This is a genomic window from Nocardia sp. CA-135398, from assembly GCF_050955845.1.
GTDB lineage: Bacteria > Actinomycetota > Actinomycetes > Mycobacteriales > Mycobacteriaceae > Nocardia.
In genome coordinates this window covers 5,507,205-5,621,716 of the sequence record NZ_CP192084.1, presented here as the reverse complement: position 1 = coordinate 5,621,716, position 114,512 = coordinate 5,507,205, and the positions used below count along the sequence as shown (strand labels likewise).

Annotated in this window: 104 protein-coding genes and 2 pseudogenes (2 of these 106 cut by a window edge); 45 read left to right on the top strand and 61 right to left on the bottom strand. The window is 65.6% G+C overall.

Features of this window, described 5'->3' with window-relative positions; genetic code table 11:
* Together ACQP1T_RS24500 and ACQP1T_RS24495 are read right to left on the bottom strand one after the other, a co-directional pair.
* Window positions 1–510, bottom strand: partial view of a hypothetical protein gene (locus ACQP1T_RS24500; protein ID WP_433755391.1) — the 5' portion only. It extends 435 nt beyond the left edge of the window; 510 of the gene's 945 nt are visible here — the first part of the coding sequence; the start codon lies at window positions 508–510; the stop codon falls past the left edge of the window.
* Between the two features lie 184 nt (window positions 511–694).
* Window positions 695–1,300: a TetR/AcrR family transcriptional regulator gene (locus ACQP1T_RS24495; protein WP_433755390.1), complete on the bottom strand. Its 606-nt coding sequence runs from the start codon at window positions 1,298–1,300 to the stop codon at window positions 695–697.
* Window positions 1,301–1,422: 122 nt separating this feature from the next.
* Between ACQP1T_RS24495 and ACQP1T_RS24490 the strand changes: the two genes are divergently transcribed.
* Entirely contained in the window at window positions 1,423–2,235 is an 813-nt protein-coding gene (locus tag ACQP1T_RS24490) for a class I SAM-dependent methyltransferase (RefSeq protein WP_433755389.1), read from the top strand.
* 34 nt (window positions 2,236–2,269) lie between these two features.
* Here the strand turns inward: ACQP1T_RS24490 and sigJ are convergent, their stop codons facing one another.
* A complete protein-coding gene (gene sigJ / locus ACQP1T_RS24485; RefSeq protein WP_433755388.1) occupies window positions 2,270–3,160 on the bottom strand; it encodes an RNA polymerase sigma factor SigJ in 891 nt (296 codons plus the stop codon).
* 164 nt (window positions 3,161–3,324) lie between these two features.
* Here sigJ and ACQP1T_RS24480 point away from each other — a divergent pair, with 164 nt between their 5' ends.
* A complete protein-coding gene (locus tag ACQP1T_RS24480) occupies window positions 3,325–3,903 on the top strand; it encodes an NADPH-dependent FMN reductase (protein ID WP_433755387.1) in 579 nt (192 codons plus the stop codon).
* 76 nt (window positions 3,904–3,979) lie between these two features.
* Complete coding sequence (locus tag ACQP1T_RS24475; protein ID WP_433755386.1) at window positions 3,980–4,453, top strand: YybH family protein; 474 nt, start codon at window positions 3,980–3,982, stop codon at window positions 4,451–4,453.
* A 190-nt stretch (window positions 4,454–4,643) separates the two neighbouring features.
* Here ACQP1T_RS24475 and ACQP1T_RS24470 read toward each other — a convergent pair whose 3' ends face one another.
* A complete protein-coding gene (locus tag ACQP1T_RS24470; RefSeq protein ID WP_433755385.1) occupies window positions 4,644–5,390 on the bottom strand; it encodes a TetR family transcriptional regulator in 747 nt (248 codons plus the stop codon).
* A gap of 94 nt (window positions 5,391–5,484) precedes the next feature.
* Between ACQP1T_RS24470 and ACQP1T_RS24465 the strand changes: the two genes are divergently transcribed.
* Window positions 5,485–6,696: an FAD-dependent monooxygenase gene (locus tag ACQP1T_RS24465; RefSeq protein WP_433755384.1), complete on the top strand. Its 1,212-nt coding sequence runs from the start codon at window positions 5,485–5,487 to the stop codon at window positions 6,694–6,696.
* Window positions 6,697–6,708: 12 nt separating this feature from the next.
* Here ACQP1T_RS24465 and ACQP1T_RS24460 read toward each other — a convergent pair whose 3' ends face one another.
* Entirely contained in the window at window positions 6,709–7,560 is an 852-nt protein-coding gene (locus ACQP1T_RS24460; RefSeq protein WP_433755383.1) for an alpha/beta fold hydrolase, read from the bottom strand.
* A 174-nt stretch (window positions 7,561–7,734) separates the two neighbouring features.
* Between ACQP1T_RS24460 and ACQP1T_RS24455 the strand changes: the two genes are divergently transcribed.
* Window positions 7,735–8,133: a hypothetical protein gene (locus ACQP1T_RS24455; protein ID WP_433755382.1), complete on the top strand. Its 399-nt coding sequence runs from the start codon at window positions 7,735–7,737 to the stop codon at window positions 8,131–8,133.
* 26 nt (window positions 8,134–8,159) lie between these two features.
* On the opposite strand, the gene ACQP1T_RS24450 is transcribed toward ACQP1T_RS24455, so the two are convergent.
* Window positions 8,160–8,351, bottom strand: a complete 192-nt coding sequence (locus ACQP1T_RS24450) for a hypothetical protein (protein ID WP_062987240.1) — start codon at window positions 8,349–8,351, stop codon at window positions 8,160–8,162.
* An 81-nt stretch (window positions 8,352–8,432) separates the two neighbouring features.
* Window positions 8,433–9,257 carry a class I SAM-dependent methyltransferase gene (locus tag ACQP1T_RS24445; RefSeq protein WP_433755381.1) on the bottom strand — a complete coding sequence of 275 codons (825 nt, stop codon included), beginning with the start codon at window positions 9,255–9,257 and terminating at the stop codon, window positions 8,433–8,435.
* 168 nt (window positions 9,258–9,425) lie between these two features.
* Here ACQP1T_RS24445 and ACQP1T_RS24440 point away from each other — a divergent pair, with 168 nt between their 5' ends.
* The 3 genes from ACQP1T_RS24440 (at window position 9,426) to ald (ending at window position 12,615) form a co-directional block, all read left to right on the top strand.
* Window positions 9,426–10,166 carry a PP2C family protein-serine/threonine phosphatase gene (locus tag ACQP1T_RS24440; protein ID WP_433755380.1) on the top strand — a complete coding sequence of 247 codons (741 nt, stop codon included), beginning with the start codon at window positions 9,426–9,428 and terminating at the stop codon, window positions 10,164–10,166.
* A 53-nt stretch (window positions 10,167–10,219) separates the two neighbouring features.
* Window positions 10,220–11,197 carry a quinone oxidoreductase family protein gene (locus ACQP1T_RS24435; RefSeq protein ID WP_433755379.1) on the top strand — a complete coding sequence of 326 codons (978 nt, stop codon included), beginning with the start codon at window positions 10,220–10,222 and terminating at the stop codon, window positions 11,195–11,197.
* A 311-nt stretch (window positions 11,198–11,508) separates the two neighbouring features.
* Window positions 11,509–12,615, top strand: a complete 1,107-nt coding sequence (ald, locus tag ACQP1T_RS24430; protein ID WP_433755378.1) for an alanine dehydrogenase — start codon at window positions 11,509–11,511, stop codon at window positions 12,613–12,615.
* Here ald and ACQP1T_RS24425 read toward each other — a convergent pair.
* A complete protein-coding gene (locus tag ACQP1T_RS24425; protein WP_433755377.1) occupies window positions 12,612–13,136 on the bottom strand; it encodes an Lrp/AsnC family transcriptional regulator in 525 nt (174 codons plus the stop codon). The two genes, ald and ACQP1T_RS24425, sit on opposite strands and share 4 nt — an antisense overlap.
* Before the next feature lie 224 nt (window positions 13,137–13,360).
* Between ACQP1T_RS24425 and ACQP1T_RS24420 the strand changes: the two genes are divergently transcribed.
* On the top strand, window positions 13,361–14,275 hold the full coding sequence (locus tag ACQP1T_RS24420) for an EamA family transporter (protein ID WP_433755376.1): 915 nt from the start codon (window positions 13,361–13,363) through the stop codon (window positions 14,273–14,275).
* A 122-nt stretch (window positions 14,276–14,397) separates the two neighbouring features.
* Here the strand turns inward: ACQP1T_RS24420 and ACQP1T_RS24415 are convergent, their stop codons facing one another.
* The 7 genes from ACQP1T_RS24415 to ACQP1T_RS24385 all read right to left on the bottom strand — a co-directional run bounded on the left by ACQP1T_RS24415 (window position 14,398) and on the right by ACQP1T_RS24385 (window position 20,690).
* The gene (locus ACQP1T_RS24415; protein ID WP_433755375.1) at window positions 14,398–14,967 is read right to left on the bottom strand and encodes a DJ-1/PfpI family protein; all 570 of its coding nucleotides are present in this window, start codon (window positions 14,965–14,967) and stop codon (window positions 14,398–14,400) included.
* A gap of 60 nt (window positions 14,968–15,027) precedes the next feature.
* Window positions 15,028–16,416: an amidase gene (locus ACQP1T_RS24410; RefSeq protein WP_433755374.1), complete on the bottom strand. Its 1,389-nt coding sequence runs from the start codon at window positions 16,414–16,416 to the stop codon at window positions 15,028–15,030.
* Between the two features lie 180 nt (window positions 16,417–16,596).
* Entirely contained in the window at window positions 16,597–16,986 is a 390-nt protein-coding gene (gene rbsD / locus ACQP1T_RS24405; protein WP_433755373.1) for a D-ribose pyranase, read from the bottom strand.
* Between the two features lie 26 nt (window positions 16,987–17,012).
* Window positions 17,013–17,957: a ribokinase gene (locus ACQP1T_RS24400; protein ID WP_433755372.1), complete on the bottom strand. Its 945-nt coding sequence runs from the start codon at window positions 17,955–17,957 to the stop codon at window positions 17,013–17,015.
* Window positions 17,954–18,724, bottom strand: a complete 771-nt coding sequence (locus ACQP1T_RS24395; protein WP_433755371.1) for an ATP-binding cassette domain-containing protein — start codon at window positions 18,722–18,724, stop codon at window positions 17,954–17,956. Before ACQP1T_RS24395 ends, ACQP1T_RS24400 begins: the two co-directional genes overlap by 4 nt.
* A gap of 8 nt (window positions 18,725–18,732) precedes the next feature.
* Complete coding sequence (locus ACQP1T_RS24390; protein ID WP_433755370.1) at window positions 18,733–19,701, bottom strand: ABC transporter permease; 969 nt, start codon at window positions 19,699–19,701, stop codon at window positions 18,733–18,735.
* A complete protein-coding gene (locus ACQP1T_RS24385) occupies window positions 19,698–20,690 on the bottom strand; it encodes a sugar ABC transporter substrate-binding protein (protein WP_433755369.1) in 993 nt (330 codons plus the stop codon). Before ACQP1T_RS24385 ends, ACQP1T_RS24390 begins: the two co-directional genes overlap by 4 nt.
* Window positions 20,691–20,855: 165 nt before the next feature.
* On the opposite strand from ACQP1T_RS24385, the gene ACQP1T_RS24380 reads away from it, so the two are divergent.
* Complete coding sequence (locus ACQP1T_RS24380) at window positions 20,856–21,860, top strand: LacI family DNA-binding transcriptional regulator (RefSeq protein WP_433755368.1); 1,005 nt, start codon at window positions 20,856–20,858, stop codon at window positions 21,858–21,860.
* 3 nt (window positions 21,861–21,863) lie between these two features.
* Here ACQP1T_RS24380 and ACQP1T_RS24375 read toward each other — a convergent pair whose 3' ends face one another.
* From ACQP1T_RS24375 to ACQP1T_RS24340, 8 genes are read right to left on the bottom strand one after another with little or no spacing between them, the layout of a single operon-like run.
* Window positions 21,864–22,535 (bottom strand): 4-carboxy-4-hydroxy-2-oxoadipate aldolase/oxaloacetate decarboxylase, encoded by a 672-nt coding sequence (locus ACQP1T_RS24375; protein WP_433755367.1) that lies wholly within the window; start codon window positions 22,533–22,535, stop codon window positions 21,864–21,866.
* Window positions 22,536–22,564: 29 nt separating this feature from the next.
* Window positions 22,565–23,773, bottom strand: a complete 1,209-nt coding sequence (locus tag ACQP1T_RS24370; protein WP_433755366.1) for an aspartate transaminase — start codon at window positions 23,771–23,773, stop codon at window positions 22,565–22,567.
* Between the two features lie 26 nt (window positions 23,774–23,799).
* Window positions 23,800–24,846, bottom strand: a complete 1,047-nt coding sequence (locus ACQP1T_RS24365; protein WP_433755365.1) for an L-idonate 5-dehydrogenase — start codon at window positions 24,844–24,846, stop codon at window positions 23,800–23,802.
* Between the two features lie 8 nt (window positions 24,847–24,854).
* Window positions 24,855–25,610, bottom strand: coding sequence for an SDR family oxidoreductase (locus ACQP1T_RS24360; protein WP_433755364.1), 756 nt, complete (start codon window positions 25,608–25,610; stop codon window positions 24,855–24,857).
* A 38-nt stretch (window positions 25,611–25,648) separates the two neighbouring features.
* Entirely contained in the window at window positions 25,649–27,007 is a 1,359-nt protein-coding gene (locus ACQP1T_RS24355; protein ID WP_433755362.1) for an MFS transporter, read from the bottom strand.
* Window positions 27,004–28,101, bottom strand: coding sequence for a biotin-dependent carboxyltransferase family protein (locus ACQP1T_RS24350; protein WP_433755361.1), 1,098 nt, complete (start codon window positions 28,099–28,101; stop codon window positions 27,004–27,006). Before ACQP1T_RS24350 ends, ACQP1T_RS24355 begins: the two co-directional genes overlap by 4 nt.
* Complete coding sequence (locus ACQP1T_RS24345) at window positions 28,094–28,804, bottom strand: 5-oxoprolinase subunit B family protein (RefSeq protein WP_433755360.1); 711 nt, start codon at window positions 28,802–28,804, stop codon at window positions 28,094–28,096. The genes ACQP1T_RS24350 and ACQP1T_RS24345 overlap by 8 nt, the downstream gene beginning before the upstream one ends.
* Window positions 28,792–29,598 (bottom strand): LamB/YcsF family protein, encoded by an 807-nt coding sequence (locus tag ACQP1T_RS24340; RefSeq protein ID WP_433755359.1) that lies wholly within the window; start codon window positions 29,596–29,598, stop codon window positions 28,792–28,794. Before ACQP1T_RS24340 ends, ACQP1T_RS24345 begins: the two co-directional genes overlap by 13 nt.
* Window positions 29,599–29,857: 259 nt before the next feature.
* On the opposite strand from ACQP1T_RS24340, the gene nac reads away from it, so the two are divergent.
* Entirely contained in the window at window positions 29,858–30,784 is a 927-nt protein-coding gene (gene nac, locus ACQP1T_RS24335) for a nitrogen assimilation transcriptional regulator NAC (RefSeq protein WP_433755358.1), read from the top strand.
* Here the strand turns inward: nac and ACQP1T_RS24330 are convergent.
* From ACQP1T_RS24330 to ACQP1T_RS24310, 5 genes are all read right to left on the bottom strand, one after another.
* Window positions 30,778–31,704 (bottom strand): D-isomer specific 2-hydroxyacid dehydrogenase family protein, encoded by a 927-nt coding sequence (locus tag ACQP1T_RS24330; RefSeq protein WP_433755357.1) that lies wholly within the window; start codon window positions 31,702–31,704, stop codon window positions 30,778–30,780. The genes nac and ACQP1T_RS24330 overlap by 7 nt on opposite strands.
* A gap of 25 nt (window positions 31,705–31,729) precedes the next feature.
* Window positions 31,730–32,503, bottom strand: a complete 774-nt coding sequence (locus ACQP1T_RS24325; RefSeq protein ID WP_433755355.1) for an SDR family oxidoreductase — start codon at window positions 32,501–32,503, stop codon at window positions 31,730–31,732.
* Window positions 32,500–33,015 (bottom strand): gluconokinase, encoded by a 516-nt coding sequence (locus tag ACQP1T_RS24320; RefSeq protein WP_433762338.1) that lies wholly within the window; start codon window positions 33,013–33,015, stop codon window positions 32,500–32,502. Before ACQP1T_RS24320 ends, ACQP1T_RS24325 begins: the two co-directional genes overlap by 4 nt.
* Before the next feature lie 135 nt (window positions 33,016–33,150).
* On the bottom strand, window positions 33,151–33,555 hold the full coding sequence (locus ACQP1T_RS24315) for a hypothetical protein (protein ID WP_433755354.1): 405 nt from the start codon (window positions 33,553–33,555) through the stop codon (window positions 33,151–33,153).
* Window positions 33,556–33,862: 307 nt separating this feature from the next.
* Entirely contained in the window at window positions 33,863–35,458 is a 1,596-nt protein-coding gene (locus tag ACQP1T_RS24310; RefSeq protein WP_433755352.1) for a GMC oxidoreductase, read from the bottom strand.
* 92 nt (window positions 35,459–35,550) lie between these two features.
* Here ACQP1T_RS24310 and ACQP1T_RS24305 point away from each other — a divergent pair, with 92 nt between their 5' ends.
* Both ACQP1T_RS24305 and ACQP1T_RS24300 read left to right on the top strand, forming a co-directional pair.
* A complete protein-coding gene (locus tag ACQP1T_RS24305) occupies window positions 35,551–36,108 on the top strand; it encodes a TetR/AcrR family transcriptional regulator (protein ID WP_433755351.1) in 558 nt (185 codons plus the stop codon).
* 21 nt (window positions 36,109–36,129) lie between these two features.
* Entirely contained in the window at window positions 36,130–36,789 is a 660-nt protein-coding gene (locus ACQP1T_RS24300; RefSeq protein ID WP_433755350.1) for a cyclase family protein, read from the top strand.
* Here ACQP1T_RS24300 and ACQP1T_RS24295 read toward each other — a convergent pair.
* The 9 genes from ACQP1T_RS24295 to pruA form a co-directional block, all read right to left on the bottom strand.
* On the bottom strand, window positions 36,775–38,052 hold the full coding sequence (locus ACQP1T_RS24295) for a glucarate dehydratase family protein (protein ID WP_433755348.1): 1,278 nt from the start codon (window positions 38,050–38,052) through the stop codon (window positions 36,775–36,777). The two genes, ACQP1T_RS24300 and ACQP1T_RS24295, sit on opposite strands and share 15 nt — an antisense overlap.
* Window position 38,053: 1 nt before the next feature.
* Entirely contained in the window at window positions 38,054–39,487 is a 1,434-nt protein-coding gene (locus tag ACQP1T_RS24290) for an aldehyde dehydrogenase (NADP(+)) (RefSeq protein ID WP_433755347.1), read from the bottom strand.
* 53 nt (window positions 39,488–39,540) lie between these two features.
* Complete coding sequence (locus tag ACQP1T_RS24285; RefSeq protein ID WP_433755346.1) at window positions 39,541–40,452, bottom strand: LysR family transcriptional regulator; 912 nt, start codon at window positions 40,450–40,452, stop codon at window positions 39,541–39,543.
* A 101-nt stretch (window positions 40,453–40,553) separates the two neighbouring features.
* Window positions 40,554–41,570: a lactonase family protein gene (locus ACQP1T_RS24280; RefSeq protein WP_433755345.1), complete on the bottom strand. Its 1,017-nt coding sequence runs from the start codon at window positions 41,568–41,570 to the stop codon at window positions 40,554–40,556.
* Window positions 41,567–42,958, bottom strand: a complete 1,392-nt coding sequence (locus ACQP1T_RS24275) for a sugar porter family MFS transporter (protein WP_433755343.1) — start codon at window positions 42,956–42,958, stop codon at window positions 41,567–41,569. Before ACQP1T_RS24275 ends, ACQP1T_RS24280 begins: the two co-directional genes overlap by 4 nt.
* A gap of 116 nt (window positions 42,959–43,074) precedes the next feature.
* Window positions 43,075–43,875 (bottom strand): NAD-dependent epimerase/dehydratase family protein, encoded by an 801-nt coding sequence (locus ACQP1T_RS24270; protein WP_433755341.1) that lies wholly within the window; start codon window positions 43,873–43,875, stop codon window positions 43,075–43,077.
* A 197-nt stretch (window positions 43,876–44,072) separates the two neighbouring features.
* Complete coding sequence (locus ACQP1T_RS24265) at window positions 44,073–45,506, bottom strand: amino acid permease (RefSeq protein ID WP_433755340.1); 1,434 nt, start codon at window positions 45,504–45,506, stop codon at window positions 44,073–44,075.
* A gap of 165 nt (window positions 45,507–45,671) precedes the next feature.
* A complete protein-coding gene (locus ACQP1T_RS24260) occupies window positions 45,672–46,631 on the bottom strand; it encodes a proline dehydrogenase family protein (RefSeq protein WP_433755339.1) in 960 nt (319 codons plus the stop codon).
* Window positions 46,631–48,277: an L-glutamate gamma-semialdehyde dehydrogenase gene (pruA, locus tag ACQP1T_RS24255; RefSeq protein WP_433755338.1), complete on the bottom strand. Its 1,647-nt coding sequence runs from the start codon at window positions 48,275–48,277 to the stop codon at window positions 46,631–46,633. The genes ACQP1T_RS24260 and pruA overlap by 1 nt, the downstream gene beginning before the upstream one ends.
* A 145-nt stretch (window positions 48,278–48,422) precedes the next feature.
* Between pruA and ACQP1T_RS24250 the strand changes: the two are divergent.
* Window positions 48,423–49,619: pseudogene (locus tag ACQP1T_RS24250) on the top strand (PucR family transcriptional regulator); the annotation flags it as partial.
* Between the two features lie 83 nt (window positions 49,620–49,702).
* Complete coding sequence (locus tag ACQP1T_RS24245; protein WP_433755337.1) at window positions 49,703–50,317, top strand: dihydrofolate reductase family protein; 615 nt, start codon at window positions 49,703–49,705, stop codon at window positions 50,315–50,317.
* 4 nt (window positions 50,318–50,321) lie between these two features.
* Here ACQP1T_RS24245 and ACQP1T_RS24240 read toward each other — a convergent pair whose 3' ends face one another.
* From ACQP1T_RS24240 to ACQP1T_RS24230, 3 genes are all read right to left on the bottom strand, one after another.
* Window positions 50,322–51,482 (bottom strand): glycoside hydrolase family 19 protein, encoded by a 1,161-nt coding sequence (locus ACQP1T_RS24240; protein ID WP_433755336.1) that lies wholly within the window; start codon window positions 51,480–51,482, stop codon window positions 50,322–50,324.
* Window positions 51,483–51,548: 66 nt separating this feature from the next.
* On the bottom strand, window positions 51,549–53,939 hold the full coding sequence (locus ACQP1T_RS24235) for an ATP-binding protein (protein ID WP_433755335.1): 2,391 nt from the start codon (window positions 53,937–53,939) through the stop codon (window positions 51,549–51,551).
* Window positions 53,940–53,982: 43 nt separating this feature from the next.
* Window positions 53,983–55,533 (bottom strand): amino acid permease, encoded by a 1,551-nt coding sequence (locus tag ACQP1T_RS24230; RefSeq protein ID WP_433755334.1) that lies wholly within the window; start codon window positions 55,531–55,533, stop codon window positions 53,983–53,985.
* 171 nt (window positions 55,534–55,704) lie between these two features.
* Between ACQP1T_RS24230 and ACQP1T_RS24225 the strand changes: the two genes are divergently transcribed.
* Together ACQP1T_RS24225 and ACQP1T_RS24220 are read left to right on the top strand one after the other, a co-directional pair.
* A complete protein-coding gene (locus ACQP1T_RS24225) occupies window positions 55,705–57,234 on the top strand; it encodes a phytoene desaturase family protein (RefSeq protein ID WP_433755333.1) in 1,530 nt (509 codons plus the stop codon).
* A 359-nt stretch (window positions 57,235–57,593) separates the two neighbouring features.
* Window positions 57,594–58,298 (top strand): hypothetical protein, encoded by a 705-nt coding sequence (locus ACQP1T_RS24220; protein WP_433755332.1) that lies wholly within the window; start codon window positions 57,594–57,596, stop codon window positions 58,296–58,298.
* 60 nt (window positions 58,299–58,358) lie between these two features.
* On the opposite strand, the gene ACQP1T_RS24215 is transcribed toward ACQP1T_RS24220, so the two are convergent.
* Window positions 58,359–59,288: a DMT family transporter gene (locus ACQP1T_RS24215; RefSeq protein ID WP_433755331.1), complete on the bottom strand. Its 930-nt coding sequence runs from the start codon at window positions 59,286–59,288 to the stop codon at window positions 58,359–58,361.
* Between ACQP1T_RS24215 and ACQP1T_RS24210 the strand changes: the two genes are divergently transcribed.
* The 3 genes from ACQP1T_RS24210 (at window position 59,287) to dmpI (ending at window position 62,183) form a co-directional block, all read left to right on the top strand.
* Window positions 59,287–60,696 (top strand): PLP-dependent aminotransferase family protein, encoded by a 1,410-nt coding sequence (locus ACQP1T_RS24210; RefSeq protein ID WP_433755330.1) that lies wholly within the window; start codon window positions 59,287–59,289, stop codon window positions 60,694–60,696. The two genes, ACQP1T_RS24215 and ACQP1T_RS24210, sit on opposite strands and share 2 nt — an antisense overlap.
* A 268-nt stretch (window positions 60,697–60,964) precedes the next feature.
* Window positions 60,965–61,846 (top strand): LysR substrate-binding domain-containing protein, encoded by an 882-nt coding sequence (locus tag ACQP1T_RS24205; RefSeq protein WP_433755329.1) that lies wholly within the window; start codon window positions 60,965–60,967, stop codon window positions 61,844–61,846.
* A gap of 151 nt (window positions 61,847–61,997) precedes the next feature.
* Window positions 61,998–62,183: a 4-oxalocrotonate tautomerase DmpI gene (gene dmpI, locus ACQP1T_RS24200; RefSeq protein WP_040689632.1), complete on the top strand. Its 186-nt coding sequence runs from the start codon at window positions 61,998–62,000 to the stop codon at window positions 62,181–62,183.
* Window positions 62,184–62,424: 241 nt separating this feature from the next.
* Here the strand turns inward: dmpI and ACQP1T_RS24195 are convergent, their stop codons facing one another.
* From ACQP1T_RS24195 to ACQP1T_RS24185, 3 genes are all read right to left on the bottom strand, one after another.
* Complete coding sequence (locus ACQP1T_RS24195) at window positions 62,425–65,463, bottom strand: tetratricopeptide repeat protein (protein ID WP_433755328.1); 3,039 nt, start codon at window positions 65,461–65,463, stop codon at window positions 62,425–62,427.
* A gap of 47 nt (window positions 65,464–65,510) precedes the next feature.
* Window positions 65,511–66,833 carry a family 1 glycosylhydrolase gene (locus ACQP1T_RS24190; RefSeq protein ID WP_433755327.1) on the bottom strand — a complete coding sequence of 441 codons (1,323 nt, stop codon included), beginning with the start codon at window positions 66,831–66,833 and terminating at the stop codon, window positions 65,511–65,513.
* Between the two features lie 176 nt (window positions 66,834–67,009).
* Window positions 67,010–67,792 carry an IclR family transcriptional regulator gene (locus ACQP1T_RS24185; RefSeq protein ID WP_433755326.1) on the bottom strand — a complete coding sequence of 261 codons (783 nt, stop codon included), beginning with the start codon at window positions 67,790–67,792 and terminating at the stop codon, window positions 67,010–67,012.
* An 86-nt stretch (window positions 67,793–67,878) separates the two neighbouring features.
* Between ACQP1T_RS24185 and hutH the strand changes: the two genes are divergently transcribed.
* The 5 genes from hutH to hutI all read left to right on the top strand — a co-directional run bounded on the left by hutH (window position 67,879) and on the right by hutI (window position 74,972).
* On the top strand, window positions 67,879–69,435 hold the full coding sequence (hutH, locus tag ACQP1T_RS24180; protein ID WP_433755325.1) for a histidine ammonia-lyase: 1,557 nt from the start codon (window positions 67,879–67,881) through the stop codon (window positions 69,433–69,435).
* A gap of 134 nt (window positions 69,436–69,569) precedes the next feature.
* Window positions 69,570–71,222, top strand: a complete 1,653-nt coding sequence (hutU, locus tag ACQP1T_RS24175) for a urocanate hydratase (protein WP_433755324.1) — start codon at window positions 69,570–69,572, stop codon at window positions 71,220–71,222.
* Window positions 71,219–72,418, top strand: a complete 1,200-nt coding sequence (locus ACQP1T_RS24170; RefSeq protein WP_433755323.1) for an allantoate amidohydrolase — start codon at window positions 71,219–71,221, stop codon at window positions 72,416–72,418. The genes hutU and ACQP1T_RS24170 overlap by 4 nt, the downstream gene beginning before the upstream one ends.
* A gap of 37 nt (window positions 72,419–72,455) precedes the next feature.
* Window positions 72,456–73,760, top strand: a complete 1,305-nt coding sequence (locus tag ACQP1T_RS24165) for a formimidoylglutamate deiminase (RefSeq protein WP_433755322.1) — start codon at window positions 72,456–72,458, stop codon at window positions 73,758–73,760.
* A 42-nt stretch (window positions 73,761–73,802) separates the two neighbouring features.
* A complete protein-coding gene (gene hutI, locus ACQP1T_RS24160) occupies window positions 73,803–74,972 on the top strand; it encodes an imidazolonepropionase (RefSeq protein WP_433755321.1) in 1,170 nt (389 codons plus the stop codon).
* A 19-nt stretch (window positions 74,973–74,991) separates the two neighbouring features.
* On the opposite strand, the gene ACQP1T_RS24155 is transcribed toward hutI, so the two are convergent.
* Window positions 74,992–75,642 carry a TetR/AcrR family transcriptional regulator gene (locus tag ACQP1T_RS24155; RefSeq protein ID WP_433755320.1) on the bottom strand — a complete coding sequence of 217 codons (651 nt, stop codon included), beginning with the start codon at window positions 75,640–75,642 and terminating at the stop codon, window positions 74,992–74,994.
* Window positions 75,643–75,788: 146 nt separating this feature from the next.
* Between ACQP1T_RS24155 and ACQP1T_RS24150 the strand changes: the two genes are divergently transcribed.
* On the top strand, window positions 75,789–76,478 hold the full coding sequence (locus ACQP1T_RS24150) for a hemerythrin domain-containing protein (protein ID WP_433755319.1): 690 nt from the start codon (window positions 75,789–75,791) through the stop codon (window positions 76,476–76,478).
* A gap of 6 nt (window positions 76,479–76,484) precedes the next feature.
* On the opposite strand, the gene ACQP1T_RS24145 is transcribed toward ACQP1T_RS24150, so the two are convergent.
* The 5 genes from ACQP1T_RS24145 to ACQP1T_RS24125 all read right to left on the bottom strand — a co-directional run bounded on the left by ACQP1T_RS24145 (window position 76,485) and on the right by ACQP1T_RS24125 (window position 81,268).
* Entirely contained in the window at window positions 76,485–77,567 is a 1,083-nt protein-coding gene (locus ACQP1T_RS24145) for a PQQ-dependent sugar dehydrogenase (RefSeq protein WP_433755318.1), read from the bottom strand.
* 273 nt (window positions 77,568–77,840) lie between these two features.
* A complete protein-coding gene (locus ACQP1T_RS24140; RefSeq protein ID WP_433755317.1) occupies window positions 77,841–78,074 on the bottom strand; it encodes a hypothetical protein in 234 nt (77 codons plus the stop codon).
* A gap of 64 nt (window positions 78,075–78,138) precedes the next feature.
* On the bottom strand, window positions 78,139–78,507 hold the full coding sequence (locus tag ACQP1T_RS24135; RefSeq protein WP_433755316.1) for a DUF1304 domain-containing protein: 369 nt from the start codon (window positions 78,505–78,507) through the stop codon (window positions 78,139–78,141).
* Between the two features lie 99 nt (window positions 78,508–78,606).
* Window positions 78,607–80,310, bottom strand: coding sequence for a serine/threonine-protein kinase (locus tag ACQP1T_RS24130; protein ID WP_433755315.1), 1,704 nt, complete (start codon window positions 80,308–80,310; stop codon window positions 78,607–78,609).
* 67 nt (window positions 80,311–80,377) lie between these two features.
* The gene (locus ACQP1T_RS24125; protein WP_433755314.1) at window positions 80,378–81,268 is read right to left on the bottom strand and encodes a bile acid:sodium symporter family protein; all 891 of its coding nucleotides are present in this window, start codon (window positions 81,266–81,268) and stop codon (window positions 80,378–80,380) included.
* Window positions 81,269–81,423: 155 nt separating this feature from the next.
* Here ACQP1T_RS24125 and ACQP1T_RS24120 point away from each other — a divergent pair, with 155 nt between their 5' ends.
* Window positions 81,424–81,963, top strand: coding sequence for an LppP/LprE family lipoprotein (locus ACQP1T_RS24120; RefSeq protein ID WP_433755313.1), 540 nt, complete (start codon window positions 81,424–81,426; stop codon window positions 81,961–81,963).
* A gap of 2 nt (window positions 81,964–81,965) precedes the next feature.
* Here ACQP1T_RS24120 and ACQP1T_RS24115 read toward each other — a convergent pair whose 3' ends face one another.
* A complete protein-coding gene (locus ACQP1T_RS24115) occupies window positions 81,966–83,474 on the bottom strand; it encodes an FAD-dependent monooxygenase (RefSeq protein WP_433755311.1) in 1,509 nt (502 codons plus the stop codon).
* A 46-nt stretch (window positions 83,475–83,520) separates the two neighbouring features.
* Between ACQP1T_RS24115 and ACQP1T_RS24110 the strand changes: the two genes are divergently transcribed.
* From ACQP1T_RS24110 to ACQP1T_RS24100, 3 genes are all read left to right on the top strand, one after another.
* Window positions 83,521–84,252, top strand: coding sequence for a TetR/AcrR family transcriptional regulator (locus ACQP1T_RS24110; RefSeq protein WP_433755310.1), 732 nt, complete (start codon window positions 83,521–83,523; stop codon window positions 84,250–84,252).
* 271 nt (window positions 84,253–84,523) lie between these two features.
* Window positions 84,524–86,548: a CocE/NonD family hydrolase gene (locus ACQP1T_RS24105; protein WP_433755309.1), complete on the top strand. Its 2,025-nt coding sequence runs from the start codon at window positions 84,524–84,526 to the stop codon at window positions 86,546–86,548.
* Between the two features lie 317 nt (window positions 86,549–86,865).
* Window positions 86,866–90,312, top strand: a complete 3,447-nt coding sequence (locus tag ACQP1T_RS24100; protein ID WP_433755308.1) for a DNA-directed RNA polymerase subunit beta — start codon at window positions 86,866–86,868, stop codon at window positions 90,310–90,312.
* Here the strand turns inward: ACQP1T_RS24100 and ACQP1T_RS24095 are convergent.
* Window positions 90,301–91,221, bottom strand: coding sequence for an LLM class F420-dependent oxidoreductase (locus tag ACQP1T_RS24095; protein ID WP_433755307.1), 921 nt, complete (start codon window positions 91,219–91,221; stop codon window positions 90,301–90,303). The two genes, ACQP1T_RS24100 and ACQP1T_RS24095, sit on opposite strands and share 12 nt — an antisense overlap.
* Before the next feature lie 68 nt (window positions 91,222–91,289).
* Here ACQP1T_RS24095 and ACQP1T_RS24090 point away from each other — a divergent pair, with 68 nt between their 5' ends.
* A complete protein-coding gene (locus ACQP1T_RS24090; RefSeq protein ID WP_433755306.1) occupies window positions 91,290–95,228 on the top strand; it encodes a hypothetical protein in 3,939 nt (1,312 codons plus the stop codon).
* Between the two features lie 50 nt (window positions 95,229–95,278).
* On the opposite strand, the gene ACQP1T_RS24085 is transcribed toward ACQP1T_RS24090, so the two are convergent.
* A complete protein-coding gene (locus ACQP1T_RS24085; protein WP_433755305.1) occupies window positions 95,279–96,370 on the bottom strand; it encodes a serine hydrolase domain-containing protein in 1,092 nt (363 codons plus the stop codon).
* A gap of 283 nt (window positions 96,371–96,653) precedes the next feature.
* Here ACQP1T_RS24085 and ACQP1T_RS24080 point away from each other — a divergent pair, with 283 nt between their 5' ends.
* The gene (locus ACQP1T_RS24080; protein ID WP_433755304.1) at window positions 96,654–97,163 is read left to right on the top strand and encodes an RDD family protein; all 510 of its coding nucleotides are present in this window, start codon (window positions 96,654–96,656) and stop codon (window positions 97,161–97,163) included.
* Window positions 97,164–97,222: 59 nt separating this feature from the next.
* Entirely contained in the window at window positions 97,223–97,726 is a 504-nt protein-coding gene (locus ACQP1T_RS24075; protein ID WP_433755303.1) for a gluconokinase, read from the top strand.
* Window position 97,727: 1 nt separating this feature from the next.
* On the opposite strand, the gene ACQP1T_RS24070 is transcribed toward ACQP1T_RS24075, so the two are convergent.
* Window positions 97,728–97,949, bottom strand: a complete 222-nt coding sequence (locus ACQP1T_RS24070; protein WP_433762577.1) for a hypothetical protein — start codon at window positions 97,947–97,949, stop codon at window positions 97,728–97,730.
* Between ACQP1T_RS24070 and ACQP1T_RS24065 the strand changes: the two are divergent.
* Window positions 97,852–98,640, top strand: a pseudogene (locus tag ACQP1T_RS24065) (phosphatase PAP2 family protein); the annotation flags it as partial. The gene ACQP1T_RS24070 and the pseudogene ACQP1T_RS24065 overlap by 98 nt on opposite strands.
* 14 nt (window positions 98,641–98,654) lie before the next feature.
* Here ACQP1T_RS24065 and ACQP1T_RS24060 read toward each other — a convergent pair.
* The gene (locus tag ACQP1T_RS24060) at window positions 98,655–99,455 is read right to left on the bottom strand and encodes a M50 family metallopeptidase (RefSeq protein ID WP_433755301.1); all 801 of its coding nucleotides are present in this window, start codon (window positions 99,453–99,455) and stop codon (window positions 98,655–98,657) included.
* Between the two features lie 51 nt (window positions 99,456–99,506).
* Window positions 99,507–100,556, bottom strand: a complete 1,050-nt coding sequence (locus tag ACQP1T_RS24055; RefSeq protein ID WP_433755300.1) for a Gfo/Idh/MocA family oxidoreductase — start codon at window positions 100,554–100,556, stop codon at window positions 99,507–99,509.
* 178 nt (window positions 100,557–100,734) lie between these two features.
* On the opposite strand from ACQP1T_RS24055, the gene ACQP1T_RS24050 reads away from it, so the two are divergent.
* The 4 genes from ACQP1T_RS24050 (at window position 100,735) to ACQP1T_RS24035 (ending at window position 102,731) form a co-directional block, all read left to right on the top strand.
* Window positions 100,735–101,169 (top strand): SRPBCC family protein, encoded by a 435-nt coding sequence (locus ACQP1T_RS24050; protein ID WP_433755299.1) that lies wholly within the window; start codon window positions 100,735–100,737, stop codon window positions 101,167–101,169.
* A complete protein-coding gene (locus tag ACQP1T_RS24045) occupies window positions 101,162–101,599 on the top strand; it encodes a MarR family winged helix-turn-helix transcriptional regulator (RefSeq protein ID WP_433755298.1) in 438 nt (145 codons plus the stop codon). The genes ACQP1T_RS24050 and ACQP1T_RS24045 overlap by 8 nt, the downstream gene beginning before the upstream one ends.
* Window positions 101,600–101,750: 151 nt before the next feature.
* Window positions 101,751–102,485, top strand: a complete 735-nt coding sequence (locus tag ACQP1T_RS24040; protein ID WP_433755297.1) for an SDR family oxidoreductase — start codon at window positions 101,751–101,753, stop codon at window positions 102,483–102,485.
* Window positions 102,486–102,539: 54 nt separating this feature from the next.
* Complete coding sequence (locus ACQP1T_RS24035; RefSeq protein ID WP_433762337.1) at window positions 102,540–102,731, top strand: SDR family NAD(P)-dependent oxidoreductase; 192 nt, start codon at window positions 102,540–102,542, stop codon at window positions 102,729–102,731.
* On the opposite strand, the gene ACQP1T_RS24030 is transcribed toward ACQP1T_RS24035, so the two are convergent.
* The 3 genes from ACQP1T_RS24030 to ACQP1T_RS24020 all read right to left on the bottom strand — a co-directional run bounded on the left by ACQP1T_RS24030 (window position 102,671) and on the right by ACQP1T_RS24020 (window position 105,695).
* Window positions 102,671–103,210 carry a hypothetical protein gene (locus ACQP1T_RS24030; protein ID WP_433755296.1) on the bottom strand — a complete coding sequence of 180 codons (540 nt, stop codon included), beginning with the start codon at window positions 103,208–103,210 and terminating at the stop codon, window positions 102,671–102,673. The two genes, ACQP1T_RS24035 and ACQP1T_RS24030, sit on opposite strands and share 61 nt — an antisense overlap.
* A gap of 128 nt (window positions 103,211–103,338) precedes the next feature.
* Entirely contained in the window at window positions 103,339–104,013 is a 675-nt protein-coding gene (locus tag ACQP1T_RS24025) for a response regulator (protein WP_433755295.1), read from the bottom strand.
* Window positions 103,995–105,695 carry an ATP-binding protein gene (locus ACQP1T_RS24020; protein ID WP_433755294.1) on the bottom strand — a complete coding sequence of 567 codons (1,701 nt, stop codon included), beginning with the start codon at window positions 105,693–105,695 and terminating at the stop codon, window positions 103,995–103,997. Before ACQP1T_RS24020 ends, ACQP1T_RS24025 begins: the two co-directional genes overlap by 19 nt.
* 147 nt (window positions 105,696–105,842) lie before the next feature.
* On the opposite strand from ACQP1T_RS24020, the gene ACQP1T_RS24015 reads away from it, so the two are divergent.
* Genes ACQP1T_RS24015 through ACQP1T_RS24005 form a run of 3 tightly spaced genes read left to right on the top strand, consistent with a single transcriptional unit; the run spans window position 105,843 to window position 108,581 of the window.
* On the top strand, window positions 105,843–106,649 hold the full coding sequence (locus ACQP1T_RS24015) for an ABC transporter ATP-binding protein (RefSeq protein WP_433755293.1): 807 nt from the start codon (window positions 105,843–105,845) through the stop codon (window positions 106,647–106,649).
* Entirely contained in the window at window positions 106,639–107,526 is an 888-nt protein-coding gene (locus tag ACQP1T_RS24010) for an ABC transporter permease (protein WP_433755292.1), read from the top strand. The genes ACQP1T_RS24015 and ACQP1T_RS24010 overlap by 11 nt, the downstream gene beginning before the upstream one ends.
* Window positions 107,487–108,581: an ABC transporter substrate-binding protein gene (locus ACQP1T_RS24005; RefSeq protein WP_433755291.1), complete on the top strand. Its 1,095-nt coding sequence runs from the start codon at window positions 107,487–107,489 to the stop codon at window positions 108,579–108,581. Before ACQP1T_RS24010 ends, ACQP1T_RS24005 begins: the two co-directional genes overlap by 40 nt.
* A 60-nt stretch (window positions 108,582–108,641) precedes the next feature.
* Here the strand turns inward: ACQP1T_RS24005 and ACQP1T_RS24000 are convergent, their stop codons facing one another.
* On the bottom strand, window positions 108,642–109,406 hold the full coding sequence (locus tag ACQP1T_RS24000; protein ID WP_433755289.1) for a siderophore-interacting protein: 765 nt from the start codon (window positions 109,404–109,406) through the stop codon (window positions 108,642–108,644).
* A 111-nt stretch (window positions 109,407–109,517) separates the two neighbouring features.
* On the opposite strand from ACQP1T_RS24000, the gene ACQP1T_RS23995 reads away from it, so the two are divergent.
* The 4 genes from ACQP1T_RS23995 to ACQP1T_RS23980 all read left to right on the top strand — a co-directional run bounded on the left by ACQP1T_RS23995 (window position 109,518) and on the right by ACQP1T_RS23980 (window position 113,622).
* A complete protein-coding gene (locus ACQP1T_RS23995; RefSeq protein ID WP_433755288.1) occupies window positions 109,518–110,345 on the top strand; it encodes an NADPH-dependent oxidoreductase in 828 nt (275 codons plus the stop codon).
* Window positions 110,346–110,442: 97 nt separating this feature from the next.
* Window positions 110,443–111,867 carry an amino acid permease gene (locus ACQP1T_RS23990; protein ID WP_433755287.1) on the top strand — a complete coding sequence of 475 codons (1,425 nt, stop codon included), beginning with the start codon at window positions 110,443–110,445 and terminating at the stop codon, window positions 111,865–111,867.
* Between the two features lie 47 nt (window positions 111,868–111,914).
* Window positions 111,915–112,937 carry an FAD-dependent oxidoreductase gene (locus ACQP1T_RS23985; RefSeq protein WP_433755286.1) on the top strand — a complete coding sequence of 341 codons (1,023 nt, stop codon included), beginning with the start codon at window positions 111,915–111,917 and terminating at the stop codon, window positions 112,935–112,937.
* A 25-nt stretch (window positions 112,938–112,962) separates the two neighbouring features.
* Window positions 112,963–113,622, top strand: a complete 660-nt coding sequence (locus ACQP1T_RS23980; protein WP_433755285.1) for a class I SAM-dependent methyltransferase — start codon at window positions 112,963–112,965, stop codon at window positions 113,620–113,622.
* Window positions 113,623–113,625: 3 nt separating this feature from the next.
* Here the strand turns inward: ACQP1T_RS23980 and ACQP1T_RS23975 are convergent, their stop codons facing one another.
* Window positions 113,626–114,512: the 3' portion of a flavin monoamine oxidase family protein gene (locus ACQP1T_RS23975; protein ID WP_433755284.1), read on the bottom strand. It continues 520 nt past the right edge of the window; the window shows 887 of its 1,407 coding nt (coding positions 521–1,407); its start codon lies beyond the right edge, outside the window — the gene reads right to left on this strand; it ends in the stop codon at window positions 113,626–113,628.

The following is a 114,512-nucleotide window of genomic DNA, read 5'->3' as shown; positions in this document are numbered from 1 at the left end:
AGCGGTGCTGGGCAGCGGTTCGCCGAATACTTCCGGTTCGCCGGTCGCATCAAGATCTGGCCAGGCGATGATGCGGGTGACCGCGACCGTCACCACCACCCGGTCGGTGTAGTACGCGCTGAGCCAGCGATCCCACAAGCGGCCGCGTCGCGGTGCGCCCAGATAGGGCGTCGCCTGCTCGCCGATGCGGTCGAGGGCTTCCTGATCGGGCTCGGCGTCGAAGGTCGCCATGCCCTGCACCAGCACGAAGCTCTGATTGTGTTGATCACCCAGACCGTGCTCGCGCGCGTGATACGCGAGCGCGACCTTCGGCTCCCGTTTGATCCGCTCCAGTTTGCGACCGAACCCGAGCGAGGTCGTGAACCCGACCGTCCCCAACTCCCGGTCCCGCATCCCGATCGGCGATACCGCGGTCACCACCGCTCCACCGGCCGGAGTGATATAGGCCAATCCAGCGGTGAGATCGCCACGCAATACATCGTCGATTTCGTCCGGCCAGGTAACTGCCATGCGCCGCAGACTAGTCCCCTTGTCGGGGCGATAGGTCGCATATGCGCAATCGGCGGCGATTCCGTTGCTCCGGACCGTGATTCGCGTGCCGAAGGCTCGGCAGCGGGCACACCAGGTCCATCCATCCTGTTCGAGAATGTCCAGGGCCGTGGTAGTCGGGACATCACGGCTGTGCGCGCATCCGCTAGGTGTCCGGCTGCTGATCGAGCAGTCCTCGGTCGATGAGGTCGTGCACCCGCCCGACCGCGAATTCGATGGCGGCTGGATCGGTCGATAGCGGGCCGTCGATAAGCAGACAGGCCAGCCCGTGGACCGCCGACCAAGCGGCGATTTCCGCGCCGGGTCTGCGTTCGGGATGGAGTAGTCCGGCCGACTGCGCCTGGTCGAGTACGCGGCCGAGGATTTCGTAGGGGTTGGTGCTGCCGGTATGCGGTTCCGGCGAGGCCGCGGGTTCGGCGTGCACGCCGAATGCCGTGCGGAACAGCCCGGGCTGGTTCAGTGCGAAATCGATGTATGCGGTGCCGACGGCGTGCAGCCGTCGGCGTGGGTCCCGGCTGCGGGCGATGCGGCGACTCATCTCGGCGGCGAGCGCGCCGCGGGCGTGGCCCGCCACTTCGGCGAGCAGTGCCTCACGGTCGGCGAAATGGCGGTAGGCCGCCGAATGCGAAACCCCGGCAGTGCGGGCGACTTCACGCAGAATCACCCGGTCCGGTCCGCCGTCCCGTGCCAATGCCACGCCCGCCTCGATGAGGGCTGAGCGCAACGCGCCGTGGTGGTAGGGCTTGCTCATGCCGACAGGATCGCATATCGGCAGACATGTTGACAGCGGTCACATCGGGGTCGCATACTCGAATATGTGACCAGTGGTTACTTTCCTGGTCAGTATGTCGTCGTATACCGAAAAGGGCTGGAATGAAGGATATTTCGATCGACACCCCTTATGCGACCGGCATCTCCCGGCTCGGCATCGAACGCGCTCTGATCGCCGCGGGCAGGGACCTCGGCAAACTCCGGCTCGAAGATGTCGCGTTGGTCGAGGACTTTCACACCATGGGTCGCATCGCCACATATCAACTGGTGGACCTGACCGGCCTCACGCAGCGCAGCCGGGTGCTCGACGCCGGTAGCGGGATCGGCGGGACCGCCCGTTTCATCGCGGACCGATGCGGTTGCCCGGTGACCGCCGTGGATCTGACCGCCGACTATTGCGATACCGCCGAGTGGCTCAATGAGCTTGTCGGACTGCGGGATCGGATCGCGGTGCACCGAGCCGACGTCACCGCGCTGCCCTTCGCCGACGGCAGTTTCGATGTGACCTTCAGCCAGCACGTGCAGATGAATGTCGCCGACAAGGACCTGCTCTACCGAGAGGCCCGTCGGGTCCTGGTCGCGGGCGGCCTACTCGCGATCTGGGATATCACCGCGGGTTCCGGCGGCGACCCCGGCTATCCGTTGCCCTGGGCCGAGCGACCGGAACAGAGCCATCTGGTGACTTCCAATGCGTTGCGCGGGGCGATCCAGACAGCGGGTTTCGTGATCGAGCAGTGCAATGACCGCACCGAACAAGCGGCCGCGACCATGCGGGCGATACTGGACTCGCCACCCGATCCCATTGGGCTGCATGCCTTCGTCCCGAACTTCGCCGAGAAGGCCGAGAACCTGACCCGCGGCCTGGCTGACGGCACCCTCCGGGCCGTCCAGGTTATCGCCCGCGCGGTGCGGTAATCGGCCACGCGGACATCGCGGTCTCACCGATCAGTCAGCTGGTTGTCCACGGCCGCAGTTTCTCCGGGTTCCGAATGGCCCAGATGCGGGTGATCCGGCCGTCTTCGATGTCGAAGGCGTAGACCGACACGATGGTGTCGGCGAGCTGAGCCACCAAGCCGGGTTGGCCGTTCACCGTGCGCTCGAGCAGTACGACCTCGGGACCGCGGGCGGCGATATCGATCCAGGCGCGGGCGATCTGCTCGCCGCCGGTGATCGGGTGGAGGAAGGCCGGAGCCAGGCCGCCGCTGTCGGCCGTCGCGGTCGCCTGCGGATCGAGCAGGCCGATCAGCGCCTGGATATCTCTCGTCTCCCAGGCCCGTTTGAAGTCCCGGACGACTTCGGCGCGTTGGGTTGGCGGCGGACTCTGCGAAGTGCGGATGCGGCGGCGGGCGGAGGAGGCGAGCTGGCGACAAGCCGCGGGGCTGCGGCCGACGATGTCGGAGACCTCGGCGAAGGAGTAACGGAAGACATCGTGCAAGACGAACGCCACCCGCTCGGCTGGCGTCATGGAATCCAGCACGACGAGGAAGGCCATACTGATCGACTCGTCGAGGGTGACCCGGTCGGCGGGATCGGCCGGGACGGGACCGCCGAACCATTCGGAACGGCCGGGTACCGGCTCCGGAATCCATTCGCCCACATAGCGTTCCCGCCTGGCGCGCGCCGAGCCGAGCAGATCGAGGCAGATCCGGCTGGCGACCGTCGTCAACCACGCGCCGGGCGCGGCCACCTCCCGCCGCTGCCGCTCGGACAGTGCGTACCAGCGCGTGTAGGTCTCCTGCACCACATCCTCGGCCTCGGCCAGCGAGCCGAGCAGCCGGTAGGCGAGATTGAGCAGTTGACGGCGTTCGCTGATCACCGCGGGCAGGTGCGGGTCGGTCATGGTCGGCTCCTTCGGTCTGTGTCCTCACCGAAATCGACGAATCAGCGACCAGAAATGTGAGCGACGCGAAGCGTCTCGATGAGGAGTGGTCGGGCGGCCTGACATTCCGGACGGCTGTGTCGTCGGAAGGTCATGACACTGTCAGCAAAGCAGGAGTTCGGAAAATGATCAGAATTGGCATCATCCTCGGCAGTACCCGGCCCAACCGCAAGGGCCCGCAGGTCGCGCAGTGGGTTCTGGACACGGCATCGCAGCGCGGCGACGCCGAGTTCGAACTGATCGATCTGCGCGACCACCCGCTGCCGCATCTGGACGAGCCCGCGCCGCCGATGTTCGGCCCATCGGTCCATGAGCACACCCGCGCCTGGGCCGAGCGGATCGCCCCGTTCGACGGCTTCGTGTTCGTGACACCGGAATACAACGGCGGTGTCCCCGGGGTGCTGAAGAACGCCATCGACCATCTGTGCGCGGAATGGACCGACAAGGCGGTCGGATTCGTCTCCTACGGTGTGAGTGGCGGCGCCCGCGCGGTAGTGCAACTGCGGACGGTCTGCGGCACGTTGGGCATGGCCGATGTGGGTTATCAGGTCGCGATCTCGGTGCTCACCGATTTCGAGAACCACACCACGTTCACACCGCGTGACCACCATGTCGCCGCCCTGAACAAGACACTGGATCAGGTCATCGCCTGGAGCACCGCACTCGCGCCGCTGCGCGCCGAGTCACCGGTCACCGTCGGCTGAACCCGTTCCCGGCGAATCACTTTCGAAACCACGAAGGACCGTCTTGCGGTCAGAAATTTCTCGATTGGAGAGTCCGATGACTTCGAACGATTCCGAAGTTGGCACAGCCACGCCTACCCAACGCGAGGTAGACGAAGCCGAGATCGCGCGGCACGTCGACAAGCTAGTCGCGGGAATCCGAGAAAAGGATCTCGAGGCCCTGAGGCAGCTGTACACGACTGATGTCGTGTCCTTCGACGTCGAGCCGCCGCTGCAGCATGTCGGTATAGCCGCGAAATTGGAGAACTGGGCGAAGGTGTTCATGGTCTTCCAAGAGGTGACTTATGAGGTTCGCGACCTGACACTCACGGTGGGCGATGAGGTGGCATTCGGGCACGGCTTCGGTCGACTGAGCGGCACGCTGAAGCACGGAACGGCGACGAGCGGTATGTGGGTCCGGGTCACTTTCGGCTTCCGGAAGATCGACGGCGATTGGGTGATCACGCACGACCAGGTTTCCGTGCCGTTCGACATTTCGACCGGCAGAGGAGTGGCCGACCTCGTGCCCTGAGCCGGGACGTCGCGGGCAGGTTGCGGCCATGGAGCTGCTCACCGCTGCCCACGGTGCCCGGTTGCATTTTTCCGCAACCGGTTGCTGCGCTGACACGACGAGTGTCAGCGCGGCGGCTGTGGCTGAGGTACGGAGTCCGCTGAGTGCACACGAAGCGCGGTATCTCGAACCCGCCGTCTCGAAAAGAATCTCATAATTCGCTCGTCTGTTTGCTCAAGCGTCGGTACAGGGTGGCGCGTGAGACGTCGAACTCGGCGGCGATCTCCTCGATCGGACGGCCGGAATCTCGCATGCGGCGAGCGGATTCGATCATTTCCGAGGTCATTGCACCGGGGCGGCCTCGACGGTTCGGGCTGGTCGTAGGCACCGCGGCCGGTAGAGGGACTGGATCGCTTTGGGCGGCCGAATCGCCGAGTAACCGCCGGGCGCCATCGAGAATCGCCTCGCGCAACTCGTCTGCGGGCCGGTCCGCGAAGATGACCACCGGATCGCTCAGTGCCGCATAGACCTGCGCGGCCCGCACTCGGGTGGTGAAATCGGCTCGCGGCCCGGCGATCAGTTCCTGTGCCGACAGTGCGATCGTCCGCAATCGCGCGAAGGTGGCCTCGTCGGCGGATAAGGCCTGGTCCTGCATTTGCATCCGCAGGAGCTGACCATGTGAAAGCCACACCTCTAGCAGTCCGGTCACCACCGACCAGCGCCGCGCCCGCGCATCCCGCCCGCGTGCCGCCGCCGCGAGCGCCGCTTCGCTGTCGACCAGCAGCGGCTCGACGAGCGCGGCGACGATATCGCTCTTATTCGGGAAGTGGTAGAGCACAGCGGTTTTCGTCAGCCCGACCTGTTCGGCGATCTCGCGCACGGAAACCGTGTGATATCCGCGCTCGGCGAACAGGTCGAGCGCGGTGCGCAGGATGCGGGCACGCGAATCGTCGGCCATGGCGACCGATCCTACCGCTTGACTGACCGTTGGTCAGCGTCCTACAGTGACGTCACTGACCAACGGTCAGATATTTCGAGACAAGGAGTGGGCAATGCGGATTCTGATCTCCGGTGCGAGCATCGCCGGAGAGACACTGGCGTATTGGCTTGTGCGGCACGGTTTCCAGCCCACCATCGTCGAGCGCGCGGCCGGGCTGCGCGTCGGTGGCCAGGGGGTGGACGTTCGGGATCAAGCGATCGAGGTCGCCGAGCGCATGGGCATCATGGCGCAGATCCGTTCGGCGGCCGCCGATGTCGCCGGTATGCGGTTCGTGAACGCCGTCGGCGATCCCATCGCCCAGGTGAATATGCAGAAGATCAAGGACAAGTACGGCAGCGCCGAGGTGGAGGTCATGCGCGGCGATCTGGTCCGAATCCTGCGCCACAGCAACACCGAGGTGGAATACCTGTTCGGCGATTCGATTCGGGCCCTGGATGAGGACGACGACGGCGTCACCGTCACCTTCGAACACGCCGCGCAGCGGCGGTTCGACCTGGTCATCGGCGCGGACGGCCTGCACTCGACCGTGCGACGCCTGGTCTTCGGCCCGGAATCGAATTTCGTCCGCCACCTCGACCACTACTTCGCCTTCGGTAACGCCGATGCCGCGCTCGGGCCCGACCGGTGGGTCAGCGTCTACAACACCCCGGGCGCGATGGCGGGCATCTACCGTTCCGGCAATCACGCACAGGCCAAGGCGTACTTCATGTTCCGCAGCCCGTTGCTCGACATCGATCCGCGGGATACCTCTGTGGCCCGCACAGTGCTGACGGACCGTTTCGGCACGGAATCCGCGTGGCACGTGGCACAGCTGCTCGACGGCGTGCTCGCCGACCCGGACCTGTATTTCGACTCCCTCGGCCAGGTCCAGATGGATTCCTGGTCGACCGGTCGCATCGCCCTGGTCGGTGACGCCGCCTATTGCGCCTCGCCCGCGTCCGGAGCCGGTGCCGAACTCGCCCTCGTCGGCGCATACCGGCTCGCCGGAGCACTCGCCGCCGCGAAAGGCGACTACCGCACCGGTTTTCGCCGCTATGAGCAGAGCCACCGCGCACTGGTCGACCGCAAACAGCAAATCGGACCCAACCTGCGGCTGATGGTGCCGAAAACCCGCTCGGGCATGGCAATTCGGAATACCTTGACGCGACTTCCCGTGCTGGAGTCCATGGCAGGTATGGAACGCATCATGGCACCGAAGACGAACGAGTCCTTGCCCGAATACCCCGAGATTCCGGTCACTGCCAGGGCCTGCCGTCCGGCATAGGGACCGCTGAGCTCAGCGCCGGAGGAATTCCAGGGTGGCGCGTTCGAACGCGGCCTTCGCCTCGATCATGACCCAGTGCCCGCTGTTCGGGAACACATGTAGTTCCGCGTCGGGAATCTGCCGCATCGGCACCAGCGCCATATCCGGCGGACTGACCCGGTCGTCCAGACCCCAGGTGAGCAGGGTCGGGCACTGCACCTTGTGCAGCATGGACCAATAGGGCGGCGTATTCGAATTCGCCAGGAACTTCTGCTGCATGGCCCATGCGGTCGAGCCGTACATCATGGCGGCGGTCTTCTGGGTGTCCGGATGCTGCGCGGCCGCCCAGCGTTCTTCGATGATCTCATCGGTGATCACCGCGGGGTCGTAGACCATGGCCCGCAACCAGCGCAGCAGCTTGTCCCGATCGGGTTTGTCGGCGAATTCCTGCAGTAGCCGAATCCCTTCGCTCGGACTGGAGCTGAAGATATTCGGACCGATCCCGCCGATGGTGACCAGCTTGCGCACCCGCTGCGGATGCTGAATCGCCAGATTCGCCGCGACGACACCACCCATCGAATTGCCGATCATGGCCGCCGATTCGATGCCGAGCCCGTCCATGAACCGCAGCACCGCCGCGCCCGCGGTCAGCACAGGATGTCCGTCGACCGGGTCGCTTACGCCGAAGCCGGGAAATTCGAGGATGTAGCAGTGGAAGTGCTCGGCGAAGACGGCGAGATTCCCGCGATAGTTACGCCACCCGTTCACGCCGATCCCGGAGCCGTGCAGCAGTAACAGCGGCGGCCCGTCGCCCGCCTCGTGATAGCGCAGCACGCCCTGATCGGTGGCGAGCTCCCGTTTCGTGCCTTCGTATGTCACGTCCATACCCGACACGTTAGAACACGTTCTAGCTCGGTTCGTGAATGACGCCGCTATCGGCGCGTAAAACCAACCAACGGGTACATAATTGCGAAACGCTGGGCGATTCAGGACGCAGTGCCTTGGCGACTATCTATGATCTGCGCTGGCAACTCGGCACCGCACGACGAGGACCGAATCATGAGCTACCGAACGATCACGACCGCGACCGTACTCGGCACCGCGATCGCCGCACTCGCCTGGACCGCGCCGACGGCGAATGCCGTGGTGACCAGAGTTGGGGTGATGCCGGATTCGAACTACGGCCTGGCGACCAACTATGGCACCGACTGTCCGGCCACCGCTGAGGCCTATGTGAACAACGCTGCCGAACTCGTTTCCTTCTACGACAACGGCGTGCTGTTCGGTGTGGTCCGCCCGCAGGGCGGCATCGCGCTGCTGACCTGGATCCCGAAGACCACCGGCCCGCATACGCTCAGCGCCGTGCAGGCCCCGGATGTCACGCCCATCGGGACGGTGGACGTCCGCGTCGGCACCGGCGTACACGTCGGCTTCGCCTGCGTCGTGTTCGGTAGCTGAAATCAGGCTATTCGGCCTCGGGGTGCTCAGAGCACCCCGATGGCCTTGAGTAGTAGCAGGGTCAGACCGGCCGTACCCGCGAAGGCGACGCCGCCGTCGCGGATCACGATGCCCGCGGGCGAGCCGCTGACCTTGGACAGGATTCCGGAAATCACCGCGACGATGATGCCGACGAGCACGGCGACGACAACGAACAAGACCTGAACGGTAGTGGACACTCGACGCTCCCTCGATGTGGATCGTCGCAGTGTAAAGAGTGCGGTGGCTATCGTGTAGCAAAGTTGCGGGATACGCTGCGGCTAGGCCGGTTTGGTGGCCGCCAATCCGTACAACAACGGGAGGATCGGGTCCGTCGGCGGGAGCCGGAACCAGCCGTTGTCGGTGCGGATCATGCGGGACCAGCGCGGCCACGGCAACATCTCGGTTTCGGTGAGATCGGTAATGCGCAGGCCCGCGCCGATCAGGGCATTGATCACCTCGCCGAGCCCGTGGCGCCATTCGTAAACCGTAGTGTCGCTGGTCAGTGCGGGACCGTCGGTGTAGGTGTGGTCGCTGACCCGACGCTGGGCGCCACGTCCTTCAAGATAATCATCGTGCAGGACAAGCGAATCCGGATCGACCCCGGCGGGTGGCGTTGGTCCGAGCGAGTGCAGCAGCGGGTGGAATTCGACGATGTACACCAGGCCGCCTGGGCGCAGCAGTTCGGCGAGTACCGACGCCCAGCGCGGCAGGTCGGGCAGATAGCAGAGCGCGCCCTTGCCGGTGTAGACGATATCGAATTGCCTGTGCCCCAGCGCATTCGGCGCATCGTATACATCGGCGCAGACGTACTCGACGGCATCGGCGGCGAGTTCTCCAGCGTGCCGAATCGAGGCGGGCGAGAAGTCGAGACCGACCGCCATGGCCCCGCGTTTGGCGAATTCGATTGTCTCCGTACCGAGATGGCACTGCAGATGCAGCACATCGCGGTCGCGCACGTCACCGAGGATGTCCCATTCGAAGGGCGCGAACCAATACGACGAATCGCGATCGCGATAGAAATCGCTGGCCGCGTGAATCGGGGCACGGGCATCCCAGTTACCGCGGTTCGCCAGCAGCTGATCCAGGCCGTCGTCGCTGTCCACCGGCCCATCGTATTTCGGGAGCGGCACCCCCACGGCGGATGCGCCGACGATTCACAGGATTCCCTCACGTAATTTTGGCACGGTACACGGAAAACCGAGGTTCACTGGAGTTACAGAGTTGTGCGGATCGGCAGCGAGGGGGCAGGTCCAGCCCGAGGAGGTCAGACCTTGCAGACAACCGCTTCGATCGCCATCGTCCGCCCGGAGCCGGTAGGGCGCGGCGGTATTACGCCCGGTGTGGTGAGCACCCGTGGGCGGCGTTCGCTCAATGCCGACGCCTTCGCCACCTACACCGACCCCGCGGTCGGGCGCACCGCATTCGTTGTCGCCGACGGGGTCGGCGACAACCTGCCCGCGGCCAGGGCGGCGCGCGCCGCGGCCTCGGTCGCCGCGCGGATCGGTGCGGGCAGCGGCGCGCTGGCCGGTGTGATCGCGGCCCGACAGGAGTTGCTGCGTGAATTCCCGGAGGAGCAAGCCGACAGTGTGCTCGTGGTCGCCGTGCTGCCCGCCGTCGATCAGCCCGACGGCCCCTGCGATATCGCCTGGGTCGGCGACTGTCGCGCCTACCGCTGGAACGGTCGGGTGCTGCATCAGATAACCACCGACCACACCGTCGCGGAGTTCATGCGCGCCAGGGGGATTCGCCCGGCGAACCGGATGGATCACCTCGTCACCACCTCCACCCGCACCGCGAGTTCGGAGGTCATCGGCCGCGCCGCCACCGGATCGAGCCGGGGCCGACTGCTGTTGAGCACCGACGGTGTGCACAAGCGGCTCGATATGGTCGCGATCAAGTCGATACTGGTCGCGGGCGAAACCGCGGCCAATTGTGCGGAAACCTTAGTCGACAACGCATTACAGGCCGGTAGCACCGACAACGCCACCGCACTGGTCGTGGACTGCCGCTGATCCCAATTCCTGCTAGAACTATCTCGTCGGTGTGTCTAGTGGAGTGTGGGGTTATGCGGGCGATTCAGATCAGTGAACTGGGCGGACCCGAGGTGTTGCGGCAGGTGGAGCTGGATGCGCCGGAGCCGGGTCCCGGTGAGGTCGCGATCGATGTCGAATTCGTCGGGGTGAACTTCGCCGACCTGCAGGCGCGTTCGGTGGGATATCGGGTCCGGGATCTGCCATTCGTGCCGGGACTCGAACTTTCCGGGCGGGTGCGCTCGATCGGCGCCGATGTCGACGGGTTCACGGTCGGCCAGTCGGTGGCCGCGATCACCGAGGGCGGCGCTTACGCCGAGGTCGCCGTGGTCACCGCCGCGACGGTGTTCGCGGTGCCGGACGGCGTCGATTTGCGTACGGCCGCAACGCTTCCCACGGTACTGCCGACCGCTTACGCACTGATCAATACCGTCGGTAAGTTGCAGCCGGGGGAGACCGTGCTGGTGCAGGCCGCGGCGGGCGGGGTGGGCACCGTGGTCGGCCAGGTGGCCAAGTTGACCGGGGCAGGCGCGGTATACGGCGTGGTCTCCAGCGAGGCCAAGGCGGAGTACGCGCGCAAGCTCGGTTACGACGACGCCTTCCTGGCCGAAACCTTCGAGACCGATGTCCGGGTGGCGACCGGTGGACGCGGTGTCGATGTCGTGCTCGACCCGGTCGGCGGGCAGACCTTGCGGCGCGGTCTCGAATCGCTGGCGATGTTCGGTCGGCTGATCTCCTACGGCAATGCCAGTGGTGAGCCGGGCTGGCAGATCGGCCAGCCCGAGCTCTACCCGAGGGGTCTGTCGATCTCCGGATTCTCGATCCTCGGCCTTACCGCTGATGCGCCGCAGGTACTGCGCGAGATTGCCGATCGAGCCTTCCGGCTGGTCACGGCGGGGAAGGTGGAGCTGCCGATCACCGCGGAGTTTCCGCTGTCCGAGGTCGCCGAGGCGCATCGGTTGATGGCGAGCCGTGCCTCGACGGGCAAGCTGGTACTTGCGGTCCACGGCTGACGTCATTTGTCGACGCGGCGTCGATCGACTGCGGCGATGACGATCTGTCCGTCGACGGAAGAATCGCGAAGCGCTTCCATGCGATGAGTCACGAGTGGGCTACCGGTCGGATCCCGCAGCGCGAGTCCGAATATGTTTCGAATCGGAACTCCAGCTGGTTCTCGAATGTGAATATCAGGGTGCTCCACACGTAATCTAGAGAACTATCTTCACCGATATGGACCTGATCTTGCATGATCTTCATACTTACACCCAGGTGATCGAACGGATCACATGTCGCCAATCCGCCGGATCGACGTACAGGAGTGTTGATGAAGATCGGAATTCCCCGCGAGGTCAAGAACCACGAGTACCGGGTCGCGTGCACACCCGCCGGGGTGCACGAGCTGGTTTCGCGCGGACACGAGGTGTACATCGAGGCCGGTGCCGGTCAGGGGTCGGCGTTCGAGGATATGGCGTATGCGGCCGTCGGGGCGCGGGTGCTGGATACCGCCGATGAGGTCTGGGGCACCGCGGAAATGGTGCTCAAGGTGAAAGAGCCGGTGGCCGAGGAGTATTCGCGCATGCGGCAGGGGCAGGTGCTGTTCACCTATCTGCATCTGGCGGCATCCAAGGGGTGCACCGACGCGCTGCTGAACTCCGGGATCACCTCGATCGCCTACGAGACCGTCACCGGTAAGGATGGATCGCTGCCGCTGCTCGCCCCGATGAGCGAGGTCGCGGGACGGCTGGCGCCGCAGGCCGGCGCGTATCACCTGATGCGCAGCGGCGGTGGCCGCGGTGTGCTGATGGGTGGTGTGCCGGGTGCGCGCCCGGCAAAGGTTGTCGTGCTGGGCGGCGGTGTTTCGGGGAGCAACGCGATCGCGGTCGCGGTCGGTATGCACGCGGATGTGACGGTGCTGGATCTCAATATCGCGCGCCTGCGTGCGCTGGACGAGCAGTATCGCGGGCAGGTGCGGACCATCATTTCCAACAGGTTCGAGGTGGAGAGTCTGGTCCGGGAGGCGGATCTGGTGATCGGCGCGGTGCTGGTACCCGGCGCGAAGGCGCCGACGCTGGTGTCCAATGACCTGGTCGCACAGATGAAGCCGGGTTCGGTGCTGGTCGATATCGCCATCGATCAGGGCGGTTGCTTCGCGGATTCGCGCCCGACCACCCATGCCGAGCCGACCTACCTAGTGCACAATTCGGTCTTCTACTGTGTCGCCAATATGCCCGGCGCGGTGCCGTACACCTCGACCGTCGCACTCACCAATGCCACACTGCCGTACGCGATTTCGCTCGCCGAGCGCGGCTGGCGCGATGCGGTCGCCGCGGATCAGGGCCTGGCCGCCGGTCTGAGCACGCACCGCGGCCACCTGCTGTCCGAATCCGTTGCGGCCGCGCACAATTACGCCGCGGAGAGGTTGGCCGCCTAACCCATCGGGCTGGTTCGCGGGCGCACGTGCTCGAAGATGAGAATCGTCTCGGTGGAGGCGACCGCGGGATGTGCGCTCAGGTGTTCCAGCACGAAGACCCGAAGTCCCTCGGTGTCGGCCGTGGCGACATGGATCAGATAATCGTCGGCACCGGCGATGAAATAGACGTTCAGCACTTCGTCGAGTACGGCCAATTGCTCCCCGAACTCGGCGAGGTGCGGACGGGCGTTGGCCTGGACCCGAACCGCGATCATGGCCTGCAGATTCCGGCCGAGCGCGGCCGGATCGATATCGGCGTGGAATCCGCGAATCACCCCGCGCTCCACCAGCGACCGCACCCGCCCCAGACACGTCGACGGCGCGATACCCGCGACATCGGCGAGCGCGCTATTGGTCATGCGCCCGTCCCGTGCGAGCTGATCGAGCAGAATCCGGTCGATATCGTCCAACTGCACCGCCGGACCGGGCGCGGTCCGCACGGCACCGACCGCCGGTCCGATCGGCGAATCAATCTTCCTCACCAGGCCCACTGTATCGAAGATCATTCGATACAGGGCCGGTCGTTGCGTTAGGATCGTCGCGTGGATATCTACTGGCATGCCGTTACGCCGCCGCCGTGCGCCTGATCGGGCGCACCTGCTGAATTCCTGATTCGCGGTCCGGGCTGTCTGCGAGGGCAGCCGTTGGTTGATGTCGTGCGCCCGTTTCGAATCCCTGTCGAATTCGATGACGGAAGTGCATCTCCTTGTCTGATATCAAAGATGTTGTAGCGGTTGGGCATTCGCGTGTTCACGCAGTCAGCGGCCCAGTTCCCATCCTGACCGCGGCGGTGCTGTGGGGGACCACCGGAACCACGAGTTCACTGGCTCCCGCCGGTGCGCCGGCCGCAGCGATCGGATCTGCCGGGTTGGTGCTCGGTGGGCTGTTGTTGTTCTTGTCCGCCGGTGCGCGGTTGCGGTGCACGCGCGGCGAGTGGTGGTTGGTTGCCGTCGGGGCCTTGGCGGTAGCGGGGTATCCGGTGACCTTCTATCCCGCCGTGGCGCGCACAGGCGTGGCCGTTGCCACGGTGATCGCGCTCGGCAGTGCGCCGGTTTTCGCCGGGCTACTGGCCTGGGTTTCCGGGCAGGGTAAGCCGACCAAGCGCTGGGTCGGTGCCACCGCGGCGGCGGTAGTCGGCTGTGCTGTCCTGGTGCTCGGACCCGAAATGACGGGCGGCACCGCACCGGTCGACCTGCTCGGCATCGTGCTCGCCGCATTCGGTGGACTCACCTACGCGGTCTATTCGCTCATCGGCGGCAGGCTGATCGCACACGGCCAGCCGTCGAATGCGGTGATGGGCACGATGTTCGGCATTGCCGGGCTGCTGGTGCTGCCGGTTGTGTTGTGCACCAACGCATCCTGGCTGCACACCGGTCGAGGTGTCGCGGTGGCACTGCATCTCGCGGTGTTCACCACTTTCGTCGCCTACCGCCTGTTCGGCTACGGCCTGCGGCATACGACCGCGCAGGTGGCGACGACATTGACGCTCGCCGAACCCGCCGTGGCCGCGGTGCTCGGTGTGGTCGTCGTCGGTGAGCGGCTGCCGATCGTGTCGTGGTGCGGATTGGCCGTGCTGGCACTGGGGCTCGCATTCCTGACACTCGGCGCGCGCGACCGCTGACTGTTGTGTGCTCGACGCCGCCAGCTGATTCCCTTGGGCCAGTGCGGATTCGGCGGCGTCGAGCACCTTGCCGAAAACACCGGTTCGGCGACCACCCGGGTGAACCAGGGCGCGGCGAAGGCTTACTGACCCGGTGCGGGCGCTTTGGCGCGCAACACCTCCAAGAACGCACGCATCCACTGCGGATGGTCCGGCCAGGCTCGACCGGTCACGATATTGCCGTCGACATGGGCCGCACTGTCCTCCCATTGCGCGCCAACGGCATTCAGGTCCGGTGCCAACGCCGGATAGGCGCTCGACGAGCGACCGTTCAGCGCGCCGACGGCAAGCAGAATCAACGGACCATGGCACAGCGCCGCGATCGGTTTGTCCTCGTCGACGAAATGTTTGACGACCCTGCGGCACTCCGCATCGCCGCGCAGATACTCCGGCGCCCGTCCACCGGGCAGCACCAACGCCGCGTACCGACTCGGATCGACATCGGCCAGCGCGATATCGGCGGGCCAGGTGTGTCCGGCTTTCTCGGTGTAGGTATCGAAACCGTCGACGAAATCATGCACCACGAACTGCAGCTTCTTGGCGGTCGGGGCGGCCACTTCGACCTCGTACCCCTCCTCGAGCAGCCGCTGGTACGGGTACATGACCTCCAGGTCTTCGGCCGCGTCTCCGGTGATCAGCAATACGCTTGTCACGGCACATCACCTCCGGTGCGAATTTTATCGACAATGGCAGCGGAGGCAGGGGCTTTCGGGCTATGCGGGGCGGGGGTACGGGCGGATTTTTTCGAGTTGGGCGGCAACGGAGAGGATGGTGGTCTCACCATTCGCCGGTCCGACCAATTGGACCGCCAGCGGGAGGCCATCGGCAGCGATACCCGCGGGCAGTGAGGCGGCGGGATGTCCGGTCACATTCCAGAATCCGGTGAAGGCGACCATGGGGACCGAGGCGAGTTGTGCGCGGATCGGATTCGCATTGTCGAGGACACCGACCCGCGGCGGGCGGTGCGCGATGGTGGGGGTCAGCAGCAGATCACAGTTGTCGAAGATGCGATCGGCCTTGCGTGCCAAGGCCGCACCGCGGCGCATGGCCCATTCGATGACCGGCTGGCGTGCCCAGAAACCGAGCGCGAGATTTTGGCGAGTACGGAGTTCGAGCCGCTCCGGATGGTCGATGAGTGGGATCTCCGCGCGCACACCGCCATAGAACTGCGGATAGAAGGCGAAGGTGAAATCGGGATAGCCCGGGTCGATCTCGGTGACCGTATGGCCCAGTTGAGCGAGGAGTTCGGCGGTATCGTGTACCGCGCGCACATGTTCGGGAACCGCTTTCGCGAGCATCGTCTGTGATTTCGTGGTGTAGCCGATGCGCAGGCCGGTCGGCGTGCGCCGCGCGGCCTCCTCGAATGACATCCCCGGCTCGGGAGCCTGGAATCGGTCGGTCGGTGTGGTGCCGCGGATGACGTCGTAGACGATCGCCGAATCCAGCACGCTTCGGGTGAGCGGTCCGATGACGCCCAACGCCCACCACAGATGGGCGTTCGGTGCGGTCGGCACCCGTCCGCGCTGGGTTTTCAGGCCGAAGAGTCCACAGCAGGCGGAGGGGATCCGGATCGAGCCGCCGCCGTCCCCGCCGAGCGCGGCGGGCACCAGCCCCGCCGCGACCGCCGCGGCGGAACCGCCGCTGGAGCCGCCGGTCGAACGGGTCCGATCCCACGGATTGCGGGTCACCCCGTAGGTGGTGGACTCGGTGTACGGCCACTGTCCGAATTCCGGCATGGTGGTCTTGCCGACGATGACCGCACCCGCCGCCCGCAGCCGCCGCACCACCTCGGCGTCGGCGACCGCCGGGGTGAGATTGGCGCGGGTGCCGAAGGTGGTCGGCACGCCCGCGACGTCGATTTCGTCCTTCACCGCGATCGGGATGCCGTGCAGCGGTCCGCGCTCAGCGACGTCCTGCTGATCCCGTTCGATGGCTTCGGCGACGGCTTGTTCGTGCAGTACCCGAGTGAAGGCATTCAGCTCGCCCGCCTGGTCGATCCCGTCGAGCGTCGCCTCGATCAATTCGCGGGCCGTCAGAACCCCTTGGTCCAGCAGCTGCCGCTGCTCCCACACACCCGCGGACACGACCTCGCGAAGGTCCATCTCTACCGCTCCTCCCGACCCACATGGCAGCGAGTTGCGAGCCGTCGCAAAGTAGCCTGACCTGTGGAATCAGTCATTGATCCGAGCACCCGACAGTAGTTAGTCAACTGACCATTCCGCAATCGATACGGACCGCGCGTGCGCTGGGTTCAATATTGCACGTAACAATATTTCCGAACGCTACAGCCAGGGCACCCCGGCGCGCAGCAACACATTGGCATACGGCCGGGCCTCGCCGGTGCGCACCACGAACCGGCACGCTCCGATGCGCTGTTTGAAGTCGTCGTGGTCGATCAACTCCGCGTTCAGGCGGTTGCTGAGCAGGGCGGCAGCCTCCGGATTCTGGTCCGCGACGTTGCGGCTGCCCCAAGCCGCTTCGACGGTGACCTCGTCGAGGATCAGGTCGAGGATGGGCTCGAACCGGGGGAATCCGTAGCTGATGCCCAGGTCGATGACGGGCACGCCGCCGGGTGTCGGCAGACCGGAATCGCTGACGGCGAAGAGGTCGGTATGGCGCAGCGCGGTGAGCGCGGCGAGCAATTCGGCGTGAATGAGTCCGCTGGTGCGCAAGGTTTCGATTCCTTCTCGAAGGGGGGTCAGACGAGCGACCGGGCCGCGGGGACGGCCGCGAGCGCGGAGACGATCTGGTCCCCGGTGGGGTAGGAGGCATGGGTTCCCGGTGTCCGCACGGCGAGCGCACCGGCCGCGGTGGCGTAGGCCACGGCGCCGCCGAGCGGCATACCATCGGCGAGTGCGGTGGCCAAAGCGCCGACGAAGGCGTCGCCCGCGCCGGTGGAATCCACCGAATTCACCTGTGGCGCAGCCTGATATCCACCAGCGACCGGCGCGGGCACATCGCAGCGGTGCGCCCAGACCGACCCGGCGGCGCCCAAGGTGGCGACGACGGACGGCACCCCGCGCAGGCAGAGCGAACGGGCCAGGCGGAACGCCTGCTCGGGCGTCCGCGCGGTGGTTCCGGTCAACGCCGACAGCTCGGATTCATTGACGATCAGCGGGTGGCAGCGGCGCAGCAGCTCATCCGGCAGCGTCGTCGCCGGAGCGGCATTGAGGACGAACCGGCGGGCCCGCCGCGCGGCCCATTCGACCACGTTCGGCGGCACTTCCAACTGTGCGACAACGACTTCCGCCGACCGCAGCAAGTCGGCCTCGGTCATGGTGTCGAGTTCGGTTTCGGCTTCCCAGCGGAAGTTGGCGCCGGGATCGACCACGATCTGGTTCTCGCCGTCGGCGACGGTGATATAGGCGGTGCCGGTCCGGGCGTCGCGCACCTCACGCAGCGCGGTGAGTTCGACACCGTACTCGCGCAACGATTTTCGCAGTCCGGGATCGGCATCACGGCCGATTCTGGCGATGAATTCGACCCGGCCGCCCGCTCGGGCCGCCGCGACGGCCTGATTGGAACCCTTGCCGCCCAGGTTGGTTCGCGAGCGCAGTGCCAGCACGGTCTCGCCCGGCCGCGGCAGCTGTTGCACCTCACAGACGATGTCCTGGTTGACCGAGCCGAGGACGACAACCGTCACGACTCGGCTCCGTTGGCAGTGAGCTCCAGATTGCCGGGTGCGGCACCGGTTATGAGTGCGACCAGCCGATCACCGTTCACCTCGTTGATCCGATGTGCCGCAACGGATCTGCCGCGCCGCAGCACCACCACGTTGTCGCAGATCCGCATCACCTGTGCCAGGTCGTGGCTGATGATCAATACGGTGATTCCGCGCTCGCGCAGACCGCGCACCAGCTTCTCCACCGCGGCGGTCTCCCGCACACCGAGTGCGGCGGTCGGCTCATCCATGATCACCATGGATTTGCCCCAGGCCACCGCGCGGGCGATGGCGATGCTCTGGCGTTGACCGCCGCTCATCCGGCGCACAGTGGTGCGCACCGAGGGCACGTCGACATCCAGATCGCGCAGGATCTCGCCGCTGCGGGCGAGCATCGCTCTGCGGTTGACGATGCCGAGCGGATACACCAACTCGCGATTGAGAAACAGGTTCTGCCACACGGCCAGATCATCGATGAGGGCGAGATCCTGATACACGGTCTCGATGCCCATCTTGCGCGCGTCCTCGGGCGAGCGTAGACGCACCGGTTCGCCCTTGAACAGGATCTGCCCGGTATCCGGTGTCTGCACGCCGGTGAGGCAGCGCACCAATGTCGACTTGCCCGCGCCGTTATCGCCGACCAGCGCGGTTACCTCACCCTCGGGAATCGTCAGTGATACTCCGGCCAGCGCGCGTACCGAGTCGAAGGACTTGGTGAGCTCGCGCGCCTCCAATAGTGGAATCGTCATGTCTTGGCCTACTTTCGGAAGCGGGCGATCCCGGCGGCCAGCAGCAGCACCGCGCCGACGGCGACCGGCTGGTAGTACTGCGAAATGCCGAGAATGGTGAACCCGTTGATCAGCGAGGTGAACAGCACCGCACCACAGACGGTGCCGAGCACCGACGCCTTGCCGCCGGACAGTGACGAGCCGCCGAGCACCACCGCGGCGATCGAACTCAGCAGGTAGGTGGTCTGCAGCGACGGATCCGCGCCGCCGTTGCGGGCGACCAGCATGACACCGGCTATGCCGCACAGCAACCCGGACATGGCGTAGGCGAACAGCCGGATCTTGTTCACCGAGATGCCAGTGTCGCGCGCGGCCTCGAGTCGTCCGCCGGTGGCGAGCAGATGGGTGCCGATCCGGGTGCGGAAGATGATGCCAGCCACGACCAGTGCGGCGACCAGTGCCAGCAGCCAGAACCAGCGCACCGGTCCGATGCCGTCGAGTGCGAGCTGCTGCAGGAAGCGGGAACTCACGGCCTCGGTATTGCCGTGCGTCAGCAGCAGGGTGATGCCGTTGAGCACGCTCAGCATGCCGAGCGTGACCACGAAATCGGTCATATGCAGTCGACCGACCAGCACACCGTTGATGACCCCGACCGCGAGTCCACTCAGAATCGCGGCCCCGATGGCGACCGCCATCGGGTAGCCGTGGCTGGCCAGATAGCCGAGAACGGCTGCCGCCCATGGCAAATTGGCGCCTACCGACAGATCGATGCCGCCGACGGTGATCGCGAACTGCTGGCCGAGCGCGAGCACGGTGAGGATGGTCGAGGCGACCAGCAGATCGCCGATATTGTCCGCCGTCAGGAAGTTCGGGGTGGCGATGAAGAACGCCACCCACAAAACGACCAGCGCGAGCGGTGCCGCGAATTCGGCGACCTTGGCGAGGATCTCCGTGCGCCCCTCACGCGCCCGGAGTCCTTCGGTTGCCTCTGCGGTCACTTGTTCAACAGCCCTTCCACCGGGTTGTCGAAGGCGACGATCGGACGCGGGAACGCCGCGATCTGCTGTTCGACATTGTCCTTGCCGATGAAGGCGATGGGGGAGACCACGCGCTCGGGCAGCTTTTTGCCCTGGTGCTGGGCCAGGCAGCTCTGCACCGCGAGTTGTCCTTCGGCATACGGGTATTGGGTCACCGTGCCGGTCAGGGTGCCCGCCTTGACGGCGTCGAGGGCGGCCTGGATGCCGTCGACGGAGATCACCTTGATCTGACCGGTTCGGCCCGCGTTCTTGATGGCTTGCGCCGCACCGAGGCCCATGGTGTCGTTGGCGGCGAAGATGCCGGTGATATCCGGATGCGCCTTCAGGATCGCCTCGGTGACCTGCAGGCCCTTGTCCTGTTCGTAGTCGGCGGGCGCCTTCTGCACGATCTCCAGCTTGCCCGCGACGGCGTCGGTGAAGCCCTGGTCGCGATTGATGCCGTTCTGCTCGCCAGCGATGCCCTGCAGGATGGCCACCTTGCCGGTGCCGCCGAGTGCCTCGAGCATCTTCTGCCCGGCAGTCCGGCCCGCATCGAGATTGTCCGAACCGATGAAGCTCGCATACGACACCCCGGCCTGCTGAGAAGCCTTCGCATCGATCTGGGTGTCGAGGTCGAGGATCGGGATGTTCTTGCGCGCCACCGGCGTCAGCGGAGTGATGACATTCGTGGCATTGACCGGCACCACGCCGAAGCAGTCGTAGCCCTGCGCGGCCAGGGTGGAGATCTGGGCGTTCTCACCGTCGGCGTCGGTCTCGGACTGCCCGGCTTGCACCGTGACCTTCACCCCGAGCTTCTGCCCCTCGGCGAGGGCGCCGTCGCGCAATGCCGCCCAGTAGGGGTTGGTGAAGTTGCGGGTGACGATCGCGATCTTGAAATCGCCGTCCCCGTCCTGTCCACCGCGACCGCAGGCAGCGGCGGCAAGCGCGCCGATGAGGACAAGCGGCGCCATTGCACGCCTGAATCGAGCATTCATCGTGAGTTCGACCTATCCATCTCAGGTATCAACTCGTGTTGATCAACGCGAGTTGATGAGTAGTGTGTGACCCGAGTCACCGGCTGTCAAGTACTTGTGCGCAGTGCTTGGATAGACGGTCGGAGCAAGGAGAGATTTCCGATGGCAGTCACACGAGCCGACGTTGCGCGGCTGGCCGGTACGTCACCGGCGCTGGTGAGCTATGTGCTCAATGGCGGACCGCGGCAGGTCGCGCCCGCGACCAAGGCTCGGATCGAGGCCGCCATCGCCGAACTCGGCTACCGGCCCAATATGTCCGCGCGCAGCCTGCGCATGAATCGAGGACATGCGCTCGGCATGGTGATTCCCGACGGCGCGAACCCGTTCTTCGCCGAGTTGTCCGCGGTGATCGAGGCGGCCGCCTTCGCGCGGGGGTATCCGCTGTTCGTCGGCAATGCCGCCGGTGACCAGGAACGCGAACGCGCCTATGTGCGCACCTTCATCGATCGCAGAGTCGAAGGGCTGCTTGCGATTTCGTCGTCCTGGGAGACCGGCATCGCGGACGCCTGCGAGGAGGCGGGCATGGTGCTTGTTGCGCTGGACCGCGTCATCGATCCGGCGCGTTGCGCCCACGTCATGTGCGATTCGGTCGCGGGTGCGGAGCGGGCCGTCGCCCATCTCATCGAACACGGACACCGCGAAATCGCTTGCCTGAGCGGACCGCACGTGTCCACCGCCGAGGATCGCGTGCAGGGCTACCGAAATGCGTTGGCCGCCGCCGGACTTGCCGAAGGACGCATAGTGCGAACGGATTTCGGCGGCGCCGCGGGCTACCGCGCACTGGCCGACCTCATGGCCGCCGCACGCCGCCCCACAGCGATTTTCGTGACCAGCGATCTGCAGGCAATGGGTATGCTCCGGGCCGCCTACGATGCCGGGCTGCGCGTACCCGACGACCTCGCGGTGGTCGCCTTCGACGGAATCGAATACTCCCGCTACACCCGCCCGGGTCTGACCACCATGGTCCAGCCCACCCGCCTCATGGGCGAGACCGCGATCGATCTGCTACTGCAACAGCTCGACGACCACACGACTCGCCCCGGAGTGGTGAATCTCGAAGCGGTACTGCACACCAGAGGTTCGTGCGGCTGCGCCGACGAGTTCTGAGGGCTACTGATCGACGACAAGGCCCTTTGCCTGCAGGATCGTCGCCAGACCCGACACCTGGATGGGAGTCTCGCCCGCTTTGTAGCGTTCGATATAGGTGGCCTCGGCGCAGTCGCGCTCGCGGGCGGCGGCGATTGCCGATCGGATTTCTTCGCGTCGGACGACGACGACGCCGTCGCAGTCACCCTTGACGATATCGCCGGGGTAGATGACTTGGCCGCCGAAGACCAGCGGCTGGTTGATGGGGCCGAGGGATTCCTTGACGGTGCCCTCGATGCAGACATGTTTGGCGAAGACCGGGAATCCGAGTTCGCGGATCTCTCGGGTATCGCGTACGCCGCCGTCGGTGACGAGGGCGGAAATGCCCCGGGCGGCACACGCATTGGCGAGGACATCGCCGAATTGCCCGGCCGGTTGGTCGCCGGATGCCACGACGAGGACGTCGCCGGGTCGGGCGTAGCTGATCGCGACCTGCAGCATGATGTTGTCGCGGGGATGGCAGACGACGGTGAATGCGGATCCGCAGAAGGACATGTCGCGGTCGATGGGTTTGATGCCGGAGTCGAGTGCGCCCTTGCGGCCTTGGGCTTCGTGGATGGTGGCCGCCGAGAAGGTGCCGAGTTCGTCGATGAGTGCGCGGTCGGCGCGGTCGATCTTGGTGGTGACGTGAACCATGGTTTCTCCGTGATCGGGTCGGGCTGTGGTCAGCTCAGTGCGGCAACGGCTTTCGCGATTTCGGCGGCGGCGGAGCGCAGCACGTCCTCCGAGGTGGCGAAGGAAATGCGCAGGTATGACGGCGCGCCATAGGCGGAGCCCTGGATCGTCGCGACCGACGCGGCCTCGAGCAGATACAGCACGACGTCCTGGTCGTCGTGCAGTACTCGTCCCTCCGGTGTCCGCTTGCCGAGGAGTCCGGCGCATCCGATGAACAGGTAGAACGCGCCCTGCGGCCGCACCGGTGCGAGGCCGTCCACGTCGGCCAGCAGGTCGAACATGAGGTCGCGGCGCGCGCGGTAGCGCACGATCGACTCGGCGACGAAGCTCTGGTCACCGGAAATCGCCTCGGTCGCGGCCGCCTGACTGATCGAGGACGGGCAGGACGAGCTCTGCGACTGCAATTTGTTGATCGCGGCGATGAGCTCCGGGTGCCCGACGCCGTATCCGAGTCGCCAGCCGGTCATCGCATAGGACTTGGACACTCCGTTGACGACGAAGATCTGATCGCGCAGTTGCGGCGCCACGGACAGCAGGCTCGGGGTGCGCTGATCGGTGAAGACGATCTCGTCGTAGATCTCGTCGCACAGGACGTTCACGTGCGGGTGCCGCTCCAGAACGGTGGCGAGCGCCGCGAGTTCCTGGGCGCTGTGCACCGCGCCGGTCGGGTTGGACGGTCCGTTGAGGATCACCCACTTCGTGGCAGGCGTGATCGCCGCCGCCAATCCTGCTGCAGTGAGCAGGAATCGGTCCGACTCGGGGCAGGCCACGACAATGGGCGTGCCACCGTGCAGGGTGACCATATCCGGATAGGACACCCAGTACGGCGACGGCACGATGACCTGGTCGCCTTCTTCGACCGTCGCCATCAGTGCCATGAAAATGACTTGCTTGGCTCCGCCGCCGACGGTGATCTCGTTGTCGCCGACTGTGATTCCGGTCCGGTCGAGTATCCGCGCCGCAATTGCCCGGCGCAGCTCCGGAATACCGTTCACCGCAGTGTATTTGGTGAGCCCGGAGTCCATGGCCGTGATCGCTGCGGCTTTCACATGATCGGGGGTGTCGAAATCCGGTTCGCCGACGGTCAGGTCGAGAATCACCCGACCCGCCGCGCGCAACTCGCGAACCCGTTGTGCAGCAGCAGAACTCGGCGATTCCCGGATCCGTTCGACACGGGTGGCGAGGGCGACAGGGGACATGCTTCCTCCTGGGGTGGACATAGGGTTCAGAACGCCAGCAGCACTTTGGCGGAGGCGGCAGCATCCTTGGCGACGGCGAAGGCGGCCAAGGCATCTCGAACGGGGAACTCATGGCTGATGACCGGCTCGACGACCAGGCTCCCATCGGCGAGTGCGTCGAGCACCGCGTCGATTTCGTCGTTGAACCGGAACGATCCGACGACCTCGAGTTCACGCGTGATGACCAGCGACAGCGGCGCGGGCTGAAGTCCGGTGGGTAGTAGCCCGAGCAGGACCACCCGGCCACCTCGGGTGGCGCCGCGAATGGCGGATTCGAGTCCGAAGCGGTTGCCGGAGCATTCGATGACGATGTCGGCGTCCACGTCGGCGACTGTGGCGGTGTCGTCGGCCTTCAATGTTGTGGTCGCGCCGAGTTCGCGGGCAATGGCCAATGGATAATCGTGGATGTCCACGGCCGTGATCGCGGCGGCACCGGCGCGGCGCAGCACCGACACCACCAGCGCGCCGATCGGCCCGCAACCGATCACCAGCGCGGTCTTTCCCTCGATGTTCCCTGCGCGCGAAACCGCATGCCAGGCAACGGAAGCCGGTTCCGCTACCGCGGCCGTTCGCAGCGGAAGACCGTCGGGCAGTGGTCGGAGCATCCGGGACGGCAGCACCGCATAACGCGTGAATGCTCCGTGCGTATGCGGGAATTGGGCCGCGCTGCCGAGATAGGTGCACCCCGGTGACAGGTTGGGACGATCGGCGGGATAGCGCGGGGTGTCGCCGCCCGGTGTCGCCGGATGCACCGCCACCCGGGCACCGGCCCCGGGGCCGCTGTCATCCGCGGCCTGCTGAACCACCGTGCCGACCACCTCGTGTCCGAGCAACATCGGTGCCTTCAGGATCGATTCGCCTGCGGCTCCATGGGTCCAGTAGTGCAGGTCTGATCCGCAGATGCCGCCATACGCTATTTCCACGACGGTATCGGACGGTCCTGGCGGGCTGAGAGCAATGGCTTCGACGCGGAGATCGCCCGCCGCGTGTGCCACGACTCCCAGTGTGCGAGAAGGTAATTCGGTTAGCGGCATCGGCGCACTCAATCCTGGCGCCGGACGAATTCGAGCCCACCGGGTACCTGGAACGTCGGCGTGATCTCGATCAGGCCCAGGTTCACATACCGCGGTGCGTCGATAGCGAATTCGATGGTGTCGGCGATGTCCTTCGTCGTAATGGATTCGTAGCCTTCGTAATATGTCTGCCAGGCCGCCCGCATCGCCTCGGGTGTGCCGCCCAGATTGCGCCCGAAGATTTCGGTCTCCACCCGGCCAGGGCAGATCTCGGTGACCCGGATGCGCTTGCCGATGACATCGTTGCGGAGCTGGCGCGAGATCTGGTGGATCGCGGCCTTTGTCGCGTGATAGGCCGTGTGGCCGTAGAAGTTGTACAGACCCGCGATCGAGCTGATATTGACGATATGGCCGAGGTCTCGTTCGACCATGCCCGGCATCAGCAGTCGACACAGATGCAGCGCGGCACGGAGATTGACATCGACCATGGCATCGACCGATTCCGGTGCTGCGTCGAGGATATTCCCGGTGGCCGATACCCCGGCATTGTTGACCAGGATGTCGATTTCGAGGTGGCCGACCGCGGTGGTGAGTGCGGCGGTATCGGTGACATCGACGGCGAGCGGGATCATTCCGGTCCGTGCGGCCACCTCGTCGAGCCGTACGGCATCGCGGGCGACGCCGTAGACGGTGAGGCCACGTTTGGCGAGCGTCTCGGTGATCGCGGCACCCATCCCGGTATTGGCTCCGGTGACGAGGGCGGTTCGGTAGTCGTCGAAAGGCATGACACTCCTTGTCTCGGGGGAGGCCGTTCTGCTTGTGGTCAGAGCGTGTCGCGCAGGGGGAGATGGGCGCGATCGGTGACGGTGCTGACCGCCGCGAGCGTGCCGATTGCGGTGGCGACGGCATAGACGGCCGGGACGTAGATGCCGAAATGCGGGATGAGCCAGGTCATCAGCAGCGGTGCGGTACCGCCGAACAGCGCCGAGGAGATGTTGTAGCCGAGCCCGTAGGCGGAGTACCGGACCCGGGTCGGGAACAGTTCGACGATGAGGATGTGGATGACCGCGGTGTGCCCGGCGAAGATGACGGCCATGATGCAGGCGCCGAGCACCGCGAGTGCGAAGCTGCCGGTCGCGATGAGGGCATAGCAGGGGATGGCGCCGACGGCCATCGCGATCGCTGCACCGGCGATCACCCTCTTACGGCCCAGCTTGTCCGACAGTGCGCCCATGAACGGAATCGCGATGCTGATCGCCACCAGACTGGCGGCGGTGACGATAAGTGCTGTGCCGGTGGAGAATCCGATCTTGTCACCCTTGAGGAAAGTCGGCATGTAGGAGAACAGGACGTAATAGCCGGAGCCGTTCATCAACGGGATGAACAGGGCGAGCAGCATGGCCCTGCGGTGTTCGGGCGTCGCGAACGCTTCTTTCAGCGGGTTGCGTGACAGGCCGCCGGATTCCTTGAGCTTGCCGAAATTCGGGGTGTCGCTGATGGCACGGCGGATGTACCAGCCGATCAGGCCCATCGGGATCGCGATGAGGAATGGAATCCGCCAGGCCCAGCTGCCGAATCCGCCGCCGTGGATGGCATTCGCGTTCAACCACGGGGACATCGTGAAAGCGACGAGGGTGCCGGTGAGCAGCGCGAGGAAGGAGGCGATCTGGGCGTAGCTGGTGATCAGTCCGCGCTTGCCCTCGGGCGAATGTTCGGCGAGGAAGGTCATCGCACCGGCTGCCTCACCGCCGACCGAGAATCCCTGCGCCAACCGCAAGGCGACCAACAACACGGGTGCCGCGACGCCGATCGCCGCATAGGTCGGCAGAATGCCGATACCCGCCGTCGCGACGCTGATCAGCATGATGACGAAGACGAGCATCTTCTGGCGGCCGATCTTGTCGCCGAGGATGCCGCAGATCACCGCGCCCAGCGGACGCACGAAGAAGGAAATCGCATATCCGGCGAAGACCAGCAGCAATGCGTCACTCGACTTGGATACATCGAAGAACACGATGGCAAGGGCGGTCGCCATGAAGGCGAAGATGCCGTTGTCGTAGAGCTCGACGAAGATGCCGACGCAGCCGGCCAGTACGACTTTGCGGATCGAGCCGGACGGCGCCGCATGCGTTTGGTCGGTGGGCACGGACCGGGCCGGGGCGGGAGAGATCGTGTCGGTCATGGGTACTCCAGATGACGGTGTCGGAGGTGGTCTGCGCGGGCCCTCTGCGTGGATACGCAAGCCGCCGCCTCCGGGGCCTGACCGCGCAGACCGGTCCGGTGGCAAGTGTTGGTGTGGACGGGAATTCGGAGGCTGTTGTAGGCATTCGCCACACGGGCACGTAGTCGATCGATCGCGGCCTGCTGCGCGCGGTAGCGGCGCACCGCCTCGGGAATTCCGATGTGCCGGAATCGAACTCGCTGACCGGGCCGGGCTTGGCCCAGTTGCGACAAGCCGGTTGCGGTGACGACCGCGAGTACCGGATAGCCCGCTGTCACGCCCCGGCCGCGGTGCAGTACGAGCAGTTCGTTTCCGGCGGGCACCTCGACGGCTCCGATCGGTACGCCCCGGGACAAGACCTCGGTCCGGCTCTCTCGTTGTGGGACGGCCCCATCGGGACTCAACCGGAGTCCGATGTGATTGCTGTTGTCGCCGACGACGAACGAGGTCTCGAACAGTCGCGTCGCGGTGCCGCCGAATTCGGCGATATCGGGTCCATCGGTGACGTCGACGGTCCAACTTCCGGTGTACACGGGCCGCGCAATATCGAAGTGGAACAACGGAATTCGAAAATAAGGGTGGTCGAGTAGCGGACCGTCGACCTCGATGTCGACATTCGCACCCACCGTCAGCAGTCGACCGAAACCGAGTACCGGATCCGGAGCGCAGCTGTCGAGCAGATAGTTCGCGGAAATCGTGCCGTGCACCGCGATGTAGACCCGGAGCCCGTCGCGGATATCGCGAACGGTGAGTTCGGTGCCTGCGGTCCAGATGAACGGTTCCCACTGGGCGCGGGTGACACCGTCGACGTATACGTCGGCGGGCGCACCGGTTATCGCGACGAGCAGATCGGTGCTCGCGACCGCACCGAAATCCAGCGCGACCAGTTCGAGCAGCGGCGCCGTGCGCGCACTGCCGACCAGAGCGTTGGCGACTTCGGCGCTGTACTGGTCGAGGGCACCGCCGGTCAACTGGCCGATGCGTGCGGCCCGGCGGCGACCCAGATCCTGGACGGTGCTGATCCCCGGGGTCGTCACCGTCATGGTCTCAGCCATGCGGCACCCCCTCGAACCGGGACCATTCGTGGGCCGCGATGGCATGGAACCGAAACGTATCGCCGGGTCGGAAGACGGACAGCGGCTCGGTTGTCGGGTCGACGATGGTGCATGGGGTTCGACCTATGACGGGCCACCCGCCGGGTGCGGGCCGTGCCGAAACGACCGCCTGTCGACCGGCCACCGCCACGGCTCCGGCGGGCACGTGCGGGCGCGGGACGACACGTCGAGGTATCGGCCGTACGAAGCCGGGTCCGTCGAGCATCGGCGCGCCGCCGGGAGATCCGAAGCAGCGCATGGTGAGTGGTGACGATCCGTGCACGCGGATCACCTCGGCCGGGGACAGCCCGAGGTGGTCGGCCACGTCGTCGAGATCAGGACCGTACTCGCCGCCGTAGACCACGGGGATATCGAAATGCCGGGCCGGACGCGGGGTCGGTGCCACCGGTTCTCGTACGAGATTCGCGAGTAGCTGGCGAATATCGTCGTGAGTGCTTGCCGCGCAGTCGAATTCGATGAGCACGGCGTCGTAGGTCGGAATGATGCCGGTTATCGCGAAGCGGTCCGCATCGGTGTCCATGGCGGCCGCGATCGCGTGCACAGCTTGCCAGCATTCTTCGCGGTCGGCACCCTGCGTGGTGATGCGTACGGCGGAATCACCGCAGTCCGCGACCTGGAAGGTGACTCCCGCTACGCCGGACATGGTTGGTTTTCCTTCCCGGCGCGATCCGCGAGTACCTCCGGCAGCGGGACGATGTGCGCACCTGCCGCAGTGAGCGCGGTCCGGATCGCGCGCGCATTGCGCACCGCGTCGCCGTTCTCGCCGTGCAAGAGCAGTGTGTGCGGACGGACGGAAAGGCTTGTGCCGTCGATGGATTCGATGATCTCCTCGGTCACCATGCGCACCGCACGGCGGGCGAGGACCTCGGGGTCGTGAATGACCGCACCCGGCTCGGATCGCGGGACCAGGGTGCCGTCGGCGCGATAAGCGCGATCCACAATGCCGACGATGCCGACGCGAATCCCCTGTGCGCGAGCGTGGTCGGCGAGTTCGCCGTCCTGGGCGAGCACGATCAGATGCGGATCGAACGACCCGACGGCGTCGACCACGGCGGCGGCGTAGTCGGCGCGGGTCGCCACCAGATTGCCCAGTCGGCCGTGCGGTGCCATATGCGACACCGGGCTGCCGTGCGCGACGGCGAAGGCGTGCAGCGCGCCGAGTTGGTACAGGACATCGGTGCGCACCTCGTCGGCCGAGAGGTCCATCGCCCGCCGACCGAAGCCGACCAGGTCCGGGAAGCTGGGGTGCGCGCCGATACCGATGCCGCGGGCAACGCAGTGCCGGACCGTCCGGTCCATGGTCTGCGGATCGCCCGCGTGGAAGCCGCAGGCGATGTTGGCGGAGGTGAGGACGTCGAGCAGTGCGTCGTCATCGCCCATCGTCCACGCCCCGAAACCCTCACCGATATCGGCGACGAGATCGATCTTCCATGCCATGGATGCCTCCGCGAGGTGGGAAACTGCGAGCACCGTATGAGTGAACGCTCGGTGTAAAAGGACGCTACGCAGGTTCCCCCCGGCGCGGGTAATACCGGTTTCGGGTGAGGCGATAACGAACCTCTATGGTGTCTGAGCATTGACTATGCGGCATGCTCATAATGCCGGCCGTGAATTCGGTACTGCCGCGTTTCCGTAGGACAACAATACGGAAATCATCACGTGCGACGAGGCGCCGCGAGAAAGGTGGATGGGTGACATGGATACCCGACGCTTGTTTTCGTTCGTGCGCATCGTTGATGCCGGCAGCATCACCCGCGCCGCGGATATCCTGCACATCGCGCAGCCCGCGCTGAGCCAGCAGATGACGGCTCTCGAGGCCCAGTTCGGTCAGCAACTGCTGATCCGGCACAAACAAGGCGTCGAACCCACCGACGCGGGCCGCGCCCTGTACCGGCACGCGCAGATCATCCTGCGTCAGGTGCAGAGCGCACAGGCCGAGGTGAGTGTGGTCGGCCGTGAATTGGCGGGCGGTGTTTCCGTCGGGCTCGCGCCCTACAGCACGGTCAACGCGATCGCTCTGCCGTTGCTGACCGCGGTGCGTGAGCGGTATCCGAGCATCCTGCTGCACATCAACGAGAACTTCGGCGGCGTACTCAGCGAGGCGATGATGACCGGCCGGATGGATATGGCGCTGCTGTACGACACCGGACCGATCAAAGGTGTGACCTTCGAACCGCTACTCACCGAGGAACTGATGGTCGTCGCCCCGGCGGGGACCGGGCTGCCCGGTACGACCGGTTCCGCAGTTGCGATCGCGCAGTTGAAGGGTCTGCCGCTGCTGCTGCCCGGTCCGATGCACACGATCCGGAAAGTGGTGGAGCAAGCCTACGATCACGCGCTGGAACACGCGCACGTCGTCGGGGAGGTGGAGTCGGTGGCGCTGATGGCGCAGGCCGTGCGAAATGGTTTGGGCGCCACCGTTTTACCGTTGTCGGTGGCCCGTCGGATCATGACAGTCGACAATCTGGAACTGCGCCGCATCGAACCGGCGATCACGGTCCAGGTATCGCTGGGCACTCCGACCAATCAGCCGTTGTCCAAACCGGCGGAAGCCGTGCGCGAGATATTGCGCGCCGTCGTCGCCGACTACGTCAGGAACAGTGCGGGGCGCACAGCTCAGTAGCCCCGTCGGATGTCGATGGTCGCGAGCAGCGGCTGCCCGGTGGCGAACCGTTCGACATTCGTCGCGACGTGGTCGGCGAGCACCGCGGTGAGGCCCGTCGCGGGATTGGCGACATGCGGGGTGACGATGGCGTTGGGCAGCGTCCAGAGGGGATGGTCCGCCGGAAGTGGTTCCGGTTCGGTCACATCCAGGGCGGCGCCGCCGATCGATCCGTCCTCGAGTGCGCGCACCAGCGCATCGGTGTCGATGAGCGAGCCGCGAGCCACGTTCACGATCCAAGCGGTCGACTTCATCCTGGCGAGGGCGTCCGCATCCACGAGGTGTGTGGTGTCCGGTGTCGCCGGTGCCGCGAGTACGAAATGATCTGCCCTCGACCAGATTTCGGTTGTCCGATCCGCGGCGACGGTCTCGGCCGCGCCGGGCACCGGAGCGCCCGACCGGGTGACCGCCAGTACCTGTGCGCCGAATGCGGTGAGCACAGGGATCATGGCGCGGCCGATGCCGCCACAGCCGACGATGGCCACGGTCGAGCCGTACAGCGTCCCGACCCGCGGGTCGAAATCCGACTTGCGCCAAGATGTCGCGCGTACCTGTTCGGCAAGGACCCGTACCCCGGCAAGCAGCAGCAGGACGCCGTGCTCGGCGACGTTGCGCGCGTAAGCACCGGCCGCTGAGGTCCAGACGCGAGTCTCATCGATGATCCCGGCGGAGATCCAGGGTTCGACACCGGCGGAGGGCAACTGCACCCAGCGCACCGCGTCGGGCAGCCGGTCGGGGAACGTGGCCGGTCCCTGTGTCCACACCACCGCGTCCGCGTCGGCGAGCGGAACGAGAATGCCGCCGCCTTGCTCGATTCCCCTGGCGAGGGCGGAATCGGAATCGGGACCGAGATGGATTCGGGGACGGCTGATATTCGGCACGGTTGCCTTTCGAGCTGGAAGTGGATCAGACGACGGCGGTCAAACCGCCGTCGACATACAGGATCTGGCCGTTGACGAAATCCGATGCGGGCGAGGCAAGGAACAGCAGCGCACCGACCAATTCCTCGGTACGTCCCCAACGTCCAGCCGGTGTGCGCCTGGTGAGCCAGGTACTGAAATCGGCGTCGTTCACCAGCGCGGACGTCAATTCGGTATCGAAGTAGCCGGGCGCGATCGCATTGACCTGCAGTCCCAGCGGAGCCCAATCTGCGCACATGCCGCGGGTGAGCATCTTCAGCCCGCCCTTGCTCGCCGCATACGGCGCGATACCGGCCCGGCCCAATTCGCTTTGCACCGAACAGATATTGACGATCTTGCCGCGTCCACGTTCGACCATCGCGCGGGCGAATTCGCGCCCGACGCAGAAGGCGCTGAACAGATTGGTATCGAGCACGCGACGGAAATCGTCGTCGGAGAATTCGAGCAGCGGACTGCGATGCTGGACTCCGGTGTTGTTCACGACGATATCCACCGGACCGATCTCGCCCTCGACCTGTTGCGCCGCGGCGCTCACCTGCGCGGAGTCCGTCGCATCGAATGCGCAGAGGTGGACTGTTGCGCCGGTTTTGTCCGCGATCTCGTTTCGGCTGCGCGCGAGTGTCACCTCGTCACGGCCATTGAGAACGACCGTCGCTCCCGCCTCGGCGAGCCCGGTTGCCAATGCGTACCCGATGCCGCGGCTGGAGCCGGTGACGAGGACGACCTTGCCCTCGATATCGAAACTCGGATGCGCACTCACCGCGCCACCGTCCGGTCCCGCGCGAAATCGACCACCGACCGCGCGATCTCGTCCGGCCGCGTCCCGACATCGAATACGACCCCGAGCTCATCCGACTCGAGGGGCTCCAGCAATGCGAGTTGCGAATCGAGCAGGACAGGCCGCATGAAATGCCCGCGCCGCGCCACCATCCGTGACCGAATCATGGCGGGCGCGCCGTCGAGGTGCACGAAAGCGACTGGCACAGCGACATTTCGGAGCACATCCCGATACCGTCGCCGCAGCGCGGAACACGCCACGACGACGGCACTTCGGGCACCCATCCAGTCGCGTACAGCCTCGAGCCATGGTGCTCGGTCCGCGTCGGTAAGTGGGATACCCGCGGCCATCTTCGCGACATTCGATGCGGGATGCAGATCATCGGCATCCAGGAACTCGCCGCCCGTCATACTGGCGACCTGCCGGGCGATCGTCGACTTTCCGCAACCCGTCACGCCCATCAGCACAATGTGGGGTCGCCGATCGCCGCCCATGATTTTCCCGTCCGCCGAGGTCCAGATACGTAGATCGACAATGCCCGACCCCACCGCATCAGGGCAATGATCAGGCGATACCGGTTCTGGAGGACGTCATAGCGAAAGGCGAGGCCTGAGTTCAGCGGTTGGTCGTTATCCGCAGTGGACTCCGAATTCTTCCCAGAGGTCGTCCTTGATGCGGCCGCCCCAGTCGATGCACTTGCCTTCCGCTTCGACCTTCGCGTACGCGTAGTCGCTGAAGGTGCGGTCGTCGTTTATGACCACCTGGGAGTGGTCCTTGGACTGCCGCACGGCGGCGCCCATCGAGATCGGCTCGCCCGGCTTGTCCCGCACGGTGACTACGCAGTTGGTCCGACCGTCGTAGGTGAGAAAGACTGTGCCGCCCTTCAACTCGTGTGAGTCGATCACCTTGAAGCCTTCACCGCACTGGCCGCCATAGGTTGCCGCGGACGCAGTGGCCGGGAGGAATACCGCCATCCCGGTAGTGATCCCGATTGCGGCCGCTAACACGGCGATCGGCTTCTTGACGTTGATCAAGGTCGAACCCTTCCTCTTTCATCCGACATGTACCGTTCGGTTTCTTACCCCACCCGCACTGCACCCAAACTTGCGCTGCTATCACGCCGAACCTACTGCAGCAGTTGATAACCGGGTATTCGCCGCCTTCCAGATCTGGGAACCGGTGCACCGCGGGTGGCGGGCCCGATGAGAATCGGCAGCTGAGCGAAGCGGTTGGTCAGGATGTGTCGATGCTGAACCCACGAACCGCGGCCATGATGCGCGAAGGTGTGGTGGAACGCATCCCGGATCCGGATGGCGGCATGGCCCGCCGGGCCCGTAGTCGTCAGATCGCGGTGCCGATGTCCTTGGTGACCAAATGGTCGAGGGCTCGCTCCGCGACGGCGGCGATCGTCATCGACGGATTGCAGGCCGCGGCATTGCCCGGCAGGAGCGCGCCGTCGACGACATAGAGCCCGCGCTGACCAAGGACCCGCCCGTCGAGATCGCAGACCGACCCCATGCTCGCGCCGCCGAGGGCATGCCAGGTGGACGGGAACAGTGCGTTGGTGTCGATCAAAAGGCTTGTCGGACCGGCGATTCGGCGCACGGTCGGATCGATGTGATTGTTCTGGATACTCGCGTCGCCGTTCTTCGGCCACTGCAGGATCGCGTCGTCGGTTGCCGAATCGTAGACGAATCGGCCGCGGTCCGCGCTGACGCCGTATCCGACCAGCATGGTGCTCTTGGGGTCCATTTGCATCGGCGGTATGGAGGCCTGGATGACGGTGAACGCGGCCTGTGGATCGTCCCAGTTCTTACTGCCGTAGACCACGGGACCGCCCTGTGCCGCACCGAAATCGGCGATGGGGTCGGTCCAGACGTAGATCCGGTCGGCATTGGTGCCCCACTGCTGGCCCAGCCCATCGGGTAGGTCTGAAATCTTCCCCTTCGCACCGGCCCGCACCAGCAGTTTGGTGGTGTTCAGACTGCCCGCCGACAGCACTAGGGCGTTGGCCGTGATGATCTTGTTCTCCAGAACGTTGCCGGAGGTGTCGAGCCGTTCGACGTACACGACCCAGCGGCCGTCGGCGCCGCGTTCGACATCGGTGACCTGGTGCAGCGTCTGCACCTCGACCCGTCCGGTCGCCTCGGCCGCGGCGATGTAGGTGACATCGACCGAATGTTTGCCGCCGTTGTTCACGCCCATCGCGCCGTCGCCGTTGGTGTACGACGGTTTCATCTCACCCCGCAACTCGGCGAGTGCGTAGTTCCAGTCGATGGGCATCGGAATCTTCGACAGCGGTAGTCCGGCCTGGCGCACATGGTCACCGAATACGCGCGCGGCCGTGTAGTTCCGGTCCGCGATCAACTCGTCGGGCGCCACCGCGAGGCCGAGCATGCGGGCCACTCTCGGATAATGCACTCGATCCATGGTCGCCCAGTCGAGTTCGTCGGGCAGATTCGCATCGAATACCGGCTGGGTGGGCTGAAGTGACATGCCCTGGTAGATGAGCGAGCCGCCGCCGAGGCCCGCGGCGCACAGGGCGGTCATATTCGTTCCGGGCACCGCCTCGACCAGGCCGGTATAAGGCTCGAAAGGCAGCGGTGTGCCGAACAGTGTCGGACTGGACCGGTACCAGAGCGCCCGCTTGTCGAGCGCCGAGGCGCGCGGAAACGTCTCCGAATTCGGCCCGGTCGGCCAGCGCATCCCGCGTTCGAGCAGCAGCACCGAAACCCCGGCTTGGGCCAGGCGTAGCGCGGTCACCCCACCGCCGAATCCGGATCCGACCACCACGACCCGGCGTTCCTCGCGGGTGAGTGGGACGCTGTTGACCCGTGCGGCGATACCGTGCGTCGGGTTGCTGGTTCGCGAGCCCAGCATGGCGGCACCGGCCACCGCGGTTGCGGTCAACAGGGTCCGGCGGGTGATCACCGACATGCACTTCCTCACTCACATCCGGACTGTACTGTCCGGTTTGCTCGTCAGTTTGCTGGAGACTGTCGGTGCAGTCAAGCGGTAGCGTTGAGCGGATGACAGCGTCGCGCCGACCGAATCCGGGACCCAAAGCAGCGGCTGGAAACCGGGCGGCCCTGATCCAGGCGGCTCGAACTGTCTTCGCGGAGAACGGTTTCGACGCACCGCTGAGTTTGATAGCGCGCGCGGCAGGTGTCGGACAGGGCGTGCTGTACCGGCATTTCCCGACCAGGGAGAGCATGGCGCTGGCGGTATTCGAGGAGAATATCGTCGAGCTGGAAGTGCTCGCCGCCGACCCGGCGACCACAGTCGGGGATGTGCTGGCCCTCATCGTCGATCAGCTGACCGCGTCCGCGGCCTTCATCGCGATGATCTATCCGTCGAACACCGAGGACGAACAGTTGCTCAGGGTGGCGTGGCGGCTGCTCGGCCTCATCACCCAGAAGCTCGACGACCCCCGCCAGCGTGGCGATATCCGCGCCGATGTCACGGCAATGGACATCGTGTTAGCGGTGGCGATGCTGGCGGCTGTGCTGGCGAAGACGGACCCGGATTCCAGGCGGGCCACCTCGCGGCAGGCATGGGCAATATTGGAGCGCGGGCTGCGCGCGTGATGTGCGGGTACGGTCTCTAGCATGAGCAAGGCCATAGTTGAGCTTTCTCATCCGATCTCGGACGGCATGCTCACCTATCCGGGCCTGCCTGGACCACGAGTCACCTCACATACCGCGCGCGATCTGGTCGATATGACCTACGAGATCGCACGCGTGGATACCGTCGGCAAGGCGGGGACATATATCGACGCGCCCTCCCACTTCCACACCGGAGGCGCCGATATCGCCGAGCTGCCGCTGGAACGGCTGTTCAACGTGCCGATCGTGATGATCCGCGTTGCGGGCATCCGGGTAGTGGGGCCGGATGTGCTCGGCGACCCGGCACGGCTGTGGGGCAAGGCGGTGCTCGTGCATACCGGATGGTCGGCCAGGTGGGGCACGTCGGCGTATCGCGACCCCGGGCATCCGTACTTGGTCGCCGAGGTGGCGGACGCGCTGGTCGCCGCCAATGTGGCGGTGGTGGGCATCGACTCGCTCGATATCGACGACACGTCCCTGCCGACGCGGCCGTGCCATCACGCGCTGCTGCGTGCGGGCATCCCCATCATCGAGCAGCTGACGAACCTGGACGCGGTCCCCGACACCGGTGCCAGGCTGGTCGCACTCCCGGCGCCGGTGCGTGGGATGGGCTCGTTTCCGCTGCGCGCAGTGGCCTGGACCGATCCCTCAGTATTTGGGTGAGGTCGGCGGCCGGTATGCCGGATCGACCACGCGCATCCCCGCGATGTCATCGCGATTGTGCCACTGCGGCATGGCTTTCCAGCGATTGTGCAGGCGCTCGAGTGCATCGGGATCGAGTTCGATGCCGAGGCCGGGTGCGTCGGGGACGGTGACGGCACCCTCCTCGAAGACAAAGGGGTCGATGATCAGATCCTCGGGCTGCCACGGGTAGTGGGTGTCACAGGCGTAGGTCAACTCGGGGACGGTGGCGGCCACGTGGGTCATTGCCGCGAGGCTGATGCCGAGGTGGGTATTGGAATGCATCGAGACGCCCTTGCCGTGGGCATGGCAGACCGCGGCCAGATCACGCGTGGCGAACAGTCCGCCCCAGAAGTGATGGTCGGAGAGCACGATCTGGACGGCATCGATATCGAAGGCGGGCCGCACCTCCTCGATCGAGGTGACGATCATATTGGTGGCCAGGGGCATTCCGGTACGGCGATGCACTTCGGCCATATCTTCGCGGCGGCCGGTGGGGTCTTCGAGGTATTCGACCACGCCCGAAAGCTGTTCGGCGACAGTCGTTGCGCTGGCCAGCGACCAACCGCCATTGGGATCCAGGCGCAGTGGATGATCCGGAAATGCCTTGGCAAGTGCCTCGATCGCGGCGACTTCCTCCTGCGGCGGGAAGACGCCGCCCTTGAGTTTGAACGAGCGGAATCCGCCATGGGCGGCGAACTTTTCGGCCAGGCGGACAACGCCGTCGGGGTCGATGACCTCGCCCCAGTCATCGGTCGGTGCGTCGGAGAACGGATGTTCGGCCCACTTGTAGAACAGGTAGCCGGAGTAGTCGACCCGGTCGCGGACCTTGCCGCCGAGCAGGGCGTGCACCGGTAGCCCGAGTTCACGACCGTGCGCGTCGAGTGCGGCGGATTCGAAGGCCGATATCACGCTGAGGCGGACCTTGTCGGTGGTGAGGGTGCCGCGCAGACCGCCCGCGATGGGGTTGTCGATCAGCACCTCCCCGGCGGTTTTCGCGCCGAGCAGACGGATGGCGTTGATCGCGGCGACCGGCATGCCGATCAGTTGCGGGGCGAGGTCGGCCGCCCGATCGAGGTACACCTGGTCGCCATAGGTTTCGCCGAGACCGCAAGCGCCGCTGTCGGTTTCGATCTCGACGATCAGACGCGGGGTATACGGCTGATGCACGCCGCCGACATTGAGCAGGGGAGCGTCGGCGATGAGGATCGGGGTCAGTCGAATATCGGTGATAACAGGGGACATATCAGTCTCGCTTTCCGTCGACGCGGCGCGGCAGCCGCCACGGGTTGGCCTCGCGCAGGGCCGGTGGGAGCAGTTCGTCCGGGAAGCCCTGCCAGGCGATCGGCCGCAGGAAACGCGCGATGGCGGCGGTGCCGACCGAGGTGGTGGTCGGTGCGGTGGTGGCCGGATAGGGGCCGCCGTGCTGTTGGGCCCAGCTGACCGTGACGCCGGTGGGCCAGTCGTTCCACAGCAGTCGGCCCGCGAGTGCGGTGAGGGCGGGCAGGAGGGGGCGGACATCATCGATCTCGGAGTTCTCCGCCACGATCGTCGCGGTGAGGCCGGGTTCGAGCTGGTGCAGAACTTGTTCCAGCTCAATGGGATTCGCGTACTCGACAACCAGTGCCGCAGGGCCGAAGCATTCCGCCTGCAGAGCCGCACCACCGGACAGGAAATCGATGGCGCGCACGCTCAGCAAGGTCGGTGCGAGCAGGTCGTCGGGTGTCGAAAGGGCGGTGACCGCGGAATTCTCGCGCAGGGTGGTGACGCGTGATCGGAAGCCGTCGGTGATGTGCTCGTTGAGTAGCGGCCGTTGCGGCACGGCCGCGACCGCGGCAGTCAGCGCATCGGTGAGTCCATGGCCCGAAGGCAGCAGCAGCACACCGGGTTTGGTGCAGAACTGTCCGGCGCCGAGGGTGAACGATCCGACGAAACCCTCGACGATCTGTTGTCCGCGGGCGCGGATCGCGCCGGGGAGTACCACTACCGGATTGACGCTGCCGAGTTCGCCGTAGAACGGGATAGGGCGCGGTCGCGACGATGCGATATCGAACAGCGCCCGGCCACCCGCGAGGGAACCGGTGAACGATGCGGCGGCGATATCCGGATGGCGCAATGCGGTAGTGCCCGCTTCGACGCCGTGGATGACCGCGAAGGTGCCTGCCGGCGCACCGGCTGCCGTCAATGCTTCGCGCACAATCGCGCCGGTCCGGTCGGAGAGTCGTGGGTGGCCCGGATGTGCTTTGAGGACAACGGGACAACCCGCGGCCAGTGCCGAGGCGGTATCGCCGCCCGCGACGCTGAAGGCGAACGGAAAGTTGCTCGCCGCGAAAACGAGCGTGGGGCCGATCGGTACGAGGCTGCGCCGGATATCGGGTCGCGGTCCCATCGACCAGCTCGGATCGGCGTGATCCACGGTGGCGGCGAGGAATTCGCCATCGGCGAGTACCTCGGCGAACAGTCGCAACTGGAAGGTGGTGCGAGTCAATTCGCCACGCAGGCGCGGTGTTTCGGGCAGATGGGTCTCGGCCGCGGCGAGCGGCACGAGTTCATCGGCGGCGGCATCGAGGGCGTCGGCGATCTGGGTGAGCCACTGTCCGCGCTCGGCGGGGGTGGTGTCGGCGATGCGGTCCGCGGCGGCGGTCGCCGCGGCAATGATTCGCTCGAGGTCGGTGTCCATGAAATTCTCCCGAAGGTTGTACGTGCTGTTCATGCGATGGTGGCTGGTTCCTCTCATGGAGCGGGCGGCAGCGATTCGAGCAGTTCGATGACTCGGCGCAGCGCCGGGTTGGCACAGTCGCGTCGCCAGATCGCGTGCAGGACAACGGGATCCTCGACGCCGATGAGCGGCCGGAACCGCACGCCGTCGGGATGCAGGTGAGTGGCGGTTTCCGGTACCAGGGCCAGGCCGCGTCCGGCGGCCACCAGCGCGAGCATGGTGTGCACCTGGGTGAGTTCGTGGGTTGCGGTGTAGGGCACGGCGGCGAGGATGCCGGAGACCAGATCGGCGAAGTAGCGGGCCGGCCCCGGCGCGTACACCAGCAGCGTCTCGCCACCGAGTTCCTCGATCGCGAGCGGACCGTCCTCGGCCAGCTTGTGCTGTTCCGGCACGGCCAGAATCAGGCCCTCGGAATGCACCAGCCGCGAATCGAATTCGGTGCGGTCGAACGGCGGACGGGCCAGTGCCAGATCGAGGCTGCCACTGCGCAGGTTCTCGAACTGGTCGGAGCTGACCATCTCGCGCAGCACGATCTCGACGCGGTCGAGACCGGCTTCGACGTGGTTGAGGCTCGCCTCGATGTGATTGAGAAAGGGGCCGAGGAACCCGAAGCCCGACGCAGCGGTGAACCCGATTCGCACGGTGCCCGCCCCGCCCGCGGCGACCAGGCGGGCGGTGCCGGGCGCCGCACCGGCCAACGCCAGCAGCCGGCGCGCCTCGGTCAGGAAGACCTCACCGGCCGGGGTCAGCTGGACCTGGCGCTGGGTGCGGTCGAACAGTTCCACACCGATATCGCGCTCGAGTTTCTGGATCTGGCGGCTCAGCGGCGGCTGCGTCATCCGCAGGCGTTCGGCCGCGCGCCGGAAATTGCCCTCCTCGGCCACCGTGACGAAGCCGCGGACCTGCTCCAGCGACAGCATCGACATCGTTCTCCTCCTGCGTTGGGCCTGCACTCCGCCTCGCCCGCAGATTGCGCTCTCCGCAGGCTATGACTCGCTACTGATACTCGTCCAACGCCAATTCGGCATCAACCGATACCGTGAAGGTATTCGACGATCTCGACCCAGTTGGGGTCGCGGCCGACGCCGAGCCGCTGTCGTGGGGTGAGTGCGCCGGTCGCGGGATCGATGGCGTAGCTGGTCACGGCATCGGACTGCTGCCCGGCAACAACCAGGAACCGCCCGCTCGGATCGATGGCGAATCCGCGTGGCTGGGTCTCGGTGGGTGTGGGGCCGAGTGAATCGAGCAGTCCGGTCGCCGGGTCGATGCGGAATCCGGTGATCGTGCTCGAAGTCCGTTCGGCCACATACAGATAGCGGCCGTCGGGTGTACCGCGCAGTTCCGAAGTCCAGGGTGGCCCACCGTACTCCGGCGGCAGCACAGACGCCGACGCGATGAGAGTCAAGGTGCCCGTGGCGGATTCGAAGCGGTAGCTGTTCACGGTGCCGTCCAACTCGTTCGTCACGAAGGCGAACGACCCGGCCGGATGGAATACCGGGTGACGCGGACCAGCGCCGGGTGCGGTCTCGACCCGCGGCGGCTCATTCGAGGTGAGCCGCCCCGTTTCGGCATCGAAGCGGTACTGCAGAATCACATCACCGCCGAGGGCGGCCGCGAACAGATACCGGTTCGACGGATCGGTCAGTATCGAATGCGCATGCGGCGGTGTCGATTCCACCATGATCGGCGGTCCGACGCTGCCATCGGATGCGATCGGATTGACGGCGATCTTATCGCCCGAATACGACGCGCTGAGTAGATAACGTCCGCTTCGATCCGTCGCGAGATAGGCCATATTGTCCGGCAACGGCGCGGTCGACAGCGGCGTCAACCGCCCCGTCGCCGGATCTGTGGCGAATACCGCCACCGCGAAAGGTGCCGAGCGCAGTGATGCGTAGAGGAACCGGTGGTCCGGACTCATCGCCAAGGGCATCACCGCACCGTCCACCGGCAGCGACTCGACCAGCGTCAGCGCACCGTCGTCGTCGAGTCGCAGCACCGAGATTTCGCGGCTGTCGGCATTCGAGACGTAGACCACGCTCATGCGGGTTTACCGCTGACCCGAGCCCGCAGCTCCAACTCGATCTGCTCCAGACTGCGACCATTGGTCTCCGGCACGAACCGCTGCACCAGCATGAACATCACCACGCTGACCGCGGCGAAGATCCAGGCCGAATAGCCCAGTCCGAGATGATCGTTCATCACCGGGAAAAGGAACGTGATGGCGAAGGTCGAACTCCACAGCACGACACTGCCGACACCCATGCCGACACCGCGCACTCGCAGTGGGAAGATCTCGGCCATCATCACCCATACCACCGCACCCCAACCCAATTCGTAACCCGCGAGATAGACATTGAGCAGAATCAGCGTCGTAATGCCGGTAATCGTGTGATTGTGCACGCCGAGCACGATGGCGCCGAGCAGGAACAGGGACGAGGCCATACACACATTGCCGAGCAGCAGCAAAGGCTTTCGGCCCCAACGATCCACCACGAAGATCACCCAGGCGGTGAATGCCACCTTGATCGCACCGAGCACAATGGAGGCCAGCAGCGATGTGGAATTTCCGAAGCCGAGATCCTTGAACATCGTCGGCGCGTATACATTAACCGCATTGACGCCCGAGAACTGTTGTCCGACAGCCAGAATAAGCGCCACCACCAACGCGGGCCGCGCCCACGGTGCCAGCAGATCGCGCAGCCGCCCCTTCTGCTGCTCATCCAATCGAATGACCGAACGGATACTGCTGAGCTCGGATTCGATCTCATCGGCACGATGGGTACCCGCCAGCACGGCCCGCGCTTCCTCCTCGCGCCCGGCATGAACCAGCCAGCGCGGCGTCTCCGGCAGCACCGACATACCCGCCAACAGCGCCACCGCGGGAATCGCGGCGACCGCGAACATCATCCGCCAGTTGCCGCTTCCGGACAGCGCCCAGTCCACGATGTAGGCGATCAGGATGCCCGAAACGATCATCAGCTGGTTCAATGTCGACAATGCGCCGCGCGCCCTGGTCGGGGCAAGTTCGGACAGGTAGGTGGGTACCGTCGCCGAGGAACACCCCACCGCGATACCGGTAATGAAACGGGCGATCACCAGCACCGTCACATCGGGTGCGAAGGCGCAACCGAGTGCGCCGACCGAGAAGACCGCGGCGGCCAACATGATGGTTCGCCGCCGCCCCAGCCGATCGGTGATCCGTCCGGCAATGGCCGCACCGAGCACCGCACCGGCGGCCAGGCAGCCGCCGATCACCCCCTGCGTCACCGAGGACAGCTGCCAGGACTTCTTGATGAACAACAGCACACCGGAGATGACCCCGAGGTCGTAACCGAAGAGAATGCCGCCGAGGGCGCCGAAGAAATAGAGGAATTTGACATTGGACGCGAGCGCCGTTTTCGGCGCGGCCGTCGTTGTTTTGAATTGCATTGTGCTGCATTTCTTTCGCGGTGGAGCCAAGTGCCATCAGCGTCACATGCCGATGGTGCGAAGTTCGGATAAATGCGATTCCGTCTGGGTATCGGGTGATGCGTTTTCGGTGACGGTCAGAGCGGATTCGGTTTGCCGAGTGGAGTTTCCGTGAACGGGCCACCGATAAGCCACGGGCCGGGATCGCCGACAGCCGCGATATCGGCGGCGAACTGTTCGGCGTCGTCGCGGCTGTGGTAGCCGAGCTCCTCGGCCTCACGTAGGGATACGACGGCACGGGTATTGGCGGAGACGCCCCAGATCACCCGATAGCCGGGTCGCTCGGCGGCCAAGCACGCCTCGAAAAGTCGCGCACAATCGTTGGGGGACAACCACATCGACAGTCCGCGCGCATCCTGCGGCCGTTCGAAACACGAGCCGATCCGGATGCAGATCACATCCATGCCGAAGCGGGAATGATAGAGACTGCCGAGCGCCTCGACGGCCACTTTGCTGACACCGTAATAGGTATCGGGCCGGGGTGAGGTGTCCCCGGGGATCGGGTCATCGCCCACGGCGCGGAATCCCACGGCATGGTTACTCGAAGCGAGCACGACCCGCGGCACACCGGCCTGCCGCGCCGCCTCCAAAACCGTATGCGTGCCATCGATATTGACGGCGAGAACGTTGTCCCAGCTGTCTTCCCGGCTGATACCGCCGAGATGGATGACCGCATCCACATCTCGACAGGCCGCGGCCATGGTGGCCGGATCGGTGAGCGATCCCGTGACCAGTTCGACCCGCTCGCCCGCGGTCGGCGCGGGGAGTTCGGTCAGATCCAGTAGTCGCAGAATGCGATCGGGACGCCGCAGGCGGGGCCGCATCAGCGTGCCGATTCCGCCCCCGGCGCCGGTTATGAGAATTCGGTGATCAGTCATTCGGCATCGGTCTCGCTGATACAACCGAAAATGCCGACAGAACTGCTGTTTTCGCACATCGTGTCCTCCTGTGTGCGAGCGGAAGTGTGGGGTAGGTCACTTCCGCTCGAACGTGTCAGAAGGGTATGGCCCCGAACTGATGCCTGTCCAAGACCGTCTCTGTATCGACCGATGCCACACGGGCATCGGTCGATCGCCTACTTCGCCAGTGAGACGTCCCCGTCGCGCTCCAGTTTGGAATGCATCCGCGAGTACCCGAAGTACACGGCCAGGCCGATCACCAGCCATACCGCGAAGCGCAGCCAGGTTTCCCAGGGCAGTGACCAGATCAGGTAGATCGAGAAGCCGATGCCGACCAGTGGCACTGCCGGCATGAGCGGCAATTTGAACGAGCGCGGCTGGTCGGGGCGGGTCCGGCGCAGCACCATTACCGCGACCGAGACCACGATGAAGGCCATCAGAATGCCGATATTCGTCAACTCGGCGACCACGGTGATATCGAGCAGGCCGGCCATGGTCGCGGATCCGATGCCGACGATCCAGGTCACCCGGGTCGGCACCTTGCGGACCGGATGCGTTTTGGCGAACCACTCCGGCAGCAGACCGTCGCGGCTCATCGCGAACCACACCCGGGTCACGCCGAGCATGAAGGTGAGCACCACGGTGATGATGCCGACGATCGCGCCGATCGCGATGATATTCGCGACGCCCGGCATGCCGACCGATTCGAAGGCGGTGGAGAAACCACTGGTCGGACTGATCTCGGTGTATTTCTGCATCCCGGTCAGCACCAGCGTGGCCAGCACATACAGCACCATCGCGATGGCCAGCGAGTAGATGATCGCCTTGGGCAGATGCTTCTTGCCGTCGGTGGATTCCTCGGCGGCGGTGCTCATCGCGTCATAGCCGAAGACGGCGAAGAAGACCGTTGCCGCACCGGTCCACACCGCGCCCACACCGAACGGGAAGTACGGGGTGTAGTTGGAGCTATCGATATGGAAGACGCCGAGCGCGATAATCAGCACCACCAATGCGACCTTGATGCCGACGGCGACGGTTTCGAACCGGCCGACGCTCTTGATGCCGCGCGAGAGCAACCACGCTGTGCCGAGACAGAACAGCACCGCGAACACGTCGACCACGTGACCCTCGCCGGTGCCGTGCGCGCCCATCATCCAATCGGGCAGCGTGATATCGACTTGTCCCAGTAGGAACTTGAAGTATCCGGAGACACCGATCGCGACCACCGCCGCCACCGCGATGTACTCCAGCAGCAGATCCCAGCCGATGAACCAGCCCGCGATCTCGCCGAGCGAGACATAACCGTAGGTGTAGGCGGATCCGGCCTTCGGCACCATCCCGGCGAATTCCGCGTAGCACAGCGCCGCGCAGGCGCTGGCGACACCGGCGATCAGGAACGAGATCAGCACCGACGGACCCGTGACGGAATGTGCGACCGAACCGGCCAGGGCGAAAATGCCCGCGCCGATGATGCCGCCGACGCCGATCGCCGTGAGCTGCCACAGCCCGAGTGAGCGCTTCAGTTGCTCGTCCGCGGGCCCGGTCTCCTCCTCGATCTGCTCGAGGGGCTTGCGGCGCAACATCTGGCTGCGCAACTCCGCGAGGGACATGGGTCTTCCTTTCATCCTCTGCGCCACCCGACAGTGCAGTAACGCAGATCACATTCTGAGCAGCACTCAGCTAATCGGACCACAAACGCGCTGTGATCGGCGAGTTGGATAAATAAACTTCGGCGGCCTTGTCCGACTGCACAGACAAGGCCGCCGGGCTGGCGATCAGCGCTGGCTGCCCGGTCGCAGCGAGCGCAGGAAGAACGCCACATTGGCCGGGCGTTCGGCGAGACGGCGCATGAAGTAGCCGTACCACTGGTCGCCGTAGGGCACATAGACCCGCACGTGTCGGTCTTCGCGGACGAGACGGCGCTGTTCGGCGTCGCGGATGCCGTAGAGCATCTGGAATTCGAAATCGTCGCGGCTGCGCCGGGTGGCGGTGGCGAACACTTCGGCGGCCTCGATGAGTGCCGGATCGTGGGTGGCGACCATCGGATAGCCGTCACCGTTCATCAGCACCCGCAGACAGTCCAGATAGGACTGGTCGACCTCGGCCCGGCTCTGATACGCCACCGCTGCGGGTTCACGATATGCGCCCTTGCACAGGCGAATTCGCGAGCCAGGACCGGAAAAGTCCCGACAGTCGGCCTCGGTGCGCCGCAGATAGGCCTGCAGTACGGTACCGAGCGACGGGAAGTCGGCGCGCAGGTCCCGCACGATCGACAGTGTCGAATCGGTCGTGGTGTGATCCTCGGCGTCGATGGTGACCAACACACCCGCATCCGCCGCGGCGGTGCAGATCTGGTGCGCGTGCTCGCGGGCGATCGCATCACCGTCCGCGGGCAGGGATTGGCCGAGTGCCGAGAGTTTTAGCGAAACCTCCAGTGGCCCAACGGTTCCGGACTCACGCAGCAAAGTGAGCAACGACAGCAGTGACAGATAGTGCGTCACCGTATTGCGTGCTTGTTCGATATCGGTGGTGTCCTCGCCGAGGTAGTCGACGGTGATATACCGACCGGAACTCAGCAGATTCTCCACGGCCGCAACCGCATTCGGCTCCGATGCACCGGCGACGAAACGGTCCACCAGCTTCTTCGTGGTCGACATGCGAGTGACGGTGCGCTCCATGCGCGGCGAGCGCGAGGCGGCCAGCATGGCGGGGCGAAGCAGACCGGAAATGGCCATCAGATCTCCTCGGGTGCCTGGTGCGGATAGGTGTGCTCGGTCGGCGGGACGAAGGTCTCCTTGATGGTGCGGGCGGAGGTCCAGCGCAACAGGTTCTGTGGCGAACCGGCCTTGTCATTGGTGCCCGACGCCCGCGACCCGCCGAAGGGCTGCTGACCGACGACCGCGCCGGTCGGCTTGTCGTTGATGTAGAAGTTCCCCGCGGTGAAGCGCAGGCTTTCGGTCGCCTTGGCAACGGCAGTGCGGTCGTCGGCGATGATCGCGCCGGTCAGCCCGTAGGCCGAACCGCCGTCGACCAGTTCGAGGGCCGCATCGAAGGATCCGGCGACCGAATCGTCGTAGACGTGGACCGCGAGAATCGGGCCGAAATATTCGGTGCTGAATGCCTCGTCGGTGGGATCGTCGCCGAGCAGGATGGTCGGGTCGACGAAGTATCCGACGGAGTCGTCGGCATGCCCGCCCACCGCGATGGTCAGACCCGAGGTGGCCTTGGCGCGGGAAATGGCATCGGCATTGCGATCGAAGGCGCGCTGATCGATGACCGCGCCGCCGAAATGCGCGAAGTCGGTGACATCGCCGTAGCTCAGCGCGCCGACGTTATCGATGAGCTCGCGTCCCATCTTGGCCCACACCGACTTCGGGATGAATGCGCGCGAGGCGGCCGAGCATTTCTGGCCCTGATAGTCGAAGGCGCCGCGGATCAGCGCGGTGGTCAGCACATCCGGATCCGCCGAGCTGTGCGCCAGCACGAAATCCTTGCCGCCGGTCTCACCGACCAGGCGGGGATAGGTGTCGTAGTCGGCGATATTCATCGCGACCGAACGCCACAGATGCTGGAAGGTCGCGGTCGAACCGGTGAAGTGGATGCCGGCCAGTCGACGATCGGTCAGTGCGACATCGGAGATCTTCGGGCCCGCGCCGTGCACCATATTGATGACACCGGGCGGCAGACCCGCCGCCTCCAGCAGTTTCATCGTCCAATACGCGGCCACCGCCTGGGTGGGCGACGGTTTCCACAGGACCGTATTGCCCATCAGGGCGGGCGCGGTCGGCAGATTGCCCGCGATCGCGGTGAAGTTGAACGGGGTGATCGCGTAAACGAAGCCCTCGAGCGGGCGGTATTCGACCTTGTTCCACACACCCGGGGTGGAGATCGGCTGGTCGGCCAGGATCTGCCGGGCGAAATGCACATTGAAGCGCCAGAAGTCCACCAGTTCGCACGGTGCGTCGATCTCGGCCTGGTAGGCGGTCTTGGACTGCCCCAACATGGTTGCGGCGGCAATGGTTTCGCGCCATGGGCCGGACAGCAGATCCGCGGCCCGCAGGAAGATCGCGGCGCGATCCTCGAAGGACAGCGCCCGCCAGCCGGGTGCGGCGGCGGAAGCGGCGGCGATCGCATCCTCGACATCGCGGGCCTCGGCGGTGGTGAGGGTGCCGAGTACCGCGGCATGATTGTGCGGCTGCACGACGTCGATGCTCTTACCCGAGGTGCGCCGGTGCTCGCCGCCGATGACATGGTGGATCTCGGTCGGCGTCGCGGCCAGTTCGGTCAGTTTCGCCCGCAGTCGTGCGCGTTCGGCGCTGCCGGGGGCGAAGGTGCCGACCGGCTCGTTGGCCGGGCGAGGCGTGGACACGATGGCGTCCATGAGTCCCTCCTTACTTGGTATATGACGGTGAGCCGAAGTCAACACCGCAAAACAGCCCGCAGAATCGGACAAGCGGACAAAGATGGGATGACCGGATTGGCGAGTCGTATGAAAGTGGGCAGTGGTCGTGGCTAGCGAGGGTGAGTTGGTGGCCGCGGACCTGGACCTGTTCGGATTGGCGCAAATGGTCGCCCAGAATGCGGGCGGGATGGTGTCCATCGAGGATCCGCAATCGCATGTACTCGCGTATTCGGCCTCGGATCAGGCGGCCGACCAGCTGCGGGTGCTGTCCATCCTCGGCAGGGAAGGGCCGCGCGACTACCTGCAGGTGCTGCGCAAGTGGGGGGTGTTCGATCGGCTGCGCGGTACCGACGATGTCATCGACATACCGGCGCACGAAGAGCTGGATATCAAGCGCCGCCTGGTGGTGAGCATTCGCGAGCATGCCGAGGGAAGTGCGCCGCGGGTACTCGGCTCGATCTGGCTGCAGCAGGGCGACCGGCCGTTCAAACCGGATGCCGCGGAAATCCTGCGCGGCGCGTCGGCCATTGCCGCCCGGCTGATTTCGCGCAGTCTGGACGCGCCGTCCACCGAGGCGCTGCTGATTCAACAGCTGTTCGGCACCGGTGGTGGCACCGCCGATGTGCCCGCGGTGGCGAGTGCGTTGCATCTGCCGCTGACCGGTCCGGCCGCGGTGGTCGGCTTCGCGGTCGCTCCCGGTGTCAAGTCGCCCGCCGCCTTCGGCAATATGCTTCGCTTGCGCGCCAGCTCATTTCGCGGTGATTCGGTGACAACCATTCTCGGCGATCGGGTGTATGTGCTGCTGCCGCAGTACCGATCGGCGCATGCGGTGACCGCATGGACCCGTCAGCTGGTCGAACAACTCGAAGCCAAATTCGAATTGCGCGCCGCCATCGCCTGTCCCATACCGGATCTGGCACATGTCGCGGGCGCGCGTTCCGAGGTGGACCGGGTTCTCGACAGTACCGCCGCGACCTATCCGCGCGGCCGGGTGACCACCCTGGCCGAATCGCGCACCGCGGTGCTGCTCGGTGAAATTCTCGATCTCGTCGGCACCCGGCCGGAACTGCACGATCCGCGCCTGCGCAAGCTGCTGGACTACGACCGCAAGCACTCCGCGAATCTGTGCGAGAGCGTGGAGACCTACCTGCGTGAACACGGCGACGTGCGCAATGCCGCGACGGCGCTGCAGGTGCATCCGAACACCCTGCGCTACCGGATCCGCCGGGTCGAGGACATTGTCGGGATGGACCTCACCGATCCCGCCGATCGCCTGCTGCTCGAACTCCAACTCGCCCTGCATCGCCGATCGCCGGAATAGTTGTGCGCGCGAGCGATGATTATTCCGGCGACCATCCGTCTGATCTGGTGACGCGGCATCAACCACCGACCAAGGAGATACCGATGCGGAAAATCACCGCCGGACTGTTCATCGCACTCGACGGCGTTGTCGAGAACCCCCAGGATTGGCACTTCCCGTACTTCAACGAGGAGATGGCCACGGCCGTCGACAGCCAGCTCGGCGCGGCCGATACGCTGCTGTTGGGCCGCAAGACCTATGAGGGTTTCGCCGGGGCATGGCCGGAGCGGGAGGCCGCGGGCGATGTGGATGCCGAAATGGCCAAGAAGCTCGGCGACGCACGCAAGATCGTGGTCACGCATCAGGATCTCACCCTCACCTGGCGCAATTCCGAGGTGTTGAAGGGTGATCTGGTGCAGGCCGTCACGGCGCTGAAGAACGAGCCCGGCGAGGCACCTATCGGGATCAGCGGATCGGTATCCATTGTCCGCCAACTGCTCGAGGTCGGGCTCTTGGACGAACTGCACCTGCTGGTGCATCCGATCGCGGTGCGCAAGGGACTGCGACTTTTCGAGGAGACCGACTCCGCGCTTCCGCTGCAACTGCTTTCGTCCGACACCTTCAAAACCGGTGTCATACATCTGGTCTACGCCAAGGCGGAGGCGGAAGGCACCGAAGGGTACGAGTACGCGAAACAGTTCCTGCCCCAAGAGGATTGAGGATTCACTCGCCGTCGAGGACCTTGCGAGCGCGGCTGTAGTTCTGGTTGCGCTCCGCACTCCCATTACTACCGCCGTTGATCGTCTGGGTGATCGCGTCGATATCCGATTTATCGGCGTCGTCGTTCAAATCCCTGGAATTCCAATACCATCCGGCAGTGGCGAAGGCGTACTTCGGGTCTTCGGCCAAATCGGGTTTCCCGACGAGATCGACCTCGAGGGCATCACTCGCCTTTTGGTAGTTGGTGCGTCCGGTGAGTTGCAGGGCACCCCGGCCGTGGAAGCGGGCGCCATCGCCGGACTGCTTATTTCCCAGGTCTTTACGTGAGCCGTAATTTCCCTCGAAGTAAGCCCTGTCACCGTATTCTTCGAGGGTTTTCAAGTTGTCTGTCTCCACACCGACCTGCGCGAGGAATGCGGCCGCACGCTTGGGTGAGTCGATCCCGTAGTCGCGCATCGCCTGGTCCAGGTAGGGGAGGTACTTCTCCAGCGTGGCCTTGGGTGTGTCCGGGAAGATCTTCTCGAGTTGTGCCAAGGTCACGGGGCTCATCTGCCCGGCCCGCTCCGAGTTGGTTCCGAGGATGTCGACGAAGTCCTTCTCCACCCGCAGGACTCTCGTGACAATGTCGGTCAACAGCGACTTTTCCTCGGCGGCTGTCAACTTGCCCGATCGCGCGGAGACAACCAACGCGGCGGCTTGGAGTACCAACCCAAGCATTTGCGCCTCGTCCCGGATCTCCTTGGCCATCTTCGCGTTATCGCCCGCGACATCCCCAACTTTGCCCGAGAGCTTGGTATCCCGCTCCTTCAAACCGGCGGTCAGCTCTGTCAACTCGCCCGCTTTCGTATTGTAATGCGCGGTCACCACGGACTTGTTCGCCACGTCGTAGAGGTTCGCGGTATCGAGCAACGCCGTCAGGTCGGGAATATCGGAGGGGTTTCCGGTGCCGAGTTGGTCGACTATCAATCGAAATACGGTTCGAGCGAATTCGACCGCGCGCCGGATAGTTTCCGAAGCTCCCGGCGGCGCGGCGAGTTTGTCGATCTGCTCGCGCGCCTCCGCCACCACCGGCGATACGGTCTGCTTCGGCGCTTTCGGCGCGAGCAGGCCATACCGCGCTCTGCCCCAAGGATCGAGCTCGATCGGGTCGTACGGGGAGCCCATTCGGGGGATTTTCGCACAGCCGGCGCGGCGCTTCCTGGCCTCGACTCCCAGCGATGGGCCTAGGTGCTATTCGGTCAGCATCTGCTCGGTGCGCGGAACCGTCAGGGACCAAGCGGTTTCGGTAGGGGCAGGCATGGTGACCGTCAGGGTCGCGCCGTAGCCGACGAGTGCTTCCGGCAATTCGGGTGCGTGCTTCGATACTGTGAGATCGGTTGGTGTCCTTGTGATTTCGTGTGTAACGATGTCGAGTTCGCGGTCATCGACGACGACGTTCACCCGGATATCCTCGGCGACGGTCCGCTGCCGCACGGTGCCGAGGACCCGTTCTACGGCTTCGAGCGCTGCGGATGCGAGGATGGGATCGAGATCGTTGACCGGTCCCTCGAAGCAGACTTGGGACTGTGCGCCGAGTGCCTCGGCGGCTTCGCTGGCGAGTTCCATGATCTGTGTGCGGAATGGGGTCTCGTTCTCGACTTCCGAGGCGAGTCCCGTAACGGTGTTGCGGATGTGATGGATGACGTCGTCGAGTTCGTGCACCGCGCCGTCGATGCGGGCGGCGACGGCAGGCGCGCGGGCCAGGGGGCGGACCCCGCTCAATCGCATCCCGATGCCGAAGAGCTGATCTATCACCGTGCGATGCAGTTCGTGGGCGATGCGTTCGCGTTCGTTGATGATCCGCAAGGCCCGCAGTCGTGTCTCGGCCAGCCGGAGGTTCACCAGATGGTCCACCCGCGCACGGAGTTCGGCGACCTCGAATGGTTTTCGCAGGTAGTCGTTGGCACCGGCACGCAGCAGATCCAGCCGTGACTGCTCGTCCGCGCGGGCGCTGACGATGAGTACCGGGGTGCTGCGCAGCTCGTGGTCGGTGCGGATCTCGCGCAGCAGTTCGTCGCCGCTCATGCCCGGCATCATGATGTCGCACAGGATCAGATCCGGCCGGTGCGCTCGGGCCAGCCGCAGTCCCGTGCCGCCGTCGTCGGCGGTGACGACCCGATAGGACTCGGCAAGCGCTTCCCGAATCAGGGCGCTGAGGTCGGCGTTGTCCTCGACGACAATGACCGAGGGCTTCGGTTCGGACCCATCCGATCCGGTCTCCGCGAGGGTGGTGCGATCGACGCCTTCGGACGTCGGATCCGCGATCATCGCGTCGGCGGCGCTACTCGCCCGAATGGGTGTCGGCTCGGTGGCCGAGCGGCGGACCGGGGTGCCGGGTGGGGCGGCTCGCGGCAGCTCGATCACGATCATCGCGCCGCCCTCCGGTGCGTCGGTGATGGTGATGTCACCGCGGTGCAGGCGCACCAGATCATGGACGATGCTGAGGCCGAGGCCCGTGCCGCCCACCGAACGCGTCGCCCCGCCATCGACCTGACGGAACCGCTCGAAGACCGCGGTGCGATGCGACGCCGGTATGCCCGGTCCGCTGTCGGCGATCTCGATGACGACGTCGTCCTCAGCAGGTCGTACGGTGCAGCGGATAACGCCGCCTTCGGTGACGAACTTGAAGGCGTTGGACAGCAGGTTCAACAGGATGCGCTGCAGGTGCTCGGGATCGAGCGCGGCGGGTACGCGCTGCGGCGCGTCGACGGCCAGGCGGATGCCGCGGTCGACGGCCATGGACTCGAAGAAGGCCGAGCCGAGCCGCACCTGTTCGGTGACATCGATCCACGCGTAATCGGGTCGGATCGCACCGCTCTCCAGCTTCGAGGCGTCGAGCAGATCGTCGATCTGACGCCGCAGTGTCCGGGCATTGCGCAGGATCAGCTCGAGCTCGGCGCGGTCGGCGGGCGCGCACCGGTCGAGCAACTTCTGCGCCGGTGCCAAGATCAACATGAGCGGGGTTCGCAGCTCGTGGCTGATGTTGGCGACGAACTGGCTCTTCAGTTCGTCGAGTTCCTTCGCGCGAGCGTACAACTGGGCCAGCTCGGCATTGGCCTCCTTGAGCTGTCGGCTGGTTTCGGCGACCTCACGGGCTCGGGCGAACACCTCCTGTTCCATTTCCTGCCGCGAAGCCCGCAGCGCGGCCGTTTCCTGTTTTTTCGCCGCGTCGGATGCTTCGAGTCGGATGAAATCGGTGACATCCTCGACGCGGTGGATGACATAGCGCAGCTCGCCGTCGGTGCCGAGGACCGGGGAGTTGGTCGGGCTCCAGAATCGCTGTTCGAAGGCGCCGTCGGGCCTGCGGATGTCGTAGCGCTGAACCGGCATCACGTCGGTGACCTGGTCACGCAGCACCCGCTCCAGCGAAACCCGCAGGTTACGGACACCTTCTGTGCTCGGGTCGTCCGGATTGTCCGGAAATGCCTCGAAAATGCTTTTGCCGAGGATGTGCTGTCGTTCGGTCATCGTCGCGGCGGCGTACGCGTCGGTCACCGCGACGATGCACAGGTCGGCATCGAGTACCAGGTACAGACCTGGTGCGGACTCGAACACGGCGCGGAAATCGATCGCCACGGACACACGTCGACTCTATCCCCACCGTGCGGTCACCGATATGGGCAGGTCAGGCCTCTACAGGCGCCTCGGACTTGCCGATGTCGACGACTGTTCGCCTGGGCCCGGTGAACCAGTGTCTGGCTGATGCGAGCCACCAGATGCCGATCGCGCCCACCACGCCGACCAGCGTGAGCGGTGCGTAGTTGACCGTATTCCAGGTGAATTCGCTGTTCCATGGGTAGCCGCGATCATCGGTCGGCAGGATGAACAGCAGGCTGATCAGCACGATCCAGATCAGCGCGATGATGCCGACCGGTCGATACCAGCGGCCGAGTTGCCAAGGGCCGGTGTGGAATCGGCTGCCGTGCAGCTGGCGCAAAAGGATCGGGATGCCGTAGGCGATGTAGAGGCCGATGGTGGCGACGGAGGTGGCTGCCGCGTAGGCGGTCGGCGCGTTATCCGCGGGCACCAGCATGGACGGGATCAGCAGCACGAACGAGAAGAACGAGATGAACAGCACCGCGTACACCGGCACCTTGCGGGCCGAAAGACGCGACCAGTACGCCGATCCCGGCACCGCGCCGTCACGGGAGAAGGCGAACAGCATGCGCGAGGCCGAGGTGACCGAGGCGTAGCCGCAGAACAGTTGCGCGATCGCGGCGATGATCAGCAGCAGACCGGACCAGAACGAATTCAGCGAGTTCTCCAGGATGTAGATCACCGGATAGCCGCTGTTCTTCTCCGGATCCAGCGCATCGTCGAGATTCGGGATGGCGAAGGTCACCGCCATGATGAGCAGATATCCGGCAACGGCCGAGACGACAATGGTGTTGATGATGCCTTTCGCCGCGGTGCGCGCCGCGTCGTGTGTCTCCTCCGACATGTGTGCCGACGCGTCGTAGCCGGTGAATGTGTATTGCGCGTGCAGCAATCCGAGCAGGAAACTGAATGCCACGCCGCCGAAGCCGACCGCGCTGTTGTCCACGGTTTCGGTGAAGACGAAGCCGACGCTCTGATGGTGGCTCGCGCCGAAACCGAGTACGACGACGAAGATCGCCACACCGCCGACATGCCACCAGGCCGAAATGTTGTTGATCACCGCGGACAGGTGCGGGCCGATCGCATTGAGTACGGCATGCAGGATCAGGATCGCGGTGAAGACCAAAAAGATTGCGGTGCGGTCGGTTCCGATATCGATGCCGATCACATTGAGCACCGCGGTGGTGAAGATGGCCGCGCCGTAGTCGATGGCGGCGGTCACCGCGATCTGGCCGATCAGGTTGAACCATCCGGTGAACCAGCCCCAGACCGGGCCGCCCAATTCGGACGCCCACCAGTAGAGACCGCCGGAAGTCGGGTAGGCCGAAGCCAATTCGGCCATGGCCAGGCCGACGAACAACACCATGACCGAGACCAGCGGCCAGCCCCACGCCATGGTGATCGGGCCACCGTTGGCCAGACCGATGCCATAACTGGCCAATCCGCCGGTCAGGATGGAGACGATGGTGAAGCTGATGGCGAAGTTGGAGAATCCGGACCAGGATCTGGCCAATTCCTGTTTGTAGCCGAGTTCGGCCAGGCGCCGTTCGTCATCGGATGGTGTGGTGGCTTCGGTCATGATCGCTCCCGGGTGAAAACGCCGCCCTCATACGGTGTTTGCCAGAAGCTAAGTGTGAAGTGAGTGCTGGTCAATCGCAGGGAAATATGGAAACCGGGCCGTAATCTCTCGGCAATCGCACATTCCGGGCGTGCTCCGCGCTATCCGTGGTAGGCAGGACGGATGCGACCGATGTGCTCCTCCTATGACGTGGTGGTGGTCGGTGGCGGTCACAATGGGCTGGTGGCCGCCGCATACCTGGCGCGAGCCGGGCGTTCGGTGCTGGTGCTGGAGCGGCAGGAGCACACCGGTGGTGCCGCGGTTTCGGAGCGGGTGTTTCCGGGCGTCGAGGCGCGATTGTCGCGGTATTCGTATCTGGTGAGCTTGCTGCCGCGGCAGATCGTCGAGGAACTCGGGCTGCGGTTCGCGACGCGGCGTCGGCGGATCTCGTCTTATACGCCGGTCGGGGACGGTGGACTGCTGGTCGATACCGGATCCGAGGCCAGGACCAGGGACAGTTTCGTGCGGCTCACCGGATCGGATCGGGATTTCCGAGCGTGGCAGGAGTTCTACGGTGCGACCGGGCAGCTCGCGCGGCGGGTGTTTCCGACGCTGACGGAACCTTTGCCGACGCGGTCGGCGCTCGAGCGGGTTGTCGATGATCCGACCATGTGGGCGGCGCTGTTCGAACGGCCGCTGGGGGAGACGATCGAGTCGAGTTTTGCCGACGACACCGTGCGCGGGGTCGTGCTCACCGATGCGCTGATCGGGACCTTCACCCATGCGCACGATACCGAGCTGCGGCAGAACAGGTGTTTCCTCTACCACGTGATCGGTGGCGGCACCGGCGACTGGGATGTGCCGATCGGCGGTATGGGCGCGCTCACCGACGCACTCGCCGATGCGGCCCGCGCTGCCGGTGCGGAGTTGATCACCGGTTGTGCGGTGACCGAGGTCGAATCCGACGATGTCAGAGCCGAAGTGCGCTATGCGGGCGGTGTGGTCGGCGCGCGGCATGTGCTCGTCAATGCGGCACCGCATGAGCTCGCGCAGCTGCTCGGCGTACCGGGGGAGCCGAAACCCGAAGGCTCCCAATTGAAAGTGAATATGGTGCTGCGGCGGTTACCTCGCTTGCGCGACGTTTCGACAGATCCGCGCGAGGCTTTCGCCGGGACATTTCATATCGCCGAATCGTATTCGCAACTGGAGCAGGCATATCGCGAGGCTGCCGGCGGACGGATCCCGTCGGCCCCGCCGTCGGAGATCTACTGTCACACGCTGACCGATCCCTCGATCCTCGCGCCCGACTCCGATCTGCACACCCTCACGCTGTTCGGATTACACACTCCGGCAAGGCTTTTCGAGTCCGATCCGGAGGCGGCGAAGGCGATGGCAGTGAAAGCCGCACTGGCCCAACTGGATGCGGTACTCGCCGAACCGCTTATCGATTGCCTCGCGCTCGATGAGGACGGTGCACCGTGTATCGAGGCGAAGTCGCCGGTAGACCTGGAACGTGAGGTGGCCCTCCCCGGCGGGCATATCTTCCATCGAGACCTGGCCTTCCCTTATCGCTCGGACGAAGCCGATACTCCGGGGGCTCGCTGGGGTGTGGCTACGGACGTGCCCAACGTCTTCATCTGCGGTGCGGGCGCGATTCGCGGCGGCGGTGTCAGCGGCATCCCCGGCCACAATGCCGCCATGGCGGTTCTCGAAACGCGTTGATCACGGATTGGTAGCCATGTGATCGGCATCACAATGAAAATTGCGTGATGCAGATTTCGTATTACTTGTCTCACGTGGGACGGCTCGACGTCGAAGCGCCATGACGGTTTTCGCTCGAGGATTTGTGTTTGCCCATGGTGGAATCCGATTGCGGCGTTCGGGTTTCCCGCGTCGAGCGTCTTTCAGAGGGCGGCGAGGTGAATAAATCCAGTATCTGTGATGCATATCTCATCATGATCAACTTGCGCATGACGGAAGAGCAATCAATGAGCAAATATTAACGATTGGGTCACGAACCGGTTGCGTGCAGCGGTTTTAATGGGACTGCTTCCGCAGTCCACCCCGTTAGGAACCAAAGCATGTTGATGAGGAAATTCGCCGCGACCTCCGCCCTGGTGATCGCGGCGCTCGGTGTCACGGCCGGGACTGTTAATGCCGCTCCCGAAACCGACAACGGCGTGGTGAACTACACGGCCACCACAACCCAGTCCTCGACCATTATCAAGACCGATGTCGGTTCGCTGGTGGACGAGAACGGCGTCTTCAAGATCAAGGCCGTGGACGGCACCACCCTCGCCGGCACCGATTTGTCGTTCCGGGTGGACGATTTCGTCTTCCCGATCGCGGCGGATATCCAGGATCACACCGCGACGCTGACCCCACAGTTCGATCTGGCCCACGCCGCGTACAAGCCGGTCGCGCTGCCGTTTGAGGACAAGGCCCCATGGAAGTCCGACTACGACCGTGAGCAGGCCGCCTGGAACCGGCTGACCAGCACCATCAGCATGGGCGCCACCATCGGCACCTTGGTCGGCGGTCTCGGCGGCGGCGCCCTCGGCTGCGTCCTCGGCGGCATCGCGGGCGCGACCGTCGCCGCGGCCACCATTGTCGGCCTGTTCGGTCCCTTCATCCCCGCTGCCGCGGTCGGCTGCATCGGCGGCATCATCGCCGTCGGCGCGCTCGGCACCCTGGCCGGACAGATCTTCGTCACGGCCCCGGTCGCCATCGCCGCCGCGATCCAGTACTTCACCACGATCAACCAGCCCTTCGCGGCACCGAAGTAAATCCGGCACACAAATCGGCGGGCGCTCGAACCGAGCGCCCGCCGATTTTCTGTCCGGCCCCTATATCACCCTTGGCACGCCGAGCCGAGCGCGAACCGCACCACTCGCGCAGGCGATGACCACGAGTCCACCCGCGAACGTGAACAAGCCGATGTGTTCCCCGAGCAGGAGCGCCGCCCAGCAGATGCTCATGACGGGTTGAACGAGCTGAACCTGACTGACCCGGGCCATCGGGCCGATCGCCAGACCGCGGTACCAGGCGAAGAAGCCGAGATACATGCTGACCGCCGACAGATACGCGAAGCAGGCCCATTCGGCTGCCGTTCCCGACGGCGCCTGACCGGCGACAGCGACACCGGCAAGTGTGAGCATCAGCGGCGAAGAGAGGACCAGGGCCCACGAGACGGTCTGCCAGGACCCGATCTCACGGGCGAGCAGGCCGCCTTCCGCGTAGCCAACGGCGGCCGCGAGCACCGCACCGAACAACAGCAGGTCGGCCCAGCGGGCTTCGCCGAAACCGCCGCCCTGCAGCAGCGCGAATACGACTGCGGCGATCGCGCCCGCGAGGGAGAAAACCCAGAAGGTCCGCGCCGGTCGCTCGCCGGTGCGCAGCACGGCCACCACCGCGGTGGCTGCGGGAAGAAGCGCGACCACGACGGCACCGTGACTGGCGGGTGTCACCGTGAGGGCATAGGACGTGAGGACGGGAAAGCCGACGACAATGCCGGCGGCAACGACGGCGATCCGCACCCACTGAGTGCCCGCCGGTAGTGGCTGACGAGTGGCCGCCAAGGCCACACCCGCCAGGACCGCGGCGACGACTGCGCGACCCGAACCGATGAACAGCGGCGTGAGACCGCCGACCGCGACGCGGGTGAGCGGCATCGTGAAGGAGAAGGCCGCGACCCCCACGAATCCCCAGATGAACCCGGCCGACGTTGACGGTAGCGGGGTGCGAATAATTACAGTAGCGCTACTCTGTACTGACATGTTCAACGATAGCAGTGCTCGAATCGCCGATGGCATACGAGCTTGGATCACTGGCGTCGCCCCGGGCGCGCAGCTTCCGTCCACACGTCAGCTGGTGACGGAGTACGCCGCCAGCCCGGTAACCGTTCAGAAAGCCCTTCGCGCACTCGCCGCTGAGGGTCTCATCGAGAGTCGCCCAGGGGTCGGCAACTTCGTTCGGGGTCCGCGGTCGATGCGTCCGCAAGATTACGGGTGGCAGACAGCGGCGTTGGGGACTCCGCGCCGTATGCTGCCGAGCATCAGCGGCCCCCTGCGAACCGCTCCACCCGACGCGCAGGCTCTGCATTCCGGCTATCCCGAGGCAGATCTGTTGCCTGAGCGACTGGTTCGGGCATCCCTGATACGCGCGGCGCGAGGATCGACTGCGACGGCACGACCACCCTCCGCGGGCCTGAACGATCTTCGCAACTGGTTCGCGACCGAGTTGGCCGACAAGACACCCGCCGGTCTCGCCGCCCCCACCGCGAACGACGTAGCGATCGTCCCCGGCAGCCAAAGCGGGCTGACCTCGATCTTTCGTGCACTGGTTGCCCCAGGACACCCGCTGCTGATCGAATCACCGACGTACTGGGGCGCGATCCTCGCGGCGCACCAGTCCGGCGTCCGGCTGGTTCCGGTGCCGAGTGACGCGGACGGTCCCGATCCAGAGGGGCTGGATCGTTCCTTCCGCGAGACCGGGGCCAGAGCACTCTACGTCCAGCCGAACTATGCGAACCCGACCGGAGCGCAGTGGTCGCCGGACCGCGCCGACGCTGTACTCGATGTCGTCCGGTCCCACGGTGCATTCCTCGTCGAGGACGACTGGGCACACGATTTCGGGATCGACACAGACCCGCAGCCGGTAGCAGCCCAGGACACCGCAGGGCACGTCGTCTACGTTCGGTCCCTGACCAAGAGCATGTCACCGACTATCCGGGTGGGCGCCGTCATCGCTCGCGGTCCGGCCCGCGATCGAGTACTGGCGGACCTGTCCGCCGAGTGCATGTACGTGAGCGGCCTCCTCCAGCAAGCCGCTCTCGAGGTGCTCACCGATCCTGGTTGGAAGACCCATCTACGCCGACTCCGCACCCAACTCCGCGAGCGCAGAGACCTGCTCGTCGACAGCCTCGGTGAGCACGCCCCTCGAATCCGAGTCGACCACGTTCCGCGGGGCGGGCTCCATCTCTGGGCGCGACTTCCCGACGGCACGAACACGGACCGCCTTGTCCGCGACTGCGAGGCAACCGGCGTCTACGTCGCATCCGGTCACGAGTGGTTCCCGGCCGAACCGTCGGGCCCTTACCTGCGCCTGAACTTCACCGGCCCCAACCCGAATGGCTTCCCGGCCGCCGCGCAGACCATCGCGGCAGCGCTGGCCTCCCAGGACTGAGCTCGCGGCGGAATTCTGTGACGGCGGCGAGTTCGGTGCGTTCCGCAATGTGCTCGAACCGGACGGCTTGATGCTGCGCTTCCGCGCTGACAACCCGATCCACCGCGGCCGTTTCGTCGGGATCGCTTCCGGCCAGGACGGACTGAATCTCTAGGAGAAGCCGAGGCTGGTCGGCGCATAACCGCTGTCGGTGACGGCTGCCCGGCGCGCTGGGGTGGTGGCTGGTTTCATGGATCGACAGAAACCGCTACGTCGAGGAGCCCGCGCCATGGAGCTGCGCCAATTGCGCTATTTCGTCACCGTGGCCGAGGAACTGCACTTCGGGCGTGCGGCCGAGCGGCTGCATATCGCGCAACCTGCGGTGAGTCAGCAGGTACGGCGGCTGGAGCGGGAGTTGAAGGTGCAGCTGTTGGATCGGTCGCCGCGCCGGGTGCGGCTGACGGAGGCCGGGCAACGGTTTCTGCCCGCCGCGCGCGGGGTGCTGATCGCCGCCGATCAGGCGCGGGCAACAGTGGCCGATCTGGCCGGTGCGCGGGCGGAGGTGTTCCGGCTCGGCACGGTCACCGGACTCGGTGCGCGGCTGGACACCATTTTGGATGCCTTTGCCGAGCGTCTTCCGCAGGTGCGGATCGAGTTGGTCACATTGCCGGTGCGTGAGCGGTTGGCGCAGGTAGCGGACGGACGATTGGACGCGGCTTTCGTGCGCGCGCCCGCCGCCGAGGACACTCCCGACCTCGAGTACCTGCGCGCATGGGATGACCCACTCGTCGCGGCGCTCCCGGCTCGGCATCCGCTGGCCGCGCACGAGACGGTGCGTTTGGCCGATCTGGCCTCGGTGCCCTTGCGGATGACCGAGCGGCGCAATCATCCGGCACTGGTGGATCTGGTGCTGATGTCTTGTCAGCGTGCGGGTTTCGAGCCCGTTCCGGCCCCGACCGCCACCACGCTGCAGGACAATTTGGCCGCGATCGGCACCGCCGCCGCGATGTGGACGGTGATCTACGCCGCCAATGCCGACCAGGTGCACAATCCACGAGTTGCCTTCCGCCCGTTCGCCGATGGCGGCCTGAGCCTGCCCATCGCGGTCGCGCTGCGAGCCGGGACCGATTCGCCGAGTTCGCGGTTATTGCGCGACCTCCTGGCGAAGTGAGCCGCCGACAATAAGCATTCGTTATCGCTGCGCGAACGAACTGGCCCTTGGTCGATGATCTTCGCTCGGGTGAACTTGTAGCAGGCCGCCGAACAAGCCGGAATCACCCGGATGCGGTCTGTCGCAACCATTTTCAGTAAGGAGATCAGTCATGCCCATCGTCACCGTCCAGCAGGGTCCCCGCACTGTCGAACTCAAGCGGGACCTGGTCCGCCGGATCACCGACGCCTTCGTCGACGCCTACCAGATTCCGGCCGAAACCGTACAGGTGTGGATCCACGAGACCCCCGCCGACAGCTGGGGCGCGGCCGGACAGCTGACCGCCGATAAGAAATAGCCGACCGCAGAGTGCCGAAGCCCGACCGATACCGTCGCGGTCATGCCGACCAAGCATGACCTGCCGCACTGGTTACCGGTCGGGCCGGTAGTCCTGCTGTTGCTATCGAAATCTGGTGCAGCTCGGCGCGGCCGTCGGGTTCTTCGGTGTCGAACTGACACGCCGTTCACCGCAGCTCGCTGCCTACCTCGTCGGTGTGGCGGTTGCGGCACGCTGGTGTCTCTGGTGTCGCGCAATCTCGTCAGTCGCTCGAATCCTGCTCGAGTGAATCCGAACCAATTTGCTGTCGCAGGAACCCAAGACGAGCCCGGGTAGTGCGGGTGTCCGGATGATCTGAACCGAGGATGCGCTCTTGGTCGACGAGCAGTTGTTCGTTCTCGGCGATGGCCTGGCGCATATCCTGACCACCGCGCATCGCCGCGATATTGCTTCGGGTGATGAGCGTATCGATGTGGTCGGCGCCGAGGACGCGCTCACGCTCGATGGCCAGCCGCTCGAATTCGGCGATGGCGAGGTCGTAGTCGTCGGACTCCGTGTGCCAGTAGGCGATGCCGTGACGGGTCTGCAGGGTGTCGGGGTGGTCGGGGCCGAGTACACGCAGTTGGTCGGCCAAGAGGCGTTCGAGTTCGGCGATTGCCTTTGGGATGTCATCGTTTTCGCCGTGCCAGTAAGCGATGTTGTGGCGGGTGGACAGCGTTAGGGGGTGATCCGGGCCCAATACCGCAGATTGATCGGCGAGAATCCGTTCGTATTCGACGGCGGCCTTGGCCGGTTCGTCATTTTTGCTGTACCAGTGGGCGAGGCTATCGCGGGTGGTGAGGGTATCCGGATGATCGGCGCCGAGAATGCGTATTTGCTCAGGCAGTAGCTGCTCCAATTCGGAGATGGCTCGTGCGATGGCGCGCGCGGCGGTGTCGTCCAGACCGAACCAGCTCATCGGGATGTGTGCCGCTTCGGCGACCTCATACAGAGTGCGCATATTGGCCAGGTTGTGGCGGGTGGTCAAGGTCCTGGGATCATCGTTGCCGAGTACGCGCGATTCGTCGATCAGCACTTCGTCGAGCTCGGCGACCGCTGCGCAAAGGTCGCCGCTTCGGCCACGCCAATAGGCGAGCTGGTGCCGGATGGTCAGTGTGACCGGGTCGTCGAGACCACACGCCTCGATAAACGATGGCAGCCACGCGGCGTACATATCGCGATTTATCGCTGGGCGAACTGTTTCCAATCCGAGGAGCAACTCTTTTGCCGTATCGGCGTCGCCGTGTCCGAGGTAATGCCGGGCACCCGAGCCGCGGATGTATTCGACCGATTGCTCGTTGATCTCGATTCCACCGTCGACCGCCGAGTGGACCGCGGTACTGATTGCCGCCGCGATCGCGCCATGCCCCTCGCTGATCGGCCAGTCGAGCCGCTCGGCCTCGGCCGCCAGCGCCGGGAGCAGCGCACCGTGCGCGATTCCCAGCGACTCGCGCGCGGTACCTGGCCGACTGCGAGTGACCAGCACGCCCAGCTCTACGACGAGGTCACGGAGCACGGCCGCATGCAATCCGGAAACCCACTGCGCGAGCGCGGATTCGAGCAATTCGATCGGCAACACCGGACCGGCTCCGGCCGCGACCAGAATGGCGAGCAAGGCCCCGAGCACCTCGGCCGTATCGGGATCCGCAGCGTCCAGCGCACCGTGAACACGATGCAGCACAATGGTTTCGAGCCCGACTCCAGCGGCGATCTCCTGGTCGGTGATGCTGGAGTGGACCTCGATGAGCAGCCGGGCCAGCAACCACCCGCCCGTGAGTGTGCGCGAATGGCCGATGATCGGGTTTTCCGCGGAAAAGCTGGTGGGCGTTTCCGCGAGCAAGGCATCGATCCAGCGCACCCACATCTGCGGATCGGCCGTTCCGCGTTGGTGCCGAATGGATTCGAACACCAGGGCGGCAATGTCCTCGGCACTCGGCGGCAGCAGTTCGATGCGGTGCAGGTGTGCGAACTCCGGCAGTTCCGCGACGCCGGTGCCCTCGCGTATTCCGAGAATAACTCGCACATGGGTGAATTCGTCGCCGCGCGTCAGGTCGGCGACGTGCCGGACGAGCTGTTCCCGGATTCCGGCCGCGGGTTGATCCATACCGTCGAAGACGATGGTGATCCGGCGGCCGGGTGTGCGGAGCCGGGCCAGCGGCCGCTGGATCTCGATATCGAATAGGTCGCGTTCGGCGTCGTCGGCCTCATCGACGCTACGAGCAGCCTCGGTGAAACCGGGAACTCGGCCGGACAGCTGCGCGGCAAGTTCGCCGGTCACCGCTTCGATCGAGCTGCCGACTGTGAGAAACACTGCCGCCGTGACATATTCGGGTGCGATTGGCAGTTCGTCGACCAGGCTCGGTCGAACGAGCATTGCCATCAGCGTGGACTTCCCCGACCCCGCCGGACCGACGACGGCGCGAAGTCGGCGGCCCCCGGTTTCGACGATCTCCGCGAGACGCTCACGAATGACATCGGTCAGCAACAGTTGACGGGTGAGCTGGTCGACGAATCCAGCCGCGGGACGGCCGGTTACCGCATCCCGTCGCCGAGCGACGTTGGGCACCAGCCAGAGTCCGGGATCGCCGCTTGTGTTGGTTGACAATGCGCCGGCCGCGAACGAAAGATGTTGTGGTTGTTGGCGTTTGCATGTGTTGCTGACGGGTTGGACCAGGTCGGATGGCAGCAGGTTCTCACCGCGCAGCGGCAGACCGCCGGTGAAGGTGTCGACTATGGTCCGGGTGAAACAGCCCGCGTAGGCGGGGCCGTCACCGGAAGCGACGAGCAGTTCCATCCGTCCGGACGAGCCGTTGAGCATATCGGTCCAGCGGCGTGCCGCACCCTGTACACCCTGCGCGCTCTCACACGCATCGATGAGCACGATCAGACCGTCGAGCGTGGATCGGTTGAGATTTTCCCTAATGCCCTGGGTGAGGTGGAAGGCGGTGCGGGAGCGGGGGAACTCCGGTGAATCGTGCGCGAGCAGGAAGAAATCCTCACCGGCGGTTGCCACGCCGTGTCCGACGAAGCTGATCAACAGGGTCGCCCGCTGCTCCGCGGCGGCGGCGAACGCGTCCTCGATGGCGGCGTTCAATTCGTCGGCAGTCGGGTCGAGCACCGGCCCGTGGTGCGTTGTGGCAGGTTGCCAGCCGCCCGCGGCGCTGAGATTTGCATAGAGCTCGGCGGCCAGCGCACTGGGAAAGCCGAGTCGGGGCAGTGCGGCACATTCGGACCCCACCACCAGCGCCAACCTACCGCCCATAGACGAAAACATAGCGGAGCCGGGTGGAACCGTCGGCGGATATCAGGTCAGGGAACGGCGACGGTTTCGTCGCAGCTGTCGGGTGGGTCGACCAAGCCGCATTCGACGGGTGGGCGGGTCGGGTGGTAGCTGGTGGGGACGCCGCCGGATTGGATGATGCCGCGGTAGGCCTCGACCGCGTCGGTGGGTTGGCGGGCCAGGGTCTGGTCGGTGCGGACGTCGACGGTGTAGAGGCCGAAACGTGGTGTGTAGCTGCCCCATTCGTAGTTGTCGGTCAGGCTCCAGTAGTTGTAGCCGACGACGTTCATGCCGTCGGCCTTGGCGCGTTGGAGCCAGTAGACGGTGTCGCGGAGGTGGTCGGCGCGGGTGTAGCCGTCGGCGCGCGGTTTACCGTCCTCGGTGGGCATGCCGTTCTCCACGACATACAGTGGGCGGTCGGGAAATAATTGCGCGTAATGGCGCAATGCGTAGTAGATGCCTTCAGTGTGAATCGGGAGTTCCCAGATCGCCGGACCCTCGTTCGAACCACCTTGCACCGCCTTGTTCGTTTCCGGCAGGGGCGCGAAATAGTAGTCGACGCCGATGAAATCGAGCTTATCGGCGATGCGGTCCAGGATCGGCTGATTCACCTCGGTCTCAGCACCCGCGACATAGCCGAGATTGCTGGTGACCTGGGCGTCGGGCAGGTTCTGATGGATGGTGTCGTAGATCGCGTTGTGCGCCTGGGCGATTCGGTCCAGCATCGCGGGTGCCTCGTCCGGTGTGAGCGCGCCGATGCGAAGTTCTGTGCCGATATAGGCGGCGGGCTCGTTGAAGGTGACCCACAGCGGGTTGCGAGAGGCATAGCGGTGCACAACCATTCGCATATTGGCCAGCCAATCCTCGACCATGCCCGGATTGCGCCAGCCGCCTCGATCGGCGGCCCAACCGGGATACACCCAGTGATCCAGGGTGAGCATCGGCCGCATACCCGCGGCAAGGATGCGCGCTATCACGTTGTCGTAGAAGCCGAATGCCGTCTCATCCCAGGTATCGGGTTGCGGCTGCACCCGCGCCCATTCGATGCCGATTCGGTACACCCGGACCCCGAGGCGCGCGGCCAGATTGATATCGGAGATGTAGCGTTTATAGAAATCGACCGAATTCTCGTAGTCGTCCCCGGCCTTGCCGGATTCGATATAGCGGGTCCAATTGCTGTCCGGTGCATGGCCTTCGGATTGGAAGCCCGATGATGCGACGCCCCAGAGGAATTCCCGGCCGAACGGTGCGATGGTCGCCTGTGCGGTCGGCATGGTGATGCCGGGCAGCAGTAGCGCGGTCGCGATGAACGCGAGCCCGGCCAGGGCGCGGCGGCGCATCGGTGTTCGCATCGAGCTCCTGTCCCCATCCGGCACTGTTGGTCGGGCGTCACCGGTGAGGCGTGGCCCCGATCGGTGATCTCTCAGCGTAACTGTCGGATTGCTGAAATCCTGGTAGCCGATCGGTGTGTCGCGGTTGATGTCCAACGAACTGGAAGTTCATCTCGATTGCTAGATATTCGCGATGGTCAGCTGACCCGGCCACCAATACGGCGGGTGAGCTCGTCCGCGGTGGACCGCACCTGGGCGGCGAGACCGGACCAATCGGCAGCACAGGGGATCTGCTCGCAGTGGTGCCGCAGCGTCACGCTGATCGCCGCGATCGGCCGATGGTCGTGATCGAATGCCGGATAGGCGACCGAGGCGAATCCCGCGGTGACATGTCCGTCCTCGCTCGCCCAGCCGCGCCGACGTTCGGCGGCCAGAATGGTGCGCAGTGCGGCGAGGCTGGTCGGTCCGCGGTCGGTGCGCCGCACGAAGGCCGCGGCCGACGGGAACAGCGCGCGCACATGGGCGGCGGGCAGATACGCCAGGATCGCCCGGCCCGACGCGGTCAGCTGCGCGGGCAAGCGGACGCCGACATCGGTCACCAGAGTTTCGGGGCGCGCCGGGCGCTCCTTGATCAGATACAGCAGTTCGTTGCCGTGCAGAACGCCGAGGTGTGCGTTGTGCCCGACCCGTCCGGCCAACTCGCGCAGCAACGGTCCGGCCACCCGCTCCAGCGGATCGTGGCGCAGATACGCCGAACCCAATTCGAAGGCGGCGATACCGAGACCGTAGCGCCGTTCGGCCGGCAGCCTGGTGACGAAGCGGGCCTGCTCCAACTCCGCGAGCAGGTGATAGGTGGTGGAGCGGGGAATGTCCAGCTCACGCGCGATCGTGGATGCGGAGACCGGTCCGGCCCTGGTCGCCATCAGCTGTAGCAGGGCCAAGCCGCGCCGCAGCGCCGGGATATCGCTGCTCGTTCCCATGTCACTTCCTCGGATTGTCTCGGATACCAGACAGAACCTGGCCCAGCCTCATTCTCCACCCGCCTCCGTGGCGGTGGAATGGGCCTATGCCGGATACCACGCAGTTACCGCCCGTGGAGCTGGACGGGCCGCTGACCGTCGAACGCATCGTCGCCGTAGCCCGCGACGGCGCCGAGGTCCGATTCAGCGAGGCCGCCGAGAAGCGGCTGACCCATGCGCGCCAGCACGTCGACGCGCTGGCCGCGGGTACGGTCCCGACCTACGGCGTCTCCACCGGTTTCGGCGCACTGGCAACCCGGCACATTCCGCCGGAGAGTCGGGCCGCGCTCCAGCGGTCGCTGATCCGCTCACATGCCGCTGGCGCGGGTGCGGCGGTCGAGACCGAAGTGGTGCGGGCGATGATGCTGCTGCGGCTGCGCACGCTGGCCACCGGACATACCGGGGTACGACCGACGACGGCGCTCACCTTGGCCGCGTTGATCAATGCGGGCATTACGCCGGTGGTGCACGAGTTCGGCTCGCTCGGCTGCTCCGGCGATCTCGCGCCACTGGCCGCGGTGGCGTTGGCTCTGATGGGGGAGGGTGAGGTCACGGATTCCGCCGGCAATGTGGTTGCAGCGGCAGAGGCATTGCGCGCCAATGGAATCAAGCCGCTCATCCTCGCCGAGAAGGAAGGCCTCGCGCTCACCAATGGCACCGACGGCATGCTCGGCATGCTGGCGCTCGCGATCAATGATCTGCGCCGATTGCTCGACGTCGCCGATATCACCGCCGCCATGAGCGTGGAGGCGTTGCTCGGCACCGACCGGGTCTTCGCCGCCGATCTGCAGGCGCTGCGTCCGCATCCGGGGCAAGCGGTATCGGCGCGGCGTATGGCGGCCGCGCTCGCGGGATCGGAAATCGTTGCCAGCCATCGTGGTCCGGAGTGCAACCGGGTGCAGGACGCGTATTCGTTGCGCTGCGCACCGCAGGTGCACGGTGCCGCCCGCGACACCCTCGCACACGCCGAGGTGGTCGCTGAGCGCGAAATGGCCTCGGCGATCGACAATCCCGTCGTGCTGGCCGATGGCAGGCTGGAATCCAACGGCAACTTCCATGGTGCTCCGGTGGCGTATGTCCTGGACTTCCTTGCCATTCCGGTCGCCGATGTCGCCAGCATGGCCGAGCGGCGCACCGACCGGATGCTGGATGTCGCACGCTCACACGGTCTTCCGGCCTTCCTCGCCGCCGATCCGGGTGTCGATTCCGGTCACATGATCGCCCAGTACACCCAGGCGGGAATCGTCAGCGAACTGAAGCGCCTCGCGATGCCCGCGTCGGTGGATTCCATTCCGAGCAGCGCGATGCAGGAAGACCACGTGTCGATGGGATGGTCGGCCGCGCGCAAACTACGCAGCGCCGTCGACGGTCTGGCCACCGTGCTCGCCATCGAATACCTCACGGCTGCAAGGGCATTGGATTTGCGTGCACCACTGCGTCCGGCTCCGGCCACCGCGGCGGCACTCGCGTTGCTGCGCACAGAGGTAGACGGCCCGGGGCCGGACCGACACCTCGCCCCGGAAATCTCCACCGCGGCAGAACTGATCCGCTCCGGCGAACTGCTCGCCGCGGTCACCCCCCACCTCGGCACCTCAGGAAGGTGAGTTCCCTTGCCGACATCCGATGCGATCCGGTTCCCGCATAGCGAATCAGGCTCGCGCACAGGGTCTACCTCATGCGAGGTCACCACTAGCTATGCGACACCGGAGGGCCAATTCGTTGATATGGAGGAAATTCGATGACGCGGACAGTGCGGGCGGCGCGTGGCACGCAACTGACGGCCAAGAACTGGCAGACCGAGGGCGCCCTGCGGATGCTGCAGAACAATCTCGATCCCGAGGTGGCCGAGCGCCCGCAGGACTTGGTGGTCTACGGCGGCACCGGTAAGGCCGCACGGAACTGGGCCAGCTTCGATGCGATCACCCGCACCCTCACCACGCTCGAGGCCGATGAGACGCTGTTGGTCCAGTCCGGCAAGCCCGTTGGCGTATTCCGGACACACGAATGGGCGCCACGGGTGCTGATCGCCAATTCGAATCTGGTGGGGGACTGGGCGACCTGGCCCGAATTCCGCAGATTGGAATCGCTCGGCCTCACCATGTACGGGCAGATGACCGCGGGTTCGTGGATCTATATCGGCACCCAGGGCATTCTGCAGGGTACCTACGAGACCTTCGCCGCCGTGGCCGATAAGCGTTTCGGCGGCACGCTCGCCGGAACGCTCACGCTCACAGCGGGATTGGGCGGCATGGGCGGTGCGCAGCCGTTGGCGGTCACCATGAACGGCGGGGCGGCACTGGTCGTCGAATGCGATCCAGCGCGTGCCGAGCGTCGGGTGCACGACCGCTATCTCGATGAGATCGCCACCGATTTCGAGGACGCGGTACGTCGGGTGTCGAAGGCGCGCAAGGAGCGAAAGGCATTGTCGGTCGGGCTGATCGGCAATGCGGCCGAGGTACTGCCGAGGCTGCTGGCGGCAGGTGTCGAGATCGATATCGTCACCGACCAGACCTCGGCGCACGACCCCCTCGCGTACCTCCCGCGCGGTGTCGCATTGGAGGACTGGGCCGATTACGCCGCGAAGAAGCCCGACGAATTCACCGATCGCTCCCGCGAATCCATGGCCGAACACGTCGATGCGATGCTCGGATTCCTCGATCGTGGCGCCGAGGTCTTCGACTATGGCAATTCGCTGCGCGGCGAGGCGAAACTCGGCGGCTGCGAACGGGCCTTCGACTTTCCCGGCTTCGTGCCCGCCTACATCCGACCCTTGTTCTGCGAGGGCAAGGGGCCGTTCCGCTGGGCCGCGCTGTCCGGTGACCCTGCGGATATCGCCGCGACCGACCGGGCCATGCTGGAACTGTTCCCGGAGAACGAATCCCTGCGCCGCTGGATCACCATGGCGGGGGAACGTGTTGCCTTCCAGGGACTTCCGGCTCGCATCTGCTGGCTCGGCTACGGCGAGCGGCATCTGGCCGGTCTCCGCTTCAATGAAATGGTCGCCAATGGCGAGCTGCGGGCTCCGGTGGTGATCGGCCGCGATCACCTCGATTCCGGCAGTGTCGCCTCGCCGTATCGCGAAACCGAGGCAATGGCCGATGGATCCGATGCCATTGCCGACTGGCCGCTGCTCAATGCGCTGGTCAACACGGCCTCGGGCGCGAGTTGGGTATCCATCCATCATGGCGGTGGCGTGGGCATGGGCCGGTCCATCCACGCCGGACAGGTCTGTGTCGCCGACGGAACCGCGTTGGCCGGGCAGAAAATCGAGCGGGTGCTCACCAATGACCCCGGTATGGGCGTCATTCGGCATGTGGATGCCGGATACGAGCGAGCCAGCGCGGTCGCCGAGCAGCGTGGCGTGCGAATCCCCATGCAGGAGAACAAATGACAGCGAACGGTCTGCTCGCCGAAATCGCCGATGTCGGCCGGGACGCACGGCGCGGCGGATACTCTCGGCACGCCTTCGATCGGGCCGAGCTGGAATTACGGGACTGGTTCATCGAGCAGGCAGCCCGGCGCGGTCTTGATGTGACGACCGACCGCAACGGCAACATCTGGGCGTGGTGGGGCAGGCAAGGTTCCGGCGCGGTGGTGACGGGGAGTCATCTGGACTCGGTGCCCGGCGGGGGCGCGTTCGACGGCCCGCTCGGGGTCACGAGCGCACTCGCCGCCGTGGATATCTTGCGCGCCAAGGGTTTCACTCCCGCGAAGCCGCTCGCACTACTGGTATTCGCGGAGGAAGAGGGTGGACGTTTCGGGGTGCCATGCCTGGGGTCGAGACTGCTCACCGGTGCCATCGATGCCGACCGGGCTCGCGGGCTGCGCGACGCCGCCGGAATCACCTTCGCCGAGGCCGCGGGCAAAGCGGGACAGGACCCGGATCGATTCGGCGCTGATCCCGAGGCGCTCGCCAGTATCGGCTGCTTCGTCGAATTGCATGTCGAACAGGGCCGCGGGCTGATCGATCTGGACAGCCCGGTCGCCACCGGCAGTAGCATCATCGCGCACGGACGCTACCGGTTCTCCTTCACCGGCCAGGGCAATCACGCCGGTGCGACCCGCATGCCCGACCGTCATGATCCGATGCTGCCCGCGGCCGCCGTGATCGCAGCCGCCCGCCGGGTTGCCGCCGCCACTGACGATGCCAGGGCGACCGTCGGCAAGTTGATACCCACGCCGGGCGGCACAAATGTCATCGCCTCGACTGTGGATCTGTGGCTGGACGCGCGCGTCGCCGGAGAGGGACGCACCGCCGCGCTGGTCGAGGATATCGCCGGATTCGCCCGCGAGGCCGCCACTGCCGAGGGCTGCGAGGTCACCGTGACCGAGGAATCCTATTCGGACGACGTCGTTTTCGACGCGACACTGCGCGGCCGAATGGACACAGTGCTGGGCGGTGTGCCCGCCCTACCCACCGGAGCGGGGCACGATGCGGGCATCCTTGCGGCCCACGTGCCGTCCGGCATGCTCTACGTGCGCAACCCGACCGGCATCAGCCATGCGCCGCAGGAGTATTCGGAACCCGCGGATGTGGACTTCGGTGCGGCGAGCCTGGCTCGCGTGCTCGAGGAATTGGCGAAATGAGCACCAAGCGCCGCGTGCGGTGCGGAGTTCGGCACCGATGAACGCATATTGGGCCGAATACGCCTGGCTACCGGACGGATTGGCCGAACGGGTGACAATCGATGTCGCCGGATCGACCATCCGCGCGGTGACCAAGGATACCGAGCCGAGCGGAAGTATATTGCGCGGCTTGACCGTTCCCGGTTTCGCGAATGCGCACTCCCATGCCTTCCATCGCGCCCTGCGCGGACGCACCCACCACGATCGGGGCTCGTTCTGGACGTGGCGGGAACGGATGTACGCGGTCGCCGATCGGCTGGATCCCGACTCCTACTACCGGCTCGCACGCGGGGTCTACGCGGAGATGGCCCTGGCCGGATACACCAGCGTCGGCGAATTCCACTATCTGCATCACGCGCCGGGCGGGGTGGCCTATGCCGATCCGAATGCGATGAGCGCGGCCCTGTCCGCCGCAGCGCAGGACGCCGGAATTCGGCTCACCCTGCTCGATACCTGTTATCTCAGTGGCGGATTCGGACAGGAGCCCGACGAACATCAGCGGCGCTTCAGTGACGGTGACGCGGCGGCCTGGGCGGAGCGCGCCGCCGCGTTCAAACCAGAGTCGGAGCTGGTGCGCACCGGCGTTGCCGCGCATTCGGTGCGCGCGGTGCCGCCAGCGGCACTGGCGGTGGTCGCCCGACAGGCCGACGGTCGGCCGGTGCACGTCCACCTCTCCGAACAACCCGCCGAGAATCGTGACTGCCTTGCCGCACACGGACTTACGCCGACCGCACTACTAGCTGAGGCAGGATTGCTCGGGCCGGATACGGTAGCCGTGCATGCCACACATATGAGCACCGCCGACATCCAGATGCTGGCCGACGCACGGTCGCGGGCATGCTTCTGCCCGACCACCGAACGCGATCTCGGCGACGGAATCGGCCCCGCCCGCGAACTGCTCGATGCGGGAGTCCGGCTGTGTCTCGGCACTGACAGTCATGCGATCGTCGACGGTTTCGAAGAGTGGCGGGCACTGGAGTTGAACGAACGGCTCGCCTCACGCAGCCGCGGACAATTCGAGATCGCGGAGTTGTTCAGTGCGGCAACAGATCACGCGTCGATCGGCTGGCCGGAAGCCGGCCGCATCGAATCGGGTGCGGCGGCCGACCTGGTCACCATCGATCTCGACTCGATCCGCACCGCGGGCACCGAACCCGCGGCCGCATTGTTCGCCGCCTCGGCCACCGATATCCGCGAGGTGCTGATAGCCGGGCGACAGGTCGTCGCCGAGGGCCGCCATGTCCTCGTGGAACACCCCGAAAACGTTCTGCGAGAGGAGATTCGCGCCTTGTATTCGCAATGACAGCTCGCAGTGACCCGGAATTCCACCGACAGAAAGGGCACCGTGTCGACCCTCATCACCGGAATCGGTGAACTGACCACCAACACACCGGACGGCACGCTGCACGACGCCGCGGTGGTGCTCGAGGGTGAGCGCTTCGCCTGGATCGGCCCGGCGAATTCCGCACCCGCCGCCGATGATCGTGTCGATATCGGCGGCCGCGCCGCGCTGCCCGGATGGGTCGACAGCCACACCCACCTGGTCTTCGCCGGTGATCGCACGGCGGAATTCGAGGCCAGAATGGCCGGTCAGCCCTACCGTGCCGGTGGCATCGCGACGACCGTCGCCGCCACCAGAAGTGCCTCCGACGAACAGCTTTCGGCCAACCTGCGCCGCCACGTCACCGAGGCCTACCGCCAGGGCACGACCTGCCTGGAGACCAAAACCGGATACGGTCTCAGCGTGCCGGACGAGGCGCGCTCGGCCCGCATCGCCGCCGCCATCGCCGACGAGGCGACCTACCTCGGCGCGCACCTGGTACCGCCCGGTGCCGACGCCGAAGCCTACGTCGACCTGGTCTGCGGGGATATGCTCAACGCGGTCGCACCGCATGTGCGCTGGGCCGATGTCTTCTGCGAAACAGGCGCTTTCGACGAGGACCAGTCCGATCGGGTCCTGCGCGCCGCCGCCGCACGCGGACTCGGTCTACGCGTGCACGGTAACCAATTGGGCACCGGTCCCGGTGCGCAACTCGCGGTCCGCCACGGCGCGGCCAGCGTCGATCACTGCACCTACCTCACCGAAGCCGATATCGAGGCCCTTGCCGCCTCGGACACCGTCGCCACCGTCCTGCCCGCCTGCGACCTGTCCACCCGACAGGCCCTCGCCCCCGCCCGCGCCCTGCTCGACGCGGGCGCGACGGTCGCCCTGGCCACCAACGCCAACCCGGGCAGCTCTTACACCACGTCGATGGCCTACTGCGTAGCAACGGCCGTTCTGCAAATGGGTCTCTCGATCGCCGAAGCGGTATACGCGGCCACTGCGGCAGGCGCGAAAGCATTGCGCCGCAACGATGTCGGGGTCGTCGAGGTCGGTGCGCGCGCCGATCTCCATGTGCTCGACGCCCCCTCGGTCACCCATCTGGCCTACCGTCCGGGCGTCCCACTGACGCTGGCCGTTTGGCGGTTGGGACAGCGCATTCCCGCGGACCGATGGCCGAGCGCCACAGAATGACCGAATGCGGCGCTACTGCCTATGAGTTTTCGAGCGAGCGGAGCGCGGCATCCACGAGAGTCATTGCGGTGCGGGCGCATACGTCGACGGCGGCATCGGGCTCGAGTCCACGCACGTCGATCAGCACGATGAATGCCTCCCAGCCCACCACCAGCGCAATACTCGACACGAGATCATCGAACTGCCGCTGGGACATGCGGTCCCGGAGTGGTTCGAGCGCCCATTCGATCCAATGCACCCGACGATGCCCGCGCCCCGGAGCGTCCTCCGTGGGCGGGTCGACGGTGAGCTTCACCAGCCGCCGACCCATCGGTAGGAGTTCGATGATGTCCGCACCCATCGCCCGCACCAATTCGGCGATGCGCAGCCGTGGGTCATGGGAATGGATATTCGTCAGCGCCGCATCGGTTTTCGCGCTGAGCACGCCGACGGTGGCATCGAGCATCAACTGGTCGAGCGTGGGGAAATGCAGATACACAGTGCGTCGGGACACGTCCGCGGCGGCGGCGATGTCATTGACCGAGGGCTCGATACCGCGATTCAACAGTGTCATAGACGCGTCGACGATCGCTTTGCGGGTGCGTCGGCGCTGGGCGACGCGCCCCGATGTGAGCTGGGCGGTTTCCTCGACCTGGGTGGTCTCGCCGACCCGGGCGCGGTGCTCGGTCATTCGCTGCTTGTCCTCCGAGTGCCATCTTGACAGTGCTGCCTCGGCCAAAACTATACTAAGTTGCACTTATTGCACAGGAGTGCATTTAGTATCGGGAGGAACTAAATGACTATCGGGGATCTTCTATCTGCGTTGGAGCAGGAATTATGAGCCGCCGGGCCGCCCAGGCACCGGGCTGTAAAACCCACGACATGGTGCTCGTGCACCGTGTCTTCCATCGCGAATTCCGTTTGCTGGCAGAAATTGTCGAGGCCACCGCACCCACTGATACCGAACAGGTGACGCGAGTGAGTGCGCATGCGCGCGAGATGCTTGCCGCCCTGCATCATTATCACAGCAATGAGCACGAGCTGATATGGCCGAAACTGCTTTCGGCGGAGGTTGATTCGGCACTCATCGATCGCATACAGATTCAGCACGAACAGATCGATGCGACCATGCGGCGCGTCGATTCGGAACTGTCCGAATGGGAACATCAGGGCGGCGCGGAAACGGCGGATCTGCTGGTCGATGGACTACGCCGACTACATGCGGAGCTCACCGAACATCTTCGCCTGAAGGAAGATTCGGTACTGCCGATCGTGGCCGAGACCTTGACCGCCTCGGAGTGGGCCGAGCTCGGCAAGCGCGGTATGGCGTCGTTTTCGAAGGGACGCGCCCTGGTATTCCTCGGTCATATCGCCGAGGAGGCCGATGAGCGGGAATGGTCGGAATTCGTGCGAGCGATCCCGGCTCCCGTTCGGCTGTTGTATCGAGTTCTCGGCCGCCGTGGCCACGCCAGGGAGACCACACTGCTGCGGCGCGATCTGCGCACGGTCGGAAAGGTTGGCAAATAATCGAACTCAGCGCGCCGGGAAGCGGATGACCCGATCATCACCGGCACGGACGTCACCGCGGCCGTCCGTGTTGGAGGTGGTCAGCCACAGTGCGCCGTCCGGGGCTATTACCACCGTGCGCAGGCGGCCCAGGTCCGGCAGCCGGGACTGTGGTGTGCCCAGCGTGCCGTCGTGCAGCGGGACCGTCCACAATCGCTCGCCGCGTAGCGCCGCGACATAGAGGGTGTCACCGGCGATCGCAATGCCGGACGGCGATGCCTCCGAAGGTTTCCAAATGACTTGGGGTTCGATGAATCCCCGGTCCGTGCCGCCATTGCCTTCGACGATCGGCCAGCCGTAATTACGCCCCGGCTCGATCAGATTGATCTCGTCGAACGCGTTCTGACCGAACTCCGCGGCGAAGAGTCGGCCCTGCCGATCCCAAGCCAGACCTTGCACATTGCGGTGCCCGAGGCTGTAAACCGGCGAACCGGGCGTCGGATTGTCCGGTGCCGCAGCGCCATCGGGTGTCAGCCGAAGGATTTTGCCATTGGGGTTCGCCGGATCCTGAGATCTGCTGCCTTGCCCCGCATCTCCGGTTCCGACATACAACATCCCATCGGGCCCGAATGCGATTCGTCCGCCATTGTGGTACTCGGCCTTGGCGATACCGTCGAAGATTACCTCCGGTTGTCCATCGAGCCGGAATCGCACGATCCGATTGTCATCGGCAGCGGTGAAATACGCGTAGACATACCGAGTTTCGGCATAGTCGGCGGCCACCGCAAGCCCCAGCAGACCACCCTCGCCGCGCGCGACCACCCCCGGGACCTCGTACACCCGCTGAGGCGCGCGACCGGGCACCACCCGAAGAATTCGGCCGGTATCCCGTTCCGAGATCAGCACACCGCCATCGGGCAGGAAGGCCATCCCCCACGGCACATCGATATCGCGTGCGATCTCCTGCCCGGCGGCCAGATCCGGCGCACCCGACGGCGTACTCGGCGCGGTGCTCGTAACGACGACCGGCACCGAACCGGAATCGCTGCCGCATCCGGCCATCGCGCCGACCATCAGCACGGCGATCACGATCCCGATGAATCTGCGCATGCGTATCCCTCCGATTGATCATTCGGCGGTGCTATCTCGATCGTGCCCGCTCAGGCGCCGGTCCGCCATCGGCCGCGATATCACGGGCTAGCCCCGGTCTTCGCCGGGCTTGCTGCCGTTTGGGGGCGTCTAGACCGCCGCTCGACTGGCGAGCCTGGTGCTGGATATGCCCCTGGGCGTCGAGAGCGGCCTCGCCCGATATCGTGCTCATCGGCGGCTCGGGTCCCGCGACTGCGGTTAAGGCGGCCGACGAAAAGCCGCTTCCTGGCTGCGTCAGGTGCACGAGACCTCGACCTGGACCATCTCGATATGCACCTGATTGCCGATCCTCGCCGCCGGGATCCTGAAGGGTAAGCCCGCGACATCGCACTGGCTCGGTTTGTCGGCGCTGAAGGCGCTCGGCGCGCAACTACGTGCCGAGGAACGAATCGTGTGCGACGGAAAGATCGTCACCGCCGCGGGCGTGCCCGCCGATCCGCGCGCCGTGGTGCGGGAGGCGATCGCCATCGCGAAGCTGTCCCTGGTCCACGGCCGTCGAGCGAGTTCGCGCGCGTCGACGGTTCGGCAAGCGTTAGTCGCTGCCCGCGATCAGGACAGCGACCAAGGCGATCGCGCCGGGCAGCGCCTGAACGAACAGGATCCGACGGTTCGCGGTCGCCGCACCGTAGATTCCGGCGACGACGACGCATGCGGTGAAGAAGATCATCGCGGCGAATCCGACCGGGTCCGAGGCGATGATGCCCCAGATCAGACCGGCTGCCAGGAAGCCGTTGTACAGCCCCTGGTTGGCGGCCAAAACCTTGGTCTGCTCGGCGAATTCGGCGGTGCTGCCGAACGACGCGCGCACCCGCGGCGTGGTCCACAGGAACATCTCCATGACCAGGATGTAGATGTGCAGCAACGCCACCAGGCCGACCAGCACCTCGGCTACTACGCGCATTCGATTGATCCCTTCACCCGGATACGGCTCGTTGTCGGTCCACAGGATGGACGATCGGCGTCGGGAGCGCCGGAAGGCGCGCCCGACGAACCTCGCACGTCAACTCTTGTGCAGAGTGCCGGTGATATCGCCGAGCACACCGCTGAATCCGCCGCTGAAGCTGTAGGTGACCGAACCGTCCGGCTGCAGGGTCACCTTCGAGGTCGAACCTTCGTCCATGCACCCGCTCGCACCGCCGCTGAGCCGTGCCACGAAGGTGAGTTGGGTATCGGTGGCATTCGTCAGGCGTTCGGCGCGTTCGCACCGGCTGCGCGATGCCTGGCCGGTATTGGCCGAGGCGGCGACCTCCTCGCCGACTTTCCCGTCGTGGATGGTCAATTCGATATCGAAGGTGGCCAGCGCATCCCGAGCGGTGCCGGTCCACTTGCCGACGAACGCTTCGGGTATCACGGAGTCCGTGGCCGCTGCCGAGGTGCTCGTCGCGGAGGTCTGCGTCGTCGAAGTGGTGGTGCGAGCGACGGAGGTGGCCACCGCCGAAGTGCTCACCGTCGCCGCGGAATCGGAGGACTTGTCGGTCAGCTGCGTCCCGATGAGGAATGCGCCGCCCGCGACGATGAGACCGACCACCACGGCCGCGACGATCAATGCGGGCCGACGGGAACGACTCCTCGGCAGCGCGTGGTGGTAGGCGGGTTGCGGCCCCGACCGATCCTGCGCAGCCGGATACGGCGCGTACACATGACTCGAATTGCCTTGCGGCCCAGGCGGTCCGGATTGCCACGCGGTACTTCCGGACTGCCACGCCACCGTATCGGCCGCAGAGCGGGACAGTGTGTGCGGCCCCGAATTCGATTGCGGCACCGCCCGCGAAATCGTCGGCGCCGACCGCGACGGATCCGGCCCGATCGCCTCGACCGGCCCGGATTCCAGATCGAGCAGTGCAACCGCCCGCCGACTCACCTCTTCGAGCACCGGCGCGGGCAGCCAGCCGCCACGTTCGGGAACCCCGAGTTCGGCCAGTTGATCGAGCAACTGCTGCGGTGTCGGCCGCGCCGCGACATCCTTGTTCAGACATGCCGCGACGAGCGGCCGCAGCCGGTCCGGCACCGCCGCGAGCCGCGGCTCCTCGTACACCACCCGATACAGCATCTGCACCGTCTCGCCGGAACCGAACGGCCCCTGCCCGGTCGCGGCGTAGACGAGTACGCCGCCGAGTGCGAAGATATCACCCTCGGGTCCCATGGTCGGGCCGACCACCTGCTCCGGACACATGAATCCCGGTGAGCCGATGACATTTCCGGTGGTCGTCAGCGCGCTGTCCTCGGCGGCGCGCGCGATGCCGAAGTCGATCACCTTCGGACCGTCCACGGCGAGCAGCACATTGGACGGTTTCAGATCGCGATGCACGATCCCGGCGCCGTGCACGGCGATCAATGCCTCGGCCAGACCGTGCGCGAGCACCAGCAGCGTGTTCTCGCTGAACGTGCCGAACTGCTCGACCGCGTCGGTCAACGAGAATCCGGCCACATAGCCGGTCGCCAGCCACGGCGGCGTCGAATCCACCTCGGCGTCGAGCACCGGCGCGGTGAACTTCCCGCCGACGCGCCGCGCCGCGGTGACCTCGCGCCGGAACCGCTCCCGGAACTCGTTGCCGATCAGATCCGGCCGGATCACCTTCACCGCGACGGTGCGGCCACCCGCGCTGCGCCCGAGGTACACCCGACCCATACCGCCCGCACCGAGCAGGCCGAGTAGCCGGTAGTCCCCGATCCGCGTGGGATCGTCTGTGCCGAGCGGTCGCATCGCGAACTGGGGTCCTCTCACCTGATGTCGAACACGCAAAGGCTACCCATGGCCGCGCTCGGTTGCTCTAGCCGGTGGCGGCCGGAACCGGTGTGGGAGCCGCGCGGCGCAGCTGTCGCGCCAACAAGTATGCGGCGACGGCGGCCGGAACATTCATCAGCACCCCGTAGACCGCGGGCGGCACCGCCATCTGCGAATTGTGCAGCACGCTGGAGGCGACCGCGATGGCCAATGCGCCGTTGTGGATACCGATTTCCATCGCCGAGGCGATCGCCTGATCGGTCTGCACCCGGAACAACCGCGGCACGGTGTAGCCGATGACGAAGCTCAGCGTCGACAGCAGCAGGCTGAGGGTGGCGAGCTTACCGATGTTCTCGGTGAGCGTGTCGAATTCGCGCCCCACCGCCGCCGCCACGACCAGCAGCAGCACCACCGCCGAGACGATCTTGACGTTCTTGCGCATTCGCTCGGCCCAGTCGGTGAACCGGCGATGCACCCACATCCCCACCGCGACCGGGACCAGCACGATCGCGAACACCTGCGCGAACTTGTCCGGCCGCAGCCCGATCGCGGCGTCATCGTCCATGAACAGCGTAAACGACAGCGTGACCACCAGCGGCAGGGTGAACACGGCGAGAATCGAATTGATCGCGGTCAGGGTGATATTCAGTGCCACATTGCCACCGGCGATATGGCTGAACAGATTCGCCGACGGGCCGCCCGGCGACGCGACGAGCAACATCACCCCGACGGCCAGCGCACCCTCGAGCCGGAACAGATAGACCAGACCCAGGCAGATCGCGGGCAGCACGATCATCTGGCACACCAGCGCGACCACCGCCGCCTTGGGATAGCGCAGCACCCGCGCGAAATCGTCGACAGTCAAGGTCAACCCGAGTCCGAACATCACCAGCGCCAGGGCTAGCGGTAGGAACACGGCGAAAATCGTTGAACCCATTCAGATCTCCTCATCAGGACTCGGACGGATATCGACGTTATCGACTCACCGCCCGGGCGGCGACCCCACCCGTGGGAGCCCGGCCGCGGACGATGCGATGATGGTGTCCGGAGCGCGATCGAGAAACCGTCCGACCCTGAAGGGGCCTTCCCTCGATGCAGACCTATCGGCTCGTATTGCTCGCCCTCGGTATCGGACTGACCTGTGTGACCGGATGTGGCTCGGGTGATAAGAGCGTCCGGATAACCGATTTCGAACCGACTACTACGGTGGCGACCACATCGCCTGCGGCGAAATGCGGCGTCGACCTGACCGCGCCGGTGATCGTTTCCGCGATCGCGACGCTGCCCGTCGATCCGATTACCAAGGTGCCGTGGTCGACCGATCCGGCCGGATTCGAGGGCACCTACGATCCGTGCGTCACGCTGTCGACCGTGATCATCACGGTCCAGGGCGCGACCGGCAGTTCACCGAACCAAGTGCTGTTGTTCCACAAGGGCGAATTCGTCGGTACCGGCACGCACGAGAGTCTCGGGTTCACTTCGCTGGATCCGGGGCGCACGACCGATGACACCGTCGGCGTTGTCTACAAGACGCCCGGCAGCTGCAATGCCTGCCCGGACGGTACGCCGACGCCGGTCCAATTCCATTGGGATGGAAAGCAAGTCCAGACGATCGGGACGCCGCCGAAATAATGTCATCGCATGATGCGTTCCAGGGCCGCGTGCAGTTCGGCGGCCGGATCGCTCGGCAGGCTCGGCATGCGCCAGGCGATGATCTGATCGGGGCGCACGAGCAGCGCGCCGGTAGGGGAGAGGCCGACGGTATCCGGCCAATCCTGGTCGAGCTCGTGGATTTCCAGCGGTAGGTCGGCTTTCCAGGCGGTGCCTGCTGGGCCGACCAGGAGGGCACAGGACGTTTCGATGAGGTCGAGTGTGGAACGCCCGTCGGGCAGTCGGCGATGCGGCAGTCGGGTGCCGGGTTGGCCGGTGAGGTCGAGATGCGCCATGGTGTGCGGGCTGCCGTCGTCGATGAGCGCGCCCGCACGGTAGCGATTGCCCAGGATGAGAGCGATCGGATCGGCCAGTGGTGTGGCGTCGGTGGATTCGCGCATCATGGTGCGCAGGTCGGCGGTTCGGATGCTCGACTGGTCGGCGATATACCAGCCGACCGGGCGGCGTTCGGTGTGGTAGGTGTCCAGCAATGCCGGATCGGCCTCGCCGCGGAGTACGGCCGCCAACTTCCAGGCGAGATTGTGCGCGTCCTCGATGCCGGTATTCGCGCCCGCGGCGGCGAAGGGCGGCATGACATGAGCGGCGTCACCGGCCAGGAAGACGCGGCCAGCACGGTATTGCTCGGCGACGAACATCCCCGGCTCCCAAGGCAATACGCTGATCAGCTCGATCGGAATATCGGGAACGCCGATGGCCGTTCGCAAGACATTCGGCCACTCGTCCATGGGACGGTCGATTCCCGCGGTGGTGGTGAATATCCAGCGCTGTGACCCGTCGATGGAGGCGAAAGCTCCTGGCGCGTCGGCATTCTCGATCTGGCAGAGGTTGAATTCGCGGCCGCGCGCCAACTCGGCGAGATCGGCGCGGAAGTAGACGTTGACCGCTCGGCCGAGCGTGCCACGGCCATCGCGCGGAATGTCGAGCCGCTCGCGGATCGGACTCGACGCGCCGTCGGCGGCGATCAGATAGTCCGCCCGCAACCGCTCGACAGTGCCATCGGCGGCGCGGATCGTGGCGGTGATGCCATCGGTCTCGTCGGCGAAGTCGGTGAGCTCGACGCCGAAACGTACATCGCAGCCGCGGGCCACGGCGATGCGCCGCAACACCGGCTCCAGCAGATCCTGGGCGCATAGGCAGGCCGTGGCCGGGGTGATGGTCGACCAGTCGGGCACCCCGCCGGGCAGTGTGAAGGGGATCCGTTCGGCTTGCGCGAGCGTCGGACCGGCGGCGAAGTGCTGGTACTCGGCTAGGTCGCGGGCCGCGTCCAGAACCTCCTCGGCAATGCCGAGTTGTCCGAACAACTCCATGGTCCGGATATTGATGCGCCGGGCCTTGGGTTGCGGTGAGGTGGTCGCCCTTCGTTCGACCAGCACCGTTGCCACGCCCTGTCGACGCAGGAACAGCGCGGCCGACAGTCCGACCAAGCCGCCGCCGACAATGAGAACACGAGGTTCGTGTACTTTGTACATCATGTGTACGTTGTACACGAATGGTTGAATGCCGGGCAAGGAGGTGGCAATGCGGGAGGATCCGTCGCCGCCCGGACCGTTGATCTGGTCGCTTCCGGAACCGCCGGGCCGACCGACCACGACGCTGAGCCGGGCCAGCATCCTGCGTGCGGCATTGACCGTGGCCGATGCCGAGGGCGCGCGGGCGCTGACCATGCGGCGGATCGCCACGGCGGTCGGTGCGTCCACGCCGATGTCGCTGTATCGCTATGTCGGCAGCAAGGACGGTCTGGTCGACCTGATGATCGACACCGTCTACGGTGAGATTCCGCTGCCCGCAACACCTTCGGGCCATTGGCGCACCGCACTCGAAGAGCTTTCGCTGGCCACCTGGTCGGTGATCCAGCGCCACCTCTGGTTCGGTGAACTCGTGCACACTCGACCGCCGCTCGGGCCGAATGCCTTGCGCTACTTCGATTTCCGCTTCGCCCTCTTGGAGCCCCTCGATATCGCCGCCGACGATATGACGCTGATCACCGCCGCCGTCGACGGCCATCTCATCGGCGCCGCACTGCAACTCGCCGAGGAGAATCGCATGCGGGCCCGCTCAGGACTGCACACCGAGGACGAATTGGCCGCCGCCGCACAACCGATGCTGGCGCCAATCCTCGCCGACGGCCGCTATCCGGCCTTCGCCCGCTGGATCTCCGCCCGCACCCCCACCGGTGGCGTCGACCCCGTCGAGTGGACGCTGACCAGCCTGCTCGACGGCATCGCGGATCGTCTCGGATTGCCGAAATAACGCAATTCGCCGCATCGACCGGTTCAGCACGCCGGTGGCGTGTACCAGTGGGGGCGGAGCGCGGTACATCCGTCACGGTTCGATAACGCCGCGTGGTGGTTTCAGCGAGTCTGCGGGCGAATCCGCCGAACCGAACGGACCGTAGCTAACGGGATATTCGCCAATAGGTTGCTATGGTCGTCGCGCGTCGATCGGGCGATCTTGTCTACATGCTGCGTACCAGTCGAGAAGGGATCACGGGTTGTCGGGGCACGGAGTGGCACCTGCGCTTATGCGCTGGATTCGACTGGCGACCGTGGTCGCCGCCGTGGTGGCACTCGCTTCGAGTGGCGGTGGGTCCGCGACCGCTGAGCAAAGCATCGATACCGCCCTCGGCGAGCGGTGGACCGCTATGCACGACGGTCCGCAGGAGTACCCCGATGTGCACATCGACTGGGATGTCCCGATTCGCATGAGCGATGGCGTCATACTCAAGGCGAATGTGTATCGGCCCGTCGATGCGACGAATACGGTGGTCAGCAAGCCGTTGCCGACGATCGTGAACCTCACGCCCTACACCAAACTCATGAGCAACCTGGTCGATTCGGCATTCGCCGCGCCCGGACTGCGCCCGTTCACCATGGATATGGTCCGGCGCCTCAATCTGTCCGGCACGCCGATCAGCGGATTCGGCGAGCTGATGCACGCACTCGACGGCGGCATGATCCAGACCGTGCTCGGCATCGACCGGAATCTCATCCGCAGCGGCTACACATTGGTGGTCGCGGACGTCCGTGGCACCGGCTTCTCGCAGGGCACCTGGAACACCCTCGGCAAGCGTGAACAATTGGACACCCTCGAGGTGATCGATTGGGCGGCCAAGCAGCCATGGTCCAACGGCACTGTCGGTATGAGTGGCGGCTCCTATGCGGGCATCAATCAACTCCGTGCGGCCGAAAACGCCCCTGCCGCACTGAAAGCCATCTTCCCGGTGGAGGCGGGCAGCGATCTGATGCGGGATGTCGTCGCACCCGGTGGCGGTATCGGCACGACCTTCCTGCCGCTGTGGTTGAGCAATGTGAATCAGTCGAAGCTGATTCCCGACGTGCAGTCGATGCTCAACGGCACCTTCGACTGGAAATGGCTGCAGTCCAGGATGGCCGATCCGACAACCAATTCCGATCTGTTGGCCCAGGCGCTGCTCACCCCGTCGCTGGACCGGGTACCGACGGCACTGGCCGCCGCACTCGACGACAACAGTGAGTTCCGGCAGGGGATTCTGGGGCATCCGGATCGAATCACGGTGCCCACCTTCATGTACGGCGGCTGGCATGACATCTTCGCCAACAGCGCGGCCAAACTCTACAACGTCATCCCGCTGCCGCAGGCCAAGAAGCAGTTGCTGATCGGTGATACCTACCATGCGAATCCGGGTGCCGGTACAGGTGCCGCCGGTGCGCCGCCGCGGCTGGACGTGCTGCAGCGGGTGTGGTTCGACAAGTGGCTCAAGGGGATCGACAACGGGATCGGCGACTTCGGCCCGATCACGCTGTGGGAGCAGGGCTCGGGCTGGAAAACCTTGGGTCAGTTCCCGGAACGCGGTGTCACACATCGCCGGGTCTACCTGTCCTCGGCGTCGAGCGATACCGCCGAGCATGCGGTGCACGACGGATCACTGGCCGCGACGAAGCCGAAGGAGCGCATCGCCCTGCAGGTGTCGCCCGGGGTGACCATGGCGTGCTCACGCGATACCGCGCAGGGCTCCGCCGGTTTGGCCGCGCCATTCGATATCTGCGCCAAGGATTCTCGGGTCGCCGAAGGCAACGGGCTGACCTTCACCAGCGCGGAGATGAGTGAGCCGACGGTGCTGTCCGGGCCGATCAATGTGCACCTCAATGTGGTGCACGACGCGGCGGACGGCTATTGGGACGTCACCGTCAACGATGTCTCGCCCGACGGCACGTCCACCGTATTGACCACCGGCCAGCTCACCGCGTCGCTGCGCGCGGTGGACGAAGCGCGCAGCATGCGCTCGGCGAGCGGCGATTACACCGCGCCGTACAACCCGATCACCCTGGAGAGCATGCTGCCCGTCGTGCCGGGAAAGCCCGTGACGCTGGATATCGCGGTCATCCCGACGCAGGCCCTCTTGTTGCCCGGCCACCGGCTGCGGGTGGATGTGTTCGCCGGAAACGTGCCGAAGGCGTTGGCTTTTCGGCCGATGCTCAACGCCACCGAACTCAAGCCGCAATACCTGCAGCTCGATCCGGATGCGCCGAGCTTCATCAATCTGCCGACGAACCGGCCCGTCGCCTGAAATGTGCCGAACAGCTTGACGTAGGCCGGATCCGCAAGTTATTCTATAAATGGGAAGCAATTCGGCGTGGGCTTGACATGGCTCAAAAACATTGGCTCCTATTCTGATTCCGCACTCGACATTCTGCGAGTGCGCGTGTAATTTTGGACGTTGCGCTGGTTGCCTCCCGTCCACCTCACGAACCAATCGTTGTAAACATCATCCGCTGTGGTGATGTTTCCTTCGTGGTGCGCGAGTTTCGTTCGGGTGCGTGGCCGGGGCGGAATTCGTCAGTAGACAAGCGATGTTCGCGCATTGCGTGAGGGGAAGGACGCACCTTGTCAGAATCGAGCCGGACGGTCGGTGCACCGCAGCGGATTTCCTTCGCCAGGATCCGGGAGCCCCTGGAGGTTCCCGGCCTGCTCGACGTGCAGACCGATTCGTTTGCCTGGCTGATCGGTGGCCCGGCATGGGAGGCCCGCGCCGCCGAGCTCGGCGTGGGTGATTCGACGGGCGGACTGCAGGAGGTGCTCGAGGAGCTCTCGCCGATCGAGGACTTCTCCGGGTCGATGTCCCTTTCTTTCTCGGATCCTCGTTTCGAGGAGGTCAAGGCCTCCATCGACGAGTGCAAAGACAAGGACATGACCTACGCGGCGCCGTTGTTCGTGACCGCCGAGTTCATCAACAACAACACCGGTGAGATCAAGAGCCAGACGGTCTTCATGGGTGATTTCCCGATGATGACCGATAAGGGCACGTTCATCATCAACGGCACCGAGCGCGTGGTTGTTTCGCAGCTGGTGCGTTCGCCGGGCGTCTATTTCGATCACACGGTCGACAAGGGCACGGAGAAGGATCTGCACGGGGTGCGGGTTATTCCGTCGCGCGGCGCCTGGCTGGAGTTCGATGTCGATAAGCGCGACACCGTCGGTGTGCGCATCGACCGCAAGCGTCGTCAACCCGTGACGGTCTTCCTCAAGGCGCTCGGCTGGAGTTCCGAGCAGATCACCCAGCGTTTCGGTTTCTCCGAGGTCATGATGTCGACCCTGGAGAAGGACCATACGGTCGGCACCGACGACGCGTTGCTCGATGTCTATCGCAAGCTGCGTCCGGGCGAGCCGCCGACCAAGGAGTCCGCGCAAGCGCTGCTGGAGAACCTGTTCTTCAAGGAGAAGCGCTATGACCTGGCGCGCGTTGGTCGCTACAAGATGAACAAGAAGCTCGGCATCAGCACAACCACGGACCAGGTGCTGACCGAGGAGGATCTCATCGCGATCATCGAGTACCTGGTGCGGCTGCACGCGGGCGAAAAAACCATGACGGCGCCCGGTGGTGTCGAAGTTCGGGTCGAGGTCGATGACATCGACCATTTCGGTAACCGTCGCCTGCGCCGTGTCGGCGAGCTGATCCAGAACCAGATCCGGGTCGGCATGTCGCGGATGGAGCGGGTGGTCCGCGAGCGGATGACCACCCAGGACGTCGAGGCCATCACCCCGCAGACGCTGATCAATATCCGTCCGGTCACCGCGTCGATCAGGGAGTTCTTCGGCACTTCGCAGCTGTCGGTATTCATGGACCAGAACAATCCGCTGTCGGGTCTGACCAATAAGCGGCGCCTCTCGGCGCTGGGCCCCGGCGGTCTGTCCCGGGAACGGGCCAGCCTCGAACTGCGCGATGTGCACCACAGTCACTACGGCCGGATGTGCCCGATCGAGACCCCGGAGGGCCCGAATATCGGCCTGATCGGCTACATGTCGGTGTACGCGCGGGTCAATCCGTTCGGCTTCATCGAGACGCCGTACCGCAAGGTGGTCGACGGCAGGGTCACTGATGAGGTCGAGTACCTCACCGCGGACGAAGAGGAACGGTATGTGCGTGCGCAGGCCAATTCGCTGATCGACGCGGACGGATATCTGCTGGCGGACAAGGTCCTGGCCCGCCGCCTCGGCGAGGAGGTCGAATCGGTTCCCGCCGATGAGATCGACTACATGGATGTTTCACCGCGCCAGATGGTTTCGGTCGCGACCGCGATGATTCCGTTCCTCGAGCACGACGACGCCAACCGTGCCCTCATGGGTGCGAATATGCAGCGCCAAGCCGTGCCGCTGATCCGCTCCGAGGCGCCGATCGTCGGCACGGGTATGGAGTTTCGGGCCGCCGTCGATTCGGGCGATATGGTCGTCAATGCGAAAGCCGGTGTGGTCGAGGAGGTTTCGGGGGACTTCATCACCGTCATGGCCGACGACGGCACCCGCAAGAGCTACCGGTTACGCAAGTTCGCCCGCTCGAATCAAGGCAATTGCGTCAATCAACGCCCGATCGTGGACGAGGGACAGCGGGTCGAGTCCGGACAAGTACTGGCCGATGGCCCGTGCACCGAGAACGGTGAGATGGCGCTCGGCAAGAACCTGCTGGTCGCGATCATGCCGTGGGAGGGCCACAACTACGAGGACGCGATCATCCTGTCGCAGCGCATCGTCGAACAGGATGTGCTCACCTCGATCCACATCGAGGAGCACGAAGTCGATGCCCGCGACACCAAGCTCGGCGCCGAGGAGATCACCCGGGACATCCCGAATATCTCCGACGAAGTGCTCGCCGATCTCGACGAGCGCGGCATCATCCGCGTCGGCGCGGAGGTGCGACACGGCGACATTCTGGTCGGCAAGGTCACGCCCAAGGGTGAGACCGAGCTGACCCCGGAGGAACGATTGCTGCGGGCGATCTTCGGTGAGAAGGCGCGCGAAGTTCGCGACACCTCGCTGAAGGTGCCACATGGGCAATCGGGCAAAGTTATCGGTATTCGGGTGTTCTCGCGCGAGGACGACGACGATCTGCCGCCCGGTGTCAATGAACTGGTGCGCGTCTATGTGGCGCAGCAGCGCAAGATCCAGGACGGCGACAAACTGGCCGGTCGCCACGGCAACAAGGGTGTCATCGGCAAGATCCTGCCGACCGAGGACATGCCGTTCCTGCCCGACGGCACCCCGGTCGACATCATCCTGAACAGTCACGGTGTGCCGCGTCGTATGAACATCGGCCAGATCCTGGAGACCCATCTCGGCTGGATCGGCAAGGCGGGCTGGCAGATTCAGGGCACACCCGACTGGGCGAGTTCGCTGCCGGAGGAGATGCGTGCCGCGCCCGCCGACAGCAATCTCGCCACCCCGGTCTTCGATGGGGCCCGGGAGGAAGAGCTCAGCGGGTTGCTCGGTTGCACGCTGCCCAACCGCGACGGCGAGGTAATGGTCGGCGCGGACGGCAAGGCGACGCTGTTCGACGGACGTTCCGGTGAGCCGTTCCCGTACCCGGTGGCCGTCGGTTATATGTACATCCTGAAGCTGCACCACCTGGTCGACGACAAGATCCACGCCCGTTCGACCGGTCCGTACTCGATGATCACCCAGCAGCCGCTCGGTGGTAAGGCGCAGTTCGGTGGCCAGCGCTTCGGCGAAATGGAGTGCTGGGCCATGCAGGCCTACGGCGCCGCCTACACGCTGCAGGAGCTGCTCACCATCAAATCCGACGATATCGCGGGCCGGGTCAAGGTGTACGAGGCGATCGTCAAAGGCGAGAACATTCCGGAGCCGGGCATTCCGGAGTCGTTCAAGGTGCTGCTGAAGGAGCTCCAGTCGCTGTGCCTCAACGTCGAGGTGCTGTCCTCCGACGGCGCCGCCATCGAAATGGGTGGCACCGACGAGGACGATATCGATCGGGCGGCGGCGAATCTGGGTATCAACCTGTCCCGCAACGAATCCGCCACCGCAGACGATCTACAGCTGTGACATAACCTGGGCCGCAATGAGTTCCAGATGCGCCAGATCGTCGAGATCGAGGATCTGGAGATAGAGACGGGTAGCGCCGATTTCGGCGTAGCGGGCGATCTTGTCGACGACCTCGGCGGGGGACCCCGCGAGCCCGTTGGTCTTCAGTTCCTCGACCTCACGGCCGATGGCGGCGGCCCTGCGCGCCACCTCGGCATCGGAGGCACCGACACAGGCCACCAGGGCATTGGAGTAGATCAGATCGTCGGGGCGGCGGCCGCGAGCCTGCGCGGCGGCGCGCACACGATCGAACTGACGGGCACTGTCCTCGAGCGAGCCGAAGGGCATATTGAATTCGGTCGCGTAGGTGGCGGCCAGGCGCGGAGTGCGCGTCGCACCGTGGCCGCCGATCAGCACCGGCAGCGGATCCTGCACCGGCTTCGGCAGGGCGGGGGAGTCCGTGATCGCGTAATGTGCACCGTCGAAGCTGAACTTATCGCCGACCTTTGTCGCCCACAGGCCGGTGATGATGGCCAGCTGCTCCTCGAACCTGGTGAACTTGTCCTGCGGAAACGGGATGCCATAGGCGGCATGTTCCTCGGCGAACCAGCCGCTGCCCAGTCCGAATTCGACCCGGCCGCCGGACATCTGATCCACCTGGGCGACCTGGATGGCCAGCGGTCCGGGCAGCCGGAAGGTGGCGGCCGTTACCAGCGTGCCGAGCCGAATGCGCTTGGTCTCCCTGGCCAGCCCGGCCAGGGTGATCCAGGCATCGGTCGGGCCGGGCAGGCCATCGTTGCCTCCCATCGCCAGATAGTGGTCAGAGCGGAAGAACGCGTCGAAACCCAGATCCTCGGTGGCTTTGGCGACGGTCAGCAGCGTGTCGAAGCTCGCACCCTGCTGCGGTTCGGTGAAGATGCGTAGATCCATGCCGACCATGGTGCCCGAAACTGATCTTGTGGGTCGGATCTGATTCGCCGCCGCTTATCATTGGGCTCGTGGTAGGCGCGGTCGAATCGGAATCCGATCTACGCAGGGGTGTTTCGCCGAGATCGGTCTTCGCCCAACGTCTGATGAGCCTGTTCGAAGCCGCGGGCAATCCGAAACTGCGGCAGGTGGCCACCGCCGCCGAGGCACGGATGAAGGCGACCCGCGGACCGGCCAAGGGCAGTACCGCATCGCTGCAGCGGATCAGCGACTGGCGCTCGGGCCGCAATGTCCCCGCGCAATTCGAGACGCTGCTGCCGATCGTGCTGACCTTGATCGATCTGGCCAAGAAGTCGGCCGCGCCCGCGCAGCGCGAACTGGTGGATCTACCGGAGTGGCGGCGGCTGTGGCAAGCGGCCGTCGCGTGGAAACCCGAGAACGATCCGGCCACCGCCGTATGTCCCTATCGGGGGCTGACGTCGTATCAATCCGTCGATGCCGCATGGTTTTTCGGACGCATCCGCGCCACCACCGACTTCACCGAATTGGTGCTGAGCACCCTCGATGAGCCAGGGGGCGGCATGGTCGCCCTGGTCGGTGCGTCGGGTGCGGGTAAATCCTCGCTACTGCACGCGGGGTTGATCCCGGCGGTACGGAAGGTCGAAAAGGATTGGCAGATAACGACTGTCACTCCCGGCGCGCTACCACGGACAGCGTTGACCGAAGTCGTCGGCGACGACTGGGCGATCGGCAGATACGGATTGTTGATCGTGGACCAGTTCGAGGAACTGTTCACCGCCTGCCAGGACGAGCAGGAGCGCGAGGATTTCCTGACCGCGCTGGCGGATCTGGCAGCACCACGGGAAAATCGCTGGGTCACTGTGGTATTGGCGGTGCGCGCCGACTTCTACGCCCCATGCCTCGACTTTCCGATCCTTGAAGACGTGCTGAACAACCGGGGTTATGTCCTCGGCCCGATGCGCTCGAGCGAACTGTCCGAGGCCATTACCGGCCCGGCCGCGGCGGCGGGACTCGAACTCGAACCCGGCCTTGTCGAACTGGTGGTCACCGAACTCTGCGGCCTCGGTGACCATCGGAACCGGCGCAGCTACGATCCCGGCGCACTGCCGCTGCTATCCCATGTCATGGCGGCGACCTGGGAACATCGGGAACGACTACGCCTGACCGTTGCGGGCTATCGCAAGGCGGGCGGGGTTACTGGTTCGGTGGCGGCGACGGCCGAACAGGCCTGGGACGAACTCACCGTCAGCCAGCGGATCGAGGCGAAACCGCTGCTGCTGAGCCTGGTCAGCGTCGGCCCGGACGGTCACGACACCAGACGTCGCGCAGCCCGCACCGAATTGATCACCCGCGCAGTGGATTCCGATGCCGCCGACGCGGTGCTGGAAACGCTGGTCCGGGCCAGGCTGGTCACCTCCGATGCCGACAGCGCCTACTTCACCCACGAAATCGTGCTGCGCGCCTGGCCCCGACTGCGGGCCTGGATCGAGGAGGATCGCGTCGGCTATCTGGTGCGCCAACGGCTGGAGGCCGATGCGGCGGACTGGTCTTCCTCGGGCAATGATCCGGCCCTGCTCTATCGCGGCACCCGGCTCGCGACCGCGAAAGAGGCCGCTGACCGGCATCCGGCCACCACAACGGTGACCGAATTCCTCACCGCCGCACAGACTTCCCGAACGAAGTCACGACGCTGGGCCGCCGCGACCCGTGCCGTGCTCGCTTTGCTCGGCGTCGGTGTGCTCGTCCTGGGCATCGCCGCCTACGGCCAGGTCAGGCTGAAGGACGAACAACGCGACAATGCGCTGCTCTCCGCGGTGCTCGCCGAGTCGGAGGGCCTGCGCACGACCGATCCCACTCTGTCGGCCCAGCTCGCCCTGGTCGCCCATCGCCTCGAGCCCGACAACCCGGACGTGAATTCGCGACTGCTGAGCACCCAGAATCTGCCGCTGGCCACCCCGCTGTCCGGCCATATCGGCGCGGTCGACCAGGTCGCATACCAACCGGGCGGCGCGCTGCTCGCCTCGGCGGGCGAGGACCACACGGTCCGGCTGTGGGATCTCACCGATCGCGCGGGGCCACAGTCGCTGGGTACTCCGTTGAACTGCGACGCGGCCGCCACCTCGGTGACATTCAGCCCCGACGGCAAGCTACTTGCGGCGGCCTGCGGCAAGGCATTACGGCTGTGGAATGTCGAGGATCCGCGACACCCGGCCCCGGCGGCCCCGATCGCCGGGGGTGTGTCGCTGGTCGCCTTCGGCCCGAACGGACGGGTGCTCGCTGCCGCCGACAACACTCGCGGCGTCACGCTGTGGAATCTCCAGAACCCGGCGACGCCGACGAAAATCGGTGCCCCGCTGCCGATTCCGCAACAGATTCGATCGATATCGTTCCATCCCAAGGGATCCTGGCTCGCCGTCGCCTACGACGATGCGATCCAACTCTGGACCATGGGGGATGTCCCCGCACCGCTGGGCGCGCCGATCCCGATTCCGGTGCGGCCGGTGCGGGCGGTGGCGGTCGGCCCGGACGGTGCGACCCTTGCGGTCGGCAGTGGCGGCGATTCGCCATGGGCGGAGAATACCGGCGATGCCACCGTCGGACTATGGGATGTCGCCGATCCGGTCCGGCCCGTTTACCGCGGTTCGCTGCTCGCGGCCGCCAACTCGGCGGTGCGCTCGCTCGCGTTCAGCCCGGACGGCGACGCCCTTGCCACAGGCAACCGCAATGGCGTCACGGTATGGAATATCGCCGACCGCGCCAATCCGAGGCCGCTCGGTGAACCGCTGCTGGCATCGTCGTCACCGTGTCCCGAGGTCAGCACCATGCTGGTCTGTCAGGACGCGCAGAATTCGCTGGCCTTCGGTCCGGACGGCCATACCGTCGCGGCCGCGGGCGCGCTCGGGGTGGTGCGGCTCTGGTCGCTGGCGCCCGCCGTGCTGCCGGGGCGGCTCGGCTGGTTGCCGGTGCCGCCCGCATTCAGCACCGAGGACACCATGGTGACCGGCGCGATCAACGGCCGGGTCGTGCTGTGGGATATGCGCGATCGCGCCCAATTGCGCAAACTCGCCGACCTCGGACCCGGTCCCACCGAGCTGTACGCGGCGGGAGCCGCGCTGAGCCGAGACGGGCGCACGGCCGCCTCGACGGTCGGCTCGCCGCCGCGCGTGCTTCTGCACGACGTCAGCGATCCCGCGCATGCGCACCCGATCGCGGAACTGCCCGGGATCTTCGCCGCCATGTTCAGTCCGGGCGGTCGATATCTGTGGACCATCGCCGACGATGCGACCTGGTCGTTCCAGGTATGGGATCTGGCCGACCGGGGCCATCCGGTCCCGCTCGGTCGCCGGATGCCGCTGGCCACCGGCAGCGGCGCATTCGCCATGTACAGCGTCGGCGATGAGCTGATGGCTACCATGTCCTTGGATCGGACCGATACCGGCCAGGATCGATACGTCATCCGGCTCTGGGATCTGTCGAATCCGACCGAACCCCATGTGCTGAGCGAGATTCCGAGCGAGCCGACCAAACCGTTCGGCTGGATCGGTGTCACGCCGGACAAGAGGACGCTGGTCAGTCTCGCGGCCGATACCCTGCAGACCTGGGATATTTCCGATCCCGCCGCGGTGCGCGAACTCGGCGAGCCGATCGCGACGCACGGATTGAATATCCTCTCCGTCGATTTCAGTCCCGACAGCGCGACCATGGCGACCTCGAGCGCGGATTCGACCGTGCGGATCTGGGATTTCCGCGACCGCGCGCATCCGAAACCGCTCGGGCATTCGATCACCGTGCCGAGCACGACGAGCTGGCAGCTGGCCTTCGATCCGGCGGGCCGCTATCTGGTCGGCACCGGCAACGGCGTGATGAGCATGTGGGATCTCGATCCGCAACACGCGATCGCACGAATCTGCGAAGTCGGTCGCGCGGTATTGACCCGTGAGGTGTGGCAGGCGCATGTGCCGCGGATGGCCTATCGTCCGCCCTGCTGATCGGAGGGGATGGCAGCCGACGGAGCTTACCGAGACGGCGGGGTGGGTGCTCACAGCGCGCAGAAGGCTCGGGTGGCGGCATCGTCGAGAAACCTTGCGGCGGAGGCGTTGTCGGCCAGGTAGTGGAATTCGTTGCCGGTGAGCAGCACGATGCGGCTGCCGTCCGGGCTGGCGACGAGCCGATTGTCGTAGCCGAGCGTCCGGCCGAGGTAGGTCCAGACCGGACCGCAGGGCGCCTGCGCATGCAGGACGCCGAGTCCGTAGCCATTGCCCGCATCGGGTGTCGGCACGGTGGTGGTCAGCTCGATCTGCTGTGCGGGTGGCAGCAGTCGGCCGGAGTACAGCGCGTGGGTGAAGGTGGCGAAGTCGTCCAGGGTGGCGATCATCGCGCCCGCCGCGCCGTAGATCTGTGGATCGGCCACCGAGATATCGCGTTGCCAGGTGTAACCGTGCAGCCAGTTGCCGTGCGGGTTCGGGTCGGTGACCGGAAAGCTGGTGTCGCGCAGCTGTAGTGGTTCGATGATGCGTTCGCGGACTTCGTCCGCCGTATGTCGACCTGTTGCAGCGGTGATCACCATGCTCGCGAGAACATAGTTGGTATTGGCATAGGAGAACCCCGCGCCGGGCGCCCCGGTCCGGCCCCGCTGCAGCGCGATGTCGACCTCCGCCTGGGGCGACCACGCGGGCCATCTCTCGACCCCGGCGAGATAGGGCAGCGAGATCCTGGGATCGTCGGTGTATTCCGGCAGCCCGGAGGTGTGGTTGAGCAGCTGGCGAACTGTGATACCCGCACTGTCGGGCACCGCCCCGGGAATCCAGCGGTCGATGGGGTCGTCGAGGGACAGTCGATGTTCGGCTTCCAGCTGCAGCAGGACCACGGCGACGAACGCCTTCGTGAAGCTGCCGATGCGTAACCGCGCCTTCGGGTCGGCTGGGGTGCGGGTGGACAGCTCGCCGTAGCCCGCGTGCACGTAGCGCGTTTCGGAACCGTTGCGGACCAGTCCGATGACCCCCGGAAAACCACTCGCGACACCGGCGTCGGCGCCCGCCTGCAAGATATCGATCGGTTCCTCGGCCCGCGCGACGCCGGGCATTGCCAAGACGACGAGCACCGCGGCGACCATCCCCCTGATGGCAGTCATTCCCCTCCTGCGGCATGCGCGGTGTTCCGCGGCACAAGCTACCGCAACAGCTCGGACCTACCGGCATTCCGGTCCGGAATTCCGGTGGGTGCCCGTGAACTGCGCGGATGCGCCACTCTGCATGCCGATCGGTAGCTGCGTGCTTCCGCCGCCGCATAACGTCCGGTCGTCGAGCGGGAACAGGAAGCACATCGGCCGGGCCATATGGAGGGGAGTTCGGCGGGTGCGAATCCTGTTCCCGCCGCAGGCGCGATCGCCACAACCACGCACCGGAGGGGAATCCTTGAGCACGTCCAGCACTTACCTCACCATTCCCTCCGGCCGGTATCGACTCGCCGGCATGGGGACCCGGCTGTGCGCGCGGCTGATAGATACCGTCATCATCGGCATACCGACCGGCATTGTCGCCGCGGTCGTGATCGCGAGCACGGACTCGTCGAGCGAATTCCCCGCCGATGCCGATTCCGAATTCGGCGTGGGGACCGTGCTGCTGGTTGTCGCACTCGGCTTGCTCGCCTGCATTGCCTACGAGGTCGGCTTGACCGCGACCCAGGGCGCGACCTTCGGGAAGAAGGCGCTCGGCATCAGGGTCGCGCGGATCGATACCGCCGACGCGCCCGGTGAAGGTATCGGCGGCGCGGCGGCCTTGATCCGCTGGGCGACTCTGGTGCTGCCGAGCATGCTGTGCGGCATCTGGGGCGTGGTCTGTGCGGCATCGCCGTATTTCGATCATGTCGCTCGGCAGGGCTGGCACGACAAGGTCGCCAAGACTTTTGTCCTCGCAGTGTCGTAGCGTGCGCTAGCGATAGGGTCGGCGTGAGGAGTGGCGCGCAGCGATTCGAGGGAGGTGGCATGACAGATCGACTGATTGTCGTTGTCATGGGCGTCTCGGGATGCGGAAAGTCCACGGTCGGTGCGCTGCTTGCCCAGACGCTGCAGGTCGAATACGCCGAGGGTGACGATTTTCATCCGGCGACGAATATCGAGAAGATGGCCGCAGGGGTGCCATTGACGGATGCGGATCGCGCGCCGTGGCTCGATATCGTGGCGGCGTGGCTGGGGGAGCGGCGCGAGCGCGGCGGGGTGGTCAGCTGCTCGGCGCTCAAGCGAAGCTACCGTGATCGGCTGCGTGCGGCCGCACCCGAGGCGTACTTCGTCCATCTGTCCGCGTCGCGCGCGGAACTGGCTCGCCGAATGCAGACTCGCCGTGGCCATTTCATGCCAGCGACATTGCTCGATTCGCAGCTCGCGGCATTGCAGCCCTTGGCTTCGGATGAATTCGGCATCACCGTGGATGCGACCAAGGATCCCGCCGAACTGGTTCGCGAGGCGGTAGCCGCCTGGCAGTCGAGCTGACTCAGGTATTCGTGCGTCGACGCACGACCCGGGTTGCCAGCCAGGCCACGCCGAGAATGAGCAGGGGGGTCAGCAACAGCAGCGGTACGGTCGCCGCACCCGCGAACGGATGCAGCCAACCCGCGATGGTGTCGCATATCGCGTCGATCAGGGCGCGAGCCAACTCCGCCACTGGCGAGTGCTCGTCCGGTCCGGTGCTGGCGTGGTCCGGCCATCGATTCACGGCCAACACCCTACGACATCGGATCGGTATCTCCGGTAGATCCTCGGCCGGACACTCAGCAATCTCACAGCTGCGAATCTGGCATGGTGGAGGTATGACAAGTCGTCCGCTACCGGTCCGGAGCATCGTGGTGCTGACCACGATGGTCTTCGCCATTACCGGCAGCGTTCTCGGGCGCGACGGCGTCACCGCGATCGATCAGCCGGGGACCGATTGGGTGGTGCAGCGGCGGGACGGGCTGTTGACGCCGGTTGCGATCGGGGTCAGCGACCTGGGCGGCACGCTGGCGATGACCGCGGTGGCGGTGGTCCTGTGTGTCGTACTGGCCTGGCGTCGGCGGTGGCCGGAGGTGGTGCTGGCCGGTGTCGCCACCCTGGGGGCGGGTGTGCTCGTCGTGGTCGGCAAAAATCTAGTTGGGCGTACTCGTCCACCCGAGGCGGATCGTCTCGTCACCGAGACCAATCACGCTTTTCCGTCCGGACACAGTCTCGGATCGATCGTGGTCATCGGACTCGTTGCCGCGGTGGTGCTTTCGCGAGCGCGGCGCCCGGCCGCCCGCCGCATCGGCGTAACCGTCGCGGCCGTATTCGTTGTGGCCGTTGGCCTTTCCCGCTGGTATCTGGGTGTGCACTGGCCGACCGATGTACTCGGCGGCTGGAGTATCGGCGCGCTGTGGCTCGCACTGTGTCTGGCGGCGTACCGGACCTATCTGGTGGGTAGGGCCGGTGTGGTGCACTCTGCGCCGGACACGTTGGGAATGCAGACACCCGCGGCCTCGGACAGCAGCAGCGCCCCGCCGACCAGCGCGGCCACCGCGATCGCACCGAAGACGAAGACCCACAGCAGAGCGGGGATGTGAGTGAGCCGGGCGAGCTGATCGGCATCGGAATCCGCGCCCTGCGGCATATTCCACCGGCGGACCCGTCCACGCTGCAATTCGATTACCGGCCGGGTGCCAGCGAGCAGTAGGAACCATGCGCCGAGATAGGCGAAACCGGCCTGTACCGTGTCGGTTCCGAACCAGGACACCGCGAAGACGATGGCGCCCAAGCCGAATACCGTCAGCAGTCCGTAGACGTTGCGCACCTTGATCAGGACGGCCGCGAGCAGGGCGATCGCGGTCCAGAGCATGAGGGTGATCCGGTTGGCGCCGAGCAGTGCGGCGAAGCCGAGGCCGAGCAGCGGTGGCGACGGATATCCCGCCACAGCGGTCAGAATCATGCCGAGGCCGTAAGGTTTTCCGCTCGATACGGTCAGGCCGGAGGTATCGGAATGCAACGTGATGCTGTTGAGCCTGCGGCCGGTGAGCAGTGCGGTGAGCGCATGTCCGCCCTCGTGCGCGATGGTGACCACATTGCGGGTGATCCGCCACACCGGGCTGTATCCGACCAGAATCAGGGCCGCGACTGCGGTTGCGACGACCAACCACCATGGTGGCGCGGCCTGGGTTGTGGTGAGCCGGTCCGCGATGGAGGCGCCGCGCTCGACGAATTCCGCTGTTTGCACCGCCGCACCTTATCCGGCCGCGGCGGGCTTCGCCGAGTCGTCGTGAGCCGGTCAGGTGGTGACCAGCTCGCCGAGATCCGCCGATTTGCGGGCGGCGTCGAGCAATCGCAAGGTGGTGACGGCGTCGCGTGGGTCGACCGGAACGGGTGCGCCGTCGAGGAGGGCGGCGGCCATGGCGTCGTAGAAAGCGGGGTAGTCGCCCGCGATCGTGGGGACCGGTTCGAGGCCGGGTTCCGCGCCCAATGCACCCCACCGTTCGGGTTCGACTGTGCCCCAAGGGCCGTCACCGGGACGGCGACCCGACCGCAGTGCCTCCTCCTGCGGATCCAATCCGTAAGTGACGTAACCCGCTTCGGAACCGAGCACTCGGAAGCGTGGTCCCAGCTGCGGAGTTACCGCGCTCATCCAGAGATGTGATCGCACGCCCGAGGTGTGGGTGAGTGCGACGAAGGCGTCGTCATCGGTCCGGATATTCGACCGTCGCCGGTCCAGCTCGCCGTATACCGTGCGCACCGGGCCGAACAGCGTCACCGCCTGATCGATCAGGTGACTGCCCAGGTCGAACAGCAGTCCGGCGCCCTCTTCGGCGGAACCGACCTCGCGCCAGCCGCCCTTCGGCACCGGACGCCACCGTTCGAATCGGGACTCGAAACGGCGCACTGCACCGAGCCGCCCATCCGCGATCAGTTTCCGCACGGTCAGGAAGTCACCGTCCCAGCGCCTGTTCTGGAATACCGACAGCACCAGCCCGGCGCGCTCGGCTCGCGCGATCAGATCCTCGCCGTCGGCGGCACTCACCGCGAACGGCTTATCGACGACCACCGGCAGCCCGGCGTCGAGTGCCTGCCGCGCCAGCAGCGCGTGTGTTTGATTCGGCGTCGCGATGACCACGAGATCGAGGCCCGCGATATCGGCGAACAATTCCTCCGCACTCGCGAGCACCCGCACCCCGGGATGCTCGCGCCGCGCCTGCTCCGCCCGCTCCGATGACCGCGTGACCACCGTCGCCACCCGCATCCTCGGTTGCGCGGCGATCAACGGCGCGTGGAATACCGACCCGGCCAATCCGTACCCGACTATGGCGACCTGCAGGCTGCTCATCGCTCCGACGCTACAGGTGAGCCCGGCGCGGGAGGTCTTTCTCGACCGGGATCCGATGACGCGAATCGCGTGCGGATGACCCCGCGGCCGACCTGGGGGCGACCACCTCTTGACTTGTTGTTGCGACAACATATATCGTTGTCGCAACAACAACCCGTAGCGATCAGGGAGTGTTCCGATGTACGTGATTTACGAAGAAGCCGTTATCGCCGGTGAGATCGAGGAGATCTGGCAGGCGGCCACCGATGTGGCCAACTGGCCGTCGTGGGATCCGCACGAGGAGAAGGCTCGGATCGACGGACCGTTCGCGCCGGGAACCGCCGGATGGGTGAAACCCAAAGGCGCGCCGGCGGGTCCGTTCGCCATCACCGCCGTCGAGTCGGGACATTCGTGGACCAGTGAGGCCGGGATTCCGTTCGGCAAGATCCGTGGCCATTACACCTATGAACCGCTCGGCGACGGAACCGTGCGTGTCGCGAAGCGGATGGAGGTACACGGCCCGTTCCGGCCGATCTTCCGCCTGATCTGGGAGCGTGGCATTCGAACCGATATGCAGCTGACCATCGCGGCGCTGGAACTCGAAGCGCGACGGCTGGGAGCCGAACGTGGCTGAACCGCAAGGCCCGCTGATGAGTCCGGGCTTCTGGCTGCATCACGCCGCGCTGGAATGGCGCGCCACCGTCGAGCGCAACCTGCGCCCCCTCGGCCTCACCCTCACCCAATTCAATCTGCTCGCCTCAGCGGGCTGGCTCGGCAGACAGGGTGAACCACCGACTCAACAACAGGTGGTCGATATGGCGGGTGCCGACCGCATGATGGGCTCCCGCGTAATCCGAGTCCTGGAAGACCGCGCCCTCCTCGCTCGCCGCCCAGACCCCCACGACGCCCGCATCCTCCGCATCGAAGTGAGCTCCGAAGGCCGCACCCTCGCCCGCCGCGCCATCCGCATCGTCGTGGACACCGACGAACAAATCTTCGGACCCGACAGCGAAGCCTTCCGTGATCGCCTGAAATCCATTGCAGCGCAACGTATTGGTAATTGACCGACCGGGTGCTGGAGGCTCAGCGAATCCGATGCCGATGCCGATGTGTGTTTCTCAGAGTTTGCTGATGTACCGCCGCGGCCAGCGCGTAGCATCCTGGATGCAACGAATCCCGGTTTGCTGGGCGGATGCCCGGCGGAGAGGAGATTTCGTGAAAATCTCGGTCATCGGCACTGGCCTCATCGGCTCTCAGGTGGTGCGCGAACTTACTGCGGCCGGACACGATGCGGCCGGGCATTCTCGCTCGACCGGCATCGACCTGATCACGGGCGACGGGCTCGACGAGGCACTGCGCGACGCCGAGGTCGTGGTGGACGTGGCCAACTCGCCGACTTTCGACGAGGCCTCCGTCGATTTCTTCCGCACTTCGGTGCCCAACCTGTTGGCCGCGGCGCAGGCGGCGGGCGTCGGGCACATCGTGACACTGTCGATCGTCGGCGTCGACCAAGTGCCCGGACTCGTCTACTACCAGGCCAAGACGCTGCAGGAAGACTTGGTCAGGGCCGGGCCGATCCCGTACTCGATCGTGCACGCAACCCAGTTCATGGAGTTCGTCGTGGCAGCACTGGAGTGGACCACAGACGGTGATGCCGTGCGTTTGCCGAGCACCGCTCTCCAGCCCGTCAGCTCCGCCGAGGTCGCCGCCACCGTGGCCGAGGTCGCCGCCGGCCCGCCACTGCACGGTATTCGCGCCATCGCGGGTCCGGAGATCTACGCCCTCGACGATCTGGGCCGCGTCGTTCTGGCGGCCAAAGGGGACCGCCGGCACGTCGTAACCGACGAGACCGCCGGCCTCTTCGCCGCGGTCAAGGGCAATGCGCTCATCCCGCCCGAAGGCACCCGTCTGGGCACCACCCACTTCCGCGACTGGCTGCGGTCGCGCTGAGAACAGCGGGAGACAACGCGACGAACCCGTCGCTCGGACGGCAGGGTCGCCCTTATCACCGGCGCGAGCAGAGGCATCGGCGCGGCCGTTGCCCGGTTGCTGGCATCGCGGGGCATGCGGGTGGTGGTCAACTACCGCAGCGGCCGCGAACGCAGCCAGCAGCGCTCAGAGGTCCCGACTGAGGATTACGCGTGGTTGGTGGTGTTCCAGAAGCCGATCCACAGCGCACCCCACCAGCAGGCCTGAGAGGTGAGGAGCGTGAGCGCACCACGGGCGATCAATGGTCGGTCGAGGATGCCGCCGCGGGCCGCGACTCGCTCGGTGAAGGCGGATGCTTGTAGGCCGTTCAGGGTCAGGGCGACGACCAGCGCCATTTTGGTCTGGGTGGTGTGGTTGGCGATATTCGGTTCGAGGAGTACGCCGCTGGCCACCAAGCCGATGACGCCCAGCCAGATGGGCAGTTGCAGGCGATCGGCGACGGCCAGCATTTCGCGCAGAGGTGTACGGCGCAGCACCCAGGCCACGACGAAATAGTCCACCGCCAGCACTGCCCCGAAGCCGAGCACCAGCGATGCCAGGTGGATGAGCAACGCCGCATGATGCAGCGCTGGCGTGCAGTGCAACTGGGTAGACAGCCAGATCGCCGTGGCGAGCGCGGCGCAGGTGGCAACCGTCCGGATCGCGAAACCGCGGCGGGGCTGTACCCCGCCCACCAGCGCCGTCATCGGCGCGACCCAAAATCGCGGCCCTGCATTTGTCGATCCTCACTCACACACAACTTGCCCGACCTGGTTAAGGTTAGGCACGCCTAATGCTAGTGTCTCCGATTTCCGCCGAGATCGACAGGGGGCATTCAGCGGCGGCGCGGTACGGCGGTGTACTCCTGTTCGGGGCGGCCGGTGGTGCCGTAGCGCAGACGCATCTGGACGGTGCCCGCGGCGACCAGGGCGGCGAGGTAGCGCTGGGCGGTGGCGCGGGAGATGCCGATGGCGGTGGCCACCTCGGCGGCGGACAGGGGTGCGGTGGCATCCAGGATGGTGTGCAGGACAAGGTCTTTGGTGGGGGAGGCGATGACGGTGGCCGCGGCCGGCGTCGAGGTCGGGCGCAGCGCTTGCAGCGCTGCCTCGATGGCGGCGTTATCGATCTGGGGTGCGGCGAGGGTACGGCGGTAGCGGGCATATCCGGCCAAGCGGGCCGCGAGCATGGTGTGTGGAAAGGGTTTCACCAAGTACGCGAGCGCTCCCGCGGCGAATGCGGATCGGACGGTGGTGCTTTCGGTGGCGGCGGTCAATACCATGGCGTCGCAATGTAATTCGCGCACGAGATCGATGCCGGAACCGTCGGGAAGGTAGACGTCGACCAGCGCCAGCTCGATCGCATTGGCGGCGTTGAGTTCGCGCGCCCCGGCCAGGGTGTTCGCGGTACCCGCGACGGTGAAACCGGCGATGGATTCGACGATTCCGGCGTGCAGATTGGCCACGCGGAAGTCGTCATCCACCACCAGCACGGTCAGATCTGTTGTGGCCATGGCATCTCGCTGTCTACCAGTACTCCGGGGATTCGGGCGATGAATTCGGCGCCGGTGAGCGGCGGCGCACCACCGCGCGCACTGGCGAGTCGGACATCGCCGCCGTGCGCGCGGGCGATCTGGCGGATCAGCGCCAGGCCGACGCCGCGCCCGCCCGGCACACCGTGATCCTCGCGGGTCGAGGTGCCCTCGGTGAACAGGGTGTCGATCAATTCGGGTACGACACCGTCACCGCTGTCCGCGACCGTGATGTGCAGCGTCGAATCCTCCTGCACCAGTTCGACTTCCACCTGCTTGGTGGGATTGTCGGCGATCCGGGCGGCCTCGATCGCATTATCGAGCAGATTGCCGAGCACGGTCGTGACATCGACGGGTTCGGCGAGATTGCCGTCCACCCAGGTATTCGGGCCGAGCACGAGTTCGACGCCGCTCTCGCGCGAATGCGCCGCCTTGGCCGCGAGGAAGGCCTGCAGATACGCGTCGTGGATCGCATCGATGCCCGGCGTCGCCGCGCCGAGCGGACCCGCGCCGATCAACTCATCGATGACATGTGACGCCTCCTCGGTGCGCCCACTGTGCAGCAGGCCGCTGAGCAGGTGCATCTTGTTGGAGAACTCGTGGCGCTGAGCGCGCAGCACGGTGCTCATCGATTGCACGGCGTCGAGTTGGCGGGTCAGCGCCTCGACATCGGTGCGATCGCGCACGGTGAGCACGGCGCCGAGATCGCGTCCATCCCGGGTGACCGGCCTGGCCGCCACCACCACGATATGCGAGCCGATGGTGGCCGGTGTCGGTTGTTCGTCGAGTGCACGGAAAACCTCCAGCACCCGTGGCGTCAAACCGATCTCGTCGACCGGCCTGCCGATCTCGGCGCTGATCCCGAGCAGCCGCCGCGCCTCGTCATTGACAAACGTTGTGCGCCAAGCCGAGTCGACGGCGAGCACACCACGGCCGATGCCGTGCAGCACCGCCGCCTGACCTTGGACGAGTTCGGCCAGTTCGGCGGGTTCGAGTCCGAGCGTCAATCCGCGCCATCGCCGCGCCAGCAATGCCGAACCGGCGATGCCGATCAGTAGCGCCGCGGCGATGAACAGCGCCGCGGTGCGCAGATCGGAGAGCAACTGCCCGCGAATCGCGGTGGTCGAGATGCCGACGCTGACCGCGCCGACAATGCGATCCGAATCAGGCTGCACTACAGGTACTTTCGCACGTACCGAAGGACCTAGCGTGCCGCGCTCCTTGACGATCACCTCGCGGCCCGCCAACGCCTCCGACGGGTCCGTGCTCACATGTTCGGTCAGTCGTGCCTCGTCCGGATGCGCCAACCGGATTCCGGCATCGTCGGTGATCACCACGAACAGCGCGTCCGTGCGCTGCGTCGTATCGATGGCGATCCGCTCCAGCGGCCCCGCGGTGAGCTGCGCCCGCAGCTCGGGGGTCACCGTGCCCGGTGCGTACCGGGCGACCTCTTCGCGCACCACCGGCTCGGCCGCGATGCTGCGCGCGATGGCGAGCGCACGCTGCCCGTACTGATCGTTGAGCCGTTGGCCGCTGACGTAGCCGAATACCGCGAAGGCTGCGCCGAGGGTCACCGAGACGATCACGATCTGCAGCAGCAGCACCTGGGTGCGCAACCGGAAGTGTCCGGTCGCGCGCCGTCGTGCTCTGCCGTCGTTGGCCATTTCCGCAGCATAAACCACGGAGACGGGCGTGAGCAGAATGCGCACAACCTTCGAATCGCCTCGTTTGCGCCGGTTGTGCGCACAAGCCTCGAAGTGTGACCCGGCACACGTAGGTTCGCTCTACCTGATCCGCTAGGAGCAAGAAAAATGACCGAACCACTCATCGAGCTGCGGAGCGCGACGAAGCGCTTCCCCGGCAGCGGCGGCGGAATCCACACTGCCGTCCGCAATCTCGACCTCGCGGTGCGACCCGGCGAATTCGTCGCCGTGGTCGGGCCGACGGGTTGCGGAAAGTCGACGACGCTATCGTTGGTCTCCGGGCTGGAACCGGCCTCGGCCGGGCGGACGCTGGTGCGCGGCAAGGATGTCCACGGCATCCCGGACGGCATCGGTTACATGTTCCAGCAGGATGCGGTGCTGCCGTGGAAGAGCGTGATCGATAACGTCGCCCTCGGCCCGCGCCTGCGCGGCAAGTCCAAGGCCGAAGCACGCGAACAGGCCCGCGGCTGGGTGCGCAAGGTCGGTCTCGCCGGATTCGAGAGCTACTACCCGCATCAGCTCTCCGGCGGTATGCGCAAGCGCGTCGCACTGGCGCAGACCCTGGTCAACGATCCCGAGATCCTGCTGATGGACGAGCCGTTCAGCGCGCTGGACGTGCAGACCAGGCAGTTGATGCAGGACGAACTGCTGCGCGTGTGGGCGGGCACCGGCGCGGCCGTCATCTTCGTGACCCATGATCTGGAAGAGGCCATCGTGCTCGCCGACCGGGTCGTCGTCATGACCGCCAGCCCGGCCACGGTCTGCGGCAATTTCCCGGTCTCGCTGGACCGTCCGCGCGATGTCGAGGAGGTCCGGCTCACCAACGAATTCCGGGACATCTACAAGGAAATTTGGGAAACGCTGCGCGATCAGGTCGAGGCAGCCCGAGGCAAGGGAGCCTCCCGTGTCGCATAACGTGCTCGAAGACGCGGCGAAGTCCGCGCCCGAGGTGGAAATCGAAACCGAGGAGCAGATTCTCGCGCGCGTGCGGACCAACCTCCGGCGCAACCGGCTGCGCACCTGGGGCCTGCGCATCGCGCTGATCGCGGTGTGGTTGGGCGCGTGGGAGCTCACCGCCACGCTGTGGATCGACCCGTTCTTCTATTCCAAGCCCTCGCTGATCTGGGACCGGCTGGTCGAATGGTTCACCGATGGAACGCAATTCGGCTCGATCTGGCTGCAGATGTACACCACTGTGCAAGAAGCGGTGCTCGGCTTCGTGATCGGTGCGGTTGCCGGTGTCGTACTCGGCACGCTGCTCGGCCGCAGTCGGTACTGGGCCGAGGTGCTCGCGCCGTTCATCAAGGCGCTCAACGCTGTTCCGCGTATCGTGCTGGCTTCGCTGTTCATCATCTGGTTCGGTCTGGGGCTCAGCTCGAAGGTCGCGACGGTCGTGGTGCTGGTGTTCTTCGCCGTATTCTTCAATGCCTTCACCGGTGCGCGCGAGGTCGACGGCAATGTCATCAATAACGCCCGCATTCTCGGTGCGAGCAAGCGTCAGGTGCTGAGCTCGATCGTGCTGCCCAGCGCGACGACCTGGATCCTGTCCAGCCTGCACACGGCTTTCGGTTTCGCGCTGATCGGCGCGGTGGTCGGTGAATATGCCGGTGCCAGTAAGGGTTTGGGTCTGCTGATCAGCAATGCCCAGGGCACCTTCGATTCGGCAGGTATCTACGCGGGCATGATCATCATCACCGTCATCGCGCTGCTCGCCGAATGGGCGATCAGTGCTGCGGAGGGCCGATTGCTGAAATGGCGTCCGTCGCAGGCGACTTCGAGTCACGGGATCTGATCATGCGGTACGTCAAACATCTGACGATCATTGTCGGGGTCATCGCGGCACTGCTGCTGGCGACCGGTTGCCGGGACTCCCGAACCATTCCGATGGCCAACGGTCGGCCCCAGATCACCATCATGGTCGGCGGTTTGGAAAAGGTGATCTATCTGCCCGCCATGCTCACCGAGAAGCTCGGTTTCTTCGCGAAGAACGATATCGACGTCAAACTGCTCGGCGAGCAGTCCGGCGCGAGCGCCGAAACCGCGCTGCTGACCGGCGATGTGCAGGCCGTGGTCGGCTTCTACGACCACACGATCGATCTGCAGGCCAAGGAACAGTGCCTGAAATCGGTGGTGCAATTCGCCGATGTGCCAGGCGAAGTGGAGCTCGTCTCCAAAGCGGATGCGGCCGGTATCAGATCGCTGGCGGATCTGCGCGGCAAGAACCTCGGCGTGACTTCGCTCGGCTCCTCGACCGACTTCCTCACCCAGGCGCTCACCGGACAGGTCGGTATGACCACCGCCGATTACACCCGGGTGAAAGTCGGTGCGGGGCAGACCTTTATCGCCGGAATGAACCACAACGGCATCGACGCGGGCATGACCACCGACCCGACGGTCGCCACCATGGTGAACTCCGGTGACGCGAAGATCCTCGTCGATATGCGCACCGAGGCGGGCACCCGGGCGGCATTGGGCGGGCTATATCCGGCATCCTCGCTGTACATGCGCTGCGACACCGTCGACGCGCATCCGGATATCGTGCAGAAGATCGCGACCGCCTTCGTGCAGACGCTGCAGTGGATCAAGACGCACACCGCCGAGGAGATCGCCGACAAGATGCCCTCGCAATACGCGAGCGCGGGCCGGGATCTCTACGTCCAGTCCATCCGCGACTCGATCGGCATGTTCAACGGCACCGGCCTGATGAAATCCGAAGGCGCCGAGAATGTGCTGAACGTGCTCGGCAAGTACTCGAAGAATGTGGCACCCGTCAAGGACCGCATCGATCTGTCCAAGACCTACACGACCCAGTTCGTGCAGGAGGCGCTGCGCGCAAATCAGCAGTAGCGACACCACGAAATCCCATGGCGACCGGCGAACATCCGGTCGTCATGGGATTTCGGCCGTTCACCGGTTCGGCGCATCCTCGGTGTCCTCGACCTTGAATTCGGCCTTCCATTCGCGGAAGCCCTCCTCGGTGCGGCCGCGCCGCCAATAGCCGGAGATCGAGTTCGCCCATTCGGCGGAGACGCCACGCTCGCGGCGGATGTAGCGGCGCAGGTCCTGCATGACGGCGCGAGCCTCGCCGTGGATGAAGACCTGCACCCGGCCCTGGCGCCACGGCGCCGCGCGCACGGCTTCGGCCAGCACATCGCCCGGCTCGCGTGCGCCGCGATGCAGCCAGGTCAGCTCGATGCCGGTCGGCTTGTCCAGCTTCAGTTCGTCATCGGGTCCGGCGACCTCGACGAACGCCTGCCCGACCGCATCGGCGGGCATGCCCTCCAGCGCGGCCGCGATCGCGGGCAGGGCCGCCTCGTCACCGGCCAGCAGATGCCAGTCGGCATCTGCGCGCGGCGCATAGGCTCCGCCCGGTCCGAAGCAGTCGATGGTGTCGCCCGGCCGCACCGAGGCGGCCCACGGACCGGCAATGCCCTCGTCGCCGTGGTAGACGAAGTCCACGGCCAGCTCACCGGCATCCGGATCGACCGAGCGCACGGTATAAGTGCGCAGCACATCGATCCCGTCGCGCGGGTAAATGAACTTCACATACGAGTCGGTGAACTCGCTCGGCCGGAACGCGGCGAAGCCGGGTCCGCCGAAGTACACCCGGATCAGATGCGGGGTCAGCCGCTCGGTGCGCTGCACCGTCAGGGTGGTGCTGGGTCGTGCCAAGGTAACCTCCACTAATTTCTAATTAGGCTTGCCTTACCAACCGTACCCGGTTCGGTTCATGCTGAGGGTTACCGCAGACGAGCGCGCCCTACATGTCACAGGATGATCGGCATGACGCAGACCGTGCCGAGCGCCGCCCACGCCGTCCAACAGCGCTACCGGGATCCGAATCCGACCGAGCCCGCCGAGTGGAATCCGGTGCTGCAGGTACTGCACGAGCACCGCTCGGTGCGCCGCTACCTCCCCGATCCGGTCTCCGACGAGACCCTGCGCCTGCTCATCTCCGCGGCCCAGTCCGCGCCGACCTCCTCCAATCTGCAGGTGTGGAGCGTCATCGCGGTCCGCGATCCGGCGCGCAAGGCCCGCCTCGCCGGGCTGGCCGGTGGGCAGGCACACATCGAACAGGCCCCGGTGCTGCTGGTGTTCACCGCCGACTTCGCTCGGCTGCGCCAACTCGCCGACGACAACGACGTGCCCTTGGCCGGAGCCGACTACCTCGAATCGAGCTACGTCGGTTTCATCGACGCCGCGCTCGCCGCGCAGAATGCCGTCGTCGCCGCGGAATCCCTCGGCCTCGGGACCGTCTACATCGGCGCGATCCGTAACAATCCGGAACAGGTTGCGGCGGAACTGAAACTGCCCGAGCAGGTATTCGCAGTCTTCGGACTCGTTGTCGGACACCCGGATCCGACTGAAGACGCCCGCGTGAAACCGCGCCTGCCGCAACCGGCCGTCCTCCACCACGAAACCTACGACCTGCCCACCCAACGCCCCCACGTCACGGCCTACGAAGACCGCATCGCCGAGTTCTACGCCGAACAGCAACTCTCGCATTCCTGGACAGAGCGCGTCCTGGCACGCCTGGCCTCCGCCGCCAGCCTCAACGGCCGCCACCGCCTCCGCGAGTCCCTGACCAATCATGGCTTCCGCCTGCACTGATCGCGGTGTAGTTCGGGTCGCGCGGCGGTCCGGTGGTGTGGCCGGTAGCGTGACGGGCTGATCGATCTCGAGCTCCACGGGAAGGACCGCACGCTCCATGACAGCCTCCGACCATCAGCTACAAGCTGATTCGGCGCCTACGGCCCTATCCGGTGGAGAAGGGTACTCCCGGGGGCTGAGCCCGCGGACCATTCAGATGATCGCGATCGGTGGTGCGATCGGCACCGGCCTGTTCTATGGTGCGGGCGGCGCGATCGAGCAGGCCGGGCCGGGGCTGATCCTGGCCTATCTCGCGGCGGGTCTGGCGATCTTCGTGATCATGCGGGCGCTGGGGGAGTTGCTGACCTACCGGCCGATCTCGGGTAGCTTCGCCGAGTACGCGCACGAATTCCTCGGGCGCTTCGCGGGATTCGTCACCGGATGGTCGTATTGGGCGGTATGGGTGGCGACCTGTATGGCCGAGATCACCGTCGCCGGGAAGTATGTGCAGTACTGGTTCGACATCGCGCCGTGGCTGACCGCGCTGGTGGTTTTGGCGGTCATGTTCAGCGCCAACCTGATCTCGGTGCGGCTGTTCGGCGAGGGCGAATTCTGGTTCTCCGCGATCAAGGTCACCGCGATCATCGCGATGATCCTGATCGGCATCGGGGTGCTGACGATCGGCTTCGGCCATGCCGCCGACCCGACGGTCACCAACCTGTGGGCCGACGGCGGTGTGTTCCCGAACGGTTTCGGACAGTCGCTGCTTGTGCTGCAGATCGTGCTGTTCGCCTACGTCGGCGTCGAGTTGGTCGGTGTGACCGCGGGCGAGGCGCGGGACCCACGCCAGACGCTGCGCAAGGCGATCAATACCCTGCCGTTCCGCATCGGGCTGTTCTACGTCGGCGCGCTCGTGGTGATCATGTCGGTGGCCAGTTGGCGCAACTTCCACGCGGGCAAGAGTCCGTTCGTCGAGGTGTTCCAGCAGATCGGTATTCCGGGCGCCGCGGGCATCATCAATTTCGTACTGCTCACCGCGGCGCTGTCGTCGTGTAATTCGGGGATCTATTCCACCGGCCGCATGCTGCGCACCCTGTCGCTGCACGGGGAGGCGCCAGCGGGGTTGAACAAGCTCAGCTCGCGCGCGGTGCCGTATGTCGGCATCACCGCTTCGTCGGCGGCGATGGTCATCGGTGTGATCGTCAATGTGATCTCGCCGGATAAGGCGTTCAACTACATCACCTCGGTCAGCACCATCGGCATCATCTTCGTCTGGGGCGTAATCTTGGTGTGCCACTTGATCTATCGCGCCAAGGTCGGCCGTGGCGAACTGCCCGCCAGCGACTACCGCCTGCCCGGTGCCCCGATCACCACCTGGTTGGCGTTGGCTTTCCTGGGTTTGGTTGTCGTCCTGTTGTTCTGGACCGACAGCGGGCGCACCGCGATTATCGTCGGAGCGGTCTGGGGTGTGCTGGTCTGCGGCGGCTATCTGGCGATGACCAAGCTCGGCAAGGGCGGCGCGGCAGCCGAACCGGTGGCATAGGGGACCGTGGGTAAGCCCGGCGGTCCGCACCGGCCCTGAGGAGGCACATGGTCACGATCATCGGCGGCGGTATCGCGGGCACGCTACTCGCCGGATCCCTTGCGCGCGCGGGACTTCCGGCCACGGTGTACGAGCGTCGCTCCACGGTAGAGGCCGGTGCGTTCCTCACCCTCGACAGCCGGGCGCATGCGGCGCTGGCTGAACTCGGGATCGGCCGCGAGGACCTATCCGCCGCCTCGTGTGAAGTGCGCGCGCTCGGTTTGCACGGCATCACCGGGTATCGTGCCCAACCCGGCAACGGTCGGCGGCTCTATTTCCGCCCGGATCTGCTACGAGTGCTCACCGACTTCGCGCACGCCACGGCCGCGGAGTTCCACTACGACCGTCCGGTTACCGATCTGGACATCGAGAGCCGAACCCTCAGGCTCGCAAGTGAATCGGTGACGCCGGACGGACCGGTGATCGCCGCGGACGGTATCGACTCGCTCGTGCGCGCCCGCATGGAACCCGACCGGCCCGCGGTCTACGCGGGTCAGGTCGTCATCTACGGCGTCACCAGGACCCCGATCACCCTGCCCACCGAAGAATCGGTGCTGCACTTCCATCGCACCGGCAACGCTCAGCCGACGGACGCCTTCGGGCACTTGTGGAACGACGAGACCGCGGTGTGGTTCGCCAGAATCCGTCGCCCGGCGATCCCGGTGGCGGACAACGGTTTCCATCCCGTCGAGGCGTGGGCAGCGCAGATCCACACCGCGCTGCCCGCCATTCCGGGACTGATCGACTCGCTGCTCTCGATGACCGATACGGTGCACGTCAGCAATGCCCGCAATGTGCCGCTGAGTCATCCGCGGCCGCCCCGAGACGATGTAATCCTTTGTGGCGACGCCGATCACGCCATCAGTCCGGCCGCGGGCGTCGGCGCTCGCGATGCGATCGAAGACGCCGCCGCCCTCTACCGGGCACTCGTCGCGAAGACCTCGATAGCCGAGACCATGGCGAACCGTCGCCGCCAGATCCTCACCGAGCGAGCGGAGGTCGCCGAGGCCTTCCGGCGGGGCCGCTTCTGACATCGGCTCGTGCGAGACTGGCTGGATGGCTGTGAATCGAGATGCCGATGCCAGCAGGTTGGCCGCGGAATCGCTCGCGCAGGATGATCCGACGGGGTGGTTCGAGCGGCTGTATGCGGAGGCGGCCGCCGGGACGGCGGTGGTGCCGTGGGATCGTGATCAGCCCAATCCGATGGTTGTCGAGTGGGCCGAGCGTCGCGCGCTCGACCGGGCCGGACGTCGGGCATTGGTGATCGGCTGCGGGTACGGGCAGGATGCGGAGTACATCGCGCGGCTCGGTTTCGCGACCACCGCCTTCGATATTTCGCCGACCGCGATCGCCGAAGTGCGCCAACGATTTCCGGAGTCGCCCGTGGAGTATGTGGTGGCCGATCTGCTGGATCCGCCCGCCGCGTGGCGGGAAGCGTTCGATCTCGTCGTCGAGTCGATTACGGTCCAGTCGATGCCGGTGTCGGTGCGCGACACCGCGATCGCCAATATCCGGCGGGCCGTGGCGCCCGGCGGTCGGTTGGTCGTGATCGCCGGAATCAGGGCGGAGGGAGAGCAGGTCGGCGGACCGCCGTGGCCACTGACCCGATCGGAGATCAATGCGTTTGCGGCCGAGGGACTTCGGGCAGTGGATATCGAAGCGAATCACGAGAAGCAACGCTGGCGGGCCGAATTCATCCGCTCGGCTGCTGGATAAGGATCAGATGACCGCTATCGGCTTCCGGCCCCCAGCGACCAACGCGGTGATCTCGGCGGCGGCTCGTTCGCCTGAGCGGATCGCCCCGTCCATGTAGCCCATCCAAATGGTCGCGGTTTCGGTTCCGGCCCAATGGATTCGGCCGACCGGCTCGCGTAGTGCCGGACCGTATTCGGTCCAGGTGTTCGGCGGCATGAAGGCTCCGTAGCAGCCTCGGGTCCACTCGTCGGCGGACCAGTCCTTCTCGATGTAGTCGAGGGGCGTGGCCGCCGCCGGGCCGAAAAACCTGGTGAGGCTGGAGATGACGATGTCGCGGCGTTCCTCGCGCGGGTAGCGGCCGAGTCGGCGGGCATCACCGCCCTCCAGGAAGGCGAGCAGCACACCGGGATTCCCGTCCGGCGGGGAATTGTCGAAGGTGACCTTCACCGGTCCGGTGGCGGCGGTGACCTGTCCGGACAAGCCGTCCGCACGCCAGAAGGGTGTGTCGTACACGGCCATGCTCTTGATGACCGAGCCGTTCGGCATGCGCTGAGTGAGCTGGTCACGATCTGCGGGTAGCGCGGGGGAGTAGACCAGTCGACCCGCCAGCGCCGGACTCATCGCCACGATCACTCGGCGGGCCAGGATCCGGATATCATCGCCGTGTACCACAACGGACCCCTGGCTCTGCTCGATCTTGCGCACCGGCGTATTCAGCAGCACGTGCTCGCCCAACTGCTGTGCCAGCGCCAGCGCGATCCGCTGGGAACCGCCAACGATCCGGGTTTGCTGTGCGCCACCGTCGGTTTCGATCAGCGAATCCACACCGCCACCGGCATTGAGATAGGCCAGCAGATGCAACAGCGAGACATCGGCCGGATCGGCGGCCCACACCGCCTTGCAGACCATCG

Excerpts from the sequence above, each read along its gene's own strand:
- ACQP1T_RS24370 (WP_433755366.1), bottom strand. The coding sequence starts at position 23,773 with ATGTCCCCTGTCGCCCTCGCCACCCGTGTCGAACGGATCCGGGAATCG.
- ACQP1T_RS24295 (WP_433755348.1), bottom strand. The coding sequence starts at position 38,052 with ATGTCCCCTGTTATCACCGATATTCGACTGACCCCGATCCTCATCGCC.
- ACQP1T_RS24365 (WP_433755365.1), bottom strand. The coding sequence starts at position 24,846 with ATGCCGCTAACCGAATTACCTTCTCGCACACTGGGAGTCGTGGCACAC.
- ACQP1T_RS24300 (WP_433755350.1), top strand. The coding sequence starts at position 36,130 with ATGAGCAAGGCCATAGTTGAGCTTTCTCATCCGATCTCGGACGGCATG.
- ACQP1T_RS24350 (WP_433755361.1), bottom strand. The coding sequence starts at position 28,101 with ATGGCTGAGACCATGACGGTGACGACCCCGGGGATCAGCACCGTCCAG.
- ACQP1T_RS23980 (WP_433755285.1), top strand. The coding sequence starts at position 112,963 with ATGGCTGTGAATCGAGATGCCGATGCCAGCAGGTTGGCCGCGGAATCG.
- ACQP1T_RS24190 (WP_433755327.1), bottom strand. The coding sequence starts at position 66,833 with ATGCGAACACCGATGCGCCGCCGCGCCCTGGCCGGGCTCGCGTTCATC.
- ACQP1T_RS24205 (WP_433755329.1), top strand. The coding sequence starts at position 60,965 with ATGGAGCTGCGCCAATTGCGCTATTTCGTCACCGTGGCCGAGGAACTG.
- ACQP1T_RS24245 (WP_433755337.1), top strand. The coding sequence starts at position 49,703 with ATGCGGAAAATCACCGCCGGACTGTTCATCGCACTCGACGGCGTTGTC.
- ACQP1T_RS24480 (WP_433755387.1), top strand. The coding sequence starts at position 3,325 with ATGATCAGAATTGGCATCATCCTCGGCAGTACCCGGCCCAACCGCAAG.
- ACQP1T_RS24125 (WP_433755314.1), bottom strand. The coding sequence starts at position 81,268 with ATGGGTTCAACGATTTTCGCCGTGTTCCTACCGCTAGCCCTGGCGCTG.
- ACQP1T_RS24455 (WP_433755382.1), top strand. The coding sequence starts at position 7,735 with ATGAGCTACCGAACGATCACGACCGCGACCGTACTCGGCACCGCGATC.
- ACQP1T_RS24345 (WP_433755360.1), bottom strand. The coding sequence starts at position 28,804 with ATGTCCGGCGTAGCGGGAGTCACCTTCCAGGTCGCGGACTGCGGTGAT.
- ACQP1T_RS24170 (WP_433755323.1), top strand. The coding sequence starts at position 71,219 with ATGACAGCGAACGGTCTGCTCGCCGAAATCGCCGATGTCGGCCGGGAC.
- ACQP1T_RS24150 (WP_433755319.1), top strand. The coding sequence starts at position 75,789 with ATGAGCCGCCGGGCCGCCCAGGCACCGGGCTGTAAAACCCACGACATG.
- ACQP1T_RS24095 (WP_433755307.1), bottom strand. The coding sequence starts at position 91,221 with ATGGATCTACGCATCTTCACCGAACCGCAGCAGGGTGCGAGCTTCGAC.
- ACQP1T_RS24140 (WP_433755317.1), bottom strand. The coding sequence starts at position 78,074 with ATGGCGATCGCCTCCCGCACCACGGCGCGCGGATCGGCGGGCACGCCC.
- ACQP1T_RS23985 (WP_433755286.1), top strand. The coding sequence starts at position 111,915 with ATGGTCACGATCATCGGCGGCGGTATCGCGGGCACGCTACTCGCCGGA.
- sigJ (WP_433755388.1), bottom strand. The coding sequence starts at position 3,160 with ATGACCGACCCGCACCTGCCCGCGGTGATCAGCGAACGCCGTCAACTG.
- ACQP1T_RS24380 (WP_433755368.1), top strand. The coding sequence starts at position 20,856 with ATGGCAGTCACACGAGCCGACGTTGCGCGGCTGGCCGGTACGTCACCG.
- ACQP1T_RS24495 (WP_433755390.1), bottom strand. The coding sequence starts at position 1,300 with ATGAGCAAGCCCTACCACCACGGCGCGTTGCGCTCAGCCCTCATCGAG.
- ACQP1T_RS24410 (WP_433755374.1), bottom strand. The coding sequence starts at position 16,416 with ATGGACCTTCGCGAGGTCGTGTCCGCGGGTGTGTGGGAGCAGCGGCAG.
- ACQP1T_RS24310 (WP_433755352.1), bottom strand. The coding sequence starts at position 35,458 with ATGTCGGTGATCACCCGCCGGACCCTGTTGACCGCAACCGCGGTGGCC.
- ACQP1T_RS24165 (WP_433755322.1), top strand. The coding sequence starts at position 72,456 with ATGAACGCATATTGGGCCGAATACGCCTGGCTACCGGACGGATTGGCC.
- ACQP1T_RS24360 (WP_433755364.1), bottom strand. The coding sequence starts at position 25,610 with ATGCCTTTCGACGACTACCGAACCGCCCTCGTCACCGGAGCCAATACC.
- ACQP1T_RS23995 (WP_433755288.1), top strand. The coding sequence starts at position 109,518 with ATGACGCAGACCGTGCCGAGCGCCGCCCACGCCGTCCAACAGCGCTAC.
- ACQP1T_RS24055 (WP_433755300.1), bottom strand. The coding sequence starts at position 100,556 with ATGAGCAGCCTGCAGGTCGCCATAGTCGGGTACGGATTGGCCGGGTCG.
- ald (WP_433755378.1), top strand. The coding sequence starts at position 11,509 with ATGAAGATCGGAATTCCCCGCGAGGTCAAGAACCACGAGTACCGGGTC.
- ACQP1T_RS24355 (WP_433755362.1), bottom strand. The coding sequence starts at position 27,007 with ATGACCGACACGATCTCTCCCGCCCCGGCCCGGTCCGTGCCCACCGAC.
- nac (WP_433755358.1), top strand. The coding sequence starts at position 29,858 with ATGGATACCCGACGCTTGTTTTCGTTCGTGCGCATCGTTGATGCCGGC.
- ACQP1T_RS24085 (WP_433755305.1), bottom strand. The coding sequence starts at position 96,370 with ATGACTGCCATCAGGGGGATGGTCGCCGCGGTGCTCGTCGTCTTGGCA.
- ACQP1T_RS24155 (WP_433755320.1), bottom strand. The coding sequence starts at position 75,642 with ATGACCGAGCACCGCGCCCGGGTCGGCGAGACCACCCAGGTCGAGGAA.
- ACQP1T_RS24260 (WP_433755339.1), bottom strand. The coding sequence starts at position 46,631 with ATGGCCATTTCCGGTCTGCTTCGCCCCGCCATGCTGGCCGCCTCGCGC.
- ACQP1T_RS24110 (WP_433755310.1), top strand. The coding sequence starts at position 83,521 with ATGCGGGAGGATCCGTCGCCGCCCGGACCGTTGATCTGGTCGCTTCCG.
- ACQP1T_RS24195 (WP_433755328.1), bottom strand. The coding sequence starts at position 65,463 with ATGGGCGGTAGGTTGGCGCTGGTGGTGGGGTCCGAATGTGCCGCACTG.
- ACQP1T_RS24225 (WP_433755333.1), top strand. The coding sequence starts at position 55,705 with ATGTGCTCCTCCTATGACGTGGTGGTGGTCGGTGGCGGTCACAATGGG.
- ACQP1T_RS24395 (WP_433755371.1), bottom strand. The coding sequence starts at position 18,724 with ATGACGATTCCACTATTGGAGGCGCGCGAGCTCACCAAGTCCTTCGAC.
- ACQP1T_RS24275 (WP_433755343.1), bottom strand. The coding sequence starts at position 42,958 with ATGCAATTCAAAACAACGACGGCCGCGCCGAAAACGGCGCTCGCGTCC.
- ACQP1T_RS24005 (WP_433755291.1), top strand. The coding sequence starts at position 107,487 with ATGGCGTCCGTCGCAGGCGACTTCGAGTCACGGGATCTGATCATGCGG.
- ACQP1T_RS24240 (WP_433755336.1), bottom strand. The coding sequence starts at position 51,482 with ATGGGCTCCCCGTACGACCCGATCGAGCTCGATCCTTGGGGCAGAGCG.
- ACQP1T_RS24385 (WP_433755369.1), bottom strand. The coding sequence starts at position 20,690 with ATGGCGCCGCTTGTCCTCATCGGCGCGCTTGCCGCCGCTGCCTGCGGT.
- ACQP1T_RS24340 (WP_433755359.1), bottom strand. The coding sequence starts at position 29,598 with ATGGCATGGAAGATCGATCTCGTCGCCGATATCGGTGAGGGTTTCGGG.
- ACQP1T_RS24115 (WP_433755311.1), bottom strand. The coding sequence starts at position 83,474 with ATGATGTACAAAGTACACGAACCTCGTGTTCTCATTGTCGGCGGCGGC.
- hutU (WP_433755324.1), top strand. The coding sequence starts at position 69,570 with ATGACGCGGACAGTGCGGGCGGCGCGTGGCACGCAACTGACGGCCAAG.
- ACQP1T_RS24215 (WP_433755331.1), bottom strand. The coding sequence starts at position 59,288 with ATGTCAGTACAGAGTAGCGCTACTGTAATTATTCGCACCCCGCTACCG.
- ACQP1T_RS24025 (WP_433755295.1), bottom strand. The coding sequence starts at position 104,013 with ATGGCCACAACAGATCTGACCGTGCTGGTGGTGGATGACGACTTCCGC.
- ACQP1T_RS24020 (WP_433755294.1), bottom strand. The coding sequence starts at position 105,695 with ATGGCCAACGACGGCAGAGCACGACGGCGCGCGACCGGACACTTCCGG.
- ACQP1T_RS24075 (WP_433755303.1), top strand. The coding sequence starts at position 97,223 with ATGACAGATCGACTGATTGTCGTTGTCATGGGCGTCTCGGGATGCGGA.
- ACQP1T_RS24320 (WP_433762338.1), bottom strand. The coding sequence starts at position 33,015 with ATGGGCGGCGATCGGCGACCCCACATTGTGCTGATGGGCGTGACGGGT.
- ACQP1T_RS24185 (WP_433755326.1), bottom strand. The coding sequence starts at position 67,792 with ATGGGAACGAGCAGCGATATCCCGGCGCTGCGGCGCGGCTTGGCCCTG.
- ACQP1T_RS24435 (WP_433755379.1), top strand. The coding sequence starts at position 10,220 with ATGCGGGCGATTCAGATCAGTGAACTGGGCGGACCCGAGGTGTTGCGG.
- ACQP1T_RS24270 (WP_433755341.1), bottom strand. The coding sequence starts at position 43,875 with ATGACTGATCACCGAATTCTCATAACCGGCGCCGGGGGCGGAATCGGC.
- ACQP1T_RS24220 (WP_433755332.1), top strand. The coding sequence starts at position 57,594 with ATGTTGATGAGGAAATTCGCCGCGACCTCCGCCCTGGTGATCGCGGCG.
- ACQP1T_RS24285 (WP_433755346.1), bottom strand. The coding sequence starts at position 40,452 with ATGTCGATGCTGTCGCTGGAGCAGGTCCGCGGCTTCGTCACGGTGGCC.
- ACQP1T_RS23990 (WP_433755287.1), top strand. The coding sequence starts at position 110,443 with ATGACAGCCTCCGACCATCAGCTACAAGCTGATTCGGCGCCTACGGCC.
- ACQP1T_RS24015 (WP_433755293.1), top strand. The coding sequence starts at position 105,843 with ATGACCGAACCACTCATCGAGCTGCGGAGCGCGACGAAGCGCTTCCCC.
- ACQP1T_RS24135 (WP_433755316.1), bottom strand. The coding sequence starts at position 78,507 with ATGCGCGTAGTAGCCGAGGTGCTGGTCGGCCTGGTGGCGTTGCTGCAC.
- ACQP1T_RS24130 (WP_433755315.1), bottom strand. The coding sequence starts at position 80,310 with ATGCGACCGCTCGGCACAGACGATCCCACGCGGATCGGGGACTACCGG.
- ACQP1T_RS24105 (WP_433755309.1), top strand. The coding sequence starts at position 84,524 with ATGCGCTGGATTCGACTGGCGACCGTGGTCGCCGCCGTGGTGGCACTC.
- hutH (WP_433755325.1), top strand. The coding sequence starts at position 67,879 with ATGCCGGATACCACGCAGTTACCGCCCGTGGAGCTGGACGGGCCGCTG.
- pruA (WP_433755338.1), bottom strand. The coding sequence starts at position 48,277 with ATGGACGCCATCGTGTCCACGCCTCGCCCGGCCAACGAGCCGGTCGGC.
- ACQP1T_RS24210 (WP_433755330.1), top strand. The coding sequence starts at position 59,287 with ATGTTCAACGATAGCAGTGCTCGAATCGCCGATGGCATACGAGCTTGG.
- ACQP1T_RS24305 (WP_433755351.1), top strand. The coding sequence starts at position 35,551 with ATGACAGCGTCGCGCCGACCGAATCCGGGACCCAAAGCAGCGGCTGGA.
- ACQP1T_RS24145 (WP_433755318.1), bottom strand. The coding sequence starts at position 77,567 with ATGCGCAGATTCATCGGGATCGTGATCGCCGTGCTGATGGTCGGCGCG.
- ACQP1T_RS24470 (WP_433755385.1), bottom strand. The coding sequence starts at position 5,390 with ATGGCCGACGATTCGCGTGCCCGCATCCTGCGCACCGCGCTCGACCTG.
- ACQP1T_RS24460 (WP_433755383.1), bottom strand. The coding sequence starts at position 7,560 with ATGGACGTGACATACGAAGGCACGAAACGGGAGCTCGCCACCGATCAG.
- ACQP1T_RS24375 (WP_433755367.1), bottom strand. The coding sequence starts at position 22,535 with ATGGTTCACGTCACCACCAAGATCGACCGCGCCGACCGCGCACTCATC.
- ACQP1T_RS24050 (WP_433755299.1), top strand. The coding sequence starts at position 100,735 with ATGTACGTGATTTACGAAGAAGCCGTTATCGCCGGTGAGATCGAGGAG.
- ACQP1T_RS24290 (WP_433755347.1), bottom strand. The coding sequence starts at position 39,487 with ATGGACACCGACCTCGAGCGAATCATTGCCGCGGCGACCGCCGCCGCG.
- ACQP1T_RS24490 (WP_433755389.1), top strand. The coding sequence starts at position 1,423 with ATGAAGGATATTTCGATCGACACCCCTTATGCGACCGGCATCTCCCGG.
- ACQP1T_RS24230 (WP_433755334.1), bottom strand. The coding sequence starts at position 55,533 with ATGACCGAAGCCACCACACCATCCGATGACGAACGGCGCCTGGCCGAA.
- dmpI (WP_040689632.1), top strand. The coding sequence starts at position 61,998 with ATGCCCATCGTCACCGTCCAGCAGGGTCCCCGCACTGTCGAACTCAAG.
- ACQP1T_RS24120 (WP_433755313.1), top strand. The coding sequence starts at position 81,424 with ATGCAGACCTATCGGCTCGTATTGCTCGCCCTCGGTATCGGACTGACC.
- ACQP1T_RS24465 (WP_433755384.1), top strand. The coding sequence starts at position 5,485 with ATGCGGATTCTGATCTCCGGTGCGAGCATCGCCGGAGAGACACTGGCG.
- ACQP1T_RS24280 (WP_433755345.1), bottom strand. The coding sequence starts at position 41,570 with ATGAGCGTGGTCTACGTCTCGAATGCCGACAGCCGCGAAATCTCGGTG.
- ACQP1T_RS24265 (WP_433755340.1), bottom strand. The coding sequence starts at position 45,506 with ATGTCCCTCGCGGAGTTGCGCAGCCAGATGTTGCGCCGCAAGCCCCTC.
- ACQP1T_RS24475 (WP_433755386.1), top strand. The coding sequence starts at position 3,980 with ATGACTTCGAACGATTCCGAAGTTGGCACAGCCACGCCTACCCAACGC.
- ACQP1T_RS24030 (WP_433755296.1), bottom strand. The coding sequence starts at position 103,210 with ATGACGGCGCTGGTGGGCGGGGTACAGCCCCGCCGCGGTTTCGCGATC.